Here is a 115,343-nt window from a genome sequence, read left to right as displayed (position 1 = left end):
TCAATTTCTGCCGGTATATCTGCATTATGGGGCCCGCTTCATGGTGGTGCTAACCAGGCGGTTATCGAGATGCTGGAGAAGATCAAGAACGATGGCGGCGATACTGATAAATGGATAGCCAAAGCAAAAGATAAAAATGATCCGTTCCGTTTGATGGGATTTGGTCACCGTGTATATAAAAATTTCGACCCGCGTGCCAAGATCATCAAAAAGGCCTGCGACGATATATTAGAGAAACTGGGCATCAATGACGAGGTTCTGGAAATAGCCAAAAAGCTGGAAGAAGTAGCCCTGAAGGATCCATATTTTGTGGAGCGTAAGTTATACCCGAACGTTGATTTTTACTCAGGCATCATTTACCGTGCATTAGGTTTCCCAACCGAAATGTTCACTGTACTGTTTGCTCTGGGCCGTTTACCGGGATGGATAGCGCAATGGAAAGAAATGAAAGAAAATAAAGAGCCTATCGGTCGCCCGCGCCAGATCTACACCGGCGATACTGATAAGGAATATGTTGACGTGAAAAAAAGATAAATTTTTGGTTCATAGATCATAGTTGATGGTTCATAGTTCATGGTCTTCAACTATTAAAAATAGCGATGATTAAGTCATCGCTATTTTTTTTCAAGTCATTCGAAGTCTCTGACTTTGAATGAATATGTTTGTAGTTTGCAAGTGAGGATGACAAATTTGTTTCCGACTGCCTTCAGACGGTTATCTATGAACCATCAACTATGATCCATGAACTACCATGAACCACATGACCATAGAGGAAATATTAAAACAGTACTGGAACCACGATAGTTTCCGGCCTATGCAGGCCGAGATCATCAAATCTGTTTTATTGGGGCGCGATACTTTGGCTTTATTACCTACCGGTGGCGGTAAATCTGTTTGTTTCCAGGTGCCAGCGTTGGCTAAAGAGGGGATCTGTATTGTAGTATCGCCGCTGATAGCCCTGATGAAAGACCAGGTAGAAAACCTGAAGGCTAAAGGCATCAACGCGGTATCCATCGTGTCGGGCATGGGTTTACGGGAGATAGACCTGGCACTGGATAATTGTGTTTACGGTTCGGTTAAATTCCTGTATCTGTCACCCGAGCGTTTATTGTCTGAACTGGTGCGAGAGCGGATCCGGTATATGAAAGTAAACCTGATCGCTGTTGATGAGGCGCACTGTATATCACAATGGGGATATGATTTCCGCCCGCCATACCTGCATATTGCCGATCTGCGGGAATTACACCCCACAGTACCCGTATTAGCTCTTACAGCCACCGCTACGGCTGAAGTGAAGGATGATATTCAGCAGAAATTATTATTCAAAGACGGAGTTGTTTACCAGCAAAGTTTTGAACGCCGAAACATCAGCTATGTAGTACAAAATGCCGAAAATAAGTTGCAAAAGATGCTGGATATCGCCCGCGGTATAAAAGGCAGCGGCATTGTTTATGTACGCAGCCGGCGAGATGCTGCAGATATTGCCAAATTTTACAACGAAAATGGTCTCAAAGCTGATTATTATCATGCCGGCTTATCCATGGATCAGCGGGCCGAAAAACAGGAAAGCTGGAAAAATAACCGTACGCGTATCATTGTAGCCACCAACGCGTTTGGTATGGGCATTGATAAGCCTGACGTGCGTTTTGTGATCCATAAAGATATGCCCGAAAGCCTGGAGGCCTATTATCAGGAAGGTGGCCGCGCCGGCCGCGACGAGCAAAAAGCCTACGCTGTTTTACTATATACCCATTCCGACCGGCTAAGGCAGGAAAAAATGTTTGTGCTAAATTTTCCGTCGGTAGATGAGATCAAACATGTGTACCATTGCCTGGCTAATTATTATCAGCTGGCTTATGGTGCGGGTGAGGGTCTGAGCTTTGACCTTGACCTGGGCGATTTTTGTGGTCGCTTTAAGCTTGATGCGGTGAAAACGCTCAATGCACTCAAATTTTTGGAAAAAGACGAATACCTTTCATTCAACGAAAGTGTGTTTCTGCCGTCACGTTTCCGGTTCGAGGTGGTTAACGAAGTGTTGTATAATTTCCAGATACAGAATGCAGGTTGGGACCCTTTTATAAAAACGCTGCTGCGCTCATATGGCGGCTCATTTGAAAATTATGTACGCTTAAAGGAGTATGACCTGTCGCGCCGCACTAACCTGAATGTTCAGCAGGTGATTGACGGATTAATGCAGCTACAGAGCTTTGGGCTCATTAGCTATTTACAGCAGACAGATCAGCCGCAGGTAACCTATTTAAAGCCGCGCCAGCAAGCTGATCGTCTTTTTATTAACAAAAAATATATAGAGGAGCGCAAGCAAACCTATCGTCAAAAAATGGAAGCGGTTTTTGCTTACGCTACAGCAAAAAAATGCCGCAGCCAGATGTTACTGGCTTATTTTGACGAAGCCAATGCCCGTAAATGCGGCGTTTGTGATATTTGCCTGGAGGAGAAACGCCAGAAAAATGCCGACGAGATATTTGATAATATCATCCACGAAATTATACAATTGCTTGGCATATCCACCCCGGATATAGGTACGCTGATAAATACCATTAACGTAGGTACCGAAAAAGAAAAGATGGAAACCATCCGCCTGTTGCTGGATGCTGGCAAAATAAAAACCGACGGCGAAAAGTACTACCTGGCATAAGAAGTGATGAGTTATAAGTCTTGACTTTTGTGTTTTAGGTGATATGTTTTATTCTTGTTTTGGTGGTATTTGCCTCGTCAACCCACAGACTTACAAAATCAGCTCTTTTTCTTCACCGTTTTCACCGACAACATTCTTTTGTTTACCGACAAAATCCCGGCGTACAACTATTACAGGCCATATTGCTGTAACGTTTTTTTAGTGCGATCGTCATATTGATGTATTTAAAATAACAATATTAATCAACTGACAATCAAAATATTAAAATCATGAAAACTTTAGCAATCACCCTTTTTACTGTAGCAGCTATAGTATTTGGAATTGGAAATCAAGCACAAGCCACTGTTAACACAAACAACAACAAAGGCATCGTTTTAACCGACATCACCAGAATCAACCAGATCGAAGTTTACGGCAATGTTCAGGTATATGTATCCAACGGAACAGCCGACGAAGTAAAGGTTTACAATCGTTATTATGCCGAAAGCGCATTGGTACAAGCAAAGAATGGTGTGTTACGTATATCATCTTATAACAAGGCCGAAAAGTTAGTGGTTTGGGTAACCGCGAAACAACTTTCAGGCATCACTGCTTATGACAATGCCAACATCAGCTCATTCGGTAACTTTTCTGCCATTGAACTGGATGTAAAACTATACAACAACGCATCTGCCACTTTAAAATTAGATGTTTACAGCGCACATGTTACCATGAACGATAAAGCCTGTGCTAATCTGAGCGGTACTGTTAATGAATACAGCTTAAACCGCAGCTATGGCTCAAGTGTAAACGGATCAACCCTGGTAGCCGAACACACCACCGAAGTATTGAATGGTGCAAAAGTTAAAGCTGACGAGTATGCAGGTTTATAATCACCATAACAGCAGGCTAACCACCGAACAAAGCCACCTGAAGCCGGGTGGCTTTGTCTTTTTATAGCTATTTACCTTCTATTAGTTTTTCAACAACATAAGGTGCGATGATCTTACTGGCGCCTTCAGGATCAGGGTGCAGGCCGTCAGGTACATATTTCAAATATTCTTCTTTTCCTTTATCCAATATGGCTTTCCAATGCGGGTAATGATCTATCAGTAAAAGCTTTCGTTTTTTGGCAACCTGGCGATAGAGGTCATAATAGCTATTCAGCTCGGGTCTGTCGGCCGCTGGTTCCATAAACAACCAGGATTTGGGATTTACCCGCCTGCAGATTTTTAACCAGCCGCGTTTGCGCCGAAACCGCTGCTGAAAATAACATCAGAAAAATGATGAATAGATTTAATGAATTAAAATGGGATTTCATACGTTTACTTGACAGCAAAACTTCTTAAAGTTTTATTTTAACACTTTTTTAACTAAAAGAGGGGTGGAAATCATTCAAAAATTATCGAAAATTTATTCAAAATCATCGATTTTAACACTTTTTAACAAATTTTAACATGGTTTTGAAAACTTTAAAAAGTATTAAATTATTGATGGTTAGTGAAATATTTACAAACGGTTAGTTTTTGGCCTTGTTTTTTCCTTAACTAAACAGCCCGCTTGTCTTCTGAAAAGACAAGCGGGCTGTTTAGTTATATAAATATACGGAAAATTAGCGTCAACTCAAATACTTGTTTTTTTTATTTCCGCCCCGCAGGAGGGTGTGCTATGTTATATAATTCTTTCATCTTTTCCAAAACCAGATCCACGCGCTGTGGTACCGTAGTATCGCCGCGTATCTCTAAAACGGGAGAGCTTACCTGCTTTAACCAGTTTTCGTGTACCTGTAGGGTGCGACCCTGGGTAGTATTATCGTCATATCCTTTGGCCCATTTAATAAATGCCTGGTAATTGGCCGCACGTTCGGGATCGGTAAAAATAGCTTCGCCGTAGCGTTCCAGTTCGCGGTTATGCAATCGCTGCATACGGATGTGGTGAGGGATATATAAAAACACTACCAGGTCAAACATATCCAGCCATACAGGTCCCCAGCTTACCATCGATCCGGTGAGTATCCAGTTTGAGTTACTGTTAACATCGTGCATCATCATAGCATTCCGCAATTCCGGATCACGCCTTACGGTAAAAGGTTGTTCGCTTGTCTCCCAGAAATATTTGTCGCTGTCAAATAGCGGATAGTTCAATTGTTGGGCAAGGGCGGCACCTAAAGTTGTGGAGCCGGCACATGATGCGCCCATGATGTGTATTTTCATATGTTGGTAGTGGTGAGTGGTGAGTGGTGAGTGGTGAATGGTGAATGGTGAGTAGTGAGTGGTGAATGGTGAGGGGTGAGTGGTGAACTGATTTTCTGTTCTTATTTTCCTTACATAGAACTGACCCTCACTACTCACTACTTCACCACTCACCCCTCACCACTTCATATCCTCCCGTAGTGGCTTGCGTTAATATTGGTTTGTTTTTTAAAATAGTTGGATAGATGGCTTACGTCGGTGAAACCAAATTCTTCGGCTATCTGGCTCAGAGTAGAAGTTTTGTTGCCGATACGGATCTCGATCAGCTTAACCCGGTACCCATTGATATAATCGCGGTAGCTGATATCAAAATTCCGTTTAAACCAGGCACTGAAATAACTGGTAGCGATATTAAAATGCGCGGCTACATTTTTGATCAGGATGTTTTCAGGTTCGTAAATATGCTGATGGATATAGGATATCAACTCCTGTTTACCCGGCGGACAATTAACTAATTGCGCGTCGATACGGCCCAATGCTTGTGTTATTAAGCCAAAGAGCGACAATATCTGATAAAAGATATAGGGACAGGTGGCTATATCTGTTGACCCATTGTAGGTGGTAATATTATCAATGGTACTCCTTAAAATGGTTTTAAAGGGTTCGTCAAAGGTGAGTTTGATCTCTTTTAGCAGTTTGTGACGCATCAGATCCTGCGGACTGAAAACGATACCTACATGCGGGATAGACTGATTCTGCGAACTGAAAAACTCATCGGTAAATTTGATCAGTGTAACGCAGGTGTATTTTTTATAGTCGAAACAGTGTTCATCCTCCGGGCATATTAAAAACAGATCTCCTGTTTTATAGGGCAAGCGGTTTTGATTAAGGATGTGTGTGCCCGATCCTTTTTGCACATAAATAATTTCATAATAAGTATGGCTGTGCCGGGATTGTATCATGCCCTCGCCTTCCACATTGCAAATTACCAGGGGCGCAAATTGCTTTTTCTTCATGTCGTAAATTTACAATTATATCGCCCCTATGTACAACAATTGTACGTGCATATATTTTTTTCTTTGAAATAGCTAAACAGTATTTTAATTGAATCACAGTTATGACACACTTCAACCTATCGGCAATAGCCCTTCCCGATGAATTTGTACAATATTGTCATCTGCATCAGTACAACCTGTCGGTTAAAAAAAAGCACATTATAGCACACGTTTTAAAACTGGCCCAGGATGCCGATGTAGATACCCTGTCGAGGGATATCCGCGTTAATGGCGTTAAAGTGAGTACCAGCAGTATTTACCTGGTACTGCAATGGCTTATTGAGCATGGCTTTGTAGTGAAAACAGTGAACGGCCGCAGTGAGGTTTATTACCGGCCGGTAAGTCCAATGGTTAACTGAGAAAAATTATGGCAGTCAATGGCAGTTCTGGCGAAGGGTAGCGTGTAAAGGCCGTTCTGATGGCGACGACTCATCCCGGCGGCATCGCTTTGTTTCAGCCCATAAATGTTGGGAAGATCTGAAAATCTTATTAAAGTATTATTAAGATTAAGCAAGTATGCTCCGTTAGGAGCTATCCATTTGTAGGCAATTCATATACACATTTATACCTGGTAGAGCAATGTCATTAAGTTAAGGAATTTTGCAAGCCCCATAGGGGTTAAAGCTTTGTAGAAAAAATTCGGTTTCTATTCAGTGCCGTAGGTACTGCACTCAGCTTGCATACCTACGGCATGCTGAATACTTAATTTTGCTTTCTACAAAGCTTTTACTCCTACGGAGTATCCTTAACTTAATGACATTGCTCTACGAGGCTACCCTTATACAGTATAGCTGTTTATTTATGGTTGCACCTACGGAGCAAAAGATATTTTATTGGTATGCTACAAACAGGTAGCTCCTAAAGGAGCAAATAAACATAAGAAGAAATGTACAGCTAATATTTATCTTCCAATATTTATGGGCTGGAGCCGAGCGACCGCTGAGTCCCTTATTCCCCTCATCCCACACCTTAATCGGTCATTTCTCCCTTTTATCCCCAAAAATATTTTCGCAGTTCACCGATGTAAATCCCCGGTTCACCGATAAAATAAGGCCGTACATCTAATTGACCTAAAATAGCTGTAACGTTTTAAAAATGGAGGCGTCATATAGATGTATTTAAAAAATAAGGCAATACAATTAATTGACAATCAAAATATTAATATCATGAAAACAAAATTATTCACCATCGCAACTATGTTAGTTTTAGTAGGTGGTATCACCAGCACAACTTATGCAACTGCCCATAATTATAACAATAACAACACCGCTACTGTGGTAAAAGAAGTAAGCAAGATCAGCAAGATCGAGATCCGCGGTAATGTAGAGCTGTTTGTATCTGACGGTTCTGCCGACCAGGTAAAAGTTTACAATCGTTATTATGGCGAAAACGCCCTTGTTCAAAATGAAAACGGTGTATTGCGTATCGCCTCATACAAAGCCGAAAAACTGGTTGTTTGGGTAACCGCTAATGACTTGCGTGCCATCAGCGCTTATGACAATGCACAGGTAAAATCATTTGGTAAATTATCTGCCCTTGAACTGGAAGTTAACCTGCACAATAACTCTACCGCAAACTTAAATGTAGACGCATACACTGCAAATGTTAACCTGAATGATCGTGCAAAAATTGACTTAAGTGGTACAGCTACTATATACAGCTTAAACCACAGCATTACATCAAGCGTAAACAACAACAGCTTTGCTGCCGAAAGCTTTACCGATAAATTGAATGGTATGCCTAAAGTAGATATCGCAGACGAGTTTGCCGGTCTTTAATCCAACTTTTGCAAAAGTTCATCATATATTTCTGAGAAGCTGGCACAAAATGTGGCAGCTTTTTTATTTTTGATGTAACTTCAACCCTTTAAACAACGTCACAAAGTAAAAAATACCCATAAAACTATCATGGGCAAAAAGACCAGATAGCTTTATGACCACAAAAATCTATCATTATGAAAAAAGCAGGTTTAGCTATTGCCATTATCGCGTGCGCATCATTAAGTATCATATCGTCATGTAAGCTTGTTTGCGTGCATGGCTCAGGAAAAATAACTACCGAACAACGCAAGGCCAATGATTTTACCCGGATCGATATATCGGGCGCCTATAAAATTCATTTAAAGCAGGATAGCTCCTTAACTATTTCTATTAGCGGTGATGATAATCTGCTCAAATATGTTTCTACCTCTGTTAATGGTGATAAACTGACCATCAAAACCACCAAAACAATATGTTTGGATGATAGCCTGGTGGTAAACATTGGTATACGCAAACTGGAAGAGCTCAAATCATCGGGAGCGGTAGAGGTTTCATCAACGGGAAAAATAACTACGGGCGATCTGAATATCCACTTATCAGGCGCTACTAAAGTTAATCTTGATCTGAACGCGGCTAATGTAAACAGTCACGGCAGTGGTGTAAGCGAGTTGAATTTAACTGGGCAGGCGGCAACGCACCACGTAGAGTTTAGCGGCGTGGGCAAGATTAACGCTTTTGATTTTGTGGTTGGCGAATACACCATTAATTCATCGGGTGCGAGCCATTGCAAGATCAACGTTTTAAAAACACTGAATGTACACTCATCAGGCGCATCAGAGATCAGGTATAAAGGTTCGCCTACAACGGTTAACAATGATAAGTCGGGCGCATCGAGCATTGAAAAAGTCGATTAAATAGTTATTACTATTTTGTAAAAAGCAGGGGCGAAGGTCTCTGCTTTTTTTTGTTGGAGGGCGTTGAAACGACTCACCCGACCGTCGCTTCGCTCGGTCACCCTCTCTCTTCGCCTGCGGCGGAAAGAGGGGATAAAAAAACAAACCAGTTTGTCATCCTGACCGGAGTGAAGAATCTGTTTTGCGATTGAAAAGTTCAATAACAGATGCTTCGTTCCTGCCCATGATAAAATGTTTTTTTACCCTCTTTCCAGCGAAGCTGAAGAGAGGGGCGGCGAGCGCAGCGATGCCGGAGTGAGTCTAAACAGCGTAAATCTACGCTTTATCTTTCCGTGAAAATACGGTGTAAAAGGTTGATTATAAGTTTAAAAAGTTGCTTAGTTTTGCCGCGTCCCTATTTACCCTATCATGAAAAAAATCTTAAAGTTTGCAGGCTATATGGTAATAGCCATTGTTTTAATAGCAGTAGCCGGTATAAGCTATATTACCTTGGCCTTGCCCAATGTTGGCGAACCCGAAAATATTAAAGTGGAAGCTACGCCAGAGCGTTTGGAGCGTGGTAAATACCTGGCCAATCACGTAACGGTTTGTGTTGATTGCCACTCCACCCGCGACTGGAGCATACTCGCAGGACCGGTGAAAGCGGAGTCGTTAGGAGCAGGCGGCGAAAAGTTTGATGCTAATGTTAGTTTCCCGGGTTCGGTTTATGTGCCCAATATTACCCCGTATCATTTAAAAAACTGGACCGACGGCGAATTGTTCCGGGCTATTACCACGGGAGTTAAGAAAGATGGATCGGCCATATTCCCGATCATGCCCTGGGAAGCATATTCCAAAATGAGCCGGGAAGATGTTTATTCCATCATTGCTTATCTGCGTACGCTAAAATCGCAAAAAACAGACTACCCTGAGCGTAAACTTGATTTTCCGCTGAATATACTGGTACATACCATGCCGGCAAAAGCTACGCTGGGTACAGTGCCCGATCAGCATGATACGCTGGCCTATGGCGCTTACCTGGTGCGGATAGCTGCCTGTAAAGATTGCCACAGCCAGGCCAACAAAGGTAAAATAATTGAAGGATTGGAATTTGCCGGCGGGCATGAATATACTTTGCCAAATGGGGGTACCATACGGTCGTCAAACATTACGGCTGATAAAGAAACCGGCATAGGCAGCTGGACAAAGGCGCAGTTTTTAAGTCGATTTACACAGTATGCCGATAGTACCCATAAACAGGTTGCTGTAAAACGCAATGAATATCAAACCATTATGCCCTGGTACAGGTACGGCACCATGAAAGTAACTGATCTGGAGGCTATATATGCTTATATTAAAACCATAAAGCCTGTAAAAAACAAGGTTGATAAATTTACTCCGGCAGAATTGCGTGATTAAATTGGCAACTTGTTCAGATTATATTAAATAGGCCTGAAATTATTTCCGACCTATTTAATATTAAAATAATTATTATCTTGTGATACCTTATTAAAACCATATCACATGAAAACAAAATTATTTCTTCCCGGATTATTGTTATTTATTTTAATAGTTGGACTTCTGTCTGGTTGTAAAAAAGATCTGCAATCAAAAACAGATCAAACAGAAAATGTAAAGAAAGCAGATACGCAGCAACTGCCGATCATGGCTTACCAACCTGGTACCGGTGAGAGCATTACCTATAATTTGAATGATGGCTCTGTTATTACTTTACAAAAAGTAAATGATCAGTATATTTTAGGTGGTGATATGCGATTGTCTGCCAGTCAATTAAAATATATTCAAGACAATAGCACCACGACAAAACAAGCTGTTCACAGTGTTATAAAGCCCAACAGCACATTTACCTCAAACAATATTTTATTATGGCCTAATGCCACGGTTTATTATACTGTTAATGCCTCAAGTAATGAAGCTAATGTCCAGGCGGCTATAAATTACTATAACGCTAATACCATTGTCCATTTTGTTCCCCGAACCAATCAGGCAAATTATGTAGAGTTTTTTACGGCCAATCTTCCTTCCGGTGTTTCGGGTATTTCAGATATTGGTATGGTGGGCAATAAACAACAACTATTATTAGAGCCTTTTGCTCCAATAGGCACCGTGATACATGAAATGGGGCATATATTGGGATTAATGCACGAGCAAACCCGTGCCGATAGGGATGCTTATATTATTGTGAACTTTAATAATATAAAACCTGACTTTACCTCGCAATATCAAATTTATAGCGGAATTAGCGGATTTCAGATCGGGCCCTTTGATTTTGCATCAATAATGATGTATAAATCTTATTATAGCGGGGTAGCTTATCCCGGAAACTCTGCGCTTCAAATAACCAAACTTGATGGCAGTACTTATACGCCTTCAGAAGATCAACTATCGGCGGGAGATAAAAGTGGAATAGCCTATTTATACAATAATCTGTTTGTTCGTTTAAGATTTGTAAATGTACCGGTAACCCAGGTACCCGATGTGGAACGTATTAACCAGGATATATATATCGACTTTTACGCGGACGCCGCCTGTACCACACCAAAAACCTTAACGCAGCCAACACAGATCAGATATACCGAAAATTTACAGCAGTGGTATACCGATGCTCCCCATCATACCAACTCACTTACCAGTTACCAACCGATGGTGCCGGCAGGTGCAAGTTTCTATAAGATACACAGCAACTTTACAACCTCACTATTTGATGACAGAAGTGGTAATCACCGGTCTTATGTGATTACTGATAACTTAGTTGGCTGGATAGGATATGTGACAGTTAGCCCACCGATACGCCAATGAGCAACAAATAAAAAATAATAATTTAATTGAAAGGCCGGAAACTTATCCAGCCTTTGCTTTTACATAATAGTATAGTATAATTTTAAAAAGATAAATAATTAGTTTGCGAAATTCAAAATCAACAAGAGCCTAAACATAAATTTAAAATAAAATTCATACTTTTGCGCCTCGAAATTTGTATAGCCTGAATTGGTTTTACGGCTACGTTTTGAACCATTAAATTAAAATACCCGGTAAAAAGATGAATATTACACAGGAAAAAGTAGATGCCCTGAACGCAGTTGTTAAGATCAACATTAACCCTGAAGATTACCAGCCACGTGTTGATAAAGCCATAAAAGAAAACGCTAAAAAGGCTAAACTGCCAGGCTTTCGTCCCGGAATGGTGCCCGCAGCACATATCAAAAAAATGTACGGTAAAAGTATTTTGGTTGATGAGATCAACAACTTGTTATCTGATACTTTAAATAAATACATCGACGAGCAAAAACTGGAAGTATTGGGTCAGCCATTACCAAAGGTTGATGACGAGAAAGAATACAACTGGGATTTTAACGATAATTTTGAATTCAACTATGAGTTGGGCTTAGCTCCTCAGTTTGAAATTAATTTTTCATCAAAAGATAAAGTGACCCAATACGTGATCAAAGTTGATGACGAAACCCTGGCTTCACGTATCAAAAACATCCGCCGCAGCTATGGCAAAATGACAAATCCTGACGTATCGGCAGATGATGACGTGCTTTACGCGGATTTGGCCCAGCTTTCTCCGGATGGTTCTGTTTTTGAGGGAGGCATAAGCAATACCGCATCAGTTAGATTAGATCAGATCAAGGATGAAAAGATAAAAAAATCATTGATCGGCCTGAAAAAAGGTGATGTAGTAACGCTTGATATTCAGAAAGCTTTTGATAACGAAGCACCGAAGATTGCCGGTTTATTAAAAATAGAAGAAGACGAAGCGGCTGAGTTGAAATCGAAATTCCAGTTAACGGTTAAAAATGTAAACCGTTTGGAAGAAAGCGATCTGAACCAGGAGTTCTTTGACAAATTATTTGGTGAAGGTACAGTAACTACCGAAGCGGAATTTACAGCTAAAATTACTGAAGAAATTGAAACCATGATGGTTCAGGATTCAGAGCGTAAATTACAGGACGATATTTACAAAATGAGCGTAGCCAAGGTTGATTTTAACCTGCCTGATGAGTTTTTGAAACGCTGGTTAAAAGCTACAAACGAAAAACTGAGCGATGAGGAACTGAACGGCGGCTATAATGATTTTGCCACCAACCTGAAGTGGACATTGATCGAAAACAAGATCATTAAAGATGGCCAGATCGAGATCAAATACGACGAGGTTTTTGCTTTGGCAAAAGTTCGTCTGGATCAGCAGTTCAGAATGTACAGCCCGCAGCCTATCCCTGATGAGCAATTAGGTCAGTACACTGTACAATATCTTCAAAACAAAGAGAATGCTAACAAGATATTTGAAGAAGTAAAAGCGCTTAAAGTATTTGATTATATTAAAAGCGTGATCACTTTAGATAAAAAAGATATCCTTTATACAGATTTCAGCGAGCTGGTAAAAGAGCAGCAATAAGCTCATTTTACTTCTGTACAAAACACCAAAAGCAACTCACAAGGTTGCTTTTGGTGTTTTAAGTCCGAAAAGACTGGAAGTCCGGAAGTCAGTAAAGTCTGGAAGTTAGAAAAAAGAAGATAGATCTTGAATATTCGCTTCCGGACTTTACTGACTTCCGGTCTTTCGGACTCAAAATATTTAAATTATATTCAACTAAAAACTATATTTATCGCAGGTAATACCTGCATCTAAACAAATAACATAACAAAAACCATGAGTAGTAACATCGATAAGAACGAATTCAGAAATTATGCTGTTAAACATCACCGTTTAAACAGCTTACACGTTGATAAATATATTTCGGCTGTTGACAGAAGCAGAATGCCGTCTGGTATTTATACCCCAACCGGCATGACCCCATACATCATTGAGGAACGCCAGCTGAATGTGGCCCAGATGGACGTGTTTTCACGTTTGATGATGGACCGTATCATTTTCCTTGGCGATGCCATTTATGAAAATATTGCAAACATTATCCAGGCTCAATTGCTGTTCCTGCAGTCGGCTGATAGCAAACGCGATATCCAGATCTATATCAATTCACCAGGTGGCTCTGTTTACGCGGGTTTAGGTATCTATGATACCATGCAATTTATATCAAATGATGTGGCCACTATTTGTACAGGTATGGCAGCATCAATGGCCGCAGTATTATTATGTGCCGGTACCGAAGGTAAAAGGGCTATATTGCCGCATGCAAGGGTAATGATCCACCAGCCATCGGGTGGTGCACAAGGTCAGCAGTCAGATATCGAGATCTCTTACCATGAGATCACCAAGCTGAAAAAAGAGCTGTACCAAATCATTGCCGATCATAGCGGCGCGCCATTCCAAAAAGTTTGGGACGCATCAGACCGTGATTACTGGATGATTGCCGAAGAAGCCAAAGAATTTGGTATGGTCGACGAGATTTTAAAAGGCAGCGGCAAAGCGAATAAATAAGTCGTTAGTCGGCAAGTCGGAAAAGTCGGTAAGATAGGTAAGTAGCTGCAAGAGCAGGCGAATTTAAATATCTGATAAGTAAAGAGTTAGTAAAGTCTGAAAAGAGGATTTCACCTCCGGACTTTACTGACTTTCCCGACTTTCGGACTAAAGAACTTTTTTTTCTGCCACTAATTAGTTAATTTTGAATTACAAACGAATCAGATGAATAAGAACAGTAAGGAAATCAGGTGTTCATTTTGCGGTGCAGGTAAACAGGATTCCCTGATGTTAATTGCGGGGCTTGACGCTCACATTTGTGATAAATGCGTTAACCAGGCTAATGAAATATTGGCTGAGGAGTTAAAGGTACGTAAGGTAAAAGCTTCGCCTACGGCACCTTCTTTATTAAAGCCTGCCGAAATTAAAACGCATCTTGATCAGTATGTTATCGGTCAGGATGATGCTAAAAAGATACTTTCTGTAGCCGTATATAACCATTACAAACGCTTAAACCAGCGTATTGACAAGGACGAGGTAGAGATCGAAAAATCAAACATCATTATGGTGGGCGAAACAGGTACGGGTAAAACCTTACTGGCCAAAACCATGGCCAAAATACTGAACGTTCCGTTTTGCATCTGTGATGCTACCGTACTCACCGAGGCAGGTTATGTAGGGGAGGATGTGGAAAGCATACTCACCCGTTTGCTGCAATCGGCAGATTATGATGTAACCCTTGCCGAAAAAGGTATTGTTTACATTGATGAGGTTGATAAAATTGCCCGTAAGAGCGATAACGCCTCCATCACCCGCGATGTATCCGGCGAAGGTGTACAACAGGCTTTGTTAAAGATACTGGAAGGCACCATGGTTAACGTACCACCACAAGGCGGACGTAAACATCCCGACCAAAAGATGATCACTGTAAATACCAGCAATATATTGTTTATCTGCGGCGGAGCATTTGACGGTATCGATCGTAAAATAGCTAACCGCTTGCGTACGCAAACCGTTGGTTACAAACTAAAACGTGACGATAGCGAGGTTGACTTAAAAAACCTGTACAAATATATTACCCCGCAGGACCTGAAATCATTTGGTTTGATACCAGAGCTGATTGGTCGTTTGCCGGTATTAACGTATTTGAACCCGCTTGATAGAGATGCCCTGCGCAACATATTAACCGAGCCTAAAAATTCCTTATTGAAACAGTACAAAAAGCTGTTTGAATATGAAGGTGTAAAGCTTGATTTTGATAATGAAGTGCTGGAGTTTATAGTTGATAAAGCCATGGAATTTAAGCTTGGCGCAAGGGGCTTGCGCTCTATCTGCGAGGCAATCATGATTGATGCCATGTTTGAGTTCCCATCCAAGAAAGATGTGAAACGCCTGCAGGTTACTTTGGACTATGCCCACGAGAAGTTTGAAAAATCAGATCTGAAAAAATTAAAAGTAGCGTAACAATTTGATATCAATTAAGTAGCTATCTTTATTACAATAAACACAGACCCTGGTGAAACGCCGGGGTTTGTTGTATAAGAAGGTTTTTATTTATTAGTATCAAGTAGTTAGTATCAAGTATCAAGACTTGAATATTATAGCAAATACAAAAATGATGTTTGTCGTGATACTTGATACTAACTACCTGATACTCAAAAAAAGAAAAATATGAATGAAGAATTGAATGTAAAAAAGAATCCTACCGACGCACCGGTAGTAAAAGAAGTGCACTCACCTGTAAAAGCAGGGTTGAAAACCAAAGATGCCATTGTGGTAAACTGGTTACCGCGTTATACTGGTCGCCCGTTGGAAGCTTTTGGCGAGTACATCATACTAACCAACTTCTCGAAGTATATCCAGCTGTTTTCGCAGTGGAATGATAATGCGCCGATCATGGGTCTGGAAAAACCGATGCAGAGCGTTACTGCCAATGGTATTACCATCATTAATTTTGGTATGGGTAGTTCGGTGGCAGCTACGGTGATGGATCTGCTTACTGCTATACACCCCAAAGCCGTTATATTTTTGGGTAAATGCGGCGGTTTGAAAAAGAAAAATGCCGTGGGCGATCTGATACTACCGATAGCCGCTATTCGTGGCGAAGGTACATCGAATGATTATTTACCGCCCGAAGTTCCGGCCTTGCCCTCATTTGCTTTACAAAAGGCGATATCAACCACCATTCGCGATTTTTCGCGCGATTACTGGACTGGTACCTGCTACACTACCAACCGCCGTGTTTGGGAACATGATAAAGTATTTAAAAAATATCTGAAAGATTTACGCGCTATGGCCGTTGACATGGAAACCGCTACCATTTTTACAACAGGTTTTGCCAACAAGATCCCGACAGGAGCATTGTTACTGGTGTCTGATCAGCCGATGATCCCCGAAGGTGTAAAAACAGCCGAAAGTGATTCATCTGTAACCGAGCAATTTGTTGAAACGCACCTGCGCATTGGTATCGAATCGTTAAAACAGTTGATCAATAATGGATTAACGGTTAAGCATTTGAAATTTTAATTGGTTCATTAAAGTTGTCATGCTGAACGAAGTGAAGCATCTATTCAACAATAAGTATGTTGAAGAATAGATTCTTCGCTATGCTCAGAATGACAAACTATGGGTGTGACCCTATCACCACCTTTTTCATCCCTTCGCGGCCATAAAATACCGGGAAATACATCATCTCGGCTTTGGCAGGGTTAAGGTTGTACCTGCCGTCAAATCTCGGCATCAGGTTAATGGTGTAAGTATATTTGCCCTGTTTTAGCTTGCGGCAAAATATACTCACCTTTTCTTTAAAATACTCCCGATGTACCTCGTTGTTATCCCATGACTGCTCTTTGCTGTTGTAGGAGCAACCGGCTGGTATAGGTATTTCGATCATCACAAAATCTGCATCGCCTTTTGCTGTAATTTCAGCTTTGAGGGTTACCGCTTCGCCGCCTTTTAGCTTAGTGATCTTTTGGCCGTTTTTCTCAAACCAGGTATCCACCGTAAAATCTTTATTTGCTTTTTCTGGTTTAGGATTCCAGAATTGCTGGTAACCGGTTATATAAACAGGGAGTGTGCCGGTTTTGCTAATGCTGATCTCATTATCGGTAAGGGTGGCTGTGTAGGGGAACTGGTTTATGATTTCGGTTTTTGACCCTTTGAGCGTTAAGCCGGCCGGTTTCAACGGTTTGCCTTCTTGTAACACATCTGGTAAAATGGTTTCCAGTATCAGGGCGGCTTCGTAGGTGTTACGCCAGTCGCCGTGCCCGCGCTGTTCTAAAAAGTAACCCCTTATTTTGTTGAGCATATCCGGGTGATGGCCGTCGTTTTTTATGATCTTGTAGGCCAGGATGCTGAGTTGTATCGAATTATCAAAGAAACTATAGCTGCTCTCGCCCCAGTAAACATTGCCAAAAAGGGTACGACGTTGCGTGGCGAGTAAACTATCCAGCTTTACCGAAACACCCGCTTCCTGTTTCAACAGCATCAGTCTGAATTTATCGTAAGTTGATACCTTGATATCAGCTTTTAGTTTTATAGCGGTGTTTTCTTTGACTATGATGTCGACATATTTTTTATAATCAACTTTGGCGCTCAGTTGCTGCAGTAGCTGCAGGCACATTAGCTTGTCCTGTCCGCGGTAGCTCTCCAGTTGGTAAACAAGGTAATCGGTTAGCTTTTGTTTATCCAATTGAACGGTATAACCTTCCTTTTGCGCATTGATAAGCGCTTCCACAGCATGCAGGCTTATCCAAAGCTCTTCGTTAGTATCTTTCCACCAACCCCAGGTTCCGGTGCTTTTGCGGTTTTCCTGTAGTTTTTTGATCACCTCGGTAATATTTTTGCCGTATTTAAATTCCTCGCCCAGGAATTTTTTGATACGCCGTTCTGTTAGCAGGCCCTTTAGTTTGGATGCCAGTTGCTCGTTGCATAAATATTTATAATCGCGCAGCTTTTGAGTTTCTTCCATCAGTGCGGGTAGTACCGAATTTTCGGCGTGGAAGGTGATCGGCCCCAATGCCGGGTCGAATTTTAAGTGTGCGGTAGTATCGCCGTTCAATACTTCAAATATGCCTTTGGTTTCTTTTACGCCTTGTTTTATAACCGGTATCTTGCGGCGCTCGCCATCAAAATAACCATTGTCGCGCTTAATGGTATATTCAAAGCTCAGGCTGTCAATAGCATCGGCTATAATATTCAGTGTATCTATTTTGGAATTTTTTACGCTGATATTTTCCTGTTTCAATAATTTGCCGTTATAGCTAAAACTGCGGTTAACATCGGCGCTTTGCGAATTATAGTTCAATACTTTACCAATAACGCTTAGCTCATCACCAGCCACGGCGAATTGCGGCGAAGTAAAATTGGCGCTCAAGGGTTTAAATGATTTTACCTGCGCTTCTTTAAAACCAGTTTGTTGTCCGTTGATGCCGATAATAAACGTGCGCCAGCTGGTAATATCGTCAGGGTAGGTAGTGGTAAAGCTGGCTTTGCCCTGCTCGTCGGTAGTGAGTTTGGGTTGCCAGTAGGCAAAATCCGAAAAGTTTTTACGCAGGGTGGCTTCATTACCGGACTGCGTTGCCTCTGTTGCCTGGGCATCACCTGGTTTCTTTTTGGTGTTGATGACCACCACTCCATTAGCGGCCCTTGAGCCATACAGGGCTGTAGCGGCGGCATCTTTTAATACGCTGATCTCACCAATGCCGGCCGGGTCTATCCCGTTCATGCTTGTCACTATTTCACCATCTACTACATAAAGCGGCTCCTGGCCGGGTGTGGATGACAGGCCGCGGATCTGAATGGAGACGTTAGCACCAGGGGCGCCAACGGAGATGCCGGCAACATTACCCTGTATTTCACGCATAACAACCATTGAAGAAGCGGAAAGTGTTTCCCGTCTTTTTTGTGAGCCATAACCCACCACCGCAACCTCCTGTAGTGCGCTGGCCGACTCCTTTAGCGCTATTTTTTGATAGCTGCCAGGTTCTATAGTGATCTCCTGGGTTTCATAACCAATAAAACTGATGATGAGTTTACCATGTGATGGTACTTTAAGTTTAAACCGGCCGTAAATATCTGTTACAGTTCCATTACTGGTGCCTTTTACTTTCACCGTTACGCCAGGTATTGGTTTCTTGTCACTATTGTCGGTAATAACGCCGCCAACCTGGCCTGTAAAGTCGCTCATGTCCAGGTATTTTTCATTAAAGGCTTCTTTGATCTTTAAGGCATCATTTTCAATGTTCTTATCTTTATAATCATATAAGCCGTTGCGGTTGTTGATGATATTACTGATACGGATGCTTACCGAGTCCTTAACATGAGTTGGTAAAATATGCAGCTTATAAAAGTTGATGCCATAAGGTTTAATGCTGATGTTTTCTTTTAGGTCATACACATCGCCCTTCAGCAGGAACAGCAAGCGATAATTCCCGGCTTCGATACCATGCAGTTCGGTAGTGTTGCCGGGATAGATCCTGATAAATTCCAGATCGTTATTCCTATAGAGAATTACATTTTTGATCAATAGTTTTTTCTCCTTCGGCTGAGTGATATCCATCATCAGTTGACCTGTGTGCGTGGTTTTATTATCATCATTGCTGAATAACTGCTGGTTATTGGCACGCGAATCAAGATATTGCTGCCACAGGCTATCTGTTTGCGGTTTGGTAAGTACCAACTGTTTATAATCATCTGTCCCGTTTGCTGCCGATAGATTTTTGTTGAAAGGATATTTGTAAGGGATGCTTTTTTGTTTTAACAGTCCGGGTTCAAACAGGAAAGTGAACCCCGGCTCGGCCACAAAGTAGCGTGGTTTCTCGCCACGCACCAATAGTTGCGCGTAATTATCGGTCAGTGGGCCAGTCAGTATATCGCCGCGATAACCCGGATTTGGATTAATCAGTATGATCTTATCCGGCTGCTCCAGGGTAGCCATTCGCGATTTAAAATTGTTCACTACCGTGATCATATATTTGTTTAGCAGATCGGCTTCGTAGATGGTTAAGGTATCCGGCGCTTTGGTAGTGTGTGCATTATCGGCATTGAGGCTCAGGATCAGTTTTTTTGATCTTTTAACCAGGATACTATCCAATTTAATATGCTGGTTGCCTGTCCTGAACTGGAACGAGTGCAGCCCCGGGCTTACCTCAAAACTGTAGCGTTGTAATTGCTGCGCCTGATCGAAATACACCGGCCGGTTATCGATATACAAGATATGAACCGGGATGATATCACCATTTTTCACAATGAATGGCGCCACCTGCGCCAGTGTATCGGTAGTGGGTTCTTCTACCTGGTAAAGTTTTGCAGGGTGGGTAAATTGATAATAGGTAATGCTGTCCAATCCCATTTCGCGGCTCCAACGGATCCAGTTCAGTTTCAGGGTGCCACCACCATCAACACCCTTGTCACTAAAAGGGTTTTTATATTTGCGGCCCGGATACAATTTGCCCAGATAAGGCACAAAAGGTACCTGGTAATTGGTGAATTTGCTGGTCATGGCCCAGGCGGTAAGGTCGGTATTGGGCACAGGTTTGCCGGTAACGTCGGTAACTACAATGTCTGTTTTTACCTGCTGGCCGGGATAAACGGAAACGGGTTGCTTTACATTGATGGTGAGAAATTTGTCCTGATAGGGGACAACACTTTGATCTGTAAGACTTTGGCCCGCCCATATGTAATTGACGAGAAAGGTTACATTGTTTTGCTCCCGGTAAGCTCGTTTATAAAATAGCTGAACGGACTTTCCGGCATCAATCAGCTTGTTGCCTGCAAATACACTGTACCAAAAATGCAGGTTACGTGTGTTGTTTACTTTAACAAACAGGGAGTCGGCGGTGCGGTAACCTGATAATGAGACCTCACTTGGCTGTTGTTTTAATTCCAGATCGGTATCGGTGCTGTCTGTGGCAATGTTATAACTCGCAGCATTGGGGTTGATGATGATCCTGGAGGGCAGGATAACCTGTTGTTTGGAAATGGTATCGTCCCTGGCATCCAGCGCGGTTATCAGGGCTTTGCCTTTGATGTCTTTGCCCAGTTCCTGGTACGTGCTAATGAGGGTATCAGCACTTAAACTGGCCGCGATGTTGAAGTGTTTGTACTTAAAACTCACCCATTCATCTGTCGATTGACTTTCGTTATTGCTGTTTAAAAATTCAGCATCTATATGGTAATCCACATTCGCTTTGGGGAAAATAGAATCGGGGATGAGTATTTTGGTTTCGCCAACCGGATCAAGCGCCTGCTGGTGCTTCCACAGGGTGTCTGGTACAAATACATGGGTGCTGCTATAGTCCTTGGCGTTGCGGGTGGTGAGCGTTATGGTTACCCGTCCATCCGGAGATGGCAGGTTGTTTTCGTCGACCGCTTTTAAGTACAGCGCAAGCGGATTGCCTGGCCAGTGCTCTTTTTTGTCGGTACGGGAACTAAACGTAAGCGACTTTAACTCGTACTCCTCATACCTGAAATTTCCCGTAAGATAAACCACATGTTTACCCTCTTTCTTGTCTTCATCCCTTTGTTTGGGCAAATATTTATCCGGATCTTCCAGACTGACGGTGTAGTTATTATCCAAACTAAGGTCGAGGCTGTCGTTCAGTACAAAGCTATATTCAAAACCACCTGCGCGGTAGCTGCTCACTTTGCCAATAATTTTGCCGTCGTCATTATAATCCTCTTTTAACCTTACTATTAATCTGGAGGTGTTAATGGGCTTTTTAGAATCCTTATTTAAAATGTAAGCTTTAAACTTAACGGTATCATTGGGCTTGTACATGGCTTTGTTAAATACCATAAAGCCCTGGTATTTATTAGCGGATTGCCATTGATCGCTGACGCGTTTTTTAAATATATTTTTAATTGACAGCCAAAGCCTTTTGAACCAATTTTGATGATTATAGCGATTATTATAACGGTAGGGTTTGTCCTGTTGTATCTTGTAGTAATTGGTAACACCGGCAAATTCGGCTTTCAATATGGTGTCTCTTTTGGCGGCGTTAAGATGGTATAAACCACTTTTGCCATCAAAAGGAACGTTTTTTTGATCAAACTGAACTACGGCGTTATTGATCAATTGCCCTTGCTTATCGGTCAGGATAAAACGCAGGTCGTAATTATTGCGGAATAACTGTAAATACGCTGAGCGGTTTTCGATGAGCTCATACTGAAGCTTATTTTTTGCCGCATGTACCCGCATGTAATTGCCGGCGGGTAAATTATTATCCCAGTATTTATCGGTTTTAAAAGAATCAATAGGATGGCGCAGTATACTTTCGTCGGGATCTTTACCTGGGTGTTTATAAAAATTCAACACATCGGCAGGGGAGAGCTTATAGATATACGTGTAATAACTGCTCTGCCTACTTGGGCTCAGCAGCTTTTGCGAAAACGCCGGACTCTCGCAAATGCCTATCAATAATAAAATAAATATGGCAATTTTTAATGATAAGGAAAGGTTGCTATAGGTTGTAGATACCATGGGTTAAATATAAGCTTTTGGGTTATACTTAAAAGATGCAGGTTGATTAACTATTCCATAAAAAAATGTAAAGTTTGTTTGGATGAGAATCAGGAATCAGGAGGCAAGAATCAAGACAGGAAAAAAATATTAGTTTTATTCTTTCTATCTTTTGCATGAAAACAGGAGTCTATATCTTGATTCTTGACTCTTGATTCTCAACTGATGTTTCTTTTTTTAAAGAAATATCAGTTGAGAAAGCTAATTTTGAGGCATAGCCCGGCTAAGTATACCGGGTTAGTAGATATTAGAAATTTATGTGGTATAACAATATATTGGAAACCATTGGTCACACACCTCTGGTTAAATTAAACAAAGTAACAAAAGATATCCCGGCAACGGTTTTAGCTAAGATAGAAACTACTAATCCGGGTAATTCTATCAAAGACCGTATGGCCCTTAAAATGATAGAGGATGCTGAGAAAAGTGGCAAGCTGAAACCCGGCGGTACTATTATTGAAGGTACATCGGGCAATACCGGCATGGGTTTGGCCATTGCAGCCGTTATTAAAGGGTACAAATGTATTTTTACCAGTACCGATAAACAATCAAAAGAAAAGTTTGACGCCTTGCGCGCTTTTGGCGCCGAGGTGATTGTTTGTCCCACCAACGTAGAGCCCGAAGATCCGCGTTCATATTACTCTGTATCATCCCGTTTGGAACGCGAAGTACCCAACTCGTGGAAACCAAATCAGTACGATAACCTGAGCAACTCCCAGGCGCATTATGAACAAACCGGTCCCGAGATATGGGAGCAAACAGAAGGTAAGATCACGCACCTGGTAGTAGGGGTGGGTACAGGCGGTACCATATCAGGCACGGCGCGTTACCTGAAAGAAAAAAATCCAAACATACAGGTGCTGGGGATTGATACTTACGGTTCTGTTTTTAAAAAATATAAAGAAACCGGTATTATGGATAAGAATGAGATCTATCCATACATCACCGAAGGTATTGGTGAAGACTTTTTACCGCAGAACGTTGACTTTAGCCTGATTGATTATTTTGAAAAGGTAACTGATAAGGATGCCGCCCTCATGACCCGCAAAATTGCCCGTAAAGAAGGCATCTTCGCGGGTAACTCTACAGGATCTGCTGTGGCCGGCGCTTTACAAATGAAGGATAGATTTAAAGAAGGCGATGTGGTGGTGATCATTTTTCCGGATCATGGCACGCGTTACCTGGGCAAAATGTATAATGACGACTGGCTGCGCGATCGTGGATTTTTAAAAGATGGAAAACTAACAGCCGCCGATATCATCAGCAAAAAGGATGGGCAGGAAATCATCACTATCGACTGCGAAAAAAGCGTACTGGAGGCTATCAATACCATCAAATCGCTTAATATATCACAGATCCCGGTTACCCAAAAAGGCATGGTGATCGGTAAGATCACGGAAAGCGATATCCTGAATTCGCTGCTCGAAAACCCATCCATCAAATCGCAGCCGATCAAAAACATCACTACAGCGCCGTTCCCATTTGTTGATCTGAATACCTCTATTGACAGGATCTCAGCTATGATCAATAAAGATAATATCGCGGTGCTTGTTGAAGACGGACAAGGCAAAATTGAGATCATTACCCAATATGATATCATCAACGCGATATCAGCTTAATTATTTAGGCGAAAGGTAAAAGGTGTTGTGCTGTAGCATGACACCTTTTTGTTAATCCTATTTTGTGATTTTTTTCCCTTACATCATATTTTTTCCAGTTGTTTGGTTCGTGTGTTGTAAATTTCCAGTCCGTGTAATATTTTTAAACGGTCTGCACCATTTATATAAGTTAAGTTACCTTTTTTATCTCTGCTTTCACGGAATTTTGATAATACGTAACCACTTTTTGCATCCAGCGGTTTAAGATCCTGTATTTTGTCTTTTCTTACAAAATATGCATTATTCCCATTGCTATTTGAGCCGATAAAATAGTAGCCCTTTTCTTCCGCGAGGTCGCATAAGGCAGCTAACGAAGCTCCAAAATACAGGGTGCTATGATGTGCAACAGTACGGTCAAAATCGGATTTATAAGGAACAGACCAAGTATCCTCGGCGCCAAATACGCTATTATATTCTACAATGACAATTATTGGCGATACCGCGGTAATTTCCTTCCAAACCCAATAATCATTTCCGTCAATATCTATATGTAAAAGCCCGATTTCACCTTCAAGGCCATTTTCAATGATAAGCGGGTTAATATTTTCGGCGGTAATAAAAACCGGTACAGCGGTAAGATGATAATGCCAATATAAGTTATCCTTTTTAACTGAATCCATATTGTTTTTATCCCCATCCATTATCAGCCCGGTCCAATTATTATTTATCAGTAAAAACCGCGTATTGGATTCTGTATAATCCTCCACACCAAATTCAATAAATGTGCGCTCTTGTATGTTAAGGTAGTTTATTAAAAACTGAATAATACCATCATCACCCCATTGTGAAAATACTTTAAACTCTGCTAATTGAATATTTTCAATAATTTGCCTGGCATTACTTTGGTTTTGTTTTATTAAAATATTAGCAACTAACACTTTAACAGTACTGCTTTCCCGTTCTAAACGTTTTAGTTTTTTTAAAACAGATATCACTCTTCTTAAGTGTGACTTAAATTGTAGTACTTTTGAAAACATAGGTTAATAAGTTGTTAGGTTTTAAAAGTAAATATAATAAACAAAAGCGGAGTGTAGGCGAACGTTGAACGCTATTGGTTTTATGATAAGTAGGCTACTCCAGTCTTTTCCGGGCCAGTTCCTTTGTATAACGTTCCTGTAAAGGAGCTTTAATATCGGTTATCAGATAAATGCCGGTGCCTTTTTCACGGGCCAGATAATGCTCAATTTCTCCCAGTTTTTTGTAAGAGCCTATCATCTTGCCGGCTACAAACTGCCGGATGTTTTCGCCGCCGTTATCATCCACATAAATGAGGTATTTGCAGTTCAGGCTATCCGGGGCCCAAAGCGTAAAGCTGCTGTTAAGGGATATAGCCTTCGGAAAGTTAAATTGTTTGCTGTACTGATTTAGGGCGCCTGCTTCGCCATAGTTATCGGCATAAACAAGGGTTTGTTTTTGCTGCTGCGGTGTTAGTTCATTATAAGCTTTTCCTACTTTTTGGGCCAGTTCATCCCAGCCATACATATCGGCATAGTCCTGGGTTAAGGGGTGTTGTTTTTGATCTTCCCAGGTGATCAAAAAATCTGTAGCCGGTATATTTTTATGAGCAAACCTGAAAAACGCCAGCGTGTGCTCTATCGAAAATATAGGCAGCAGCATGGGCAGCAAGATCATATTAGGCAACACAAATATTGTTACAGTAAAAGTGCGGAGCACATAACCTTTGGTTTTTAGCCATCGCTCAAAACCAAAGCCCCCTGCGGCAAATAGCATAGGGTAGGCGCCAAACAAGTAATAGTTTTTGCCATCCATCTCCAGTAAAAAAATAAATATCAGCACATAGGCAATGGCCAAAAATTGAAAGTTGCGGAGCCTGAAAGAAAATATAAGGAACAGCAAACCGGTGAACCAAACAAAAAAGGCTACACCATGCACCAACAATTGTTGTTTAATAAATTCAGCAGGTTTAATATAGCTTAATTGCTCCTGGCGCAAGGCTTTCATATGATGGATGAGCGGCCAGTGATGCTGAATTTGCCAGATGAGATTAGGTAGGCAAATTAAAAAGGCTACTAAAACCGCACCCAGTATATGCCTGTTGAATAATAGTTTACGCTGCTTACTAATGAGGATGCCGATAATCATGGCAAACGTAAAAAAGGCCATGGTATACTTAGTGAGCATACCCAAGCCTACGGCCAGGCCCAGCCAATACAGGTATTTAACATCGGTAGTGTTGAGGTATTTGATTAGCAGCCAAACGGTAAGCACCCACCAAAACTGATCGAACACAACAGGCTGAAAAAGATAGCCGCTTGCCACAAACGCTGGCGAAAATATAAGCGCAAGGCAGGTTAAGGTGATAGCAAACTTGCGCCCGCCAAATTCAACCGTAATTAAACCGGTGAACCAAACAATAAGTCCGCTGCAAATGGTAGGAAAAATACGCGCAGCAAAAATTGAATGCCCAAAAAGAATGTTGGAAACTTTGGCCACGATGGCAATAAACGGGGGGACTTCCTTATAACCCCAATCCAGGTGATCAGCCAAAACCAGGTGCAGTAATTCGTCGCGGTGAAAGCCAAAATGGCTTATAGCGAATAAATTAAGAACAACTTTTATAAATACAAAAATCAGTATGAAATATGCATAGGTTGACCTTCGGTTTTTATATGGCATTGTTCTGGTAGGTTTTATAATGGCTTAAAGCAGGGGCAAAGCCAAAAGCTAAAGTAACATAACAATCTTTAAAAAGCAAAAAGATGAAATGTAACGATTTAAGGGAGGGGAGCTAAAGGCAGAAAGCCAAAAGCTAAAAGCAAGATAAAAAGGCTTTTGACTTTAGGCTTTCCGCTTTGAGCATAATTATATTCTTGTTATATCGGCGCCAAGAGCTTTCAGACGATCATCGATATGCTGATAACCGCGTTCAATTTGCTCAATATTGTAAATGGTTGATTGTCCTTGTGCTGATAAGGCTGCTATTAACAAGGCTACACCGGCACGGATATCGGGCGAGGTCATGGAGATACCGCGTAGTTGTACTTGTTTATCCAAACCGATAACGGTAGCGCGATGCGGGTCGCAAAGGATGATCTGCGCGCCCATGTCCAGCAGTTTATCCACGAAGAACAAACGGCTCTCGAACATTTTTTGATGGATGAGCACCGAGCCCTTGGCTTGAATAGCTACCACAAGCACAATACTGATCAGGTCGGGCGTAAAGCCTGGCCAGGGGGCATCAGCAACGGTCATGATAGATCCATCGATAAAAGTTTCTATTTCATAATGATCTTGGGCAGGAATGTAAATATCATCGCCACGCAGTTCCAGTTTAATTCCCAGGCGTTTAAATACGTCAGGAATCATACCCAGCTCAGGGTATTTCACATCTTTAATAGTGATCTCGGAACCAGTCATAGCCGCAAGGCCAATGAATGAACCTATTTCGATCATATCCGGCAGTAAACGGTGATCTGTACCGCCCAAATAGTCAACACCCTCAATGGTAAGCAGGTTGGAACCTATGCCGCTTATTTTGGCGCCCATACGGTTCAGCATTTTGCAAAGCTGCTGCAGGTAGGGTTCACAGGCGGCATTGTATATAGTGGTAACACCTTTAGCCAAAACCGCGGCCATTACAATATTGGCTGTGCCGGTTACCGAAGCTTCATCCAGCAGGATATAAGTGCCTTTTAAGTTTGATGCGTCAACATTAAAAAAGCCATCGGCAGGGTTGTAGTTAAATTGCGCGCCCAGTTTTTCGAAACCCAGGAAGTGGGTATCCAAACGTCTGCGACCAATTTTATCGCCGCCTGGTTTGGGGATGGATGCTTTACCAAAACGGGCCAGCAGCGGACCCACAATCATGATTGAGCCGCGAAGGCCACCGCCTTTTGATTTAAAAGTTTCTGACTGGAAAAAATCCTGATCAATATCCTTAGCTATAAAGGTATAGGTATCCGCAGTGGTTTTCTCCACAATAACGCCCATATCACCCAGCAGCTCTATCAGTTTATTTACATCCTTTATATCAGGTATATTGCTGATGGTAACTTTCTGATCGGTTAACAATACCGCCGAAATTACCTGTAAAGCCTCATTTTTTGCTCCCTGCGGAGTAATCTCGCCCTTTAGCGGTTTCCCGCCGTTTATCACAAATGCGTTAGTCATAGGAGTTTATAATTGATTGATCATGATTCGTTTTTAAGCACGCTTAATTTAGCAAAACAAGCGCGCTACTTTAGGGCAAAGATTATAAAATTTCCTGACTGTTCATGGGTTCAATTGTTCATTAGTCCATTGATTGTATGAGTTTGTTGATCAAGCGTTATCAGAAATAAAATACATATCAAAAAGCCCGGTTACTTTTGAAGATAACCGGGCTTTTTGATATGACATTGATCGTATGTACGTGCTGCTGATATATTTTAATAGTCAGGCACCAATGAACAATTGAACCAATGAACTAATATTTCTTTGCGCCGCCGTTGTTACGGTTACGATTGTTTTGATTGTTATTGTTACGGTTGTTTTGATTGTTGTTCTGGTTGCTGCGCCCGCGGTTGTTTTGATTATTGTTCTGATTGCGCCCACGATTGTTTTGGTTGTTATTGCTGTTGTTTTGGTTAGGACGGAACTCAACGCGGTTAAGGTTGATGTTTTCTTCCAGTTTCAGCGTACCGCCAGATAAGGCGTATAGATCGGCCAGGATGCTTTCATCGGCAACCGAATCTTTGTTCCATTGCACGTAAGCCATTTTCATGAAATTAGCTATAGCTTGTACCATGTGGCGTTTACGATCGGCATCATCAATGCTTTTGGCTTTTTCGATCATCAGCTCAATGGTTTTGCCATAATGCTTATACCTGATGCGCTGGTGTGGGTATCTTAAAGGCTGCGGTTTAATATGGATAGCCTCAGGCGATGGTTTTGGGTATGGCGAGTCTACATCAATCTGATAGTCAGATATAATATGGAGGTGATCCCAAAGCTTATGTTTAAAATCGGCCACATCGCGCAGGTGCGGGTTTAAAAACCCCATAAGGTCTATCACTACCTGCGCGTAGCGGTTACGTTCTTCTTTAGTGGGCAACGCAACAATGTATTTAACCATGTTTTGTACGTTGCGGCCATATTCAGACAGGATAAGTTTTTTCCTGGTTGAGTTATAGTCAAATTCAGGCGTGTTTTGTTGAGCCATGTTTATGCTGTTGTAATGTTATTATTAAGAAGGATTTAATTTAGCCAGACAAATGCCCGTGAATTTGGGATATGAGGCTAAAATTGAATTGTTACTAATATTGTAGTAACGCAAATATAACGTAATAGTATTAATGTGCAAATTATTGGGCTAAAATATTACAAGCCTGAAGGGATTATTGGACTTTTAGATAAAGGATGGCAATGGGCAGTGGATCTATTAAACTTTTGAGTAGGGGATAATAAAAAATGAAATTTATTGATCTGTATATTCCAAAATTCAATTGAAGTAATAGTCATAAAAGTCTAATAGTCCAACGGTCCAATAATCTGATAATCCCTTAAAATAGTAAGGCTAAAATGTTACTTTAGATAATCAAAACATAAAATATACCCGTGAAAGATAAAATAATCATCACCCATATTAATATATACCGCTTTAGCATCCCTATGGAACCGTTCACCATTGCTACGGGGACTATGGATCATGCGCAGAATGTTTTTATCCGGGTACATACCGATGCCGGTTTTTATGGTGTGGGAGAATGTTCGGCCTTCCCCATGATCGTAGGCGAAACACAGGATACCTGCCTGGTGATGGCCCGTGAATTTGCAAAGTTGTGGAAAGGCTATGACGCCCTGGATATACCCGCCCGCATGCAGCAGCTGCACAATTTTACTGCCGGTAATACCACTATTAAGAGTGCCTTTGACATAGCCTTGTTTGATATTGCCGCCAAAAATGCCGGTGTACCCCTATATCAGTTATTGGGAGGAGAACGGCGCGAAGTAGAATCGGATATTACCATAGGTATTGCCGGGCCGCACATGATGGCACTTAAAGCGCTTGATTTTAAAGCTACGGGGGCCACTATTCTGAAGGTAAAACTGGGCAAAAATGCGGTGGAAGATGTTGAACGTATTCGCCAGATCCGGGAAGCTGTGGGCGACGATATCAAAATACGTATTGATGCCAACCAGGGCTGGAGCTTTGACGATGCCGTTTTTGCCCTGCAGGCTATGGGGCAATACGATATTGAATTCTGCGAACAACCTATGCGTACCTGGTATGATGATCGTTTGCCGCAACTGATGCAGCTGTCGCCTGTAAAGATCATGGCCGACGAAAGCGTATATAACCACCATGATGCCCGCAAACAGATCAACAGTGGCTCCTGTCATTATATCAATATCAAAATGTCAAAATCGGGTGGGATACTGGAGGCTAAACAGATCCATGATGAAGCAGCCTCAAAAGGAATTGCTTGTATGATGGGCGGCATGCTCGAGAGCCGAATTGGTTTGAGCGCTAAACTGCATTTTGTTTATGCCTGTCCTAACATTCAATTTTATGACATGGATACCTGTATGCTGGGCCATCTGGAAGATCCTTGTATAGGCGGAGTAAGCTACGAAGGTTATCAGTTAAACATCGGAGATGAACCCGGGATAGGCGCCGATGCCAATGAGGCATTTTTGGCCCATTGTGAACATTTTAAGATTTAGGCAATGGGGGCCGCGGTGTTTGCCGGAGGCCCCATCGTATGGTTTTATAACAACGGCTTGCGCTTAAATCTGTTGGTGCTTTTTGCCGTAGTGACCTTTTCGGCTTTAGTGTTTTTAACTTTCCTTACTTCCTTTACATTTTCGCTCTTTGATTTTTCCTTCGTTTCCATAATAGTATGTTTTATATATATAAATAATACTCTCTATCAAGTGCTTTTGTTTTAAATAAATATAAGGAAAAACGTCATATTATTGTATTTATTTAATGTGAATAAAACGTTGTTATATCTATGTCAAAGGTTGCGTTGGTTTTTAGTACCTTAGTGTATTTTCCAGATGGAATTTGTATTGAGTTTGTGGGATATTAAATGTCGAATAATACCTACTGGTAACAATGGGGCTTTTATAAAAGCATAAGGGGTAACCGAAAGCCACCCCTTATGTATTGATATTCGAGTTATCCAATCTTTAAACTACTTACTTAACTCCGCAAAATATTTGTGGAACAATGGAATCGTTTCAATGCCTTTATAGTAATTGAAGATATCATATTTTTCGTTTGGAGAGTGTAATGCATCGCTATCCAGACCAAAACCCATCAATACGGTTTTAAGACCGAGCTCGGCTTCGAACAGTGCCACAATAGGGATACTGCCGCCACCACGGGTAGGTATCGGGTCTTTACCAAATGATTCGGCAATGGCTTTTTGAGCTGCGCGGTAAGCTACACTATCGGTAGGGGTTACAGCCGGTTCGCCGCCATGATGCGGGGTTACCTTTACTTTAACGCTGGCAGGGGCTATGCTTAAAAAGTGTTTGGTGAAAAGTTCGGTGATCTTTTCGCTGGTTTGGTTGGGTACCAGGCGCATGGATATTTTGGCGCTTGCTTTTGATGGTAATACCGTTTTGGCACCTTCGCCAATATAACCGCCCCAAATGCCGTTTACCTCTAACGTAGGACGAGTACCGGTACGCTCAAAAGTAGTATAACCTTTTTCGCCCCAGAGCTCCTGTACATCCAGGTCTTTTTTATATTCATCCTCATTATAAGGTGCATTATTCAACGCGGTACGTTCTGCCGGTGTAAGATCAACTACATCATCATAAAAGCCTGGGATAGCAATGTGATTGTTTTCGTCGTGCAGAGATGCAATCATTTTGGCCAGTATAGTAGCCGGGTTAGCTACAGCGCCACCATAGACACCAGAGTGCAGATCGCGGTTAGGACCGGTTACTTCTACTTCCAGGTATGACAGACCACGCAGACCAGTCTCCAACGAAGGATGCTCCATACTGATCATCGAGGTATCTGATATCAATACCACATCAGCTTTAAGGCGTTCTTTGTTAGCTTTTACAAAAATAGCCAGGTTTGATGAACCAACTTCTTCTTCGCCCTCTATCATGAATTTGATATTGCAGGGCAGTGTGTTGGTTTGCATCATTAGTTCAAACGCTTTTACGTGCATGTAAAACTGTCCCTTATCATCGCAAGCGCCACGGGCATATATTTTACCATCGCGCACAGTTGGTTCAAATGGTGGGGTTTTCCAAAGCTCCAGCGGATCTGGTGGCTGCACATCATAATGCCCGTAAACCAATACCGTAGGTTTTGAAGGATCGATTATTTTCTCGCCGTAAACAATAGGATAACCAGCAGTTTGGCAAACCTCAACCTTGTCGGCGCCTGCATCGCGTAGCTTGTGTGCCACATAGTCGGCGGTTTTTAAAACATCGGGTTTGTATTTAGGATCGGCGCTAACCGAAGGGAAACGCAAAAGTTCAAACAATTCGTCAAGTAAACGTTGTTTGTTTTCGTCTACATACTGTTTTATATGCTGCATAGTTATAGAATTTGCAGCAAATATATTGATGTTTATTGACTTAAAACAGCAACAGTTCATGCGGTCTATTGCACAAACTGTTATGATATTATATAGAGTATATATGCTTTTGTAATTAGGCTGTAAAATCAGCCTGACCCAGATCTTTCTTAGTACCGGCAGCAGCGAAATCAGCTTGGCCTAAGTCTTTCTTAGTACCGGCACCAGCAAAATCAGCTTGACCTAAATCTTTCTTAGTGCCAGCAAAATCAGCCTGACCTAAGTCTTTCTTAGTACCTGCGGCAAAATCAGCCTGACCTAAGTCTTTCTTAGTACCCACGGCGAAATCAGCTTGACCTAAATCTTTCTTAGTACCTGCGGCGAAATCAGCCTGGCCCAAATCTTTCTTGGTACCAGCAGCAGCGAAATCAGCTTGTCCTAAATCTTTCTTGGTACCTGCAGCAAAATCAGCCTGACCCAGATCTTTCTTAGTACCGGCAGCAGCGAAATCAGCTTGTCCTAAATCTTTCTTAGTACCGGCAGTAACGAAATCAGCCTGACCCAAATCTTTCTTGGTCCCGGCAGCAAAATCAGCCTGACCCAAATCTTTCTTGGTCCCGGCAGCAAAATCAGCCTGACCTAAATCTTTCTTGGTGCCCGCAGCAAAATCAGCCTGTCCTAAATCTTTCTTGGTGCCAGCAGCAAAATCAGCCTGACCCAAATCTTTCTTGGTGCCAACAGCGGCGAAATCAGCTTGGCCTAAATCTTTCTTGGTGCCAGCAGCAAAATCAGCCTGACCCAAATCTTTCTTAGTACCAGCAGCAAAATCAGCCTGGCCTAAGTCTTTCTTAGTACCCGCAGCAAAATCAGCTTGACCTAAATCTTTCTTGGTACCAACAGCGGCGAAATCAGCTTGTCCTAAATCTTTCTTGGTAGCTGTGTTAGGAGTTGCTTTTTTACCACCATCAGGGGTAGACGCATTTGAAATGTTAGCTACTGAAGTTAAAAAGAAGCTTAGCGCTAAAGCTGCTATGGTTGTTGATTTTTTCATGATTTTTTAAATTTGGGGGAGGAGTGAATATTTTTTATTTATGAATTATTTTTAGCTTAATACTAAGATTATGTTTCTATAGCTTTCGTATTAATAGTTATTTTATCGTGTATCAGAAAATAACAGATCAATCGGCGTTGCCCAGGTCTCTTTTAAACTTGCTTGCAAATGATTGTACCTCGGTAAAATCAGTATGTGTATGTTCTTTTTTGCAGGCTGAAAAGATGCCGGTAAAAATGATAGCAAATGCGAGGATGATCAATTTTTTCATGATATATTATTGTTAATGTGCTGTTATATTTTTAAGTAGAATGTACGACGTCAAAAGCTTTAAATGCCAGGTTAATCGGCATTACCCAGGTCTCTTTTAAAAGGGGTAACTGTTTTAACAAAACTTGCTGCTTGCGGTTCCGCAATTTTTTTTGTTGATGACGATAAAATTCCCGCGCTTATCATAAGTAGCGCTAATAAGATGAATTTTTTCATAGCGGTTAATATTTGTATTCTTGTTTTACTTGATTAACTATTGTTTAATAAATATTGTGTAATTAATATTACATGCCCGGTTTGTATTTTGCTCCATTTGAACGACCTGAAACAACAGCGACTTTTTCGATTATAATTCGTATCGTTTCTTGAAAAAAAATGGTAATTTTAATGACTATGACATTTTGTAAAATATTTTTTTAGTTTTTATTCGTTTTTAAATCATCAGATAGTACAGTAGTCGCACATATACCCTTGAATATTTTTTATGCTATTATTGTAGCGTATCGTGTATTTTTTGTTTAAAAAGTACAATAAAATAACAAGCAATATTAAATCAACTAATTGTATATCAATTAATTAACACTGCAAATATAGATATGTTTTTGAGTTTTGAGTAAAAAAATAAAAAATAGTTTTCCACAAGGTTTTTGCTGCAGTTATTAGATATATTAACGCTTATTTCATAACTTTCACGCTAAATTGATCGTAAAAGCGCTTTAATGAGAAAAACCTATATTCTCCTATTGGTATTTTTTATATCACTTGCTGCATATGCAAAGGATTTTAATGAAGTGACGGTACCAGATACTAATGCGGTAATAAAATTAAATAACCAGGCTTTCGCTAACCGGTTAACAAATCCCGAACAAACAGTTATTGATGCAACAGAGGCATTGGCGCTGGCCAAAAAGTTGAATTATTATAATGGTATTGGGGAGGCTTACCGTATTATTGGCATTGGTAAATCTTATCTCAATCAATCTGAAAAGGCCTTTGATAATTACCTTAACGGGGTTACCTATTTTATTAAAGCAAAAAATTTGGCAGGAGAAGCAAAAACGTATAATAATATAGGTAACTTATTCCGTGACCAGGATTATAACCGATGCCTGGATTACCTCAATAAATCGCTTGCAATAGCTAATAAGATAAAAGATCAGCACCTGATAGCCGCCCTGAGTTTAAATTTAGGTAATGTATATACACGTAAAAATAGTTTTCAGCAAGCATTAAAATACTACGATCAAAGTATGGCGGGTTTTGAAAAACTTCAGGATGAGGTAAACCTTGTTCAATGTGTGCTCAATAAAGGCTTTGTTTACTACAAGCTTAATCAATATGATATGGCCTTGAAGCTTTTGCTGGAAGCCCATGACTCCGCAAAACGATTAGATCTGAATGAAACGGTAGCCAGTGTTAACCTTACGCTTGCCTCATTGTATATGGCCCAGAAAAAATATACTGCAGCCATAAATGTTGTAAGAGAAGGTTTAGCCTATGCTACACTGGTTAAAGATCCTAAACTTAATTATGATTATAAGCATACCTCTTACGAATTAGAATATAGCCGGAAAAACTATGAGCGCGCTATTTTTTATTTACGTGAGATATACAAAGAAGATAGTGTTACTTTTAAACAAAATACATCGGTGCAGATAAGGCTGATAGAGGCCAAACGTAAACAGGAAGAGCAGACAAAGGAAAATGAGCGGGTAGCCGACAGGCAAGCCTATGAACGTTCCCGTTTCTGGGCCGTGAGCACGGTGGCTGGTTTACTGCTGGTTGTTATTGGTTTATTAGTGGGTAATGTGAAGCGAAAGGCGAAAACCAATGCACAGCTTACCATGCTCAATGAAGAGGTTTTAAGGCAAAAAGATAACCTTGACAGGATTAATCACCACCTGGAAGAGATTATTGATGAAAGAACAAAAGATCTTCAGATCAAGAACAAAAAACTTTCTGAGCATTCCTCTTATCTTTCGCATCAGATCAGGGGGCCGATTGCTACGCTGCGTGGGCTGATAAACCTGGAGAAGGAGGGCTTAGTTGATCAGGAAGAATGTATCAGTATGATGGATAAATGTGTTTCGGAAATTGACGAAAAAATAATTGAAATGAGCGATATGCTGCACGGTCCTTCACACAATAGCAATTCCTGAAATAGCCCCTGCATTTTTATAATGATCAACCCAGGTTAAATGCGGCTGGCCACGTAGAGTGTATTTGTGCCTCAATAAGACCAAGGTAAATACAGTATCTGGATATCATTTGCAAAATGAGCAATTGCCTGTGCTTATCATAACCCTCGGTTTCAAAAGCAAGTGTTTCATCTCCCGCCGTGACAAAAAATCTAACCTCGCCCTGTCTGGGTTTAAATCTTGACTGTAAAAGATCAAATACCTTAACTTTAAGTTTGCTTTTGGGGTCATGAATGGTCCCATCTTTCAAGGCCTGGTTGTTTGAAATAGATATAAGATAATTTGACATAAACATTTTTTATGATAAAAAATGTTTATGTCACAATTTTTACTCCAATTTTCAATTATATGGGATATAAAATGAAATTGTGTTTATTTATTTGCCTTTTTCTTGAAAAATTTACTGAAATTAAATATTGTTAACCAATATTTAATTGAATTGAGGGTAAATCAATCGGTAATCGTATTAAGGCATGTAGTATAAAAGTATAACTGTAAGGTTTACAGAACACAATATTAAATTATAGGACTAAAATGCTTTTGTTTCGCAATTCTTCGTACAGTAAAATCACTTTGCGTTGCAGACTTGCTATCTCCGATTCACGGTCTACCAGTTTTTTCTGAGCAATGCTCAGGTTTGATGGAGCAAGATCCACCTCGCCTTCTTCAACACTTAAAATTTGAGCAACTGTTATTTCGAATATATTGGCAATTTGTTCCAGGCGCGACAAGTTGATATCGGTTACACCGGTTTCGATCTTGGAAAAAGCCGGAATAGAAATGCCCAGACGGTTTGCTATATCTTCCTGGCTCCATCCGCGTTGGTGACGTAAAGTCCTGATGTTTTTCCCAACGGACTTGTTTGATTTCTTTTTGGTGCTGTCGTTCATATCAATGTTTCCTCATAATTAACTGAGCAAACATATCCAAACGGTATGCCATATTAATTTCCGTTAAAGCTATCATGAATAGCCTGCTTTTTAACGGGATACATAAAAAAGTGGGGAATTATTTACACAAAAACGGCTTAACCTTCAGTTTATATTATTTACGATGTAAAGCTTGGCAAACTTAAGCAGCAATTGTTTCTGTCCTATTTCCTTAAAAAATATGGTTGCCTTAACGTCGGGCTTATTGCCTTCCAGGCTCAACACCTTCCCAAAACCAAAACGTTCATGCTCCACTTCCATACCTACCTGCAAATTTGAAGTATCAGAAGGTTTAAAATTTGGCGATGGCACGTGTGCTTTAGCCAATATTGATGTGGTTTTAACCGGGGGCGATGTTGCCGGTTTTGGCTTGGAGAATGCATCGGCTTGTTTGCCACCGCTCCAGGCTTTACGGTCATCGTCAAAAAAGGCGCTGCTGCCACTGCTTGCCGGTTTGGCGCTATAGTCGAGCTCGAGGTATTTGGCATCTATCTCATCCAGGAAACGGCTTGGTTCGCAGCTTATCAGCGTACCAAATTTGAATCTTGAGGTGGCGTAACTGATGGTCAGTTTGGTTTCGGCACGTGTAACGGCCACATAAAACAGGCGGCGTTCCTCTTCCAGGTCGCTCCGAGAATTCAGGGACATCTGTGAGGGGAACAAATTCTCTTCGAGTCCTACCACATATACCTGCGGAAACTCCAATCCTTTACTGGAGTGTATGGTCATTAATGATACAGTATCGGCATCTTTGTCTTTGTCTTTATCGTCATTGGTGAGCAGGGCTACATCCTGCATAAAAACGTCGAGTCCTTTTTCTTCAATATCTTCCCGTTCAGAAAACTCCTTGATACCGTTCAGTAATTCCTGTATATTCTCGTAGCGGTTAAGCCCCTCTACTGATTTATCCTCATACAGATCTTTCAGCAAACCGGAATGCTGTGCGATATACAAGGCCGACTCATAGGCAGATTTTGATTTGGCCAGCACCTGGAAACTCTGGATCATGGTAGCAAACGTGCTTACCGCTCCCGAGATTTTTCCTTCCAGGTATTTGCCCGGCTCCACAATTACTTCCCATGGGGTGATGCCATGCTGATCGGCGCTTACAATGATCTTGTCAACCGAAGTATCGCCAATGCCCCTTTTAGGGTAGTTGATCACCCGCTTCAGTGCTTCCTCGTCGTTAGGGTTAAAGGTAAGCCGGAAATAGGCTATTAGGTCCTTGATCTCCTTACGCTGATAAAAAGACAGTCCACCGTATATTTTATAGGGGATACCGAGCTTGCGCAAGGCTTCCTCCATTGATCGGGATTGCGCGTTGGTACGATACAGAATGGCAAAATCATGCCATTTGCGGCCTTTCAGACTACGATCCTGCATAATGGTTTCGGCTACCATTTTACCTTCTTCATTATCGCTGAAGGCGCGCATTATCTTTATTTTATCGCCGCTTTCCTTTTCAGAAAAAACGTTCTTTTTAAGCTGATCTTTATTATTGCTAATGATGCTGTTGGCAACATTTACAATATTTTGGGTAGAGCGGTAATTTTGCTCCAGCTTAAATACCTTCAGATCCGGGTAATCCTTTTCAAAGTTGAGGATGTTTTGAATGTTGGCGCCACGGAAGGCATAGATACTTTGCGCATCATCACCTACCACACACAGGTTTTCATTTACGGCAGCCAGCTTTTTTACGATCAGATACTGCGAAAAGTTAGTATCCTGATACTCATCCACCATAAGGTATTTAAACTTATGCTGGTATTTATTGAGCACTTCCGGGTGCAGTTTCAGTAACTCGTTGGTTTTGTATAGCAGATCGTCAAAATCCATAGCGCCGGCCCTGAAACAGCGGGTGGCATAGGTTTGATAAATAAGCCCTAACTGTCCGCGGCCGCTCGAAAAATCATCGGCCTGGATCTGTTCGTTCTTTTGATATTCCTGCCACGAGATGAGGTTGTTTTTGGAGGCCGATATGCGGTTAAGTACAAAGTTTACATTGTACAGCTTATCGTCAAGGTTCATTTCCTTTAAAATGGCCCGTAGCACGCTTTTGCTGTCGTCTGTATCATAAATGGTGAAATTGCTCGGGTAGCCAATTTTGTCGGCTTCCACGCGCAGTATTTTGGCAAATACCGAGTGAAAAGTACCCATCCAGATATTTTTGGCTTCGGTACCCACCACATGGGTAATACGCTCGCGCATTTCGCGGGCGGCCTTGTTAGTAAATGTTAATACCAGTATATTAAAGGCATCGACACCTTTGCGTACTAAATGTGCCACCCTGTATGTGATAACCCGTGTTTTGCCAGATCCGGCGCCGGCAATAATCATTACCGGTCCTTCGGTTTGTTCAACCGCAGCCCTTTGTTCGGGGTTTAAACCCTGTAGATAATCCAAAATCTTGTCCTCTTTTCTTGAATCAGCGAAATTAAGGTTTTGGGCCGAAAGGGAAAAGTAAGATCGACCTCAGATTGGATAAAAATATTAACAATAGTAAAAGTTCGGAAAATGAGTGTCCAAAATTCATCGTCCAGATTTCGGACTCGTTATCAGCCCGCACTTTTCCTCAGCAAAAAAAACATACTTATAAAATTCAAACCACCCCTTGCTAGTAGGAGACTTTTTAAACCTTTATTTTAACACTTTTTTGTCTAAAATGGGCATGAAATTACTTCAAAACTGATCGGAAATTCATTCAAAACCACCCATTTTAACACTTTTTAACAAATTTTCGACAAGGTTTCTATGATTTAAAAAGATTTAGGTAATTAGAAGCCAGCATAGGGGCTTGCAAGTGAGATGCCGATCTGCATCGGCACGACCGCTTTTTTATTTATTCATGCCACTGACTAAATTTACCCCTTCTTTGTGCTCAGCTCCAAAAGCGCTATCTTTATTTTTGTGAAAAAATTAAAACAACTTATACTAACTCTGGGCCTGTTAATAACCATAGTTGGCAACGCTAAGGCAACATGGTCAGTAATTGTCATCGACCCCAAAACAAAGGAGATTGGCATTGCGGGCGCTTCCTGCACATTTAGCGTTTATGGCATTGGCGGCATTATTCCCGGAAAAGGCGCGGTAGTGGTACAGGCCATGAGCAATAAGGCCGCCCGCGACAAAGGCCTGCAAATGATTTTGGCAGATGCATCGCCTGAGGAGATCCTGAAAGCGATCAAGGATCCCGAATTTGATCCCGAACAACAGCAATACGCGGTAGTATGCCTCAATAATCTCGACAAGCCGCAAACATACACCGGCCTGGAAACAACCATTGCCAGGGGAGCCGAAACTTCGAAAGGCGTATCCATCCAGGGTAATACCTTAAGTAATAAAGAGATGCTCCATAAGATCTTGGAGGCGGTGCTTAAAGCGCAAAAAGAATCACTCAGCGTTCAGGATATTTTGATGCTGGCAATGGAGGCCGGTGCAGAATACGGCGGCGATAAACGCTGTGGCGACCGCAAAGCTTTAAGTGCTTTCCTGACCGTGGCCCGGCCAAATGACGATCCTCAAAAGCCATATATTAATATCATTATTAACCAAACCGGCGACGATACAAACCCCATCAAAACATTAAGAATTAAATTTGATGAGTGGAAAAAACAGCAAAAGCATTAAAGAATTATGACGGCAATGTTTAAATATGGAACACTGAATGACGAATGTTGAATAGTGAAGTAAGTGAAATCATGATTCGATATTATTTCTTTTCTTCCTTAAATTTAACCAGTCATGGAAGCAAAACCCTATCTGCAGCAAATATCGCTTAAGCGCGAGTCTGTGCCATTTTTTGATGCGTATCCTTTTCATATTCCGGCGATAAAGAATTTGGAGTCGATGGTGTTTCACCGGGACGTTACTTTTATTATCGGCGAAAACGGCTCGGGTAAATCAACGCTCATTGAAGCCATAGCCCTGCACTTGGGGTTTAGCATTGAAGGCGGCAGTAAAAGCGTACAAACCCAAATACATCATAATGCCTCGGTGTTGTTTGATTACCTGAGCAGTGCCAAAAGTTACCGCAAACCTTCTGATTATTTCTTTTTGCGGGCCGAGAGTTTCTATAATATAGCTACTTACCTGGAAGAATTGGACAAAGAGGAGGAGAACTATGGAAAGGGTAACTATGTAAAGGATAACTATGGTGTTAAATCCTTGCATGAGTGCTCGCATGGCGAATCGTTTATGGCCACACTAACTCATAGGCTTTCGGGCAACGGGCTTTATATTTTTGATGAACCCGAGGCGGCCTTATCGCCCGCAAGGCAATTAGCGGCTCTGTCGGCTATTCATGAATTGGTACAGACCAACTCGCAATTTATTATAGCTACGCATTCGCCTATTTTACTGGCTTATCCCAACGCAGTTATTTACCAGTTGGGTGAGGATGGTATGCGCCAAGTAAAGTATGAAGAAACCGAACACTTCCAGATCACCCAATACTTTTTGAATAATCACGAAGCAATGACCCGTACGTTGATGGGAGATCCTCTAAATCTTTCCTAAGGAAAAGACTTCAAAGAAAACGCGTCATTGCGAGGCACGAAGCAACAGCCTCACCCAACCCTCTCCAAAGGAGAGGGTCCTTAAAACCTTTTTTAAGTCTCCTCCTTTGGGGAGATTTAGAGGGGGCTGTTGCTTCGTACCTCGCAATGACGCGCGGTTATATATTTTTATTGCTTTTTAGCTTACCAATCCCGGTATCTCAACCATTTCGTCAACGTCTTCCTGGTAGTTTACACCGGGAACGTCGAAACCAAACAGGTTCAGGAAATCGGTTCTGTAACCTTTCAGGTCGCCCAGGTCGGGTAGGGTTTCGGTGGTGGCTTGTAGCCATAGTTTGGCTATTTGGGCTTGTACTTCAGGGTTCATTTCCCAATCGTCCACACGTACCCTGCCTTCAGCATCGGTAGATATAGCGCTGCCGGTAAACAGGCGTTGCTCAAATAAGCGTTGTATCTGCTCAATACAACCTTCGTGGGTGCCTTCGGCTTTCATGATCTTGTACAACAGTGAAATATACAGCGGGATAACCGGTATGGCCGAACTTGCCTGGGTTACCAGCGCTTTGTTTACCGATACCAGGGCTTTACCATTGATATCTTTCAATTGCTCGCTAATCTGCTTCGCGGTAGCCTCCAAGTGATCTTTGGCTCTGCCGATAGTTCCTTTGCGGTAAACCTTTTCGGTAACTGCCGGACCAATGTAAGAGTAAGCAACAGTAATAGCGCCATCAGCCAGTACACCGGCGGCTTTCAGGTCGTTGATCCAGAATTGCCAGTCTTCGCCACCCATTACGGCTACGGTATTGGCTATTTCTTCGTCGGTAGCGGAGTTAATAGAAATTTCGGATACCACGCCGGTATGAAAATCGACAGTTTTATTGGTAAAAGATTCTCCGATAGGCTTTAATACAGAGTTATGGGTAATACCGGTTTTGGGATTAGTACGACGGGGTGAAGCCAGGCTGTAGATCACCAGGTCAACCTGTCCCAGGTCCGCTTTGATCAGGTCGATCGTTTTTTGTTTGATCTCGTCAGAAAAAGCATCACCGTTGATGCTTTTGGCATATAAACCGGCTGCATGGGCTTGTTTTTCAAAAGCGGCGGTATTATACCAGCCTGCAGATGCCGGTTTGCCCGGTGCCGGTGGTTTTTCAAAATAAACGCCCACGGTAGCTGCACCAGACCCAAACGCGCTGGTGATTCTGGACGACAAGCCGAAACCGGTTGACGCGCCAATAATGAGCGCTTTTTTGGTGCCCGCAGGGTTGTTTTTTGATTTAACGTAATTGATTTGGTTTATTACGTTTTGCTCGCAGCCCTTTGGATGTGTAGTTAAACAAATAAAGCCGCGAATTCTGGGTTCAATGATCATAATGTAAAATTGATTTTAACAATATCGGGGCATATATAAGAATTCTTTTTCTAAAATGGTTTTAAAATTTTTAAGGAAGGGTATATATATCCATTGGGGAGACACATGTAATGTGTCTCTACGGGTAAAATGTAGAGACGCATCACATGCGTCTTAAACGAGCACAAGTAGAGAAGCATGCCGCAGAGTTTACTCACCCGGTCTACGCTTCGCTGGACCACCCTCTCTCGGGCTTCACCGGAAAGAGCGTAGGAAAAATAAAAGTAGAATCCCCTCTATACGCGAAGCGGAGAGAGGGGTGACAAGCGCAGCGACGTCGGGGTGAGTTGATATGCGCCTGATATTATTGCCCAATCATATTCCCTGATATCTTTACATCAGTACAATCTTTCAGCTCCAGGCCCTTTTTAATATCAAAAGCCTTTTCCGCCTTGATGGTGTTGTTGTTAATGATGATCCCCGAAGTGCTTTTAGCAGAAAGTACGCGCAGTCCCTGCAAATCGAACTGATTATTTATAATAGTAATGTTTTGATGCACCGGGCCGTCTGATTGTTTGTTTTCCGGGCAGATGATAATAGCCGGTTCGCCGCATTGTATAAATTGATTATGCCGGATGGTTACGTTTTTGACCATGCCCGATTCATACCAGCTGGCGGCATCGTTAGCAATGGATATACCGCTCATGTGCGGATGCAGAAAAACAGTATTTTCGATCACTGTTTTACGACGTGAGGTAACCAGTATTCCCCGTGTGGGGATACGGGCCACGGTATCGTGATGGATCCAAATTTGCGGTGTCCAGGTGGTGTTTTCTATTACATCTGTTGGATTTATAGACGCGGGTACGGGTTTTTTAAGCGTTAGCAGGAAATCTTTATCATTTACCTTTTGCACTTGTGTTATCACATTGCTGCTATACTCCCGCAAGGTTTCGGCATGAATAAAGGCGATGCTATCGCCCGTGGTAAAAGCATCAAAGCCATAGGTTTGGTTATGCATAAAACGTACCAGTACCTGCTGCGGCTTTGTGGTGTTGATCACCCGTAAATAAGTACCGTGTATGTTAATGGCATCGTCATTGGCGCCCGATAGATAAGAATTACTGATCTCGATGTTGCCGCGGCAACCCGAAAAATGAAGGATATCTGCCCAGGCGGCACAGGTACGACCGGAGGTGGGATTGGGCCTGACGCTTATCCTATCCATACGAATGTTTTGGCAAAACTGGCTGACCACACCCATGCCATGCATAAAATTGATGCGGATGTTTTTGAGATTGATATTTTTGCTGCGCTGCATAAATATGCCCGAGCAATCGCGGGTTACATCGCGGTTCTGGTATATTAAGCCGGTTTTAAAGCCCGGGTTCTTTTTAAAATAGGCACGCACCAGATTAGTGCTGGTTTCGGCATACCGGATGCCATCCACAGCTATCTCCATGCGCTGCAGATCATCGGTTTGCGGGTCAAGTATCTGCCATAGCCAAAAAGGTTTATGCTGCCAGCCTTCGCCCTGCCAGGTCAACAGGCTATCTTTAATGCTGTATTTTGATTCTGGATGAATTTTTAAGTCGGCAAAATGCTCACCGGTATTGACTACCTGCAACTCAGATACGGTAGGGCGATAGTAATCATAGGTTATACCATCGAGGCTGATATTTTCGCTGTGATCAACGCAGGTTTCGATCATTTTACCACGCAATACTATTTTGGCCCCGTGCGCTTTGATATCCACAAACCGGCAATTGTTTACATACAAAGCGATGGCTTTCATACCATTGGGTACATCATTGGTGTTGGAGATCTGGAATTGTTTTTTTAAAGCGCCATCGGGATAAAAATTATAAGTTCCCGGCGCGAAGGTAACTGTAACATATGCCGTGCTACTTCCTTTGGCATTTAGCACCAAAGAGGTATGGAAATCGCCGGGGGCGATGATATTCACATGGTCGCCTGCCCAAAGGGTAAGCCGGTTAAGAGGAGCAAATGTTTTCCAGGCATGACTGCTGTCGGTACCTTTATTTTGATCGTTGCCGGTTTGGGGGTTGATATACCAGGCGGTTTTACCCTGGGCCATAAGGAGGTTAGCCATTATCAAGAAAATAAGCAGCAGGAGGAGGGGGCGGTAGTTTTTCATATCAGGCAGAAAAATAGAAAAAATAGCGGCAGCGTTCATGATTATTTTTTGTTGTGCAACGCGCCGGAAAATTATTTGTCATTTATGACAGAATGTATCACTATCAACAAAAATTAAGCAACCTACAACATGAAACCTAAGCTCATTTTATTATGCCTCATCGCCGTAGTATTCGGAACAAATGCGGCAAATGCTCAAGCTCCTTCTGATAATGACGTTGCCCGCATAGATACGGCCTTTGTCCCGGTGATTACCAAAGCTTTGCCGAGCCCGTTTGAAGCTGAATATTCCGACAGCGATCTGAAAAATAAAGTGGAGAACGGTGAGGTGAAAGAAAAGGTTAAAACCTACAGTAAGGTTTACCCGGCAGCCAGCACTGATGAGTTAAAAATAGAAAATAGCTTTGGCGAGGTATCTGTAAACACCTGGGATCGCAAAGAATTTAAGATAGAGGTACAGATAAAAGTTTATGCTAACGTTGATGCCGATGCCGACAAGTTTTTGGATGTTATACAAATAAGCGACGGCAAAACAGCCGGACTGGCATGGTTTAAAACCGTAATTGGCGACAATGGCAGCCTGAGCCCCGAATTATGGAAAGGCGAGGGTAAAAGCCATATCAAAAAAATTGAGATCAATTATGTGGTTTACATGCCGGCAAAAAATACGCTGAGCATCACCAATAAATACGGTAACACTACCTTGCCACTACTACAGGGAAAAGTAACCATACATAGTTTTTATGGAGGTTTAAATGCAAAAAGCCTGTCAAATCCGCAAAGTGAAATTAAAGTTCGCTCTGGTGATGTTAGTATCGGTAGCCTCACGGGTGGGAACTTACAAATAGCTTTCGGCAGCCTTAATTTATCAGAAGGCGACAAATTGAATGCGGATATCAGCTATGGTCCTGTTAAAATAGGTACCCTGCACACTTCCGCAAATATTAAGGTTAAATATTGCGGTAAATTGCAGATAGCCACCCTGGATAAAAACCTGAAAATACTGGATATCACCGCGGCTTACTCCGGGGTAAAAATAGGTATCAACAACAACGAGAATGCCAACTTTGATATCACTACCTATTATGGTTTATTTAATTACGATAAAGCCCACACCAGTATTTTTGGTAAAGCACCGGGTACCGAGGCTCAAAGAAATTATACAGGTCAGTTAGGTAGGGGTAGCAAGGATAAAACGATTACTATCCGGTCGAATTTTGGACGTGTAGACTTTAATTGAGAAGAGGTAATACAATAATATTCAAAGGGAGGTGTCACCCTGGGCCCGTCGAAGGGTAGAGCGTAGAGGCTCACCCACCATGCTTCGTCGGCGCTCAGCATGACACCACTTTTAAGATTATTGAACAATAAGTTTTAGGGCGTAAGGATCTCTATTTTTCTGTGCCCGGTTATAGCTATTTGTTTGGTTTGTGGGTTGAATACAATTTGCGGCAATTGTTCATTCTGACTGGTTATAGCGGAGTTTTGTTTTCCGCTGTCAAGCGTTTCATCTTTATCAATTATTTCGCCGGTATGGATATTGATGATCTTAGGAAATAAATACATATCCCATGCCCGGTCTTCATCAATCGCAAACAGGTTGCCAAACTCGCCGTTTACTTTAACGGGTTTGGAGATCAGGTTGGTTTCCAGGTACCAGATAGCTATATGTTTTGGTGGGAAATTGTTAAGAGAAATATCAGCCTCATCGTTAAAAACCTCATCCGATGTGCCGACAAGGACCCTGGTATTATCGATAAAACTGGCCGTACAGATTTCTGTATCCGCATCCGGACTTAAAACTGAGTGGTCGAGCATTAAAGGATTTCTCAGGCATTCATTTATGTCAAAAACATACACAACATCTACAGGATGCCAATGCCAGCCTTTACTCATTAAGAATTTACTGTCGCTGCTTATTTCCAGTCTTGAATAAAACTCGTCGCCGGCATTTCTTTGCGGTATGTTGGTGACAATTTCGCCGGTTTCCACATTTTCAAAATCGAGCTGGCAATACTTTATGGGGCAATGAATCAAATAGGTGATATTGTTTACCGTAACAAAAGCTGCGGGATATTCATATACATCAGCACAGTAGTAGCTACGGTTAATTTCTCTCAGCAATTCTCCCTCTTTTAATAAAAGTCCTTTAGTACCCAGCTTTTGATATACGAAGGCATACTTGCCATCGACTGAGTTAATTGAACCATCAAAGTTGAGAGTGTGATGATATTCGTGAAGTTCTTTTGTTTTCCCATCCAGAAAATACTGCTTTCCGGCAGAACCCCAATCAACTATGGTATTATCAAACCAGTTAATGGTACACAGATAATTTGCAGTTAATGTTTTTCGTTCCATGATAGGTATTAGGTTGATGTATTTAATTTGAAAGGTATTTGCTGCACAGTATTACTAAAGTCCTAATATAAAAAAAGCGACAGGTAAAACACCCATCGCTTTTTAAAATTGCTCACTACTCACTACTCACTACTCACTACTCACTACTCACTACTCACTACTCACTACTCACTAATTTTCCTCGTACTTGTTATTCCTCAGGTCAACATCCGGCAATTCACGTTCAGGGTCGATCACGATGGATTTGATGGCCGATGTGGATGGATATTTAAAAGTCCATACAGCGCCGCGCTGCCAGATGTTTACCGGCAGGTGAAGTGTTTCGGTTTTACCATTAGCCTGGGTGATCTTCAGATCAACCGGCATTGCCATTTTTTCTTTATTGGTTAGTGTGATCATGGCGCCTTTAGCAGCGTCGTCCTGTATATATTTAACCGAAGTAATGGCCTGGTCAAGTTTCCAGGTGGTAAAGAACCATGGTTTCCAGAACCAGTTCAGGTCTTCGCCGCTGGCATCATTCATAGCGCGGAAAAGATCATAAGGCAGTGGATGTTTAAACGCCCAGTGTTTGATATACTCGCGGAAAGCATAATCAAAACGCTCCGGACCAAGCACTACGTTACGTAAAATATCCAAACCTAAGGCGGTTTTATTATAGTACTGGCCATAATCATTTAAGCCAATGGCTTCAGGCGCGGTCATTAAAGGATCTTTGCTGTTGCGGTAGGAGGCCAGTATGTTTTGAGCTTGTTTTGATGGATCGGCATACTCGCCGTTGTTAAACTGCTGACTGGCATACTCATTAATAAAGGTGTTGAAACCTTCGTCCATCCACATGTATTTACGCTCGTTTGAACCTACGATCATCGGAAACCAGTTATGACCGATCTCGTGCGTAACATCGCCCCAAAGCTGACCTTTTTTAAAGTTGCTCAGGCAAAATATGGCGCCCGGGTATTCCATACCCAAAGCAACGCCAGAAACGTTAACGGCCGAATTCCATGGGTATTCAAAATAAGCTTTGGAATAGATCTCCATGCTGTTTTTTAGGTATTCTGTTGAACGGCCCCAGGCATCGTTACCGGCGCTTTCAACCGGGTAAGCCGACATAGCAATACCTTTACGACCCGAAGGGAAATTAACCTGCGCGGCATCCCATATAAAGGCATTGGAGGCGCCCCAGGCAATATCGCGCGTGTTTTCCATTTTATAGTGCCAGGTTAAACTGCCTTTGAACGGACGGGTAGCAGCTTTACCCACTTCGCCGGCTTTAATGATCATTTCTGTTTTATCGCTGGTTTTTGCTTTGGCCAGCCTGCTAAGTTGGGCAGGACTAAGCACTTCCTCCGGGTTTTGCAGATCGCCGGAACCTACCACGATCATATTGGCAGGAGCAGTGATATAATAATCAAAATTACCGTATTCACAGTAAAACTCGCCCAGGCCCATGTAGGGCAGGGTGTTCCAGCCTTCTACATCGTCATACACACACATACGCGGGTACCATTGCGCAATTTCATATACATATCCTTGTTTAAATTTTTTACGACCCATACGGTCGGCGCCATAAAAGGGGATTGCGAAATCATAATTGATCTTTATCTGTATTTTTTCGCCCTTGCCATCCAATGGGGCATTCAGGCGTAACTGCATGCGCGCATCGGAGATAACTGGCGTTACGGTATAGGTTTCGCCTTTGTAGGTTACGGTAACTGAACCGATGTTGTACCCGCCGCGACTAAACCCGCGAACATCAAAACGATCGCCTGATACGGGCGTGGTAGCCGCGCCGCGTGAGTCGGGACGGAAGAGGTTTTGATCCAATTGCAGCCACAGGTAATCCAGTTTATCCGGGCTATTGTTAGTATAGGTGATGGTCACTTCGCCGGTAATAGTGGTATCGCGGCCTTCATTTAGTGTGGCTTTTATCTGATAGTCGGCACGGTTTTGCCAGTAATTGGCTGCTGGCTGGCCGCTGGCCGAGCGGGTACCACCGCTGGTAACCGGCCAGGTAATAGGACCAAAAACGTCCTGGTGATTGTATTTCAGTGTATCGGCAGTTTGGGCTGCCGCGGGTATTGCACCGGCCAATAAGCCCATGGCGCATAAAAAGGTGATCAGTTTAAAATAGCGCATTTGAATTTTTAGTAATAAAGGCGCAAATAAAGGGAAATAATTTGTGAAGTTGGTAATCTGATTGCTTAACCGATTGCGTATAAACGAATTTTGTCGGGCCGGTAATGGTAATGTTACCTGATATCACCACCCCGTAAAAACTTTCCAAACTTAATCTTGGTATGTTTTACAGCTTCATTTATATCCGCATCTTTGCAATATATAACACATCTATTATGAACCGCCTGGCTAATTCGTCATCTCCATATTTATTGCAACACGCTAATAACCCGGTTAACTGGTATCCCTGGGGTAAGGAGGCCCTGGATAAAGCTAATGCCGAAAATAAACTCATCCTCGTAAGTATCGGTTATTCGGCCTGCCACTGGTGCCACGTAATGGAACATGAAAGCTTTGAGGACGAAGCCGTGGCCGCAGTCATGAACGAATATTTTGTTTGTATAAAGGTGGATAGGGAAGAGCGCCCAGATGTCGACCAGATCTATATGAGTGCTGTGCAACTGATGAGCGGCCGCGGGGGATGGCCTTTAAATTGTATCTGCCTTCCCGATCAGCGGCCTATTTATGGCGGTACTTATTTCCGCAAAAACGACTGGACCTCCCTGTTATTTAACCTGGCCGATTTTTATAAGCAAAAACCCGAGGAGGCCGAAGAATATGCCGTACGCCTTACCGAAGGGATCCAGAATTATGAATCGGTACAGTTTGTTGGGGAGCAACCCGAATATACCAAAGCCGATCTGCAAGTGATAGGCGATAACTGGAAACGCTATTTTGACCAATATGAAGGCGGCACCGGCAATGCGCCCAAATTTCCGATGCCTAATAACTGGCTGCTGCTGATGCGCTACGCCCACCTGATGAAGGATGATGAGATTGCCGCCCAGGTAAAACTCACCCTGCATAAAATGGCCTTTGGTGGTATTTATGACCACATAGGCGGCGGTTTTGCCCGCTATTCGGTCGACGGCCGCTGGCATGTACCCCACTTCGAAAAAATGCTGTATGATAATGCCCAGCTCATCAGCCTGTATTCCGAAGCCTACACCTGGAACCCTGACGCGCTTTACAAACAGGTTGTAGAGGAGATCATTACGTTTTCGACCCGGGAACTGGCCTCGCCTGACTTAGGTTTTTATTCGGCCCTGGATGCCGACAGTGAGGGGGTAGAGGGCAAGTTCTATATTTTTACTAAAAAGGAAATAGAAGAGATCTTGGGTGAAGATGCCGCCGAACTGTTCTGTATTTACTACCATATCACCGAAGATGGCAACTGGGAGGAAGAACACTCCAATGTATTGTTCCGCCGGGAAAGTGATGGGGAGCTGGCCGAAAAATTAGGTTTAGGCGTGGATGACCTGCTCTCGCAGATCAAGGCTTCACGCAAAAAAGTATTTGAAGCCCGCAGGCATCGCGTAAGGCCGGGGCTGGATAATAAGGTACTGGCTTCCTGGAACGGATTGATGTTAAAGGGGCTGTGTACTGCTTACCGGGCGTTTAATAATCCCAAGTACCTGGAACTGGCATTGCAGAACGCTCAATTTATTCTGAATAAACAAGTAAGCCAGAATAACCGGATATCAAGAGTTTATAATGTCAATAAGGCAGATGAATCTCCGGTAGCGTTTCTGGACGACTACGCCAATATCATCGATGGGCTCATTGCCCTGTATGAAGTTACTTTTGATGAACAATGGTTACATCAGGCTAAAAAACTGGCCGACGCTGCCATAGCGCACTATTACGATGAAGTGAACGGCATCTTTTTTTATACCGCCGATGACGATGAACAGCTGATAGCCCGCAAATCGGAGATCATGGATGGGGTAACGCCGGCCAGTAATTCGGCCATGGCGCTTAACCTGAAAAAGTTGGGCTTGCTTTTTGATAACGAAAGTTATGCAGCGGTTTCGGCACAACTGTTACGTAACATTATGCCGCAGCTTGCAAAATATGGTACAGCCTATTCTAACTGGACCTTATTGTTGCTGGATGAGGTGTTTGGTATCTATGAGATAGCGATAACAGGCAACGAGGCCGAAACTGTGCGAAAGGAAATGGAAAATAATTACATCCCAAACAAAATAATCTTGGGAGGTAAAAAAGGAAGTTTACCTTTGTTGCAGGATAAGTTTGGTCAATCAACACAAATTTTTGTTTGTAAAGATAAAACCTGCGGATTACCTGCCAATAATATGGCCGATGCTTTAAAACAAATTGAGGCCTGATTGCTTATTAAAAAAATACTTTACAATGAAGATTGAACCACAACACGTAGTGTCATTAACTTACGATTTGTATGTTGACCGTGACGGAGCCGAAGTTTTAGCCGAAAGCGCCACACAAGAACAACCATTAACCTTTTTATTCGGCGCCGGCCAGATGCTGCCTAAATTTGAAGAAAACCTGAGCACCCTGTCAACCGGCGATGCTTATGAGTTTCGTCTTTCTGCAGCGGATGCTTACGGCGAATATGATGAAGAAGCTGTAGCTAACCTGCCAAAAGAAATGTTTCAGGGCCAGGAAATTCCGGAGATCGGCAGCATTTTGCCTTTACAGGATAACCAGGGTAACCGTTTCCAGGCACAGGTTGTATCAGTAGCAGAAGATGCTGTTATTGTCGACCTGAACCACCCGATGGCTGGTCAGGAACTGCACTTTAAAGGCAACATCCTGAATGTACGTCCGGCTACCCCAGAAGAGTTATCACACGGCCATGCACATGGTCCGGATGGTCACCATGATCACTAATTTTATTGATATAAATAGACAAGAAAACGCCGGGCATTATGTCCGGCGTTTTTGGTTAAATATGTCATCGCGAGGGAACGAAGTAATTTCATTTAAGTTTGTCATCCTGAGCGGAGCGAAGGATCTATTCTTCGACCCCGTCTTTAGCGCAAGTCTTGTGAGGTTGCCTGTGGGTTGATGACTTGCGCTTGTATACGATGCGTTGAGGTCACAAGTCAGCCTTTACTCTCAATCCCTCACACAAGACTTGCGCCATTAGGGGTTGATGACTTGTGCTTGTATACGATGCGTTGAGGTCACAAGTCAGCCTTTACTCTCAATCCCTCACACAAGACTTGCGCCATTAGGGGCAGGGAGGGTTTATACTGCATGCCTTGCACTGTCTTTAGCGCAAGTCTTGTGAGGTTGCCTGTGGGTTGATGACTTGTGCTTGTATACGATGCCGTTGAGGTCACAAGTCAGCCTTTACTCTCAATCCCTCACACAAGACTTGCGCCATTAGGGGACATGATGGAAACACTGCATGCTGAGCGGAGCGAAGCATCTATTATGCAATTGGTATTATCGAAGAAGATCCTTCGTGCCTCAGGGCGACGAACTTTTTTAGTCTGTGGTGCGGTGGTATCACACACTCCGAACTGATTAGAGAAACATCACTAATTCACTAAATCAATAATCTACTAATTAAACTCCAAACCTCCCTCATTATCAATCAAGCACCTGATCATAATACGGCAGCCTATGGGATCACCGTTTACGGTAGCGGGTATAAATATTTTATCTTCTTCGTTGGGCATATCAGTGCTCATGGCAAATACTCTATGATAATTGAGGCCGCTGAATAGGTGCACCTTAAAATCGGCCAGGCGGCCACCCGGACTTACCAGCAGTTCAATAACCGCGTAAGATGCAGTACGACTGATGCCCATGAGCTCATTCGGTAGTTTAAATACTTTGAGGTAGGGGAGATAACCAAAGTACCGGCCGCCGGCTTTAACAGGTTTGGTGGTTCTATCTGAATCGGTTAGTGCTTTATCTACAAAATACCGCAGGCTTGAGGTGGTATCTTCGGGCGCTTCAAATAATAAAGTCTTTTTCGTGTAGTCGTAATTTTGGAGTAAGCGGCCCTGCGGATCGTAAAAATGCCATACGCCAACTTTCTTGTCATTATCAAAACTGCCGCTGGCTACGGCTATGTTTTTTTCGGTTACGGCCTGGTAAATGCCTTGCCGGGTACTTTTATCACTCTTGAGTACAGATATCCGTTCGGTTATCTGATCGGTAAGGCGATGTTTGCGTAATACTGTTTCCTGTGCAAAACCGGTGTTTAAATAAAAAAGCAGGGTAATAAATAAGGTTATAATTTTCAACGCAGTTCAATTTCGGTAAATATAAAACAGGTTTCACGTAATGTCAAAAACGCCACTGTTTAAATTATCACCACTGGTGTTCGGAAGAATATCTTTTGGCTAAAGCCCGCAAATACTTTTATTATCCGTCCCATAAATGGGACGGCAATGAATAGAAAAGCAGTTGGGTTATCTTTTATTGCCGTTGGTTTTAACCAACGGGCGATAATTAAACGTTTATGGGCTTTAGCCAAATCTTCTATTTAACTTTTATTTCGATTCTTCCCAACTCTGGTGAAATTAACCTCGTCCACCTCTGCGGCCGCCACCATTTCTGCGACCTCCACCGCCACCACCCGAAGGCCGGCTGCCCTTAAACTTTTGCAAACGCAGGGTAAACGAAAGCATGAAATACCTGCCCAGCCTGTTGGTGCGGGTATCGATGATCTGGTTGCCTGATACGGTACGGCTTACACCCTTGTTTTCATTGAATAAATCGAATGCCTGGAAACGTACCGAGGCAATGTGCTTGGCCAGGAACTGGTATTCTACATAACTGCTTAGCAGGGTTGGGTTGGCCTTTACCGTACTGCTAAAGCCGTGGTTGATGGTTTGTGTTAAGTTATAACCCAGTACACAGCTATAAAAAAAGTAATTGCGGCCGTCAAGACCCAGCGTCCAGGTGCTGGCATCGGTGTTTAAGGATGATGGCAGGCTGTAACGGGTGGTATTTACGCTATAGTTACCGCTTACTTCGGTGTCCATAATGCTGTCTATATCCACTCTTAGTTTCAATCCCTGGCTCCATATCCAGTTTTTGCTGATATTACGCTGGTTTTCTATAAAGGATACATTATTGCTGTAGCCCGCGCTGCCATTTAATGATACCGTGAATTTACGATTGGCAAATGGTTTGGAGAAAGAGTAATTACTGTTGATATTATAAAGGCCATTGGTGTTTACATAGCGGGTTTCCTGTATGGTGCTGTCGCGTTGGTTGGTTGAGCCTGTAGCCGAGGAAACAGGCGAGGTATTAGTCACAATAGCGTTTTGCGTTTCGGAGAAAGAAAGGTTAGTAAACAACGAATTGCCACTGGCAATATCAAACTGGTTGTAACGGAGATTTAAATTATTTGTAAATGATGGTTTAAGGTCGGGGTTACCGTACACCCGGTTCTGTGGGTTCGAATAATCGGGCTGTATTTGCAATTGGGTAAATGAAGGCTGACTATTAGATCCGCTGTAATTAATGGTAAAAGAATGGTTGCGCGAGAAATTATAAATAAACCGGGCTGTAGGTATTACATTAAAAGTATTAGTAGTGGTACGGAAGTTATGCGATTCGCCCTCCAATGTTGATGGTTGTACCGCCATTCCAATGGTATAATTGTACTTGGCGCCTATCCCGCGAATGTTTAATCCAAAACGGTTGGTAATAAACTGGTAATTATAAATAGTACTGAGCGAATCGACAAAAGTTTGACTACCTGTTAGCGGATCAACCCGGTAGTTGTACCGGTTATTGTCGGTGTTGGAATAACTGTAACCATAATTGGCCTCCAGGTAAGTGGTTTTACCGATGGGCTCGATGTAGGATAGATGTACGTTTGCCCGCCGTGAGTTATTGTCGCTGTTTACTTGCTGAAAGAGTGGTGTAACCATAGTATCCTGCCGGGTAGTGTACTGGTCGTTTAAGCTCTGGTCGCTTTGCGAAAGGCTCAGGCCCGCGCTTATGCTGAAGTTTCGCCCTTTTTTATGAAACTTATGATTGTATAGCACATTGATGCCCCCGCTTTTTGAGGTGGCGTTGGTTAAAGCCAGTTCGTTACCCGTTACCAGCGCACCTTTGCGGGTATTACTGAAAATATCGGTACTGATATTGTCGGAGATGTTGTACGAAAAACTGGGATTGATCTTCAAATAATTGGAGGTATCTATTTTATACTCCATGTTAAAATCAAACCGATGATTAATACCATGGTTCCTGTTATCGCTGGTATCGGTATTGATGAGCGTGCCCGATTGAAAAAGGTTTTGTTGTACGGTAGTGCTATTCTGATCCCTGTCTTTATCGGCAAAACTGTAACTGCCATAAACGGTGATCTTTTTGCCCCAGTCGTCGCGGTAATTGGCACCAATCGACCGGTTGGTGGTAATACCGTTAGCCGTACTGATCTGCGAGCCGCCACTGCCACCGCCTCCACCACGACCGGCCCTGCCACCACCTCCGCCTGCGCTGCCCAGGTTAAACGAGTTGGTATTGGTGTTGTTGAGCGTACCGATCAAGGCTATCTGCCGGGTATCCATAAAGGTATTGGCCGACAGGCGCGCCTGGTACCTGTCATCGTTACCAACACCCACGCTGCCCTGGCCAAAATTGCCTCTGTTTTTATCTTTCTGTATGGTAATGTTCAGGATCTTATCAGGATCGCCGGTTTTGATGCCGGTGAGGTTGGCCTGATCGCCGTAATCATCAATCACCTGTATGGCGTCAACAATATCGGCCGGGAGGTTTTGTGTAGCGGTTTGTACATCGCCGGTAAAATAATCCTTGCCATTAACCCGCACCTTAGTTACTTGTTTACCATGCGCTGTAACGTTGCCATCTTTATCCACACTTACACCGGGCAGTTTTTTAAGCAGATCTTCTACCGGCGAACCTTCGCGTACTTTATAGGCGCTTGCTTTATATTCTACCGTATCTTCTTTAATGGTGATGGGATTAGCCTCGGCCACGATGTGTACCGTTTTTAAAAAATTGGTTTGTACCTGAATTTTTATCGGATCGAGTTTGATGGGTTTGGTATCATTGTCCATCACATAGCGCCGTATCAGGGTTTGATAGCCAATGCCGCTGATGGTTATTTTGAAATTTTTTGAATTGACCGCCGGAAAACTGAATGTTCCGCCCGTGCCTGTAGCGGCATTAAGACTGTCTTTATCGGATATTAGCTTTACGTTAACACTCGGTACGGCACCCACACTGTCTACCACCGTTCCGCTTACCTGCCGGCTTTGCTGCGCAAGAGCCCGCATTATGAACAAGGAAAAAATAAGAAGCAGTAGTAGGTGTCTGGTCATAGTTCAGGTTTAATGATACAAATGACCATAAAGATTTGATTAAGTTTAACACGTTAAATGTATGTAATACAATTGTTGCAAATATTGCTGGCAGATGCTTAAACTTGTAACCAAACATATAATGCATGACAGCTCTCGCCGATCAATCCGATTACAAAACGGTAAGTTTTTCGCAAACTACCATTACCGAACTAATGATACCTTCGTACTCCAACTTTGGTGGGAAGATACATGGAGGTATTTTATTATCGCTAATGGATAAGGTGGCTTATGTATGCGCCGCTAAACATGCCGGTAACTATTGCGTAACAGCATCTATTGATACAGTTGATTTTTTACAGCCGGTAGAAGTCGGCGAGCTGGTATCGCTTATGGCATCGGTTAACTATGTAGGCAAAACATCGCTGGTGGTTGGCATCCGGGTGATATCAGAAAATATCAAGAACAGCTCTGTAATGCACACCAATACCAGCTACTTTACCATGGTAGCCAAGGATGATAACAACAAACCGGTAAAGGTACCCGGCCTGATACTGGAAAATCGCGAGCAGGTAAGGCGTTTTATTGAAGCACGCCGACGTAAAGAGATCAAGCAATCTTACATGAAGGAAGTTGAGCAGATCCAGATGCCTGACAACTATGAACATTGCATAGCCATGCTCATGGGAGAGCGCTGCCTGGTAGCGGGGGAGTAGGCGGGAAGTCAAAAGTCAAAAGTCAAAAGTCAAAAGTCAAAAGTCAAAAGTCAAAAGTCAAAAGGGCATTATGTTAAGTGGATTAAATCCTGAGAATCCTTCAATCGTGTTAAAAAATCAACGTAATCAAAAAAATCAACGGTGACATTTATTTGACAATAGATGAAATAAAGTATCCGATCCGGAGTTTAAACTATAGGCGTTAAGTTTAATGCCCCGCGCTCATCACGAATTAACCTGCATCAAATGGAAGGACTTCATCGTCGCTAACCAACATACACACTTACTGCTCCTACTAATTGTCGGTCCCACTTACAACCCAAAGGAATACTCCGAAAAGGGTTTAAGTTTTGGCGGGGATTTGGCACAATATAATATATCTTTAGAAAATGACAATTCGGTGATATTATATCACTACATTGTGGCACTTATCCCTCTTTTAAACTATTTACTATTAACCCCCACAAAACTTAATGGCTTTTTTAAACACGGTACTTGAACCGCCTTCGTATGGCTGGACGGATGAAAACGGTGACCTCTCCAAACCCTCCAACGGCAAAATTGTAAAAGAATTTTTTTTAAGACTCAACGTATTTAAGGATAAAAAAAACTGGCTGTCGTTTTTAAGCTGGTTCCTGGTATTGGCGCTGGTGCCGTTTTTAGGCCTGTTTATATTTAAATATTTCAGCATTACCGGTTTAATAGTGGCATTTGTGTACAGCATGATCATCATGGGTACGCATGGCACTATCTGGCATCACCGGTATTGTACGCATAGTGCCTATACCTTCAGCAATAAATTCTGGCGGTTTTTTACCCAGAACCTTACGCTGAAGATCATCCCGGAAGAGATCTACGCGGTATCGCACCATGTGCACCACGCCCTTTCAGATCAACCCGGTGATCCATACAATGCCCAGGGCGGTTTCATGTACTGCTTCCTGGCCGATGTAAACCACCAGCCTATTGCCCGCAATATGGGCGAGGCCTGCTATAAAAAATGTGTTAACCTCATGAAACACGTAGGCGTTACACCCAATACCTACAAGCAGTATCAAAAATGGGGAACCATTGCTAACCCATTCCGTACTATTATGGGTATTATATTAAACTGGGGTTTCTGGTTCACGGTATTTTACCTGATTGGCGGTATGCCATTAGCTTGCGCCGTTTTTGGTTCGGCTGGTATCTGGGCCGTTGGCGTACGTACCTTTAATTATGAAGGTCATGGCAAAGGTGAGGATAAACGCCGCGAAGGCATTGATCATAACCGCGAAGATATGTCCATCAATCAGCTATGGCCGGGTTATGTGGCTGGCGAGTGGCATAATAACCATCATTTATTTCCAAAAAGTGCCCGCTCTGGTTTCAAACCACATCAGCTTGACCTGGCCTGGTGCTACATTAAATTTTTAAGCTTGATAGGGGCTGTGAGCTCCTACCGCGATTCCAAGAAAGAATTCCTGCTGGAGTATTGTACCGTGAAGCCGGTTGTTGGGCCAATTGCCCAATATCCGCAAACGGCTAAAACCCAGCTCGTGGCCGAATAGTAAAATTAACAAATACGCGCTGAGCGCTGTCCGAAGTCTCTGACTTCGGACCACTATGTTCGTAGTCTTTAGACTACATGAGTTAGCTATTTGAGTTATGAGGCTGTAGTTGCAAACTACAGGCATAGGCGTTCGAAGTCAGAGACTTCGAACAGCGCTGGGCTGAATAGTATTAATTAACCAATACTAAAATTAAAAAGGGGGAGTGATAGCTAAGCTATCACTCCCGTTTTTGTTGAAAGAACGGGAATAAAACATAAAGACAGCTTGGTAAAATATATGATACTGATAAATAATGCCATACTATTTACAAATGTATTTTATAACTTAGTGAGGCCAATTATATAGTGTAATATAAACACCCGATCCATGCGTAGTAAAATGCAATTTTTGTTTTTTTGCCTGCCCTGTTTTATTATTCTTCTTAACCAAAAAGCAATTGCGCAGGTTTCCCCAACAGGGATATTTGATGATCAAAGCGATGTTGGAATTGTAAAGCATAAAGGTAGTTTACAATACGACCCTAAACTACAGCAATATCATCTCGAAGGCTCCGGTGCAAACATCTGGGCTACCAGCGATGCTTTTCATTTTGTGTGGAAACGCATGAAAGGCGATTTTATATTGCGCACCAATGCCGCTTTTATAGGTAAAGGGGTGGAGGATCACCGCAAAATTGGTCTGATGATCCGCAGCACACTTGATTCCAATTCCAAACATATCAACGCGGTTGTTCATGGCGATGGTTTAACATCCTTGCAATACCGCAAAAAGGCGGGAGGCATTACCGAAGAGAAAAAATCAAGTATTACCGCTGCCAATGTGATCCAACTGGAACGGAAGGGTAATACCTATACCATGTCGGTAGCGCGCAAAGGCGACATGTTTGTGACCGAAGAAATAAACGACCTTGACCTGGGCGACGAAGTTTATGTAGGCATATTCATTTGCTCACATAACGCCAATGTAACCGAAAAAGCTGTTTTTAACAATGTGCGCATCGTAGTACCTGCCCCGTCAACGCTGGTACCCTATAAACAATACCTGGGCAGTAGTATCGAATTGCTTGATCTGGCTACGCAAAACAGCACCGTTATTTATCAATCGCCAAAATCATTACAAGCCCCCAATTGGATGCACAGCGGGCAATCGCTTATTTACAACAGCGAGGGTTCCTTATACAAATTCAATCTCAAAACCGGGCAGCCAATAGTGATAAATACCGCTCCGGCCAAAAATAATAATAACGATCATGTGCTGTCATTTGATGGTAAAATGCTGGCCATCAGCAGCAACGATGGTGGTCCATCAATTGGTTATACCGTTCCGGTTACTGGCGGTAAGGCCAAAAGGATATCCGCTGTTGGTGTTGGCGCGAGTTATATGCATGGCTGGTCGCCAGATGGTAAATACATTGTATTTTGCGGCGAACGGAATAATGAATTTGACGTGTACCGGATTCCTTCAGGTGGAGGCAAAGAAGTAAGACTGACCACCAGTCCGGGGTTGGATGATGGCCCCGAATATACACCAGATGGAAAATACATCTATTTTAATTCGGTACGCAGCGGCCTGATGCAGGTTTGGCGCATGAAAGCCGATGGCAGCCAACAAACTCAGATCACCCATGACGATTATAATAACTGGTTTCCGCATGTATCGCCCGATGGTAAATGGATCTGCTATATCACCTTCCTTAAAAATGAGGTGTCGCCCGGCGATCACCCTTTTTATAAGCACGTGTTTATCCGGGTAATGCCGGTTGGCGGCGGTCCTTCCAAAGTAGTGGCCTATTTGTATGGCGGGCAGGGTACCATCAATACCCCGTCATGGTCGCCGGATAGTAAACATATCGCGTTTGTGAGCAATTCACAATGAGGAAGAGTCAAGAAATGAGAGTCAAGAATCAGGAAATAAAACGGAGAAATTAAAGATCGAAAAATGTGCGAAAATCACCTTAATGAATTCAAAGAGATAAATTGAATTAAATGAAACGAAATAACCTAATATGTAGCTATCTTGTCTCTGATTCTAATATCTTGATTCTTTTTCCAAATTATAACCTTAATACATCAGTCCAATGCAAACCTCCCGCAGATCATTTTTAAAAACAAGCGCTGTAGCCTTAGCGGGCGCCGCTTTATTACCTGATAGTTTAATGGCATCAGAAAAACACCTGCAGCGTGTGGGCGTACAGTTGTATAGCGTACGCGATGCCATGAAAATCGACCCAAAAGGTACACTAAAAAAACTGGCCGATGCGGGTTATCATCATGTAGAACATGCCAACTATGTTGATCGTAAATTTTATGGTTTTACCGCCAAGGAGTTTAAAAAAATAATAACCGATCTGGAAATAAAAATGCCAAGCGGCCATACCGTAATGACGGCCCAGCACTGGGATGATGCCAAAAACGATTTTACCGACGCCTGGAAATATACCATTGAAGATGCCGCCACCGTTGGTCAGCGTTATGTGATCAGCCCATGGCTGGATGAAAGCCTGCGCCACGATACCGATAAGTTAAAGCGCTTTATGGAGCAGTTTAATAAATGCGGAGAGCTGTGCCAAAAATCCGCCATGAAATTTGGCTATCATAACCACAACTTTGAGATCAGCACCAAAGTAGGGGATATCACCCTGTATGATTTTATTATCCAGAATACCGACCCAAAATTGGTGGCCCAGCAAATGGATGTGGGCAATATGTTTAGTACAGGCGGCGTGGCGCTTGATTTTATCAATAAATATCCAGGCCGGTTTGAGTCGTTACATGTTAAGGATGAGATTAAAGTAGCTCCACGCGCTGATGGGGATGATACCGAAAGCACCATACTGGGCCAGGGAGTGCTGCCGGTTAAAGAAATTGTAAAAGCGGCAAGTAAAAAAGGAGGCACTGTTCTGTTTATTATTGAGCAGGAAGCTTACCAGGGAAAGGATCCGGTTGATTGTGTAAAAATTGATTTACAAATCATGAAAAAATGGGGTTATTGATATTATTAAGGTAATTTCACCAGACAATATTTCCTGATACACTCTTTTTTTAGTGTTTTAAGTTACTAAGTTTGATAATCGTTTTATAAACCAGGGTTCATTTATTAAGTCAATATGCCTGTAAGTACAGGTAATTTAACTAAGAACTGCTAAAACCATTTACCATATTTGTAAACACATTTGTTTAACCTATATGGCTTATACCATTCGGTCGGCTGGCTATGCATAGGGTGAAATAAAAAAAAGAATATACATTATAGGATACACCGTAAATTGTATTTATATTTTTGAGATTGTTGTTTTTTAGAATAGATTGATAGATAATACTTTATGTTTTTAAAACACGTTTTTATTTTAAATTTTCGGTATACAAATAGGTAATGCAACGGAGTGGTTTTACTTTAGGGCGGCCAAAGCGTCGACCCCTGATGCAAAGCCAAAACAACGCTAATTGTTATAAAACCGATCAATATTCAAAGTGTAAAAAAAACACAATGCAATATTTGTAAAATAATTTTTATTCATACATTTAGCGGGATAACCAAGTACTAAACAAAATTCATTTTAACCGAATAGATATGTCTGCAAACACTTATGACGCTATTGTCATTGGCTCAGGAATTTCAGGCGGATGGGCTGCCAAGGAACTAACAGAAAAGGGTTTAAAAACCATTATGCTGGAGCGTGGTCGTAACATCGAGCACATTAAAGATTATGTGAACGCTAATAAAGCACCGTGGGAATTTCCGCACCGTGGCGGGCGTACGCAAAAAATGATAGATGATTACCCGGTATTAAAACGCGATTATCCCTTGAACGAAACCAACCTGGATTATTGGGCGAGTGATAAAGACAGTCCATATACGGAAGTAAAAAGATTTGACTGGTTCCGCGGTTATCATGTTGGCGGTCGTTCACTCATGTGGGGCAGGCAATCATACCGCTGGGGAGATATTGATTTTGAAGCTAACCTAAAAGATGGTATCGCTGTGGATTGGCCTATCCGCTATAAAGATATCGCTCCATGGTACAGCTATGCTGAGAAATTTGCTGGTATATCTGGTAACAGGGATGGGTTGGCCGTTTTACCCGACGGCGATTTTATGCCTCCGATGGAATTGAACGTGGTTGAAAAAGATGTTGCCAAAAGATTAAAAGAATACTATAAAGAAGAAAGGGCCATGATTATTGGTCGTACTGCCAATATCACTGTGCCGCATAATAACCGCACCAACTGTCAGTATCGTAACAAATGCTGGTTGGGTTGTCCGTTTGGTGCTTACTTCAGCACACAATCGGCTACTTTGCCCGCGGCTATGGCTACCGGTAATTTAACCGTTCGTCCATGGTCAATCGTTACCAAAATTTTGTACGATAAGGATACCAAAAAAGCCAAAGGTGTAGAGGTATTGGATGCCGAAACCAACAAAACTTATGAATACTTTGCAAAGGTCGTATTCCTGAATGCTTCTACCATTAACTCGGCCTGGATCCTGATGAATTCGGCAAATGATGTTTGGGAAGGCGGTTTAGGTAGCAGCAGCGGCGAGTTGGGTCATAACCTGATGGATCACCACTTAAATGTTAATGCATGGGGCCATGTAGAAGGTTACGAGGATAAATACTACTTCGGGCGCCGTGCAAATGGATTTTATATTCCCCGTTTTGCCAATCTGGGTAACGATAAACGTGATTTTATACGTGGTTTTGGTTACCAGGGCGGTGCAAGCCGCGAAGGATGGAGCCGTGATATTGCCGAACTGAGCATAGGAGGTGCCTTTAAGGATGCCTTAACCGAGCCAGGTTCATGGTCGGTAGGTATGGGTGGTTTTGGCGAAACGCTGCCTTATCATGATAATAAAGTGTTCATCGATAAAACCAAAAAAGATAAATGGGGTCTTCCGGTTATTGCAATCGACGCTGAACTGAAAGACAACGAGAAAAAGATGCGTATCGCTATGGAAACTGAAGGAAAAGCCATGTTGGAGGCGGCAGGCGTTAAGAATGTGCAAACAAGCAGCAAAAACCCATACCTGGGCCGTGGTATCCATGAAATGGGCACCGCTCGTATGGGCCATGATCCAAAAACATCTGTATTGAATAAGTGGAACCAGGTTTGGGATGCCAAAAACGTATTTGTTACCGATGGTTCTTTCATGACATCGGCAGCATGCCAAAACCCATCACTCACTTATATGGCCATGACCGCCCGTGCAGCCAATTACGCGGTTGAGGCTTTAAAGAAAAACGAGATCTAATTAACCGGATATCCAAATATACAAACCAATGATTGAAGAACAGGACAAAAGTACTCCCGACGCCTCCAGACGGGATTTTCTTAAAAAGGGTACATTAGCCGCTGCAAGTTTCATGATCGTTCCGCGTTTTGTGCTGGGCGGCAAAGGCTTTACAGCACCCAGCGACAAATTGCTTATTGCCGGCGTAGGCGCGGGTGGTAAAGGACAGAGCGATATTGCCAACTTTTACAAAAGCGGCAAAGCCGAGATAGCTTTCTTATGCGATGTAGACGACAGAAGAGCCGCCAATTCACGTGCTAAATTCCCTAAAGCCAAGTACTATAAAGATTGGCGTGAGATGTATGATAAAGAGTCGAAAAACTTTGACGCGGTATCAATCTCAACGCCAGATCATAACCATGCCATCATTACCTACCATGCTATGCAGTTAGGTAAGCACGTATACGTGCAAAAACCAATGACGCATGATATCTGGGAGGCCCGTTTATTAACCGAGGCAGCCAAAAAATATAAAGTGGTAACCCAAATGGGTAACCAGGGATCATCAAACGATGGTACCCGTCTGATGTCTGAATGGTATGATGCTGACCTGATTGGCGATGTGCACACCATTTACTGCTGGACAAACCGTCCGGTATGGCCCCAGGGTATTGCCTGGCCTCAGCCTGCAAAAGAGATCCCAAAAGAACTGGATTGGAACCTGTGGTTGGGTACTGCTCCTAAAAAGGATTACGTAGATAAACTGGTGCCGTTTAATTGGCGCGGATGGTGGGATTACGGAACCGGCGCCCTGGGCGATATGGGCTGTCACCTGGTTGAGGCTCCGTTCCGTGTATTGGGTTTACAATATGTTAAAGATGTACAGGCCAGTGTAGGCAGTGTGTATGTGGATGAGTTTAAACAAGGCCATTTCCCTGAAAGCTGTCCTCCGTCAAGCCACATTACCTTAACTTTCCCAAAAACCGAGAAAACAAAAGGTGATGTTACCATGCACTGGATGGATGGTGGCATTACACCAGAAAGACCTGCTGAGTTAGGAGCAAATGAAAAATTTGGCGGCGAAGAAGGTAATGGTACATTGTTTATCGGTACAAAAGGTAAAATGTATGCCAGCACTTATTCAGATGCGGCTACTTTATTACCAAAATCATTAACTGCAAGTGCCAACGCGCCGCAGAAATGGAAAAGGGTGCCGGGTGGTGCCGAAGGTCACTACGCGCAATGGGTTGAAGGCTGTATAGCCGGATATGGTAAAACCGAACTAAGCTCATCATTTGATAAAGCCGGTCCGCTTACCGAAGCCTTGTTAATGGCCAATCTGGCTGTACGTGGTCATGACCTTAGCGGTGGACAGGTGAAACTGTTATGGGATAACAAGGCCATGAAGGTAACCAACTTTGATGCGGTAAACCAATACATCCACAGGGATTATCCTGATGGATTTAAACTGAAAGCCTAAATTAGTTATTGAATTATTGAGTTATTGAATTATTGATTTGAAAAGTCGATATTCGATAACTCAATATTTGCTTACTTAGTAATTCAATAACTCAATAATTCGATAATTCAATAAATCAATAATTAAATCATGAATAGAAGAGAAGCTATTGGCAGGGTTGGATTGATACTGGGAGGTACCATCATCGGCGCTGAGTTTTTTATCTCGGGCTGTAAACCAAGTTCCAAAAAAGTGAACGAATTGTTTGATGAAAACAACGTAGCCTTATTTGATGAAATTGGCGAAACCATTTTACCAGCTACCAGCACACCTGGCGCCAAAGCCGCCGCTATTGGCAATTTTATGGCCCTGATGGTTCAGGATTGCTATAAGCCCGAAGATCAGAAGGTTTTTGTAAAAGGTATCTCCGATCTGGATGAGGCCAGTAAGAAAAAATTCAGCAAAACGTTTATGGAAGCCGATGCCAAACAACGCACCGAACTGCTTACCGAACTGGATGCCGAGCAAAAGAACTATACCAAAAACAAAAAGCCCGAAGATCCGAACCATTATTTCCGGATGATGAAAGAGCTAACCCTGCTTGGTTACTTTACTTCAGAAGTTGGTGCAACTAAAGCCCTGCGCTACATTGCAGTACCCGGACGTTATGATGGCAACGTGCCCTACAAAAAAGGTGATAAAGCCTGGGCGACATAAAAAATTAGTTTTTAGTTGATTAGGTGAGTGGAGAATGGTTATAAACTTATGCAACCACTCACCAATCGATTGAATTAACCACTCACTATAAAGAATGAAACTAAGATTAGGAATGATCGGTGGCGGTCAGGGCGCGTTTATTGGCGCCGTGCATCGTATAGCCGCCCGTATAGATGGTGAATATGAACTGGTTTGCGGCGCTTTTAGCAGTAATGCGGAAAAATCACAAGCCAGCGGTTTGTTACTGGGACTACCTGCCAACCGTATCTACAATTCATACACCGAACTCATCGAAAAAGAAAAACAACTGCCAGCGGACGAGCGTGTACAGGTGATTAGCATTGTTACACCAAACCACGTACACTTCGCTCCAACAAAAATGGCATTGGAAAACGGCTTTCATGTTGTTTTAGATAAACCCATGACCTTTTCCCTGGCCGAGGCCAAAGAGCTGGATAAAATAGTAAAAGCTACAGGTAAACTATTTTGCCTTACGCATACCTATACCGGCTACCCGATGGTTAAGGAGGCCAAACAATTGATCAAAACAGGAAAATTAGGCGCTATTCGCAAAGTATACGTAGAGTATCCGCAAGGGTGGCTCAGCAGCTTTCTGGAAGGCGATGATAATAAACAGGCTTCATGGCGCACAGATCCGGGTAAAAGCGGTATCGCAGGTGCCATGGGCGATATTGGTACCCATGCCTTTAACCTGGCCGAATATGTTACAGGTTTAGAGGTTACTAAAATTTGTGCCGATATTAATATTGTAGTTGAAGGCCGTAAGCTGGATGACGACGGCGCCGCGCTGCTCAAATTCAACAACGGCGCAAGCGGTGTACTCACCGCTACACAAATTGCTGCAGGCGAAGAAAATAATGTTAAAATACGCGTTTACGGCGAAAAAGGCGGACTGGAATGGCACCAAAGCGATGCTAATTCCCTCACGGTAATGTATACCGATAAACCGATGGAAGTATGGCGCACCGGTGGCGGTTATACCAGCTCGTTCGCACAGCATAATACCCGTACGCCAGCCGGTCATCCCGAAGGATATTTGGAAGCCTTTGCCAACCTGTACCGCAACTTTGCGTTAACCGTAAAAGCAGGTATAGAGGGAAGAACACCTACTACCGAAGAGCTGGATTTTCCCGGAGTAAAAGAAGGTGTACGCGGCATGGCATTTATTGAAAATGTGATCGCCTCGGGTAAATCAGATAAAAAATGGACTGAATTTTCTATTTAAAAAACTATGACAACTATAAAAGGACCAGCCATATTTTTAGCGCAGTTTATAGGCGATACCGCGCCATTTAACAGTTTGGAATCTATTTGTAAATGGGCCGCGGGCCTGGGTTACAAAGGTGTTCAGCTGCCAACCAATGATGCCCGCTTTATCGATCTGCAAAAAGCTGCCGAAAGCAAAACTTACGCCGATGAGATCAAAGGTATTGTGAACGCTGCCGGATTAGAAATAACCGAACTATCAACCCATCTGCAAGGGCAGCTGGTAGCTGTAAACCCGGTTTATGATTCGCTTTTTGACGCGTTTGCGCCAGAGGCTTATCGTAATAATCCGGCCGCCAGACAAAGATGGGCAGTGCAGCAACTGAAATATGCTGCTGAAGCATCAAAAAATTTAGGTCTTAACGCTTCTGTTACTTTTAGCGGCGCCTTACTTTGGCCAATGGTGTACCCATGGCCGCAACGCCCTGCAGGTATAGTAGATACTGGTTTTGATGAACTGGCCAAACGCTGGAAACCTATCCTGGATGTGTACGAAGAAAATGGTATTGACCTTTGCTACGAATTGCATCCTGGTGAAGATCTGCATGACGGTATCACCTTCGAAATGTTTTTAGATAAGGTTGGTCATCATAAACGTGCCAATATCCTGTATGACCCATCGCATTTTGTATTGCAGTGCCTGGATTACCTGGAGTTTATCGACATCTATCATGAACGCATCAAAATGTTCCACGTAAAAGATGCCGAATTTAACCCAACGGGCAGGCAGGGGGTTTATGGTGGTTACCAGAACTGGGTCGATCGTGCCGGCCGTTTCCGCTCACTGGGCGATGGCCAGGTTGATTTTAAAGGGATCTTCAGCAAATTAACTCAATATGATTTTAAAGGATGGGCCGTATTAGAATGGGAATGCGCGCTTAAACATCCCGAAGATGGCGCAAGAGAAGGCGCCACATTTATCAAGGATCATATCATCAGGGTTACCGAGCGTGCTTTTGATGATTTCGCCGCGTCAGGTTCTGACGAAGCTTTTAACAGGAAAACGCTGGGGATATAAACACACCCCCTCTAAATCTCCCCCAATGGGGGAGACTTTTTATTTAACAATAGAAAGCCCTCTCCCTTGGAGAGGGTTGGGTGAGGTAAAAAGCATTATATTTGAGATACCAATTAACCAATTAATTCAACCTAATTATCTTTAAATGCAAACCATTAACCGTACACAGCTTTTCAGGGCCAGTTGTTTATCCCTGTTGGTAACATCATTATCATTTGGCATCCGTGCCGGAATATTGAATGATCAGGGCGTCAGATTTCACCTTAATGGCTCAGAACTGGGCACCATTGCTGCAACGGCTTTCTGGGGATTTCCGTTAGCCATTATTGTAGGAGGCTTTATTGTGGATATTATCGGTATGAAAAAATTACTGGTATCTGCATTTGTTTTCCATTTGATAGGTATCCTGCTCACTATTTTTGCAAATGGATACTGGACCCTGTTCCTGTCTACCTTAATGATCGGGATTGCGAACGGTACTGTCGAAGCATCCTGTAATCCTTTGGTTGCGTCGCTTTATACCGATAATAAAACCACTAAGCTCAATCATTTTCATCTTTGGTTCCCGGCAGGTATTGTTATTGGTACGCTGATCGTATTTGGATTGGATACAGCCCTTGCGCATGGTGTATCACCTAAGCCTTATTGGATCTCCCAGCTGGAAGTAGCTATCATGCTTATTCCAACATTGGCTTATGGATTCCTGTTCTCCAAACTGGAATTCCCGGTAACCGAAAGGGTATCGGCAGGTGTAAGCACAAGCGATATGTACGTGTCTTTGATGAACCCTTTGTTTCTGTTCATGATCATCTGCATGTTTGGTACAGCCATAACAGAATTATTTACTAATCAATGGACAGATGTATTGTTCAAAACGGTTACTAACAATGCTATCCTGATCCTCACTTTTGTGGCATCTGTACAGGTATTGGGAAGGGCATTTGCGGCTCCCATCGTACACCGGCTGGCTCCCCAGGGTGTATTGCTTATTTCAGCGATCTTGTCGGCCCTGGGAATTTACCTGATGGTCCATTTACATGGCGATGCTATTTATTTTGCGGCCGTTATTTTTGGATTAGGCGTTGCTTTTTTCTGGCCTTGTATGATAGGCTTTGTAGCCGAAAACCTGCCGCGCACCGGTGCAGTAGGATTAAACCTGATGGGCGGAGCAGGCATGTTTGGCGTGTCAATTTATATGATATTTATGGGGGGGCGTTATGATGCTATCATGATTCAAAAACTTCCGGCAGGAGCCAATCTTGATGCTTACCGGTCGGCAGCGGCAGGTACGGATATGGCCAAAGCTTTTGATGCTGCCCGGTCGGCCGCCGGTCCCGAAGTGCTGAATACTACGCTCATTATTCCTGTAGCATTGATAGTTGCTTTTGCCGGTTTGGTGTTTTATATGCGCGGCAGAAAAAAAACAGCGCCGTTAAGTACAGTTAGCGTGTAAAAAGTACACTGATTATAATAAAAAATTGTATTTTTCACCCTCGTTAATCACAACCAAAAAAACAGAAGTAAACCAACAGGAGTAATAAGCTAAAACAGATATGCCCCTGTCAGGTTATTATTAAAAAACAAAAAACACTCATGAAAAAGGCTTTTTTTATTCTTTGTATCAGCGCGGTAGTTACAGCTTGCGGCAGCAATTCATCAACCAAAGGCGGCAGCGACAGCACCAGTGCGGCAAACCAAACCGCAAAAGCGACTAACTCTGATGCTGATACCGTTGTTGCAAAAACAGGTACAGAAGGTGCAGGCGGATCAGCAGGTTCGGCTAAAGGCGAAAGTTTAATTGCGGCGGCTGATTGCAATACCTGTCATAAAGTTGATACCAAGATAATAGGCCCTGCGTTTCAGGATGTAGCGGCTAAATATCCGGCTACCGAAACCAACATCGAAACCCTGGCCAAAAAAGTTATTAACGGTGGTAAAGGTAACTGGGGCGATATCCCGATGACACCACACCCAACTGTATCATTAGATGATGCCAAAGAAATGGTTAAATACGTTTTATCGCTGAAAAAATAACCTGGTTTTATCTACTTAAAAAATAACTATGACCACTGGAATCAGGGTAAAACTTTCTACTATGATGTTCCTCGAATTTTTTATTTGGGGAGCATGGTTTGTAACAATGGGTACTTACCTAACAACTACGTTAAAAGCCACCGGTACACAAAATGCCGGGGCTTATGCAACACAATCGTTAGGCGCAATTATAGCACCGTTTATTATAGGACTTATAGCCGATAAGTATTTTTCGGCACAAAGGATATTAGGCGTACTGCATTTGCTTGGTGCAGCTTCGCTTTTTTATGCCACTACCATAGCCGATTTTGATAAGTTTTATCCCAATATTTTGTTTTACATGATCATTTACATGCCAACGCTGGCATTGGTAAACTCGGTATCATTTAAGCAGATGCAAAACCCAAGTAAGGAGTTCCCAACTATAAGGGTATTTGGAACTGCCGGATGGATAGTAGCCGGTTTGATCATTGGCTGGCTGGGCTGGGAAAAAAGCGGTTCGCTGGTGTTAACCTTTAAAATGGCTTCTGTTGCATCATTGATACTCGGATTGTTAAGTTTTACATTACCTGATACCCCACCGGTTAAAAAAGGTCAAAAAACCTCATTTGGAGATATTATTGGCTTAGATTCGATCGGGTTGCTTAAAAACCGGTCATATCTTACGTTTTTCCTGGCATCGGTTGCCATTTGTATACCGCTTGCGTTTTACTATAATTTTACCAATCCGTTTTTAAATGAAGTTGGAGTAACCGCCGCTGCCGGTAAGCAATCAATGAGCCAAATGTCTGAGTTATTATTCATGGCATTGATGCCCTTGTTTTTTGTAAGGCTGGGTGTTAAAAAAATGGTTGCTTTGGGTATGCTGGCCTGGGTATTACGTTACATATTTTTTGCGTACGGCGATGCAGGCAGTAACTACTGGATGCTGATAGCCGGTATTGTACTGCACGGCATTTGTTACGATTTCTTCTTTGTAACCGGGCAGATCTATACGGATAACCTGGCCGGCGAGCGTTTTAAAAGTGCCGCGCAAGGTTTTATTACCCTGGCTACTTATGGGGTAGGTATGCTTATTGGCTCCTACATTTCGGGGCCGATAGTTGATCATTGGAAAACTTCGGCTACCAGCCATAACTGGCAAACCATATGGCTCATACCGGCTGGAATTGCAGCTGTTGTATTGATATTATTCCTTCTGTTATTTAAGGATAAAACTGATATGGCTGCTAAACCTGGCTTAGATATACAGGAACCTTCTGCACAAACTGAAATATAAAAACCTATGTCATCAAATCAAAACCGGAGATCGGCTATCAAAAACATGCTTGCAGGCACGGCTGCTATTACAGCGTCGGGTGTGCTTACTTCATTTACATCAACCGAACAAGATAAACCAATGTTACCTGATACGCTTAAAGGAAATATTAACCACGCGGTTTGCCGCTGGTGTTATGGCGATATAACCGTAGAGCAACTTTGCGCCGCCGCCAAAGATATCGGCATCAAAGGGATCGACCTGGTTGGCCCGGCCGATTGGCCTACGCTTAAAAAGTATGGCCTGTATTCATCCATGTGTAACGGCGCCGAAATAAACCTCACCGATGGTTTTGGTGACAAGCAATTTCACGCCCAGCTGCAAAAAAACTATTCGGAAATGATACCAAAAGTGGCTGCGGCAGGGTATAAAAATCTGATCTGCTTTAGCGGCAGCCGCCGGGGTAAGGATAACGAAACCGGTTGGAACAACTGTGTGGAAGGTTTGAAGCCTTTGGTAGCACTTGCCGAAAAGCATAACGTAGTATTGGTAATGGAACTGCTGAACAGCAAGATAGATCATAAAGATTACCAGTGCGACCGTGTATCATGGGGCGCTGAACTTTGCAAAAGATTAGGTTCAGAAAACTTTAAGCTCCTGTATGATATTTACCACATGCAGATAGATGAGGGCGATGTGATCCGCAACATCCGCGACAATCACCAATACATCGCGCATTATCATACCGGTGGTGTACCCGGACGTAACGAAATTGATGATACACAGGAATTATATTATCCAGCTATTATGAAAGCTATTGTGGGAGTAGGGCATAAAGGCTTTGTGGCACAGGAGTTTATTCCAAAGCAGCCAGATCATATCGCTTCTTTACGTAAAGCGGTACATATCTGTGATGTTTAAACCTTATGGTTTGCAGCTGCTCTAACCAATACATTAACCAAATAATTATACATGACAACCAGAAGAACATTCTTAGCACAAGCCGGTTTAGTTGCGGCAGGTGTGATGATAAAACCTAATTTACTATCGGCCAAAAGCACTAATGGTGTCGGGCTGCAATTATATAGCCTGCGTGATCAGTTGCCGAAAGATGTAAAAGGTGTAATAGCCCAGGTGGCCAAAGCCGGTTATAAAGAAGTAGAAACCTTTGGCTTTAATCAGCAAACCGGTTACTGGGGTTTACAAGGTAAAGATTTTGGTCAGCTGTTAAAGGATAATGGCCTGAGCACGCCAAGCGGTCACTACGGTCTGGATCAGTATTTTGGCGAAGGTAAAACCGATGACCTGAAAGCTTATATTGAAGTAGCTAACACCATAGGTCAAACTTATATTATTATCCCTTCATTAAACCATAACTTCATCAAAACGGTTGACGACTGCAAAGCCGTAGCCGATAAGATGAATAAGATTGCCGAGATCTGCAAAGCATCGGGCCTAAAACTGGGTTACCACAATCACAATTTTGAATGGCATCCCGTTGGCGATACTACTTTTTATGATGTAGTGTTAAATAATACCGATCCAAAACTGGTGAACATGGAAATGGACCTTTACTGGGTAGTTCGTGCCGGTCAGGATCCGATAGCTATATTCCAGAAACATCCGGGTCGCTTTACATTTGTACACATTAAAGATCGTGATAAAACCAATGCCAATCTGAACACCGAAATTGGAAATGGCGACATTGATTTTAAAACAATCTTAAGTAAAGCCAAACTGGCCGGTATTAAACACTTTATTGTGGAACAGGAAAACTATACCAATATCGACCCGTATGTAAGTATTGCCAAAAGTGCGTCGTACTTAAAAAATACACTCCACATTTAGGGTATCAAGTAGTTAGTATCAAGTATCAAGACATATTTCATTTTTGATAATATCATTGCTGATAAAAAAACAAAGTCGTGATACTTGATACTAACTACTTGATACTAATTACAAATTTAAAACCAACTATAATACTAATATGAAATATCCAATTGTATTAACAGCGCTTTTAGCAGGAAGCTTTTTTGTAGCTAACGCGCAGCAGGCCAAGCCAGAAGATACCGAAATATGGGAACCTATACCCAAAGTTGTTGTACCGGGAAAAGTTTTGGGCGAGGCCCCGTCTGACGCCATTGTTTTATTTGATGGCAAAAATGAAGACGAGTGGGTTTCTGTTGCCGACCAAACACCGGCATCATGGGTGGTTAAAGGCGGTATTTTAACCGTTGATAAAACCAAAGGAAATATCGAAACCAAAAGAAAGTTCACCAATTACCAGCTGCATATTGAGTGGCGCGTACCTGCCAGCATTACCGGCGAAGGACAGGCCCGCGGTAACAGCGGTATCTTCCTGGCATCATTAGGTAAAGGCGATGCGGGTTATGAATTACAGGTTTTAGATTCATACAACAATAAAACTTATGTTAATGGCATGGCAGGCAGCTTGTACAAACAGGCTATCCCATTGGCCAATCCAGGCCGTAAACCAGGTGAGTGGAACGTATACGATGTAGTTTGGACCGCTCCTGTATTTAATGAGGATGGCTCTCTGAAATCAGCTGCTAAAGCTACCGTATTCTTTAATGGTGTGCTGGTTGAAAATAACTTTGAACTGTGGGGCCCAACGCAATACATTGGCAAGGCATCTTACGAAGGTAAAAAACACGGTGCCGCCCCAATCAAATTACAGGCACACGGCGATAAAAGCGAACCGCTTAGCTTCAGAAATATCTGGGTGCGCGAGTTGTAATATCCCGCATTCGTTTAAAAAAAAATCCAGGGCCTGTAAATGAAAATTTATGGGCCTTTTTTGTAGCTGCTTAAAACCATGAACGCATAATAGCCAATGAAAGGTATAAGGCAAAACCAGGCGTCTATCGAATACCCCGGTCTACGCTTTGCTGGACCACCCTCTCTTCGCCTGCGGCGGAAAGAGGGTAGAAAAAGAAAAAAGCCCCTCTATGCGCGAAGCGGAGAGAGGGGTGACAAGCGTAGCGACGTCGGGGTGAGTCGGTTCTGCGACCAGGCTTTGACCATAGATTTGATAACTGTCCAATGAGGGGTTATTGTCCTCAAAATTGTGACAATCCACTACAAAAAAACACAGAAATTCACCAGATTTGAACCTATCTTTACCATTTTAATAAACTCATGAAATCACTTTACCAAATCCGCTATTCATTGTTTACAGTTATATTATTTTTTATGCTGGGCTTGTCGGCTTCTTCGGCTATGGCAGCTAAAAGGTTTTACTATCAGCTTAAAATTTATCATTATAAAACAACGGCGCAGGAGGGTAGGATTGAACGCTACCTGGAGCAGGCCTATGTACCGGCTATGCACCGCGCAGGTGTAAAAAATGTAGGCGTATTTAAACCGGTTAAGCAGGATACCGCCGATATGCGTATTTATGTTTTTACGCCTTTTGCGACTTTTGACAAGCTGATAGGTATCGACAAAAAATTACAGGGCGATACGGAATACCTAACCAATGGCGACGATTACATCAACGCTGGGTATAAAGATGCCCCATATACCCGTATAGAAACCATCGTGTTACAAGCCTTCCCGGGAATGCCCGCCCCGGCCGTACCAAATTTAACGGGCGCCAAAGCAGATAGGGTTTATGAGCTGCGTAGCTATGAAAGCGCTACTGAAAAGTATAATTTTAATAAAGTGCGCATGTTTAACGTAGGCGATGAAGTAGGACTGTTTAAACGTTTGGGCTTTAATGCCGTATTTTACTCCGAAGTAATAGCTGGCAGCCATATGCCTAATTTGATGTACATGACCACTTTTAATAATAAAGAAGACAGGGACAAGCACTGGGAAGCCTTTAGTAACGATGCCTACTGGAAAAGTCTCTCAGGAAAGGCCGAATATCAGAATAATGTATCGCATGCGGATATCATTTTCCTGTATCCTGCGGCTTACTCAGATTTTTGAGTTTTGTGTAGCTGTTGTCATTTCAAACATACAAGGAGAAACTATCTCTTGAGCGGAGTGAAAACTCTTTTTCGATTAGCATATCCCGCGCAAAAGATCTCTCCTCCTACCTTCGAGATGACATTTGTTTGTTTTGTTGTTAGCATGTCCAAAAAACAGCGTTGTCATGCTGAACGTAGTGAAGGATCTTCTTCGGCAAGGATGTCGAAGAAGATCCTTCGTCCCTCAGGATGACAAAAGAGTAATCTCCCATCTCACCTCAATTCCTCATCCCCACCTGTCCATTATCATTGAAAATGTCCGGAATCGATCACTTTTTGGAAATTAAAAATTTGTAATCGTCTTGTAATCAATAGCTTGATATTGGTATAGCTCTTGCAAATCCTTGTCCAAAAAAGTATCACAATGGATAAGGAAATAGCCCTTGAAGTAACTGCACAAAAACGCCGGAAAGCCGTACTGATCGTGATGATCATTATCAGTGGTTTGGTGCTGGCTGTATGGATACTAAGGGGATTCATCAAATCGTCAATAAACAGGAGCCAAATTACAGCATCCGCGGTTGTAGTAGGCAATATCGAAAATACCATCAACGCCACAGGTGAGGTTTTGCCCGAGTTTGAGGAGGTGATTACCAGTCCTATCAATGCCTCTATCAAAAACGCGCTCCTGGATGCCGGTAATAAATTAAACGTGGGCCAGTCCATCATCACCCTTGATAAAACAGCGACCCAAACCGAATACGACAAACTTAACTTTCAGCTGGAGTCAAAGCGGAATGAGATCAGCAAGCTCAAACTCGACCTTGATAAAAGTTTTTATGATATCCAGTCAAATAATGATATCAAGCAACTGCACATCAGTAACCTGGCCGATGCGGTTGAAAATGCCAAACGCCTGTACAAAGCCGGAGGGGCCACCCGCGAAAATATTGAGCAGGCCGAGCTTAACCTGAAAGTAGCGCAGCTGGAAAAAAAACAGCTGGAAAACGAGATCAAAAATAAGCAGCAGACCATGCGTATCGAGATCAAAGAAGCGGAGATTGCCGCCGCTATACAGCAAAGCGATCTGAGCGCTCTGCAACGCAAGCTGCAACTGGCAAACATTGTGGCTACCCGTAAAGGGGTTATCACCTATGTAAACAAAAACATAGGTGCCAACATACATGAAGGCGAAACACTGGCCCGCATTGCTGATCTGGGCAGTTTTAAGGTACAGGGCAGCATATCCGATAATTCGGTTGATCAGCTGCACGCTGGTATCCCGGTAATTATTCGGTTTAATGATAACCAATTGCGCGGGCATGTAAGCAATGTATCGCCATCAATCCAAAACAGCATCATTTCTTTTGATATCCAACTGGACGATCGTTCCAGCAAACTGCTGCGGCCCAATATGAAAGTAGATGTGTTTCTGATAACCGCAACGCATAGCAAGGTAATGCAGGTGGCTAACGGACCGGCATTTAAGGGATCGTCGTTACAGGATATTTTTGTGATCAATGGCTCCAAAGCCGAGCGCCGGACGGTTCATATCGGGCTAACCAATTTTGATTTTGTAGAGATAAAAGACGGCGTAAAACCCGGTGATGTGGTGATCACTTCGGATATGAGCGAGTATAAGAACTCAAAAGAGATAACTATAAACTGATAAACCACTCGGCTCCCCGGGGGAGGGGAGTTCTTCATAACGTTAATCCTCCTGCCGGTTGGCGGGAGGGTTGAGTGGATAGCCGATCATTTACAATAAAAAGAATGAAAATTTTATATATCATAAGTTTGTTGACCATTAGCGCAGGGGCATTTGGCCGCGGTAACAGCGATACGCTGCGGCTAACCCTGCAGCAGGTGGTTGAAATGGCCAAAGCAAACTCCATAGCGGCTAAGCAGGCGGCTACGTTACGTGAAACCAAATACTGGGAGTATCGCACCTATAAATCAAATTACCAGCCCCAACTGGCCCTGAGTGGTACCCTGCCCGATTATAATAAAACCTTTACCCAGGTGCAGCAGCCCGATGGTACCATATTGTTTCAGCCCGTGCATAATGATAATTCATCACTAAAGCTTGATTTTAGCCAAAGCATTACGGCTACCGGAGGTACCATTTATGGTACAACTCAAATACAGCGATTTTCTGATTTCGACAGGCATAATGTATTGTATAACGGCGTTCCGTATGGAATTGCGTATGCCCAACCGCTTTTTCAGTTCAATAAACTGAAATGGGATAAAAGAATTGAGCCCCTAAAGTATAATGAGAGTAAACAGAAGTATATCGAAGATCAGGAAAATATAGCGGTTACAGTTGAAGGGTATTTTTTTGATCTGTTGCTGGCACAGGTTAACTTGCACGTTGCCGAAACCAATTATGCCAATACGCAAAAAATAATGGCTATAACCAATATTAAATTTGAATTGGGGAAAGTATCAAAAAACGAAATATTACAATTGCAGCTGGAACTCATTAACGCCAAAAAAGCCGTAGGGACCGCCAGGCGCGATATAGAAGTAGCCACCCTCAATCTTCGCAGCTATACTGGGCAGGAGGATGATAGTAAAATAGTATTGGCAATACCCCAAAATATCAGCCAGATGAGCGTTACTTCAGATAAGGTATTGGCCGAGGCCTATGCCAACCGGGCAGATGCCATCGCTTTTTTAAGGCGTATTGCCGAAGCTAAAAGAGATGTGGCTAAAGCTAAGGGCGAAACAGGTTTAACCGCCACGCTTAATGCCAGTCTGGGTTTTTCAAATACAGCTGCCAGTATCCCTGGTTTGTATAATAATCCGCAAAACCAGCAGATCGTATCGTTAACGCTATCGGTACCCATATTGGATTGGGGCAGGTCGAAATCGCGTACCAAAACGGCGCTCGCCAATCAACAGCTTACCGAATATACAGTAGAGCAGGATAAACAAACTTTTAAACAACAAATTGTAACCCAGGTATCTCTTTTTAATTTAATGAAGGAACAGCTGATATATACCGCCGAGGCCGACAGCATTGCCTCGGAAAAATACAAAATAGCCCGCGAACGCTATGTACTGGGCGACCTGAGCATTACCGACCTGGGCATCGCCTTTAGGGAAAACGACCAGGCCAAACGCGATTATATCACTTCGCTCCGCGACTTTTGGGGGGCCTATTACCAGTTACGTCAACTATCATTATATGATTTTGAAAACAACCATAAGATAAGCTACCAGTAGATTTAAGTCAAAATTCAAAAGTTAAAAGTCAAAAAGAAATCACTAAATAATTACCTAAACCCTATCACTAATTCATTAAATCAATAATTCAATAATTAACCTACATCACTAATTCACTAAATCAATAATTCACTAATTAAAAAAGATATGATCCGTTTACAAAACATTGAGAAAGTATACCGTACAGATACGATTGAAACACTGGCCCTCAACAGCATCAGCCTGGATATAGCCAAGGGCGAATTTTTATCCATCATGGGGCCATCGGGCTGCGGCAAAAGTACGCTGCTGAATATCATGGGACTGTTGGATACGCCCTCTAAAGGTGATATCAAGATAAGCGATCAAAAGACCGATCATTTATCCGACAAGCAGCTGGCGCAGTTCCGGAACCAGAAACTGGGCTTCATTTTCCAAAGCTATCACCTGATTAACGATCTGCAGGTACTGGACAATGTGGAGCTTCCACTGCTGTATCGTAACACTACCGCCAAAGAACGTAAAATGCTGGCTACCGAAGCTTTGGAGAAAGTAGGGCTATCTAACCGTATCAAACACTTCCCAACACAGTTATCGGGTGGTCAGCGGCAGCGTGTGGCTATAGCGCGGGCCATTGTGGGCCGTCCGGAAATTATTTTGGCCGATGAGCCAACCGGTAACCTGGACAGCGCTATGGGCAACGAGATCATGGAGATCCTCATCAACCTGAACCGTAACGAGGGCACCACCATTGTAATGGTAACGCACGATGAAAATATGGCCCATAAAACTCACCGGCTGGTGCGTTTATTTGATGGCTCGCAGGTTCAGTAACACATCAGCTTAAAAAATTAAGATCATGCTTAAAAATTATTTAAAAATAGCCATAGCGGTATTAAGGCGCAGAAAGTTCTTCACCTTTATCAGTTTGTTTGGCATTAGTTTAACGCTTACCGTATTAATGGTGCTCGCCGCTTTTATTGAAAAGGTTACCAATCCGGTTTATCCTGGCGATAAAAATAGCCGGTCACTATATATCAAACGGTTAACCTATACCTCAAAAAAGGGATGGATAAATAGTGGTGGCTCCTCATTTTATTTTTTAACCCATTACGCAGGCAGTTTAAAAACGCCGGTTAAAATGGCTATTGTTTCCAGAAGTACTTCATCAAATGCGTATGTGAACAATAAAAAAATAGTGATCGACATTAAGTACACCAATGCCGATTTGTGGAATATTGCCAATTACCAGTTTATAGAAGGTAAGCCATTTACCCCCGACCAGATTAACAAAGCCGACCGTGTAGCCGTGATCTCCGAACGTACCCGGAAAGAGTATTTTGGCGATGCTGTTACCGTAGTTGGTAAATACATAGAAGCTGATAATATAAGCTACCGGGTAACAGGTGTAATTAAAAACGTGCCGGAAATTGAGGAAGTTTTTTATGCCAACATGTTTCTGCCTTATACTGTAGCTAAGAGTGATTACCGGAATAAAGACTTTTGGGGGGATTACTCCGCGATATTACTTTCGCCATCTGAACAACTGGTAACAAAGATGCGCACAGAGTACGAGCAAATGGTTACCCGGATACCTATACCCGATGACATGAAAAAGGATTTTGATACCCTGCATTCCGATGCCGATACATACTTTGAAACCTTTACCCGCGGTTTTTTTGGCAATGCTGATAATGCAGGGTATGCACGCTTTTTGTTTTTTATGAGCTTGTTTATTTTGTTGTTTATGTTGCTGCCCACCGTAAACCTGGTTAATGTAAACATCACCCGCATCATGGAGAGATCGTCTGAAATTGGTGTGCGCAAGGCTTTTGGGGCTTCATCAAAAACGTTAGTTTACCAGTTTATTACAGAAAATATCATACTCACCATATTGGGTGGCATTATTGGCCTTATACTCACCGTAATTATTTTACAGGTTATAAACGGCAGCGGGCTCATACCTGATTTTGATTTAAGTATCAACCCCCTGGTGTTACTATATAGTTTACTGGCCTGTTTGTTTTTTGGCCTCCTTTCTGGAGTGTACCCGGCCTGGCGAATGTCAAGACTTGATGTAGTAACAGCCTTAAAGGCACAATAATTCACTCTTTAATCAAAACTTTTATGATAAAGCATTTATTCAAACTCATCTGGAATAAAAAGAAACAAAACTTTTTATTGATCACCGAAATATTTATTTCGTTCCTGGTCATCTTTGGGGTGTTTACCTCGTTGGTCTATTATTACCGCAACTACAAAAAACCAATGGGTCTTACTTATAATAACGTTTGGGTTATTAATTTTCAAAATAACAAGCAGTTTCACAATACCGACTCCGTAACACAGTACTACGCAACGCTGACCGCTATGCTTAAAAATATGCCGCAGATAAAAACGCTCAGTTATGCATCAAGCAATATTCCGTTTACCAGCAGTACAAGTACAACCAGGCTTATTTATAAGGGACAGGAAATAAGGCCCATTAACTTTTACCGTGTCGGTGATAACTATCGTGAAGCTTTCAATATGAACTTATTGGAGGGCCGTTGGTTTAACCATGATGACGTGGTAAGCAGCAATAGGCCGGTAGTTATCAATGCTTCGCTTAAGGAAAGTTTATTTGGAAATGGCCGGGCCTTAGGGCAATTAATAGACGATAGCCATGACGATAAACATGTTAGAAAAATAAAAGTAATAGGTGTTGTGCAGGATGTTAAGGATAAGGGCGACTATTTACCATCGGGCATGGCTATGTACAATCGTGTAGATACCAGCGATATGCGCTATATAGGTAAGCTGGTCATTAAAGTATCGCCCGATGCGGATGCGGCCTTTGAAAGTAAATTATACAAAGCCGTTGCCGGTTATATGAAGGAAGCATCGGTTGAGATTGAGCATTTTTCAAAAAAACGGGAAAGCACCAACAGAAGTACTTTAATTCCCATTATTATATTCTCTATTGTAGCCGCTTTTCTCATCATCAACGTATCATTGGGTATCTTTGGCGTGTTATGGTATAACATCAATCGTCGCCGCGGCGAGATAGGGTTACGCAGGGCGGTAGGGGCATCAGGCGGCTCGGTTTCGGGGCAGCTGATTTCTGAATCGCTTATATTAACCACCTTTTCCTTAATTATTGGGGTGTTTTTTGCCATTCAGTTCCCGTTGCTCAATGTTTTCAACATGGCGGCAAGTACTTATGTAATGGCCATGTTTTTGGCTGTAGCCTTCATTTACCTGCTGGTATTCCTGTGTTCATTGTATCCGGGCAGGCAGGCAGCTGCAATTTACCCGGCAGTGGCTTTACATGAAGAATAATTACGATATTAACCTGCTGTTATGATATTGGTTATTGATGATGATTTGGCGGTACGCACCTCGCTCGTATTGTTGCTTAAAGGCGAAGGTTACGATGTGCAATGTTCCGAAACTCCGGCCGAGGCATTGAAGGTTATCCGGAAACAAAACCCGGAACTGATCATACTCGATCTTAATTTTTCTATAGATACCTCGGGCAAGGAGGGTCTTGACCTGCTGGCCAAAATAAAGCAGATCAACAGCGCTATACCCGTGATATTGATAACAGGCTGGGGTAGTATTGAACTGGCAGTAGCCGGTATGAAAATAGGGGCCAGCGACTTTATCAATAAGCCCTGGAGCAATGAACACCTGGTACAGTCAGTTAAAACCCTGCTCGATCTGCAGGATAACAAAGCCGAACACCGCACCCGCAAACAGCTCGACAAAAGCTACAACTTTCAGCACATTATAGGGGAGGACCCTAAAATGCTGGATATATTGGAAACCATTGGCCGTGTGGCCCAAACAGATGCCTCTGTGCTCATCATGGGCGAAAGCGGCACGGGTAAGGAACTGATTGCGGAGGCTATTCACCAGAATAGCCTGCGTCGCAATAAACCATTTATCAAGGTAAACCTCGGTGGTATCAGTACCTCATTGTTTGAAAGTGAGATGTTCGGCCATATCCGCGGGGCGTTTACTGATGCACGCTTCGACAGGATCGGTCGTTTTGAAATGGCTAACAAGGGCACCATATTTTTGGATGAAATTGGCGATCTGGATGCCAGCAGCCAGGTAAAGCTGCTGCGTGTATTACAGGACCGTACCTACGAGGTGTTGGGTAGCAGTCGCACCAAAACAGTGGATGTGCGCATCGTTTGCGCCACCAACAAAAATCTCAACGAAATGGTGAGCAAAGGCACTTTTCGCGAAGATCTGCTTTACCGTATCAACCTTATCACGGTTTACCTGCCTGCCCTGCGCGACAGGCCAAAGGATATCCCTTTGCTGGTGGAATTTTTTATCAATAACCTGAAGGATATCTACAACCGGCCCAAACTATCGGTAGCGCCGGGCGCTATGAAATGGCTGCAGCAATTGCCGTTGCCGGGTAATATCAGGCAGCTTAAAAACCTGGTGGAGCGCTCCATCCTGGTGAGTAAAAAGGATGAACTGGGTATCGATGATTTTCGGTCGCAGCTGGAGCTATCGCCGGTAAAAAAAGGCAATATGCAGCTGCCAGGCGTAGGCACCCTTACGCTTGAGGAGGTGGAGGTAGAGATGATTAAACGGGCTATGGATCATCATAAAAACAAAATAAGCCGGGCTGCCGCCGCGCTGGGCCTTACGCGCAGCGCCCTGTATCGCCGCTTAGATAAATACCAGATCCCTTACGATGAAGCTGAGGACTAAATATATTTTATTTGTAGTTACCCTGCACCTGTTAACGCTGGTGCTCACTTACTTTATTTTCAGCGATAATAAAATATTCTTCATTGCCTCAGAGTTGGTTGTCATCATTTCGGCTATCATAGCCTGGCAGCTTTATCGCCAGCTCATACAACCCCTTAAGCTATTGATGCAGGGCGTAGATGCCATTAAGGACAAGGATTTTAACGTAAAACTGATCTCCACGGGCAAGCATGAGGTTGATGAACTGATTGAAGTGTATAACCGGATGATGGATGAGTTAAGAAAGGAGCGTACTATGCAGGAGCAGCAGCATTTTTTTTTAGAGAAACTGATCTACACTTCGCCAACGGGTATCATGATATTGGATTATGACAACCGCATTCAGCAGGTAAACCCCAAGGCGCTGCAACTGCTGTCGGTTAGTGAGGAAAACCTAAAGGGATACTCCATCTATGAATTAGAGCATCCACTGATACAACAGATCCGGGACTTACAATCGGGCGAAACGGTAGTGGCCCGGGTTGATGGCATCAGCTCCTTTAAATTGCAAAAATCACATTTTGTGGACAGGGGCTTCTCCCGTCATTTTATCATGATCGAGGACCTGACCGCCGAGATCCTGGCTGCCGAGAAAAAGGTGTATGGCAAGGTGATCAGGATGATGGCACATGAGGTGAATAATACCATTGGTCCGGTAAATTCCATTATGCAATCGGCCATGCATACCGATCGGCTTTGGGAAGGGCACGACTTTGATACCTTGAAAGATGCCCTGCAGGTAGCCATGGACCGCAACCAGAACCTAAACCATTTTATGCGCAAATTTGCCGACCTGGTAAAACTGCCGCAGGCCAACAAACAACCCATCGTACTGCAAAAAATAATCAATTCGGTAGCTACGCTCATGAGCGCAAAGGCCCGTGAAAACAATGTTGTATTTGAAATGGAACTACCTGCCGATGAGATTCGTATCCAGGCAGACGAACAGCAACTGGAGCAGGCATTTATCAATATTGTAAAAAACGCGGTGGAGGCCATTGAAGAAGGAGGGGGCTCAGTGAAATTTACAGTCATACCAACCCAACGCCTGCTGGTGATCACCGATACCGGCAAAGGCATTAGTGCCAGCGAACATGCCAACCTGTTCTCCCCATTTTTCAGCACCAAAAAAGACGGGCAGGGCATAGGTCTTACCCTCGTGCGTGAGATCCTGATCAACCATGGTTTCGAATTCAGCCTCAAAACTGTGGCTGACAGGCAAACGGAGTTTAGAATACATTATAGTTAAACCAAATAAAAAGCGCGGAGGGGCTGTGGGATTCCCCTCTTGAGAGGGGCGGAGGGGTGTGTTATCTGCTTTTAGAACACACCCCTGCTACTACACATAACCACGCTCCCCCTCTCAAGAGTAATAGCCCATCAAATGACAGGAGGGGTAGCCCGCTACGGGGCACACCAAATTTTTACAATTATTTTCTACAAATATGTAGTCCCTACGGGACATAGAGCAACAATTTAAGCTTCAAATGTGGCTGTATTTCATGTCCCGTAGGGACTACATATTTGTAGAAATAGAACCAAAAGGTTTTTTGCCCATTAGGGGCTACACCACTTGAATTAGTATAGATGCTGTCTTTTCATGGGCTATTCCCCTCTCAAGAGGGGATTCAATCTTGTATCGTCCTTGCGCTCGTTTGCAATGAGTGCTTAACATGGGTTGCGTTTAAAACGCAAGGGCGATGCAATCGCTCCTCCACAATAAGCACTCATTGCAAACGAGCGCAAGTAGAAAAAAACATGTCATTGCGAGATTCTGCTCTTCCCAACACTTGTGGGCTGGAGTCGAGCGGCTGCATGGAGGTTAATTTAAAAACTTATTTATACATTTAAGCTTACCTATCCATTGGTGTTTTTATGAAATCGAAAAACGTATTATTCTTTTTGGTTCTTTTTGTTCTGGTTGCCTGCCAAAATATGGTCGATGATCAGAGTGGAATAAATAGTAAGATTGAGGATTTTGTAAAAAATAAATTATACCCGAATGATTCTTTACAATCGATAGGTTTTTCGAGATTCGTAAGAGGGACAGATAATAAACTTGTATATTATTGGCTTGACTATACTTTTAGTATAAAAATTAATGGTCAAAGAAAAGCTTTAAAATATCATTTTGAAACAGATTCTTTGTTGCACATAACAAAGTATAAAAACATTTCAACGCCACTTCAAAATTTCTAATGGAGATATTGTCTTTTCACTTCAGAACTTTTCCTCCCCAAAATATTTTTATTAGCTGAATCCTTTTAGTAACGTTGTAATACCAATTTACAACTATGCAAAGACGACACTTTTTAAAACTTTCGGCAACCGCTACGACGGCCCTGCTCTTTAGCCGGATCACGCATGCTACATCAACCCAAACCAGCCTCATCAACGCTCCCGATGAAGTCTGGGCACAATCCGGCGAGGAATGGTTTAAGCTCAAGGGCATAAACGATACTTCGTTTACCTATAAAGATATTACCGTTAGTTTTAAAACCAGTGGCCATTTCAAAAGCGTATTGGTTAGCTCGCCAACACAGCAGCTCAACGCTGTGCGCCTCAAATGGAAGCATCACCTGTCGCCCAATTCCAAATTCCTGGGCGATCATTGGGAACGCTCTTACGGCGACCTGCAATGGAAAACCCAGACCGATCATGTTAAAAATCCATGGTATGTGATTATCCATGATGATAAGCAAACCGCCTGCTTCGGCGTAAAAACCGGCTGTAAAAGTATTTGCTGGTGGGGATTAACCAATGATAGCCTGGAGCTTACTTTAGATACACATTCCGGCGGTAATGGGGTACTGTTGGGCAGTCGCCAATTGCACGCTGCGGATATTATCATCACCAACGGCAGGCCGGGCGAAAACGCTTTTTATACCACCCACAGGTTTTGCGGCATGATGTGCCCTAACCCGCGCCTGCCCAAACAGCCGGCTTATGGTATTAACGACTGGTATTTTGCCTACGGTAATAATTCCTTTGAGCTGATCAAAAAAACAACCGCCATGATGGCCGAACTGGTTACTGATACGCATAACCGTCCATTTTCGGTAGTGGATGCGGGCTGGGCCACCTATTCGCCCTTGTTGCCGGGAGATGGCGGCTGGAACGATGATTTCTCCAAGCCAAACGATAAATTTAAAGATATGCACCTGCTGGCCAACGAGATCAAGCAGCTGGGCATGCGCCCCGGTTTGTGGATGCGCCCGCTTTGTGCCCGTCATGACGAAAAAGCCAGTCTGCTGGCGCCAAAGATCCCCGGTCGTGACAACCCCAAAAATCCTGTGCTTGATCCTACTATCCCCGAGAACATCGCCCGCATTAAACATAATTTTGATGTGTACAAGCAATGGGGCTACGATATGGTGAAGCATGATTTTAGCACTTATGATATTACCGGCAGATGGGGACCCGATATGAAGAATACTATCACCGCACCCGGCTGGAACTTTAACAACCGCAGCAAAACCACTGCCGAGATCATCAACGATTTATACAGCGCTATCCGTGAAGCTGCCGGCGATGGCATCTGCATTATTGGCTGTAATACCATGAGCCATCTATCGGCAGGGGTATTTGAACTTTGCCGTATTGGCGATGACACCAGCGGCCATGAATGGGGACGTACCCGTAAAATGGGTGTAAATACACTGGCTTTCCGTCTGCCTCAGCATGATAAGTTTTACGCTGTAGATGGTGATTGCGTGGGTTTGACTACGGATATTTCCTGGGAACGCAACAAACAATGGTTGGAGTTGCTGGCAGGAAGCGGAGCGCCGCTCTTCATCTCGGCCCAGCCCGAAGCCCTCGGCGCTGAACAGAAAGTCGCCATAAAACAAGCCTTTGCCCAGGCTGCCAAAGTACAACCCATAGGTGAACCCCTTGACTGGATGACCAACATGCAACCCCAAAAATGGAAACTGAACGGGAAAATGGTTGATTTTGACTGGAAGTAGAAGCCCCCTCTAAACGGCGAAGCCCTCATATAATAATCTCCCCCAAGGGGGGAGACTTCAAAAATGATATTAAAGCCCTCTCCAAAGGAGAGGGTTGGGTGAGGCTGCCATCGCGCATCCCCATAATTTTTCGTATATTTATACAAACCACAGCCCGGTACTCAAACCCAAGAGAACCGGGCTGTTTTGTTAAGGGAAAAATCGGCCCAAAAACCAACTGATTTTTATATAGTTATTTGATAGTCGGTAATTTAATACTTTTTAAACCTTTCAAAACCCGTCAAAAATTTGTTAAAAAGTGTTAAAATGGGATGTTTCGAATAAAAAACGGGCTGTTTTTGATCAGGTTTTGCCCGGTTTTTAGTTAAAAAAGTGTTAAAATAAAACTTTAAAAAGTTCTGGGGTGCCCGGATCTGGTGTTTTTTATTTTATAAACAATGGAATTATTATCTTGTTCCACTTTTACATCACCCCGAAAATCTACCATGAAGAAACTACTGCTTTTTGCACCTATACTGTTTATACTTTCGTGCAGTACCGACCCCGCCCATAACCGAGAAAATCAAAAGCTTAACAGCCTGGCTGTTAAATATGTAAAACTGGGTCTCACCATAGGCCAATACGATCCCGACTTCGTGGATGCCTATTACGGCCCCGATTCGCTCAAACCTAAAACGGAGCCTGCCAAGGAATTCCCAAAGGACAGCCTGCTTGCTGATGCCAATATATTAATGAATGAGTTGAGGAACGTAGCGACCTCAGCCATAGTGGATTCCAATAAAATGCGTGCCGAATGGATGTCTGATCAGTTGCTTGCTTTTAGTCGCCGGATACGCATTTTTTCTGGTGAAGATCGGCCCTTTGATGAGGAATCACGCGAACTGTTTGGCGTGACCGCCCCGGTTTATACTGAAGATTATTTTAAGGCCCAGATAGCACAGCTAGACAGTATTTTACCCGGCAAAGGCCGCGTGAACGACCGCTTCCAGAAGCTGGCCAATAAGTTCATCATCCCCAAAGATAAACTCGACCCGGTGATCAAAGCCGCCATAGCTGAGGCCCGCAAACGTACACTGGCACACTATAAACTGCCTGCCGGTGAAAGCTTTACGCTGGAATATGTGACCAACAAACCCTGGAGCGGATACAACTGGTACAAGGGTGGCTACAAAAGCACCGTACAGATCAATACCGATCTGAAGATCTTTATCGATAGGGCAATTGATGTGGGCAGTCACGAAAGTTATCCCGGCCACCATGTGTATAATATGCTGCTGGAGAAGAATTTATATCATGATAAAGGCTGGGTGGAAATTTCGCTGTACCCGCTGTTTAGTCCGCAGTCGTTAATTGCCGAGGGAAGCGCGAATTACGGTATCGAAATGGCTTTCCCGGGTGAAGAGAAAGTGAAATTTGCCAAAAGCGTGCTGCTGCCGCTGGCTGGTTTGGATACCGCGGGTGTGGATCTGTATTTCAAAGCTTTAGCTATAAAAGGTAACCTGAACTATGCCCGTAATGAAGCTGCCAGAGGGCTGGTAAACAATACCATGTCGCGCGATAAGGCCCGGAATTACCTGACCAAATACTGCCTCATGAATGATGAAACCGCCGATAAATCGCTCAGCTTTATCAAAAAATACCGGAGCTATGTGATCAACTATAACTACGGGCTCGACCTGGTAAAAAACTATATTGAACGCAACGGCGGCACAGCCAAAGATCCCCAAAAACGCTGGGGACTGTTTGGCCAGCTGTTGAGCCATGAGGTGGCACCGGCGAGTTTGGTGAAAAAGTAGGACATAGGCTTATTTAAGCAAATCATGGACTATCAGGATAATATTAAGGCCCACTATATTAAGAACTGGAAAACAGAGCCCAATATTTTTTACTGGGATAAAGGGCCTGCTCATGAATTACCTTATCAATTCAGGGTTTTAGAGTTTGAACCCACGGAACACAGAAAGATGTGGACTTATTCCACCTGTTGTATGTCGCAGGAAAGTGATAGCTTAGGGATAGAGTTGCACCTGTTTTCTGCCCGTAAGGATGAAGGGTTGATTGAATTATTAACTGTTACTGCCCATTATCATAGAACCGGTCATTTTTTGGCATTAAGCGACACTGTAAATTGGGGACAACCCTGGCAAGGTAATTCGATATGTAGGCATGGTTTAATTTCTTTACCTTATCTTGATGGGCCAGATCTGGAAAATCTGGAATTCGATAATAGGATTATAAAATTCTACTGGCTGATCCCCATAACAAAGGCCGAAGTAGAGTTTAAAAAGGAGCAGGGAATAAATGCATTAGAGGATGAGTTTGAGAAGCAGGGCGTTGATTATTTAAATCATGATCGCGTAAGCATAGTTTGAAGTGAACTAATCGGTTTAACCAAAATATAAATCATTGTTATGAGAATGAAGCTTATCCCTTTATTAGGCTTGCTTGTGGTGGGCTACAGCTCCTGCAAACACAAGTCCACTGCACCACCAACGGCATATAGCGGCTGGCAAACTTATGCAGGCACCAGGGAGGGTAACCGTTATTCATCAAATGAAGAGATTAATTTAAGTAATGTATATCATCTGAAAGTAGCCTGGACCTTCAGCACGAAGGATAGGGATACGGCTAACCGCAGCCAAAACCAGTGTAATCCTATTATAGTTGATGGTGTGCTGTATGGTACAAGTCCCAAACTGAAACTATTTGCACTGGATGCTGCCACGGGCGCTCAGCGATGGATATTTGACCCGGCAAGCGTGGATACCAGTGGCAAAAACGACCCAATGGCCTATTATAAGGTGAGCAGGGGAGTGATCTACTGGCAGAATGACAAAGGCGGCGAAAAGCGTATTTTTTATAGTGTAGGTTCTAAAACGTATGCCATTGATGCCGATGCAGGTACTCCCGTAAAATCATTTGGATTGGGCGGATATATCGATCTGACCAAAGATCTTGGTCGTGAAACCAAATCGTTTGTGGCGGGCACTACACCGGGCGTGGTTTATCATGACCTGTTTATTGTGGGTACCCGTGTGGCCGAATCTGCTGATGCCGCGCCGGGCCATATCCGGGCTTATGATGTCCGTACGGGTAAAATGCGTTGGATCTTCCATACCATCCCTCAACCCGGCGAAAAGGGATATGAGACCTGGCAGGATACTGCTGCATGGAAAAAGTTTGGCGGTGCCAACAGCTGGGCGGGTATGTCATTGGATGAGAAACGCGGTATCGTATACATTCCGACAGGTTCTATCGGCGGCGATTTTTATGGTGGTTTCCGCAAAGGGAAAAATCTGTTCGGCAATACCCTGCTGGCGCTGGATGCCGCTACCGGGAAACTGAAATGGCATTTTCAGGTGGTACATCATGACCTATGGGATCGTGACCTGCCTGCCAACCCCAATCTGGTGACCATTACCCATGACGGTAAACAGATAGATGCCGTAGCGCAGATCACCAAGCATGGCTATATCTTTATGTTCGATAGGACTAATGGCAAACCGGTGTTTCCGATAGAAGAGAAGCCCGTACCCACTATGGCTTTGCCTGGCGAACAAGCCTGGCCAACACAACCTATCCCTACCTTACCAGTGCCTTTTACCAGGCAAACCTTTAACCCGGAAGATGTGACCGACATTTCGCCCGAAACGCACCAGGATATGCTGCAAAAGTATAATCAGGTTAAAAACAGGCTGATGTTTACTCCGCCCAGTAAGCAAGGCGGCTGGATATTCCCTGGTTTTGATGGCGGTGGTGAATGGGGTGGCGCAGCGGTTGATGCCGAATCAAAGATCATGTATATCAATTGTTCCGAAATGCCCTGGGCGCAGGTGATGATCAATGTGCCAAAAGGTGGGGATGATCACTCGTTAAAAGGCATGGGGCAAATGATCTATAATAAAAATTGTATTGCCTGCCACGGGCCGGAGCTAAAAGGCAATGGTTCGTCGTATCCATCATTGGTGAACATCGGCAAAAAGTATAAAGAGGAGCAGATCAGCCAGATCATCGCTAATGGGCGCAATATGATGCCGTCTTTTAAGCAAATACCCCCGGCCGATAAGAAAGCCCTGCTGGCTTTTTTGCTGAAATTACCTGATGCTAAGGCAGTCAAAATAATGGCCAAAGAACCCTCGGCCAATCATACAGCCAGCACCAAAACAGAGCAAAAAGCAGTGGACGAAGTACCTTATACCATGACGGGCTACAACCGCTTTTTGGATAAGGACGGCTATCCCGGCATAAAACCACCCTGGGGTACGCTGAATGCTATCGACCTCACCTCCGGTAAATTACTATGGAAAGTACCGCTTGGCGAATACGCCGAACTCACCAAAAAAGGCATCCCCGCCACCGGTACCGAAAACTATGGTGGTCCGCTGGTAACCAAAGGCGGCCTGGTATTTATAGCCGCTACTAAAGACGAAAAGATTCGTGCCTTTGATAAAAAAACAGGCAAAGTGCTATGGGAAGCCCAGCTACCCGCGGCCGGTTATGCCACGCCTGCCACGTATTCCATTGATGGTAAACAATATGTGGTTATAGCCTGCGGCGGCGGCAAAATAGGCAGTAAATCGGGTGATGAGTATGTTTGCTTTGCGTTGTAGAAGTGTGAAATTTCTTGATTTAATCATTATCCAAAACAAGCTCTTAGGGCAATGTCACTAAGTTAAGGATACTCTGTAGGAGTAAAAGCTTTGTAGAAAGCAAAAATAAGTATTCAGCATGCCGTAGGTATGCAACCTGAGTGCAGTACCTACGGCACTGAATTGGAAATTGCCTTTTTTCTACAAAGCTTTAACCCCTATGGCGTTTGTGAAATTCCTTAACTTAATGACATTGCTCTTAGCGGCTAAATTATATTGCTTGCAAATCCAACCAAAATTCGCATTTTTACCCTCAGCCAAATTTTATAGATACCTTTTATGAAGTCCAGAACTCTACCTGTTATTGCTTTTGTGTTTTTATTTTCCGCGCTTAGTCTGAATCTACGCGCGCAGAGTACTTTTAAGCCACAGAAAGAATTGTTATCTACCATCAAAAAAAACTTTAAGGATGCGGATGATCAGTATAAATTTCTGGCAAAACAGATAAGTCCGCAAGAGTTTCCTAAAACCTATCACCCGGATACTAAAAAACAGGAAAACAGCAATTCAGGCTGGTGGTGCAGCGGCTTTTATCCCGGTAGTTTATTATACCTGTATGAACAGGATCATGATCAGCAATTACTGACCGAAGCTAACCGCATACTGGGTGTTTTGGCCAAAGAACAATTTAATACGCATACGCACGACCTGGGTTTTATGATGTATTGCAGCTTTGGTAATGCCAACAGGATTGAACCCAAATCGGAGTATAAACAAATTTTAATTAATAGCGCTAAATCGTTATCTACCCGGTTTAACCCAACAGTGGGCTGTATCAAATCATGGGATTCTAAAAATCCGTCGGACTACCTGGTGATCATTGATAATATGATGAACCTTGAACTGCTGTTTTGGGCCACGCATGAAACCGGTGACTCCAGCTATTACAAAATAGCGGTTACCCATGCCAATACCACCATGAAAAACCATTTCAGGCCCGATTACAGCTCGTATCACGTGATTAACTATGATGCGCAAACAGGAGCGGTTAAAGAAAAGAAAACTGCGCAAGGTTTTGCCAATGAGTCGGCATGGGCCAGGGGACAAGCCTGGGGCCTGTATGGCTATACCGTGATGTACCGCGAAACCAAAGACAAAAAATACCTGGAGCAGGCGCAAAATATAGCTAAGTTCATCCTAACGAATCCAAATCTGCCGGATGATAAGATCCCTTACTGGGATTATAATGTCCCCAACATCCCTAATGCGCTGAAAGACGCATCAGCAGCGTCTGTTGCAGCTTCGGCCTTGCTGGAACTTTGCCGTTATGCCGATAACAACAAAGGGCAGGAATATTTTACAACTGCCGAAACCATTTTAAAAACATTATCATCACCGGCTTATAAAGCAGCATCCGGCACAAACGGAGGTTTTATACTGGAGCATAGCGTTGGACATTTACCCGGGCACAGCGAGGTTGATGTACCCTTAACGTATGCCGATTATTATTTTATTGAAGCGATGAAAAGGTACCAGGCTTTTAACATAAAGAATAAAAACTAACGCGAATTAAAAATCTATGGCATTTGGCAAATCGAGGGTAGAAGCTTTTAGTGATGGCGTTATTGCCATCATCATCACTATTATGGTGCTGGAAATGAAAGTACCTCATAGCGACAATTTTGCGTCGTTGAGGCCATTGATGCCTGTTTTGTTAAGTTACGCGCTCAGTTTTATTTATGTAGGCATTTACTGGAACAACCATCACCATATGTTCCATATCGTAAAATCGGTAAACGGAGCGGTATTATGGGCCAATCTTCACCTGCTTTTTTGGCTGTCCCTAATCCCTTTTGTAACCGGCTGGATGGGCGAAAATCATTTTACCCAACTACCTGTTGCCTGCTACGGATTTATACTGGCTATGAGCGGTGGTGCCTATACCATTTTAGAAAAAGCGCTGATCAGGCATAATGGCAAAAACTCGGTTATTGCCAATGTGTTGGGGCGCGATTGGAAAGCAAAAAGTTCGGTGGTTATTTATGCCGCGGCAATTGGTATATCCTGGCTAAGTCCTGTTATTAGCTTTGTGTTATACGGAGTGGTTGCTGCCCTTTGGTTTATCCCCGACAAAAGAATTGAAAATAAATTAACCCACGAAGCGCTCCAAAGTAAAGAATAACTATTAGTTTATATACCCCTGCAAACAAGTAAAAGATTATCGCCAAAAAGCTGCGGTTTTCTAAAAAGAATAAACTTTATCACAATAGTACTGTTATTGCACTTGATTTAATTTTGTTTAATCGGGCGCATTAAAGGTTTATAAAAGTTTAATTATTGGGTATTATTATACACTAAACTATGTTTGAAATTACTCATGCAGATGAGAGAGAGTTGTTGATGCAGGTGGCTTCGGGTAATGAAAATGCCTTTCGCCGGCTTTTTATGAGGCATCACCAGCAGTTGGGGGTGCATATGCTACGTATAACAAACTCCATTGAACTGGCCGAAGAAATAGTACAGGATGTATTTGTGAAAATATGGTTCACCCGCGAATCATTGGTGCGTGTTGATAATTTTAAATCGTACCTGTTTGTAATATCCAAAAATCACGCGCTAAACTGTTTGAAAAAACTGGCTAAAGAGCGTGCTATGATCAAACAATTGGAAGTGAGTGATAGCCCTAACCCCGAAACAGCCGGCACCGATATGTACTATAATTTATTGGATGAGGCTATTGATCAACTACCCCCTCAACAGCAAAAAGTATATCTGCTAAGCAGGCATGGCCGCCTGAAATACACCGAAATAGCCGATCAATTGGAACTGTCACGCGAAACCGTAAAAAAATATTTGCAGATAGCTACCCTGTCCATAACCGAGTATGTGCATGAGCATCTGGAAGTTATAGCGTTTCTAACTGTCGCGCTAAAAAGTTTTTTTATTTTTTTTAAAAGCTGATACCCCCTTTTTTACCCTGCTTGTTGTCATGTACATGAGGTTTTCCTAAAACCCTTCATTTACCAATTATTTACTATGATAAACAATTACACGGTATGAGTGCATTGAATGCAAGGTTACGTTATCTTTTTAACAGTTATTATAATCAAACTGCTACCAGGGAGGAGCAGGATGAACTGTTTCAAATTATTAATGCCTCAACCAATAATGCTGAATTAACGGCCCTTATTCAACAAGCCTGGAATGATCTTGAAGTAAATGAACCTCTTTTTGCCCCCTCAAAAAGTACGGATATGTTAAATAATATCCTGAAAAATGGAAACCAGGACAATGTTCACATCATTAAGCCTCCCGATCATTATAAACTATGGTTACGATTGGGCACTGCCGCTGCATTGATGATCTTTTTAGGATTTGGGGCCTATGTATTGATCAATAAAAAAAAGCCTTCTGATACAAAAAAAAATATAGCCAAAACGCAGCCCCGGCATGATGTGCAGCCTGGAGGAAACAGGGCATTATTGACGCTTGCTAATGGTAAAACGATTTATTTAGATAATGTGAAAAACGGTGTGCTGGCAAAAGAGGGGAGCACGCAAATTAATAAAACACGCGACGGGCAACTGGTTTATAAAGGTGGCAAAGATGCGGATGACAAGGGGGCGGTACCTATAAATACCATTACCACACCAAGAGGGGGGCAATATCAGTTGGTACTTAACGATGGAAGCAAGGTTTGGTTAAATTCAGCATCGTCATTAAGTTTTCCGGCTGTATTTACCGGTAAAACCAGGGATGTGGAAATTACCGGCGAGGCTTATTTTGAAGTGGCCAAAAACGCGGCTATGCCATTCAGGGTAAAAACTAACCATACTGTTATTGAGGTATTGGGCACCCACTTTAACACCATGGCTTATAATGACGAAGCCGCGATGAAAACCACCTTGCTGGAAGGATCTGTAAAAATAAGCAATAACAACTATACCAGTATTCTAAAACCGGGCCAGCAGGCTTTGTTAAATCAGAGCGGAGAGATCAGAGTGGTTAACGATGCTGACGCAGAAGATTCGATTGCCTGGAAAGATGGCCTGTTCCAGTTTACGGGTGCCAGCATCCAGTCTATCATGAGGCAGGCTGCCCGCTGGTACGATGTGGAAGTTAGTTATGAAGGCCAGATCCCGGTTAGAGAGTTTACCGGGCGTATATCCCGTAATGTAAAAGCGTCTGAACTTTTGGGGATGCTTAAATACGCGGGTGTTAATTTCAAAATAGAAGATAAACACATTACTATAATGCAATGATCCTGTTGATCAGGATAAACTAAATCTCAAGACAACTAATCAATTATTCACCTTAAACAACCCTATGATGGAAGAAATACCAAAGATAAGTTAGCTCCGGCGAGGATCCACAACTTGTCATGCACTGTTTCTGCCCGTATAATTCACACGGCAGAAATCCAGATACAGACATATAGATAAAAAAACCGGGAAGTGTTCGCTGCACTTTCCCGGCCAAACTATCTGGGTCCCAGAAAAATGCAATCAACGAATTGAATTTAATGTTTAACCCAAACACAACAAACTTATGAATTTTAATTCTAAGGCTACGCCTTTGGCATGGTCTCAATTATCCAAAATAATACTGGCTATGAAGCTAACGGCTGTTATTATAATTGTAGCCCTTACCAATGTAAGCGCAAAAAGTTTTAGTCAGATAGTGACCTTGCATCAAAAGAACACTACAGTTGAAAAAGTTCTGAAAGCAATTGAAAAACAAACCGGCTATCATTTCTTATATGATAAAAAGGATGTATCCCATGCAGGCGGAATAAATGTTGAAGTATCGAACGCTACGCTGCAGGAAGCACTTGATCAGTGTTTTAAGGATCAGCCTTTAACGTACAAGATATTCGAGGAAACCATTGTAGTTAAAAAGAAAGATGCTGATGCACCAACCGCTCCCACGGCGGCCTTTAAGGTGCAGGGTACAGTGAGTGATGATAAAGGTCCTCTTCCCGGTGTAAGTGTCAGGGTGAAGGGTTCAAACGTGGGGGTAGTTACCGATGTGAACGGTAAGTATACTTTAAACGCGCCCGATGCCAACGGAACCCTTGTGTTTAGCTTTGTTGGTTATGTGACACAGGAAGTGCCTATCGCCAATAAAGCTCAGCTTGATGTAAAGCTTGTTGAAAGTCCAAAAGCGTTAAGCGAAGTGGTGGTAGTAGGTTACGGTACCCAAAAGAGAGTTGACCTTACCGGCTCTGTAGGTAGTGTAAGCGCCAAAGGGTTACAGGAGCGTCCCGCGATTAACGTGGAACAGGAACTCGCAGGTAAAATTGCCGGTGTTAACGTATCAACAAACTCCGGTGCACCGGGTGGTGAAACCAAGATCCGGATACGTGGCTACAGCTCAATTAATGCGGCCACAGATCCGTTATACGTAGTGGATGGGGTGGTGTGGACCGCAGGTGGTGCATCCCTTAACCCAAATGATATTGAAACTATCGACGTACTGAAAGACGCTTCCTCAACAGCTATATACGGTACCCGTGGTGCTAATGGTGTAATTTTAGTGACTACCAAACGCGGTAAAAAAGGTGGTTCTGTAAGCTATGATGCTTATGGAAGTATCAGCTACATGGCCAAAGAACTTCCCGTATTAAATTCCAAGGAGTTTTTATCAGTTGAAGATCAGTCATATGCCAACATCCCTAAATATGATCCTACCGGCTGGGCTGCAGGCAAATATGTTGATGATGATCCTAAAAAGATCCGTACCGCGCTGATCGGTAAGTTGTTTGATCAGAACCTGAATCCGCTGTATGATGTGGATTGGCAAAAAGCTACCACCCGGACAGCCTATAGTCAAAACCACAACGTTACATTTACCGGCGGTTCTGACAACCTTACCTACGGCTTGTTCCTGAATTATGCCGATGATGAAGGTATTATATTGAATAGTTATCAAAGACGCTATAATGCCCGCTTAACAATTGATCACCAGGTAAAACCGTGGTTAAAAGTTGGCGCTACTATTAACTATAACAGCTCGGAACAGCGTACCGCAGATGACGGAACAGGTGGTAACAACATCCCGCGTATGCTTATTGAGATGATTCCGATTGTGCCTATAAGGTACCCGGATGGCACTTACGGTAAAAGAACCGACTATCCAAACATGGAAGGTGGCGATAACCCGGTTGCGCAGGCTAATGAAATAGAAAACCTTTATAGAAAACGCGTATTTAGCGGTAATGGTTATTTAAACTTAAACCTTGCACCGGGCCTGGAGTTCCGCAGTACATTAGGTGTTACTACGCAGGCCAATTACAACCCACATTTTCAGAGTGGTTTAGTAGGTGGGGCAACGGCAGATCAAAGCAATAGCTCGGCTTCTATAAATGAATATAATGATACTTTCTGGCAGTGGGAAAATCACTTTACCTATAACAAAACGTTTAATAAAATACATTCATTAAATGTTGTTTTGGGTACAGAAAGGCAAAACTTTAATGAGTTGAGTGTTGGCTCATCAACATCGGGTTTAGCAGATAATTATTTTCAATTTAATAACCTCGGTGCAGGATCGGTACCGGGTACACCGGCTTCTGGCTATTATTCGTGGCAGATCCAATCCTATTTTGCGAGAGTGAACTATGGTTATAAAGACAAGTATTTGTTAACAGTTACCGGTCGTGAAGATGGTTCATCGCGTTTTGGTACAGGTAAAAAATATGGTTTCTTCCCATCAGCGGCATTGGCCTGGCGTGTTTCTCAGGAAGATTTCATGAAGGATAACAAAACCATTTCCGATCTGAAACTTAGATTTAGTTATGGATTAACCGGTAACTCCGAAATTGGTCAGTACAGATCACAAGCGTCGTTGCCTATAGGCAGCTATCCGTTTGGTGGCAACCGTAACTCGGCAACGGTAATTGATATCGGCAGCCCAGGCAATCCGGATCTGCAATGGGAAAAAACTTCGGAGTATAACTTTGGTTTATCATTTGGTGTATTGAATAACAGGATTACCCTTGACGCTGATGCTTATTACAAAAAAACCAAAGCGTTGTTGTTAAATGCACCACTACCTGAAACCAGCGGATTTAACAGTGTATATAAAAACATTGGTAGTCTTGAAAATAAAGGTATTGAGTTAACGTTAAACACGGTTAACATTAAAACGGATAATTTTAGCTGGAATTCGACATTTAATATTTCCTTCCTGAAAAACAAGATATTGCATTTAGGGGAGGCAAATGATGACATTTTCCTTGACCCAACATTCCTTTCACAGTTTAACTTACTACGTGTTGGTCAGCCGGCCAGTGTTTTTTATGGCTATAAAGTGTTAGGTACCTGGGGTACTGCAGAGGCCGCCGAAGCAGCCAAATACAACCTGTTGCCAGGAGATTTAAAAATTCAGGATACCAACGGCGATGGTAAGATCACGGTTGCCGATAAACAGATCCTGGGTAAATCAACACCATCCGGTTATGGAACGTTTAGCAACACATTCCGTTATAAAGCGTTTGACCTGGGTATCGAGTTGCAGTTTAACTATGGCAACCAGATCATGAACTTAACCCGCCACTCTGGTCAGGACCGTACTGGTCAGGCTAACAGTTATGCTACTGTGTTAAACGCATGGACGCCTACTAACCAAAACACCAGTATAGCACAGGATCGTCCGGCGTATGTTTATTATCAAACAGAGATCTACTCAACTAAAGTGGAGAGCGGTAGCTTCATCCGCGGCCGTAATGTAACCTTAGGCTATAATTTCCCGGATAATCTGGTTAAGAAAATAAAACTGAGTCGTTTAAGGGTATATGCACAAGGACAAAACCTGTTCCTGATCACCAAATATACCGGGTATGATCCTGAAACTTCAACCTATAACAGCAGCAGTAACTTTACCCAGGGTATACAATTTTACGATTATCCAAAGCCAAGAACCTTCTTATTGGGTTTAAATGCAAGTTTTTAATTAAATACCTCAATACGTATAATTATGAAATTTAATTTAAAAAAATACAGGATCGGTCTTTCAGCGCTGATCGTTATAGCAAGTGTATCTGGTTGCAAAAAATATCTTGATGAAGATAACCGCAGCAACTTTACACAGGAAAATTATTTTACCACTGCCAACCAGGCCCGTACTTTTGTGAACGGCATTTATGGGGGGTATATTAACAATATCAATTATGGTCTTTACTTTTTTCAAAATGGAGACGCATATGGTGAAGCCCCGTTTATTACACTGGAGCTTTTTGCCGGGCATACCACCACATTGGGGCAAAGTGTAAATAATAAAAAAGTAATAAACGAGAATACAGACCCAACCAACCCGGGTTTTGAAACCGTTTGGAAAAGTTGTTATACGGCTATTGAAGAAGCCAACCTTGCTCTTGCGCGCATTCCGGCTATCAGTATGGATGCTACCGTTAAAAAGTCGTTATTAGGTGAGGTTTACTTTTTGAGGGCCTTTTACTATTATCACCTGGTAAGGTTATACGGCGATGTTCCTTTGATAACCCAGCCAGTTGATCTGTCAAGTCCGCTTTTATACCCGGCCCGTACACCACAGGCACAGGTATATGATCTGATCGTTAGTGATCTGCTTGCTGCAGAGCAATCTGGTTTGCCTAATACCGATCAAACAGGTAAGGTATCATTAGGCGCGGTACACACCTTGCTTTCGAGTGTTTATTTAACCATGGCCGGTTATCCTTTGCAAAAAACAGAAAACTACCAGAAAGCTGCTGATGAAGCCAAACAGGTACTGCCTTTGTATACACTGTTTACAGATTATGCTTATTTGCATGACAATCCGCACAAAAATCAGGGCGAACTGATCTTCCAAAGTCAGTACCTGGTAGGTGTGGCTACTAATGCTATAACTCAATTAACGGTGCCTTTCAACTTACAGGTCGGTGCTTATGGGGATCACCTGGGAGCAATGATCCCGACAAACGCTTTCTTTGCCAGTTATGAAGCCGGGGATAAACGTACAGAGGAAAAGCAATTCTATTTTTCTAAATACCCGGATGCTAATAATCCTGCTGATACGATCATTTTTGGAGAGCACTGCCTGTATAAATATTTCCAGGTTGAAAGCTCGGTACCAGGTACGGCTAATAGTGGCAAATGCGATGAAAACTGGACGCTTTTACGCTTGCCGGAAGCCATGCTGATTTATGCTGAAGCATCAAATGAAGTAAATGGCCCCACCGCTGATGCTTACGATGCGGTTAACCAGATACGTGCCCGCGCAAATCTGGCACCATTAAGCGGTTTAACAAAAGATCAGTTCCGCGTAGCTATCTGGAAAGAACGCTATCATGAACTGGCTTATGAAAACAAAGCATATTTCGATATCCAGCGGACCCATCAGATATATGATGTTAAGAACAACACTTTTGGTCCGGCAACCTCTACTGCAAACGAACAGGGGGTTACCATGAAAGATCAATATTACTTGTGGCCAATCCCGCAGCGTGAGATAGCGACAAACAGTAAGCTAACCCAAAATACAGGTTGGTAATAACATTTTCAGAACAACAAAGAAGCCCTCCATTTTCGGAGGGCTTCTTTGTTTAATGCCATTCTTCGTTGTAAACAAATTTGGGCATCTGCCAGTTATAACGGATAGATAACAGGCGTAATGCCAAACCAATAATACATGCCAGTACTATGGCAAGCTCAGAACTACCGCCCAGATATTCTATGCCTAAATAAGCCGCGCCGGTAACTATAGAGGCACTGGCATAAATCTCTTTATGAAACAGCAGTGGGATATCATTACATAAAACATCACGAAGCACCCCGCCCGCGCAGCCGGTGATCATGCCGCTGAACATTACAATAATGGGAGGGAGGTTTATTTGCTGCGCTATCTGGCAGCCTATAATGGTGAATACCACCAAACCCAGTGCATCAAGATATAAGAATAGCTTTTTGAGCTTGGTCATTAACGAGGCGATGATAGCAGCCAATATAGCTGCCCCGGCTGTTATGAGCAGGTATTCCGGGTGTTCAACCCAGCTCATGGGGTAATGGTTAAATAAAATATTGCGTACAGTGCCTCCGCCCAGCGCGGTAACCCAGGCAATAATACAAACACCTACCCAATCCATATTACGCCTTCCGGCTGATAAGGCGGCTGTCATGGCTTCGGCAATAATGGCAACGATGTATAATATATGCAACATGATGATCCAAGGGATTTTGAGTGCGAATTTACGTACAGCTCAAATATAATTATTCGGGGCTACTAAATAAACGATGTTTGGATGACGCTCTGAAGGATGGCTATTCGGCCTTATTAAGCCAGTTTTTACCTTCGCTAAAACGGGTTACCAGCATAGCGGCAACTGTATCACCGGTAGCGTTTAATAAGGTAGCCATGGGATCAACCAGGGTGCCAATGATCATGGCAGGAGGGAGTGCCTCGGGCGGAAATCCATAAGCCGATATAAATAACAGTTCTCCGATGTAACCTCCATTAGGTATACCCCCTTCAACCAGGCTTACCAGTACCGTCATGCCCAGGGCCAGGGCAATAGTATCGGCGCTATTAAAGCTTTTGCCGAACAGTGCAAAAACCACCACCATTTTTACGATGGAGGAGATACTTGAGCCATCCTTATGCAGGGTACCGCCCAGTGGGATGGTTACATTGGCAATAACATCCGGGATGCCTATTTTTTTAGCGGCATCCAAATTGGCGGGTATCGTAGCTATGCTGCTACAGGTACCCACAGCCGTTGCCGATGGGATAATGTTGTTGCGCCAGTACTTTTTTATGCCGTTTACACCACCGGCTATAAAAGCATACAGACTAAATATCACTACAAAGTAAAACGCCCCTACACCATAGTATAAGCCCATGGAACGTGCATAACCACCAAACAATTGCGGGCCGAATACCCCAACCTGGTAAGCAAAGTATGCCCCCAAACCAATGGGCCCCAATTTCATGATCAGGATAAATATATTTTTAAACACCTCGTTACCACTATGTAAAAAACGGGCAAAGGATGCTCCCTTTTCACCCGAACGTAAAGTGGCAAAGCCTATCAGTATCGAAAATATAATAGCGGCCAGCATACTTTTCCGGGAGAGCAGTTCATAAAACTCGCTGGTGGTAAATAGCTGGGTAAGCTGATCACCAAAGGGTTTTTTGACGATGGTTTCAGTGATGGGACTGGCAACCAAATGCTGATGGATTGGAAATATCCATGTGGCGATAATGGTGATAATGGCAGCTACCAGCACCGTGCCAACAAATACCACGGAAGTAATACCTAATAAGCGACCAAGGCGTTTTGACCCATCGAGCCCGGCAATGGCCGATGCGATGGCAAAAAACACCAATGGTACTACCGCTGTGAATAATAGGTTCAGGAAAATATCGCCGATAGGTTTAATGAGCTCCACTTTTTTGCCCAAAAATAAACCGGCTATACTGCCCGCTATAATACCGATCATGAGCATGATAATGCCCTTGTAATTTTTGAACCAGCTATTCATTGGGCTAATATAGTTTTTATAAGGCAAAATATCTTCTGGTATAGGGTACGATGCGGGCACATCTTTTTGACGAACTCATAATTTTGAAAAGCTGCTCCAGAGGAGCAATATGTCGGTAGAAATAATAAAATCCCGCCTTTTTAGTGCCGTAGGTACTACACTAACCAGGAAGGTTAAGATTGACGTAACCTACGGCACGTAAATTTTTTAACCCTATTTCTACCGACATTCAACCCCTCGGAGGTATCAAAAAGATGTGTTCACACAATAGCCTGGTATATGGGGCTAAACTCAAGCTGAATTTTTAGCTGATTATAATAAAAATGTATCAGTATTTTTATTTGGATTTATTCTAAATAAAAATAACTTTGCGCCATTGAACCGCTATCGGTTTAAACATATATAACTATTGACCCTTAATGCAATTTATTCCAAAGCCATGACGCAATTTTTACGAAAAAATCACCCTCCCGCATTCGGTTTCATATTCTCTATATTTTTAACACTTTGCCTGAATACCGGTTCTGCATCGGCACAAACACAAACAGGCAGCATAAAAGGTATCGTTAAAACCGGCGATAACGAACCTATAGGCCTGGCTACCCTGCTGATCAAGGAAACCAATCAGCGCACCATGACCAGTGTAAATGGTCGTTTCAACTTTAAAAGGGTAAAACCGGGTACTTATACCTTGGTAGCTTCATTTGTAGGTTCAACCACCAAATCGCAGCAGATTACCGTTGCAGAAAACACCGAGGCTGTTGCCGAATTTATACTGGAAGATGATAGTAAAAACTTACAGGAAGTGAGTGTAAAGGGTCATAAAACCAATAAATTCCTGAAAAAGGAAACGGAAGATGTGGCCCGTTTGCCACTTAAAAACCTGGAGAACCCGCAAGTATACAGCGTAGTAACCAGCGAACTGATGAAAGAGCAGGTGGTAACCAGCTATGTGGATGGCTTTAAAAATATCCCTGGTACAGGTGTGCCATTGGTATACAACAACGGGCGCACCACGCTTTTATCCCGTGGATTTACTACAGGTAACTTTATCCGTAACAGTGTAGCCGGCTATAACTTTAATGCTATTGACCCTGCCGATATTGAAAAAATTGAAGCTATCAAAGGGCCCACAGGCACACTGTTTAACAGTAGCTTAGCCTCATTTGGCGGTTTGTTTAACCGTGTCACCAAGCAGCCTTTTGGTACGCCGCGTACCGAAATAAGCTACAATACAGGCAGTTTCGACCTTAATCGCTTAACCGCTGATGTAAATACGCCATTGAACCAGGATAAAACATTATTATTTCGTGTTAATACCGCCCTGCACACGGAGCACAGCTTTCAGGATGCCGGCTATAACCGCAGTTTTTTTGTAGCGCCAAGCATCACTTATATTATTAATGACCGTTTATCTGTTGATGTTGACGCGGAGATAGGTAACGGCAGTGCTACATCTGCTTACCGCCTGGCACCAGACCCTAAAGCTAAAATATACAATATTAAAGATCTGGGTATAGATTATAAACGTTCCTTTGCCAATAACAACCTCGATTACCAGAGCCGTCAAATTGATATTTATGGATTGGTTAATTACAAGATCTCTGATAGCTGGAAATCACAAACCATGTTCAACAAAACCTTTTCTACAACCAAGGGCTATGTTACGGCGATGACCATAGCTGATACAGCGATCAGACGGCAGGTAACTAAAGAAGATTATCCCTACTATATCACCAATGTTCAACAGAATTTTATTGGCGATTTTAAAATAGGTAAATTCCGCAACCGTATCGTTACCGGTTTTGAGTACTACAATCAAAAAAGCAACAATACGAATGTTGTTGTAAGTATGCCACTGATCAATTACAAAACACCTGGCGCTGCTTATAATAATTATACCCCTGAGAAAGTTTCGGCACTCATTGCGGCTCAGGCCCCAAAACCGGGTGATTATGTTCAAAATAACCAGAGTTCATATGCCGCCTATGTATCGGATGTTTTTAATATTACTGATAAGTTGAACGCCATGGCCAGTATCCGTATTGACCGTTTTATAAACAAAGGTGCTTATACTCCTGCGGATGGTAAAACTACTGGTAATTTTAATCAAACGGCATGGTCGCCAAAATTTGGTTTGGTTTACCAGTTGGTTAAAGACAAGGTATCGTTGTTTGGTAACTATATGAACGGTTTTAATAATGTTACAGCTACCAGCTTTGACAATACGCCGTTTAAACCGCAATACGCCAACCAATGGGAAGGCGGTATAAAAGTTGATGTTTGGGATCATAAGATCAGCTCAACTATTAGCTACTATGATATTTCGGTAACCAACACCACCATGGATGACCCGGCACATCCGGGATTTTCGACCCAGGCAGGTACCCAGTTAAGTAAAGGTATCGAGGCCGAACTGATAGCCAATCCGTTTGCCGGCTTTAACATTGTGGGTGGTTTTGCTTATAATAACAGTAAAATAACCAGTGCCGCGCCGGGCACAGGTTTACAAGGTTTACGTCCCGCAGCATCGGGCCCTGCCCGCCTGGCTAATTTATGGGCAAGCTACCGCATTACCAATGGTATGGTAGAAGGTTTAGGTTTTGGTGTAGGCGGTAATTACGGCAGCTCATCGTACCAAACCAATACGGCAACATTTAAGTTCACTATACCATCATACACTACCATAGATGCCACGGCATTTTACGATCAGCCTAAATACCGCATTGGTGTAAAATTTGATAATTTGACTAACGAAAAATACTGGTCGTTTCGTTTAGCGCCGCAAAATCCAACCCGGTTTACACTTAACCTAACGCTTAAAATGTAAGCTGTTAAAGCATTATAAAAAAGCCTGCTGAAACTCAAGTGATCAGCAGGCTTTTTAGTTGATTCTGCTATTGGGATACACAAATATGCGTCTCCCAATAAGGCAAATTATTATATTAGCGATCAATTTTAACCACAGATGCAGATTGAACAGGCCAGGCAATTTATACTGGATAAACTAAAAGAAGAGCTTCCTGAATGTTTTCATTATCACAATGCCGATCATGCTGTGGATGTATACACCGCATCGAAACAATTGGCGTTAAGTGAGGGGATAGGCGATCATGAAACCCAATTACTGCTTACTGCCGCATTGTTTCATGATTCGGGCTTTTTATCGGGACAAAAAGATCACGAAAGCAAATCATGCGATAATGCCCGTTTGTATCTGCCTGATTTTGGTTACACCACAGAAAATATCGACCAGATATGCGATATTATTATGGCCACCAAAATGCCGCAAACGCCACATGACCATTTAGGGGAAATTATTTGTGATGCCGATTTGGATTATTTAGGGCGGAATGATTTTTTTGTACTCAGTAAAAAGCTATTTTCGGAACTTGTAATAACCGATGGTTTGAAAAATGAACTGGACTGGGATAAGCTGCAGATCGTTTTTCTGAAAAACCATCATTATTTTACCAAAACAGCTATCGAAAAGCGCGGCCCTGTTAAGCAGCAGCACCTGGAAGAGATCATAAAAAGAACAGTTTAAAATATAATTCATGACCAAAGCGGAACACAGTTTACCCGAAATAATTAAGGACGTAGTAACGGTAGCAATCGGGATATTATTTTGCGGTTTTGCGCTAAAGGGCTTTTTGGTGCCCAACAGTTTTTTTGATGGCGGTGTTACCGGTATATCCCTGCTCATACATGAATTATACCATTTCAACATCGCTTTTGTTATCGTGGTGGCCAATATTCCCTTCATTATTATGGGGATGTTCCAGGTTAATAAGTCCTTTGCGCTTAAAACCTTTGCCTGTGTAGTTGCGTTGGGGATTTGCCTGCACTATGTACCATACCCTGTTATTACGTCTGACAAGCTACTGGTATCCATATTCGGTGGTGTGTTCATGGGCCTGGGCGTGGGCTTGTCTATCCGTGGCGGTTGCGCGTTGGATGGTATCGAAATACTGGCACTTTATACCTTAAAACGAAGCAGCTTCACCATCAGCGAGATCATCCTGGGTATCAATATCATCATATTCTTAATAGCGGCCTTTAAGCTTGGCTTGCCAACTGCATTATATTCCATCTTAACTTATTATACCGCTTCTCGAACCATCAGCTTTGTGATTGATGGTCTGGAAGAATACACAGCTGTGAACATTATATCCGGCCAAAGCGAGATCATCAAAGAAAAACTGGTGATGGAACTGGGCAGGGGCATTACCATTTATAAAGGCGAACGTGGTTTTCTGAAAGAGAGTTTTGATGTTCACCAGCCGGTTGATATTATTTTTACCGTAATAACCCGCTTTGAGGTACGCCGGTTAAAAAACCTGGTGCACAGCATCGACCCCAAAGCCTTCGTGTTTACTAACAGCATCAAGGAAGCAGCTGGCGGGGTATTGAAGAAGCGGGTTAGGGAACATTGATTTTTTTTAGTATCAAGTAGTTAGTATCAAGTATCAAGATTTATTTTTTTGAGGCATTTGATAATTATTTAGATGCAACTGTCGTGATACTTGATACTAACTACTTGATACTAAACTGGATACTATTCTAAGAAACCACCTCGTATATCTCCACAGGCTTGGCTTTGTTTTTTAGGCTTACTTCGCCAATTTTGTTGAGTTCGAATGATTCTTTTGCTTTTTCGTAAACCTCTTCGGTAACAATGATCTGATTGGGCTGTGCTACTGACTGTAAGCGCTGTGCCAAATTAACGGCATCGCCAATTACGGTATAATCCAACCGTTTTAACGAAGCTGAACCGATATTACCTGAGATCATTTCGCCCGAGTTGATGCCTATAGAGACCTCTGGCTTAAAAGTTTTATCGCCATAAACTATGGCTTCGGCGGTGTGCATTTTTTCGCGTACGGCAAGGGCTGCATCAATAGCACGGTCGAGGTGATATTCGCCACGGAAAACCGCCATCACGGCATCGCCCATAAATTTATCGATATGCCCGTTTTGCGCTATGATCTCTTTCACCATTACATCAAACAGCTTGTTAATCAGGCTTACCACATTGTTGGCCGGCACATGCTCTGATATGGCCGTAAAGCCGCATATATCGATAAACAGAACGGTTGCATCGATGGTTTCGTTAGAGAGCAGGCTGGTTTCAAACTCTTTGTGAGTCATAAAGTTTAAAACATTCTCATCAACATACATACGCAATATGTTATTCTCCTTGATGGCCTGCATGGTTTTTTTAAGCTCGATAACATGCAGCAACGTTTTTTCGATGGTAATATCCAGATCGTCGAAATTAACGGGCTTGCATACAAAATCAAAAGCACCCCGGTTCATGGCGGTACGGATATTTTCCATATCGCTATAGGCCGATACCATAACCGCTTTTAGTATCGGATTAGCTTCCGGAAGCTTGGTAAGCAGGGTAAGCCCATCCATTTCGGGCATGTTGATGTCGCTTAAAACCACATCAATATCAGGCTCTTCGGCCAGTTTTTTTAGCGCGTCATAACCATTCTGGGCAAATACAAAATCAAATACCTTTTCCCTGATCTTTTTTCTGAATTTCTGCTTGATGAGCAATTCTAGATCCGATTCGTCATCAACCACCAGTATCTTGGCCATTATTGTTCTATATGTTTTAGTTTGTCTTTAAGCGTATTAAAATCAAGGGGCTTGGTTAAAAAATCATTAGCCCCAAGATCCATGGATTGTCTGTAATTTTCATCATCGCCATAAGCGGTTATCATCATCACTACCGGCGGCGGTTTTTCATAAGTGCTTCTGATGTTTTTGAGTAGCTCCAGTCCGCTCATCCCCGGCATATTAATGTCTGATAAAATAAGGATCACCTCAGAGTGGTTTTGTTCCAAATATCCCATGGCCTCTTCACCAGATAACGCGAATGTAAAGGCCATTTCGCCGCTTTTGATCTCCTTTCGGAAACGCTGGGTAAATAATGGCTGTACATCGGCCTCATCATCAACAACAAGTATTTTCAATTTATTAGTGAATTATTTTAATTAGTGATTTAGTGAATTAGTGATTTTAAAAATCATCAAAATTTATTCTTTACTCTTCAAGTCCTTGTTCCTTGTTCCAAAAATCTTTGTTCCCAAAGTCCTTCCGCCTCAAATTCTACCCATTTACAGGTATGGTGATAGTAAATTTGGCGTACTCACCTTCCTGGGTATCTACCTTCAGTTCACCATTATGGGCTTTGGTAATAATATCATAGCTCATGGATAAACCCAGGCCGGTTCCCTGTCCGGTAGGTTTGGTGGTGAAAAATGGCTGATATATTTTATCAAGAACCTTTTGATGGATCCCCATACCATTATCGCTTACTGTAATTTCAACCGCACTGTGGCCATTGGTCAATGTTACATGTTTAGTGGTTACATTTACCATGGGTTCATAACCTTCACCTTTCAATTTTTTCTTTTCTGCTACGGAGTAAAACGAGTTGTTGTACAGGTTAAGCAATACCCGCCCCAGGTCCTGCGCCATGGCATCTACATTGCCAATGGTTTCATCAAAACTGGTTCTCATGCCCGCGTTAAATGATTTATCCTTAGCGCGCAGGCCATGATAGCTTAAACGCAGATACTCATCGGCAAGGGCATTAATATCGGTAGGTTCCTTTTTACTGGTTGACGCACGCGAATGTTGCAGCATGCCTTTCACAATGGCATCGGCACGTTTACCATGCTGGTTTATTTTAGAAAGATTTTGGGTAAGATCATTGATGATGTCATCCGCATCTTCCTTTGCATCATCGGGCAGCTTTGTGAAAATATCCTCCTTAAGCTCATCCAGTAATTCGATACTTACCTCGCTAAAGTTATTAACGAAGTTTAAAGGGTTTTGTATTTCATGCGCTATACCGGCGGTAAGCTCGCCCAGCGACGCCATTTTTTCCTGTTGTACCAGTTGGGCCTGGGTGCTTTTCAGCTCGGCCAGGGCTTGCTGCAATTCTTCTTTTTGGTGGGTAAGTTCCGCTGTACGCTCTCTCACCTGGCTTTCCAGATTAACTTTCATGGCAGCCATCATGCGGTTCTGCTCTTCTTCGTTTCGACGCTTGGTACGCTCAATCTCCAATGCTTTGTTTTGCCGGCGATTGATAAACCACATAGCACAAAACCAAATTACCGCGAACCATATGGCACTCTCCATAAAAGTGTCGATACTTTCGTAAAGTTTTGGGAATAAATGCTCGCAGGCAAAAGTAAAAAAGCCAACAGCTACAATTGGGATCACCGCGTTAACAAGAGAGCGGTTCGCTTTAAATTCTTCTACCGTATAGGGTAGGGTCACCACACCCGCAGCCAATACGTAAGTAAACAATTGAAAAATCCACCTGCTATCAAAATTAAAGCTCATAGCCATAAGCGCGACCGCGGTACACATGGCATATAGCAAATACTGCGACCATGGCGAATTGATACCATCACGTTTTAGGTTTTTACGCAGTTGTGTACATAAGATAAAGGTAATAAGCGCCGCAAATCCCGCCATAATTCAATTCAGTTAGTCCTGGTATGGTTAATAGTGATCAGTTTTTAAAACTAAATATTTAATTTGAATATATTAAATGTATTAGCTGTTGATAAATGCAATCAAATTTACATCGCCCACTGTTATTTATACGTGCCAGGCGTTCGTCCGGTTATGTTTATAAATATCCGCGAAAAATACAACAAGTTTTTAAACCTCTTTCCCATTTTATAAAAGTCATACAGGTGAGGGTCGACTAAATAATTTCTTTCTCGGGTTCGTAAGCATCTAAAAATTGAAATAAAATATACTACCTTAGCATTATGTTCATACAATAGAACAATTATAAGTCTATGGAGAAATCGAGAAGAAATTTTATAAAGAATTCGGCCATTGCATCCGCCCTGGTTGCTGCCGCCCCCGCAAAAAGTTTTGCTATATTACATCAGGATATGAAACCAAATGACCAAACCATCGGACAGGGAGAGTTTACCTACAAGGCCGATAAAAACTGGGCGAAGATCAGCGTGAACAGTAATCCGCTGGCCAATTGCCACGAAATGGTACAGGACAGTAAAGGCCGCCTCATTATGCTGGGCGACCATACCCATAACAACATCCTGATATTTGATAAATCAGGCAAACTGCTTGATTATTGGGGCACATCGCTGCCTGGTGGTCATGGTTTAAGTATCAGCAATGAAGGAGGCGAGGACTTTTTATTATTGACCGATTGCGGCTGGGCCCTGGACAGGACGGGTAACAACTATGGCCAATCAGGCCAGGTGTTGAAAACCACACTCGATGGTAAACTGATATTTGCCATAGGCCACCCGCGCACCATTGGTATTTATAAGGATGATGAGCCTTTTAAACCAACCGAGACCGCTGTAGCGCCCAACGGTGATATTTATGTGGCCGATGGTTATGGCTCCGATTATATTATCCATTATAATAGCAAAGGGCAATATATCAATCATTTTGGCGGTCATCACAATACCAATAAAGATCATAACCTGGTGAATGCACATGGCGTAACGGTAGATACCCGCGATAAAAACAACCCTACACTGATATGTACCTCGCGCGAGGAAAACTGCTTTAAGGTATTTACACTCGATGGTAAATTCATTAAACGTATTGATATGCCGGGCATGTACGTTTGCAGGGCGGTGATCAACGAGCAAAATATTTACGCAGGCGTATGCTGGTCGAAAGATGCAGCCGGCAAACGTTTTGATTATTCGGGTTTTGTAACTGTATTGGATGCGAATAACAAGGTGGTATCAAATCCCGGCGGAGCAGCACCTGTTTATAAGAATGGCGTATTGCAGCAAACTCTACAGGCAGTTAATCCAATTTTTCAGCACGGCCATGATGTTTGTGTTGACGAGGACAAAAATGTTTACGTATGCCAATGGAACGCTTACCACACCGCTCCGGTGAAATTGACACGGGTGTAATAATTATTTCATTCATTGACCCCTTCTCTTGAGAGTAATAGCCCATAAACTACAAGGTTAAAAACAAGTGGCAGAGCAGACTCATCGGTCTACGCTACGCTGGACCACACTCTCCCCGGCTTCGCCGTAAAGAGGGGAAAGAAAAAAAGAAAGAAATCCCCTCTATGCGCGAAGCGGAGAGAGGGGTGACGAGCGCAGCGATGTCGGGGTGAGTCGGTATCGCCATAGACATAACAAACAAATAATATCCAAAAAGGGCGTTTCAGTTTGAGCAAATTGAAGTTATCCCGTGTTTTTTGCCGTAACCCGGTACTGCTCCGGCGATGAGCCAATGTACTTTTTAAAGATGCGCGAAAAGTAATAAGGGTCATCATAACCAAGGGTGGTGGCTATTATTTTTATTTTATCATCATGAGTATAAAGCAGCTGACAGGCTCTTTGCATTTTTAAGTGGATAAAATAATCAATGGGCGGCATGCCGGTAGCTTTTCTGAAGATATTGGAAAAATGCGATACCGATAAATTATGCCTGGTGGCCATATCTTCTACCGTGAGCTTTTGACTGATATTACCGCGCATATTATTGATGGTTTTGGTAATGATATCACCATCTTCCTCTTTGTCATTTTGCACATGTCGCTGGGGAAACAGAAATGTAGCTATCAAATGGTGCAGGCAAAAACTGGCGTTACACAGGTTCTCTGTGCTGTAACCCATTTCCAATGTTTGATAAATGTTTTGCCATATCTCAATGGCTTTTTCGTTAAAAGGTATGGGTATAGGGCCCTTGTTGGCATTTAGGTTGAGTGATTGGTTAAGGGCTTGAATATTTTCGCCGGTGTAATGTACCCAATAAATTGTCCAGGGATCGTGCTTATCGGCCCAGTAGCGGATGTATTTATCCGTAGCCGGTATAATGATGAATTGGTTTGATGTTACCTCATAGCGTTTATTATCCAATATATAATGCCCCTTTCCCTGCAGGCAATAAATCAGGATATTATCTCCGCACCCCTTCCGGCGCTCGCGGTAATGCGCGGCTGCTTTTGGGAAGTAACCTATATACGTAATATAGATCCGGAAAAGCTCCGGGTTTTTGTCCTTCGCTTCCCGCAGTATTTTTTGAGGAATAGCCAACATCTTTTCCCCTATAAAGCCATCCCGTCTTTTTAAGCTGCTGTTCATGAAGGTAACAATTGGTTTTATAGTGGAATATTACATCATCAAAAGATCTGTACGTAATATATGATGCTATTATAGATAAAACAATCTGCAAATACAATCATATATGGCATATTGTATACTGGTGACAGCATTTTGCCAATATTCAACACTTATCTATTTGTTTTTAGTTGAATAATCCATTAAAAAAAATGTTTTGCCTATTATAAACAATAGTATAGGGCTTTACTTTTGAATTGTTCTATAAGCACCAATTAACCGTATTGTTAATAAATTTTAAGGAAGTGATGTATTGAAAAGCCACACATGATGTAGCTGACCTGATACTGATTTAACTATAAAAATATATGTTACTCAAAAACAAAGTGATTTTTTTAACCGGCGGAACCGAGGGGATTGGTCTGGAATGCGCCAAAGTATACAGCGCTGCCGGGGCCCGGTTAAGTATCATCTCCAACAATGAAACCAGTATTTTGGAAGCAAAGGCAAAACTATCCGCAGGCGGGATATTGTTTATAAAAGCTGATGTTTCCATAGCCTACGATATGCAGCAGGCCATTGCCGAAACGGTGACTGTTTTTGGTAACATTGATGTGATCCATAATAATGCTGGTATATCAAATCCTTCAAAGACTGTACATGAAACTACCGCTGAAGAATGGGATAGGCTATTTGATGTGAATGTAAAAGGTATTTATAACACCACCCGCTTTGGTATTGATGAGCTCAAAAAAACTAAGGGGAATATTTTGAATACGAGCAGCCTTGTTGGGGAGATAGGGCAGGAGATCCACGCGGCATATAGCGCCACCAAAGGGGCTGTAAATGCACTCACCAAATCAATGGCGCTTGATTACGCTTCTTACGGTATCCGGGTGAACGCGGTTGCTCCAGCAGGTGTATGGACGCCGATGCTACGCAGCTGGAGCCAGCAGCAGCCCGATCCGCTCACTATTGAAAATTACCTGAATGGTATACACGCTTTGGGGTATTGCCCCGAAGGTAATGTAGTGGCTGATGCCTGTTTGTTCCTGGTATCTGAACAGGCACGTTTTATTACAGGCTGTATTTTACCCGTAAGCGGCGGGGCCGAGTTGGGTTATCGCCGTATTATCGATCGGCAAACCAATTAAAACAGAACTAAAATACATGATAAAAAATATTCAAGTTGAAGACGTACGCTACGCCCTTGACGGTAGCGCCGGAAGTGATGCTATACATACCAACCCGGTTTATTCCTATGCGGTAACCCGTTTGTTTGACGATAGCGGACTAACAGGCACAGG

89 protein-coding genes (2 of these 89 cut by a window edge) are annotated in these 115,343 nt (G+C 42.8%); 60 read left to right on the top strand and 29 right to left on the bottom strand.

Annotated elements, in window-relative coordinates:
* From AB6735_RS02355 to AB6735_RS02345, 3 genes are all read left to right on the top strand, one after another.
* Nucleotides 1-534, top strand: partial view of a citrate synthase gene (locus tag AB6735_RS02355; protein WP_370994216.1) — the end only. 753 nt of this gene lie to the left of the window's left edge; the window shows 534 of its 1,287 coding nt (coding positions 754-1,287); its start codon lies beyond the left edge, outside the window; its stop codon occupies nt 532-534.
* Nucleotides 535-760: 226 nt separating this feature from the next.
* Nucleotides 761-2,656 (top strand): ATP-dependent DNA helicase RecQ, encoded by a 1,896-nt coding sequence (locus tag AB6735_RS02350; protein ID WP_370994215.1) that lies wholly within the window; start codon nt 761-763, stop codon nt 2,654-2,656.
* A 269-nt stretch (nt 2,657-2,925) separates the two neighbouring features.
* Nucleotides 2,926-3,528, top strand: coding sequence for a GIN domain-containing protein (locus AB6735_RS02345; RefSeq protein ID WP_370994214.1), 603 nt, complete (start codon nt 2,926-2,928; stop codon nt 3,526-3,528).
* A gap of 67 nt (nt 3,529-3,595) precedes the next feature.
* On the opposite strand, the gene AB6735_RS02340 is transcribed toward AB6735_RS02345, so the two are convergent.
* The 3 genes from AB6735_RS02340 to AB6735_RS02330 all read right to left on the bottom strand — a co-directional run bounded on the left by AB6735_RS02340 (nt 3,596) and on the right by AB6735_RS02330 (nt 5,843).
* Nucleotides 3,596-3,829 carry a hypothetical protein gene (locus AB6735_RS02340; protein ID WP_370994212.1) on the bottom strand — a complete coding sequence of 78 codons (234 nt, stop codon included), beginning with the start codon at nt 3,827-3,829 and terminating at the stop codon, nt 3,596-3,598.
* Between the two features lie 446 nt (nt 3,830-4,275).
* The gene (locus AB6735_RS02335; RefSeq protein ID WP_370994211.1) at nt 4,276-4,848 is read right to left on the bottom strand and encodes an adenylate kinase; all 573 of its coding nucleotides are present in this window, start codon (nt 4,846-4,848) and stop codon (nt 4,276-4,278) included.
* A 164-nt stretch (nt 4,849-5,012) separates the two neighbouring features.
* Nucleotides 5,013-5,843, bottom strand: a complete 831-nt coding sequence (locus AB6735_RS02330; RefSeq protein WP_370994210.1) for a helix-turn-helix domain-containing protein — start codon at nt 5,841-5,843, stop codon at nt 5,013-5,015.
* A gap of 101 nt (nt 5,844-5,944) precedes the next feature.
* Between AB6735_RS02330 and AB6735_RS02325 the strand changes: the two genes are divergently transcribed.
* The 9 genes from AB6735_RS02325 to AB6735_RS02285 all read left to right on the top strand — a co-directional run bounded on the left by AB6735_RS02325 (nt 5,945) and on the right by AB6735_RS02285 (nt 16,444).
* Entirely contained in the window at nt 5,945-6,241 is a 297-nt protein-coding gene (locus tag AB6735_RS02325; RefSeq protein WP_370994209.1) for a hypothetical protein, read from the top strand.
* Nucleotides 6,242-7,048: 807 nt separating this feature from the next.
* A complete protein-coding gene (locus AB6735_RS02320; RefSeq protein ID WP_370994208.1) occupies nt 7,049-7,660 on the top strand; it encodes a GIN domain-containing protein in 612 nt (203 codons plus the stop codon).
* A gap of 176 nt (nt 7,661-7,836) precedes the next feature.
* On the top strand, nt 7,837-8,556 hold the full coding sequence (locus tag AB6735_RS02315; RefSeq protein WP_370994207.1) for a head GIN domain-containing protein: 720 nt from the start codon (nt 7,837-7,839) through the stop codon (nt 8,554-8,556).
* A gap of 408 nt (nt 8,557-8,964) precedes the next feature.
* Entirely contained in the window at nt 8,965-9,954 is a 990-nt protein-coding gene (locus AB6735_RS02310) for a cytochrome c (protein WP_370994206.1), read from the top strand.
* 105 nt (nt 9,955-10,059) lie between these two features.
* The gene (locus AB6735_RS02305; protein ID WP_370994205.1) at nt 10,060-11,355 is read left to right on the top strand and encodes a M12 family metallopeptidase; all 1,296 of its coding nucleotides are present in this window, start codon (nt 10,060-10,062) and stop codon (nt 11,353-11,355) included.
* Between the two features lie 241 nt (nt 11,356-11,596).
* The gene (gene tig / locus AB6735_RS02300) at nt 11,597-12,955 is read left to right on the top strand and encodes a trigger factor (protein WP_370994204.1); all 1,359 of its coding nucleotides are present in this window, start codon (nt 11,597-11,599) and stop codon (nt 12,953-12,955) included.
* A 255-nt stretch (nt 12,956-13,210) separates the two neighbouring features.
* A complete protein-coding gene (locus AB6735_RS02295) occupies nt 13,211-13,939 on the top strand; it encodes an ATP-dependent Clp protease proteolytic subunit (RefSeq protein WP_076374519.1) in 729 nt (242 codons plus the stop codon).
* 204 nt (nt 13,940-14,143) lie between these two features.
* Nucleotides 14,144-15,382, top strand: a complete 1,239-nt coding sequence (clpX, locus tag AB6735_RS02290; RefSeq protein ID WP_370994202.1) for an ATP-dependent Clp protease ATP-binding subunit ClpX — start codon at nt 14,144-14,146, stop codon at nt 15,380-15,382.
* 207 nt (nt 15,383-15,589) lie between these two features.
* Nucleotides 15,590-16,444 carry an AMP nucleosidase gene (locus AB6735_RS02285; protein WP_370994201.1) on the top strand — a complete coding sequence of 285 codons (855 nt, stop codon included), beginning with the start codon at nt 15,590-15,592 and terminating at the stop codon, nt 16,442-16,444.
* Nucleotides 16,445-16,541: 97 nt separating this feature from the next.
* On the opposite strand, the gene AB6735_RS02280 is transcribed toward AB6735_RS02285, so the two are convergent.
* Entirely contained in the window at nt 16,542-22,400 is a 5,859-nt protein-coding gene (locus AB6735_RS02280) for a carboxypeptidase-like regulatory domain-containing protein (protein ID WP_370994200.1), read from the bottom strand.
* Between the two features lie 296 nt (nt 22,401-22,696).
* Between AB6735_RS02280 and AB6735_RS02275 the strand changes: the two genes are divergently transcribed.
* A complete protein-coding gene (locus AB6735_RS02275) occupies nt 22,697-24,058 on the top strand; it encodes a pyridoxal-phosphate dependent enzyme (RefSeq protein ID WP_370994199.1) in 1,362 nt (453 codons plus the stop codon).
* An 83-nt stretch (nt 24,059-24,141) separates the two neighbouring features.
* On the opposite strand, the gene AB6735_RS02270 is transcribed toward AB6735_RS02275, so the two are convergent.
* The 4 genes from AB6735_RS02270 to AB6735_RS02255 form a co-directional block, all read right to left on the bottom strand.
* Nucleotides 24,142-25,074 carry a hypothetical protein gene (locus AB6735_RS02270; protein ID WP_370994198.1) on the bottom strand — a complete coding sequence of 311 codons (933 nt, stop codon included), beginning with the start codon at nt 25,072-25,074 and terminating at the stop codon, nt 24,142-24,144.
* Nucleotides 25,075-25,168: 94 nt separating this feature from the next.
* Nucleotides 25,169-26,734, bottom strand: a complete 1,566-nt coding sequence (locus AB6735_RS02265; protein WP_370994197.1) for an ArnT family glycosyltransferase — start codon at nt 26,732-26,734, stop codon at nt 25,169-25,171.
* Between the two features lie 186 nt (nt 26,735-26,920).
* Complete coding sequence (gene murA / locus AB6735_RS02260; protein ID WP_370994196.1) at nt 26,921-28,228, bottom strand: UDP-N-acetylglucosamine 1-carboxyvinyltransferase; 1,308 nt, start codon at nt 28,226-28,228, stop codon at nt 26,921-26,923.
* 295 nt (nt 28,229-28,523) lie between these two features.
* Entirely contained in the window at nt 28,524-29,258 is a 735-nt protein-coding gene (locus tag AB6735_RS02255; protein WP_370994195.1) for a DUF4290 domain-containing protein, read from the bottom strand.
* A 407-nt stretch (nt 29,259-29,665) separates the two neighbouring features.
* Here AB6735_RS02255 and AB6735_RS02250 point away from each other — a divergent pair, with 407 nt between their 5' ends.
* Entirely contained in the window at nt 29,666-30,763 is a 1,098-nt protein-coding gene (locus tag AB6735_RS02250) for a mandelate racemase/muconate lactonizing enzyme family protein (RefSeq protein WP_370994327.1), read from the top strand.
* Nucleotides 30,764-30,807: 44 nt separating this feature from the next.
* Here the strand turns inward: AB6735_RS02250 and AB6735_RS02245 are convergent, their stop codons facing one another.
* The 5 genes from AB6735_RS02245 to AB6735_RS02225 all read right to left on the bottom strand — a co-directional run bounded on the left by AB6735_RS02245 (nt 30,808) and on the right by AB6735_RS02225 (nt 34,123).
* The gene (locus AB6735_RS02245; protein WP_370994194.1) at nt 30,808-30,933 is read right to left on the bottom strand and encodes a hypothetical protein; all 126 of its coding nucleotides are present in this window, start codon (nt 30,931-30,933) and stop codon (nt 30,808-30,810) included.
* A gap of 303 nt (nt 30,934-31,236) precedes the next feature.
* Entirely contained in the window at nt 31,237-32,607 is a 1,371-nt protein-coding gene (locus AB6735_RS02240; protein ID WP_370994193.1) for a dipeptidase, read from the bottom strand.
* Nucleotides 32,608-32,722: 115 nt separating this feature from the next.
* Nucleotides 32,723-33,637 carry a hypothetical protein gene (locus AB6735_RS02235; RefSeq protein ID WP_370994192.1) on the bottom strand — a complete coding sequence of 305 codons (915 nt, stop codon included), beginning with the start codon at nt 33,635-33,637 and terminating at the stop codon, nt 32,723-32,725.
* Between the two features lie 127 nt (nt 33,638-33,764).
* A complete protein-coding gene (locus AB6735_RS02230) occupies nt 33,765-33,908 on the bottom strand; it encodes a hypothetical protein (protein WP_370994191.1) in 144 nt (47 codons plus the stop codon).
* Between the two features lie 71 nt (nt 33,909-33,979).
* A complete protein-coding gene (locus AB6735_RS02225) occupies nt 33,980-34,123 on the bottom strand; it encodes a hypothetical protein (protein WP_370994190.1) in 144 nt (47 codons plus the stop codon).
* 503 nt (nt 34,124-34,626) lie between these two features.
* Between AB6735_RS02225 and AB6735_RS02220 the strand changes: the two genes are divergently transcribed.
* The gene (locus tag AB6735_RS02220; protein WP_370994189.1) at nt 34,627-36,066 is read left to right on the top strand and encodes a tetratricopeptide repeat protein; all 1,440 of its coding nucleotides are present in this window, start codon (nt 34,627-34,629) and stop codon (nt 36,064-36,066) included.
* Between the two features lie 25 nt (nt 36,067-36,091).
* On the opposite strand, the gene AB6735_RS02215 is transcribed toward AB6735_RS02220, so the two are convergent.
* The 3 genes from AB6735_RS02215 to AB6735_RS02205 all read right to left on the bottom strand — a co-directional run bounded on the left by AB6735_RS02215 (nt 36,092) and on the right by AB6735_RS02205 (nt 39,437).
* Nucleotides 36,092-36,394, bottom strand: coding sequence for a hypothetical protein (locus AB6735_RS02215; protein WP_370994188.1), 303 nt, complete (start codon nt 36,392-36,394; stop codon nt 36,092-36,094).
* A 232-nt stretch (nt 36,395-36,626) separates the two neighbouring features.
* Nucleotides 36,627-36,995 carry a helix-turn-helix domain-containing protein gene (locus AB6735_RS02210; protein ID WP_370994187.1) on the bottom strand — a complete coding sequence of 123 codons (369 nt, stop codon included), beginning with the start codon at nt 36,993-36,995 and terminating at the stop codon, nt 36,627-36,629.
* Between the two features lie 144 nt (nt 36,996-37,139).
* Nucleotides 37,140-39,437: an ATP-dependent helicase gene (locus AB6735_RS02205; protein WP_370994186.1), complete on the bottom strand. Its 2,298-nt coding sequence runs from the start codon at nt 39,435-39,437 to the stop codon at nt 37,140-37,142.
* 504 nt (nt 39,438-39,941) lie between these two features.
* Between AB6735_RS02205 and AB6735_RS02200 the strand changes: the two genes are divergently transcribed.
* Together AB6735_RS02200 and AB6735_RS02195 are read left to right on the top strand one after the other, a co-directional pair.
* Complete coding sequence (locus AB6735_RS02200) at nt 39,942-40,661, top strand: DUF1028 domain-containing protein (protein ID WP_370994185.1); 720 nt, start codon at nt 39,942-39,944, stop codon at nt 40,659-40,661.
* A gap of 114 nt (nt 40,662-40,775) precedes the next feature.
* Nucleotides 40,776-41,549, top strand: coding sequence for an AAA family ATPase (locus AB6735_RS02195; protein WP_370994184.1), 774 nt, complete (start codon nt 40,776-40,778; stop codon nt 41,547-41,549).
* A 177-nt stretch (nt 41,550-41,726) separates the two neighbouring features.
* On the opposite strand, the gene fabV is transcribed toward AB6735_RS02195, so the two are convergent.
* Both fabV and AB6735_RS02185 read right to left on the bottom strand, forming a co-directional pair.
* On the bottom strand, nt 41,727-42,920 hold the full coding sequence (fabV, locus tag AB6735_RS02190; protein WP_370994183.1) for an enoyl-ACP reductase FabV: 1,194 nt from the start codon (nt 42,918-42,920) through the stop codon (nt 41,727-41,729).
* A 343-nt stretch (nt 42,921-43,263) separates the two neighbouring features.
* The gene (locus tag AB6735_RS02185) at nt 43,264-45,012 is read right to left on the bottom strand and encodes a right-handed parallel beta-helix repeat-containing protein (RefSeq protein WP_370994182.1); all 1,749 of its coding nucleotides are present in this window, start codon (nt 45,010-45,012) and stop codon (nt 43,264-43,266) included.
* A 174-nt stretch (nt 45,013-45,186) separates the two neighbouring features.
* Here AB6735_RS02185 and AB6735_RS02180 point away from each other — a divergent pair, with 174 nt between their 5' ends.
* Nucleotides 45,187-46,296 (top strand): hypothetical protein, encoded by a 1,110-nt coding sequence (locus tag AB6735_RS02180; RefSeq protein ID WP_370994181.1) that lies wholly within the window; start codon nt 45,187-45,189, stop codon nt 46,294-46,296.
* Between the two features lie 134 nt (nt 46,297-46,430).
* Here AB6735_RS02180 and AB6735_RS02175 read toward each other — a convergent pair whose 3' ends face one another.
* Nucleotides 46,431-47,414 carry a hypothetical protein gene (locus AB6735_RS02175; protein ID WP_370994180.1) on the bottom strand — a complete coding sequence of 328 codons (984 nt, stop codon included), beginning with the start codon at nt 47,412-47,414 and terminating at the stop codon, nt 46,431-46,433.
* 171 nt (nt 47,415-47,585) lie between these two features.
* Nucleotides 47,586-49,550 (bottom strand): M1 family metallopeptidase, encoded by a 1,965-nt coding sequence (locus tag AB6735_RS02170; protein ID WP_370994179.1) that lies wholly within the window; start codon nt 49,548-49,550, stop codon nt 47,586-47,588.
* Between the two features lie 215 nt (nt 49,551-49,765).
* Here AB6735_RS02170 and AB6735_RS02165 point away from each other — a divergent pair, with 215 nt between their 5' ends.
* Nucleotides 49,766-51,778 (top strand): thioredoxin domain-containing protein, encoded by a 2,013-nt coding sequence (locus tag AB6735_RS02165; protein WP_370994178.1) that lies wholly within the window; start codon nt 49,766-49,768, stop codon nt 51,776-51,778.
* A gap of 25 nt (nt 51,779-51,803) precedes the next feature.
* Nucleotides 51,804-52,301, top strand: coding sequence for a peptidylprolyl isomerase (locus tag AB6735_RS02160; protein WP_166088133.1), 498 nt, complete (start codon nt 51,804-51,806; stop codon nt 52,299-52,301).
* Nucleotides 52,302-52,981: 680 nt separating this feature from the next.
* Here AB6735_RS02160 and AB6735_RS02155 read toward each other — a convergent pair.
* Genes AB6735_RS02155 through AB6735_RS02145 form a run of 3 tightly spaced genes read right to left on the bottom strand, consistent with a single transcriptional unit; the run spans nt 52,982 to nt 56,731 of the window.
* Nucleotides 52,982-53,671: a hypothetical protein gene (locus tag AB6735_RS02155; RefSeq protein WP_370994177.1), complete on the bottom strand. Its 690-nt coding sequence runs from the start codon at nt 53,669-53,671 to the stop codon at nt 52,982-52,984.
* Between the two features lie 59 nt (nt 53,672-53,730).
* Nucleotides 53,731-53,904 carry a hypothetical protein gene (locus AB6735_RS02150; protein WP_370994176.1) on the bottom strand — a complete coding sequence of 58 codons (174 nt, stop codon included), beginning with the start codon at nt 53,902-53,904 and terminating at the stop codon, nt 53,731-53,733.
* Between the two features lie 46 nt (nt 53,905-53,950).
* Nucleotides 53,951-56,731 (bottom strand): outer membrane beta-barrel protein, encoded by a 2,781-nt coding sequence (locus AB6735_RS02145; RefSeq protein WP_370994175.1) that lies wholly within the window; start codon nt 56,729-56,731, stop codon nt 53,951-53,953.
* Between the two features lie 125 nt (nt 56,732-56,856).
* Between AB6735_RS02145 and AB6735_RS02140 the strand changes: the two genes are divergently transcribed.
* From AB6735_RS02140 to AB6735_RS01975, 34 genes are all read left to right on the top strand, one after another.
* Nucleotides 56,857-57,426, top strand: a complete 570-nt coding sequence (locus tag AB6735_RS02140) for an acyl-CoA thioesterase (protein ID WP_370994174.1) — start codon at nt 56,857-56,859, stop codon at nt 57,424-57,426.
* Between the two features lie 473 nt (nt 57,427-57,899).
* Entirely contained in the window at nt 57,900-58,976 is a 1,077-nt protein-coding gene (locus AB6735_RS02135) for a fatty acid desaturase (RefSeq protein ID WP_370994173.1), read from the top strand.
* 369 nt (nt 58,977-59,345) lie between these two features.
* The gene (locus AB6735_RS02130) at nt 59,346-60,854 is read left to right on the top strand and encodes a TolB family protein (protein ID WP_370994172.1); all 1,509 of its coding nucleotides are present in this window, start codon (nt 59,346-59,348) and stop codon (nt 60,852-60,854) included.
* 202 nt (nt 60,855-61,056) lie between these two features.
* Entirely contained in the window at nt 61,057-61,971 is a 915-nt protein-coding gene (locus tag AB6735_RS02125) for a sugar phosphate isomerase/epimerase family protein (protein ID WP_370994171.1), read from the top strand.
* Nucleotides 61,972-62,549: 578 nt separating this feature from the next.
* A complete protein-coding gene (locus AB6735_RS02120) occupies nt 62,550-64,229 on the top strand; it encodes a GMC oxidoreductase (protein WP_370994170.1) in 1,680 nt (559 codons plus the stop codon).
* 28 nt (nt 64,230-64,257) lie between these two features.
* On the top strand, nt 64,258-65,688 hold the full coding sequence (locus AB6735_RS02115; RefSeq protein ID WP_370994169.1) for a Gfo/Idh/MocA family protein: 1,431 nt from the start codon (nt 64,258-64,260) through the stop codon (nt 65,686-65,688).
* 129 nt (nt 65,689-65,817) lie between these two features.
* The gene (locus AB6735_RS02110) at nt 65,818-66,384 is read left to right on the top strand and encodes a gluconate 2-dehydrogenase subunit 3 family protein (protein WP_370994168.1); all 567 of its coding nucleotides are present in this window, start codon (nt 65,818-65,820) and stop codon (nt 66,382-66,384) included.
* Nucleotides 66,385-66,478: 94 nt separating this feature from the next.
* Nucleotides 66,479-67,630 (top strand): Gfo/Idh/MocA family protein, encoded by a 1,152-nt coding sequence (locus AB6735_RS02105; RefSeq protein ID WP_370994167.1) that lies wholly within the window; start codon nt 66,479-66,481, stop codon nt 67,628-67,630.
* Nucleotides 67,631-67,636: 6 nt separating this feature from the next.
* On the top strand, nt 67,637-68,689 hold the full coding sequence (locus AB6735_RS02100; protein WP_370994166.1) for a sugar phosphate isomerase/epimerase family protein: 1,053 nt from the start codon (nt 67,637-67,639) through the stop codon (nt 68,687-68,689).
* Nucleotides 68,690-68,834: 145 nt separating this feature from the next.
* Nucleotides 68,835-70,142 carry a sugar MFS transporter gene (locus tag AB6735_RS02095; RefSeq protein WP_370994165.1) on the top strand — a complete coding sequence of 436 codons (1,308 nt, stop codon included), beginning with the start codon at nt 68,835-68,837 and terminating at the stop codon, nt 70,140-70,142.
* A gap of 140 nt (nt 70,143-70,282) precedes the next feature.
* The gene (locus tag AB6735_RS02090; protein ID WP_370994163.1) at nt 70,283-70,723 is read left to right on the top strand and encodes a c-type cytochrome; all 441 of its coding nucleotides are present in this window, start codon (nt 70,283-70,285) and stop codon (nt 70,721-70,723) included.
* 28 nt (nt 70,724-70,751) lie between these two features.
* On the top strand, nt 70,752-72,002 hold the full coding sequence (locus AB6735_RS02085) for a nucleoside permease (protein WP_370994162.1): 1,251 nt from the start codon (nt 70,752-70,754) through the stop codon (nt 72,000-72,002).
* A gap of 6 nt (nt 72,003-72,008) precedes the next feature.
* Nucleotides 72,009-72,902 (top strand): hydroxypyruvate isomerase family protein, encoded by an 894-nt coding sequence (locus AB6735_RS02080; protein ID WP_370994160.1) that lies wholly within the window; start codon nt 72,009-72,011, stop codon nt 72,900-72,902.
* A gap of 51 nt (nt 72,903-72,953) precedes the next feature.
* On the top strand, nt 72,954-73,829 hold the full coding sequence (locus AB6735_RS02075) for a sugar phosphate isomerase/epimerase family protein (RefSeq protein WP_370994159.1): 876 nt from the start codon (nt 72,954-72,956) through the stop codon (nt 73,827-73,829).
* A 139-nt stretch (nt 73,830-73,968) separates the two neighbouring features.
* Nucleotides 73,969-74,739, top strand: a complete 771-nt coding sequence (locus tag AB6735_RS02070; protein WP_370994158.1) for a DUF1080 domain-containing protein — start codon at nt 73,969-73,971, stop codon at nt 74,737-74,739.
* 401 nt (nt 74,740-75,140) lie between these two features.
* Nucleotides 75,141-75,935: an NIPSNAP family protein gene (locus AB6735_RS02065; RefSeq protein WP_370994157.1), complete on the top strand. Its 795-nt coding sequence runs from the start codon at nt 75,141-75,143 to the stop codon at nt 75,933-75,935.
* A gap of 405 nt (nt 75,936-76,340) precedes the next feature.
* The gene (locus AB6735_RS02060; RefSeq protein ID WP_370994156.1) at nt 76,341-77,585 is read left to right on the top strand and encodes an efflux RND transporter periplasmic adaptor subunit; all 1,245 of its coding nucleotides are present in this window, start codon (nt 76,341-76,343) and stop codon (nt 77,583-77,585) included.
* Nucleotides 77,586-77,689: 104 nt separating this feature from the next.
* Nucleotides 77,690-79,147: a TolC family protein gene (locus AB6735_RS02055; protein WP_370994155.1), complete on the top strand. Its 1,458-nt coding sequence runs from the start codon at nt 77,690-77,692 to the stop codon at nt 79,145-79,147.
* Between the two features lie 147 nt (nt 79,148-79,294).
* Nucleotides 79,295-79,960: an ABC transporter ATP-binding protein gene (locus tag AB6735_RS02050; RefSeq protein WP_370994154.1), complete on the top strand. Its 666-nt coding sequence runs from the start codon at nt 79,295-79,297 to the stop codon at nt 79,958-79,960.
* Nucleotides 79,961-79,985: 25 nt separating this feature from the next.
* The gene (locus AB6735_RS02045; protein WP_370994153.1) at nt 79,986-81,230 is read left to right on the top strand and encodes an ABC transporter permease; all 1,245 of its coding nucleotides are present in this window, start codon (nt 79,986-79,988) and stop codon (nt 81,228-81,230) included.
* 23 nt (nt 81,231-81,253) lie between these two features.
* Nucleotides 81,254-82,447: an ABC transporter permease gene (locus AB6735_RS02040; protein WP_370994152.1), complete on the top strand. Its 1,194-nt coding sequence runs from the start codon at nt 81,254-81,256 to the stop codon at nt 82,445-82,447.
* Nucleotides 82,448-82,468: 21 nt separating this feature from the next.
* Entirely contained in the window at nt 82,469-83,842 is a 1,374-nt protein-coding gene (locus AB6735_RS02035; protein ID WP_370994151.1) for a sigma-54-dependent transcriptional regulator, read from the top strand.
* Nucleotides 83,826-85,130: a PAS domain-containing sensor histidine kinase gene (locus tag AB6735_RS02030; protein WP_370994150.1), complete on the top strand. Its 1,305-nt coding sequence runs from the start codon at nt 83,826-83,828 to the stop codon at nt 85,128-85,130. Before AB6735_RS02035 ends, AB6735_RS02030 begins: the two co-directional genes overlap by 17 nt.
* Nucleotides 85,131-85,756: 626 nt before the next feature.
* Nucleotides 85,757-86,080 (top strand): hypothetical protein, encoded by a 324-nt coding sequence (locus tag AB6735_RS02025; RefSeq protein WP_370994149.1) that lies wholly within the window; start codon nt 85,757-85,759, stop codon nt 86,078-86,080.
* Nucleotides 86,081-86,175: 95 nt separating this feature from the next.
* Nucleotides 86,176-87,846 carry a hypothetical protein gene (locus AB6735_RS02020; protein WP_370994148.1) on the top strand — a complete coding sequence of 557 codons (1,671 nt, stop codon included), beginning with the start codon at nt 86,176-86,178 and terminating at the stop codon, nt 87,844-87,846.
* A gap of 485 nt (nt 87,847-88,331) precedes the next feature.
* Nucleotides 88,332-89,642, top strand: coding sequence for a hypothetical protein (locus AB6735_RS02015; RefSeq protein WP_370994147.1), 1,311 nt, complete (start codon nt 88,332-88,334; stop codon nt 89,640-89,642).
* Between the two features lie 24 nt (nt 89,643-89,666).
* Nucleotides 89,667-90,218: a suppressor of fused domain protein gene (locus AB6735_RS02010; RefSeq protein WP_370994146.1), complete on the top strand. Its 552-nt coding sequence runs from the start codon at nt 89,667-89,669 to the stop codon at nt 90,216-90,218.
* 39 nt (nt 90,219-90,257) lie between these two features.
* The gene (locus tag AB6735_RS02005) at nt 90,258-92,456 is read left to right on the top strand and encodes a PQQ-binding-like beta-propeller repeat protein (RefSeq protein WP_370994145.1); all 2,199 of its coding nucleotides are present in this window, start codon (nt 90,258-90,260) and stop codon (nt 92,454-92,456) included.
* Nucleotides 92,457-92,774: 318 nt separating this feature from the next.
* Entirely contained in the window at nt 92,775-93,998 is a 1,224-nt protein-coding gene (locus tag AB6735_RS02000; protein WP_370994144.1) for a glycoside hydrolase family 88 protein, read from the top strand.
* Between the two features lie 16 nt (nt 93,999-94,014).
* A complete protein-coding gene (locus AB6735_RS01995; RefSeq protein WP_370994143.1) occupies nt 94,015-94,617 on the top strand; it encodes a TMEM175 family protein in 603 nt (200 codons plus the stop codon).
* Between the two features lie 179 nt (nt 94,618-94,796).
* Complete coding sequence (locus tag AB6735_RS01990; protein ID WP_370994142.1) at nt 94,797-95,396, top strand: RNA polymerase sigma factor; 600 nt, start codon at nt 94,797-94,799, stop codon at nt 95,394-95,396.
* Nucleotides 95,397-95,491: 95 nt separating this feature from the next.
* Nucleotides 95,492-96,697: a FecR family protein gene (locus AB6735_RS01985; protein ID WP_370994141.1), complete on the top strand. Its 1,206-nt coding sequence runs from the start codon at nt 95,492-95,494 to the stop codon at nt 96,695-96,697.
* Nucleotides 96,698-96,983: 286 nt separating this feature from the next.
* Nucleotides 96,984-100,388, top strand: a complete 3,405-nt coding sequence (locus AB6735_RS01980; protein ID WP_370994140.1) for a TonB-dependent receptor — start codon at nt 96,984-96,986, stop codon at nt 100,386-100,388.
* 24 nt (nt 100,389-100,412) lie between these two features.
* The gene (locus AB6735_RS01975) at nt 100,413-101,945 is read left to right on the top strand and encodes a RagB/SusD family nutrient uptake outer membrane protein (RefSeq protein WP_370994139.1); all 1,533 of its coding nucleotides are present in this window, start codon (nt 100,413-100,415) and stop codon (nt 101,943-101,945) included.
* Nucleotides 101,946-101,997: 52 nt separating this feature from the next.
* Here the strand turns inward: AB6735_RS01975 and AB6735_RS01970 are convergent, their stop codons facing one another.
* Both AB6735_RS01970 and AB6735_RS01965 read right to left on the bottom strand, forming a co-directional pair.
* Nucleotides 101,998-102,612 (bottom strand): trimeric intracellular cation channel family protein, encoded by a 615-nt coding sequence (locus tag AB6735_RS01970; protein ID WP_370994138.1) that lies wholly within the window; start codon nt 102,610-102,612, stop codon nt 101,998-102,000.
* 100 nt (nt 102,613-102,712) lie between these two features.
* Complete coding sequence (locus tag AB6735_RS01965; protein ID WP_370994137.1) at nt 102,713-103,933, bottom strand: dicarboxylate/amino acid:cation symporter; 1,221 nt, start codon at nt 103,931-103,933, stop codon at nt 102,713-102,715.
* Nucleotides 103,934-104,372: 439 nt separating this feature from the next.
* On the opposite strand from AB6735_RS01965, the gene AB6735_RS01960 reads away from it, so the two are divergent.
* From AB6735_RS01960 to AB6735_RS01950, 3 genes are all read left to right on the top strand, one after another.
* On the top strand, nt 104,373-106,763 hold the full coding sequence (locus AB6735_RS01960) for a TonB-dependent receptor domain-containing protein (RefSeq protein ID WP_370994136.1): 2,391 nt from the start codon (nt 104,373-104,375) through the stop codon (nt 106,761-106,763).
* Nucleotides 106,764-106,901: 138 nt separating this feature from the next.
* Nucleotides 106,902-107,480, top strand: a complete 579-nt coding sequence (locus AB6735_RS01955; RefSeq protein ID WP_370994135.1) for a hypothetical protein — start codon at nt 106,902-106,904, stop codon at nt 107,478-107,480.
* 10 nt (nt 107,481-107,490) lie between these two features.
* Nucleotides 107,491-108,369, top strand: a complete 879-nt coding sequence (locus AB6735_RS01950) for a YitT family protein (RefSeq protein ID WP_370994134.1) — start codon at nt 107,491-107,493, stop codon at nt 108,367-108,369.
* Nucleotides 108,370-108,496: 127 nt separating this feature from the next.
* Here AB6735_RS01950 and AB6735_RS01945 read toward each other — a convergent pair whose 3' ends face one another.
* The 3 genes from AB6735_RS01945 to AB6735_RS01935 all read right to left on the bottom strand — a co-directional run bounded on the left by AB6735_RS01945 (nt 108,497) and on the right by AB6735_RS01935 (nt 111,433).
* A complete protein-coding gene (locus tag AB6735_RS01945) occupies nt 108,497-109,540 on the bottom strand; it encodes an adenylate/guanylate cyclase domain-containing protein (RefSeq protein WP_370994133.1) in 1,044 nt (347 codons plus the stop codon).
* A complete protein-coding gene (locus tag AB6735_RS01940; protein ID WP_370994132.1) occupies nt 109,540-109,917 on the bottom strand; it encodes a response regulator in 378 nt (125 codons plus the stop codon). Before AB6735_RS01940 ends, AB6735_RS01945 begins: the two co-directional genes overlap by 1 nt.
* Nucleotides 109,918-110,053: 136 nt before the next feature.
* Complete coding sequence (locus AB6735_RS01935; RefSeq protein ID WP_370994130.1) at nt 110,054-111,433, bottom strand: sensor histidine kinase; 1,380 nt, start codon at nt 111,431-111,433, stop codon at nt 110,054-110,056.
* Nucleotides 111,434-111,765: 332 nt separating this feature from the next.
* Here AB6735_RS01935 and AB6735_RS01930 point away from each other — a divergent pair, with 332 nt between their 5' ends.
* Nucleotides 111,766-112,875, top strand: coding sequence for a twin-arginine translocation signal domain-containing protein (locus AB6735_RS01930; RefSeq protein ID WP_370994129.1), 1,110 nt, complete (start codon nt 111,766-111,768; stop codon nt 112,873-112,875).
* A 282-nt stretch (nt 112,876-113,157) separates the two neighbouring features.
* On the opposite strand, the gene AB6735_RS01925 is transcribed toward AB6735_RS01930, so the two are convergent.
* Nucleotides 113,158-114,060: an AraC family transcriptional regulator gene (locus AB6735_RS01925; RefSeq protein WP_370994128.1), complete on the bottom strand. Its 903-nt coding sequence runs from the start codon at nt 114,058-114,060 to the stop codon at nt 113,158-113,160.
* A gap of 344 nt (nt 114,061-114,404) precedes the next feature.
* On the opposite strand from AB6735_RS01925, the gene AB6735_RS01920 reads away from it, so the two are divergent.
* Together AB6735_RS01920 and AB6735_RS01915 are read left to right on the top strand one after the other, a co-directional pair.
* A complete protein-coding gene (locus AB6735_RS01920) occupies nt 114,405-115,190 on the top strand; it encodes an SDR family NAD(P)-dependent oxidoreductase (RefSeq protein ID WP_370994127.1) in 786 nt (261 codons plus the stop codon).
* 16 nt (nt 115,191-115,206) lie between these two features.
* Nucleotides 115,207-115,343, top strand: partial view of an enolase C-terminal domain-like protein gene (locus tag AB6735_RS01915; RefSeq protein WP_370994126.1) — the beginning only. It continues 1,093 nt past the right edge of the window; 137 of the gene's 1,230 nt are visible here — the first part of the coding sequence; it begins with the start codon at nt 115,207-115,209; its stop codon lies beyond the right edge, outside the window.

The organism is Mucilaginibacter sp. RCC_168, from assembly GCF_041355315.1.
Taxonomy (GTDB): Bacteria; Bacteroidota; Bacteroidia; order Sphingobacteriales; family Sphingobacteriaceae; genus Mucilaginibacter.
Note: the sequence above shows the minus strand (reverse complement) of the source record. Positions and strands in the feature narration are given on the sequence as shown.

Coding starts and splice junctions, on each gene's coding strand:
- AB6735_RS02350 (WP_370994215.1), top strand. CDS start 761: ATGACCATAGAGGAAATATTAAAACAGTACTGGAACCACGATAGTTTC.
- AB6735_RS02345 (WP_370994214.1), top strand. CDS start 2,926: ATGAAAACTTTAGCAATCACCCTTTTTACTGTAGCAGCTATAGTATTT.
- AB6735_RS02340 (WP_370994212.1), bottom strand. CDS start 3,829: ATGGAACCAGCGGCCGACAGACCCGAGCTGAATAGCTATTATGACCTC.
- AB6735_RS02335 (WP_370994211.1), bottom strand. CDS start 4,848: ATGAAAATACACATCATGGGCGCATCATGTGCCGGCTCCACAACTTTA.
- AB6735_RS02330 (WP_370994210.1), bottom strand. CDS start 5,843: ATGAAGAAAAAGCAATTTGCGCCCCTGGTAATTTGCAATGTGGAAGGC.
- AB6735_RS02325 (WP_370994209.1), top strand. CDS start 5,945: ATGACACACTTCAACCTATCGGCAATAGCCCTTCCCGATGAATTTGTA.
- AB6735_RS02320 (WP_370994208.1), top strand. CDS start 7,049: ATGAAAACAAAATTATTCACCATCGCAACTATGTTAGTTTTAGTAGGT.
- AB6735_RS02315 (WP_370994207.1), top strand. CDS start 7,837: ATGAAAAAAGCAGGTTTAGCTATTGCCATTATCGCGTGCGCATCATTA.
- AB6735_RS02310 (WP_370994206.1), top strand. CDS start 8,965: ATGAAAAAAATCTTAAAGTTTGCAGGCTATATGGTAATAGCCATTGTT.
- AB6735_RS02305 (WP_370994205.1), top strand. CDS start 10,060: ATGAAAACAAAATTATTTCTTCCCGGATTATTGTTATTTATTTTAATA.
- tig (WP_370994204.1), top strand. CDS start 11,597: ATGAATATTACACAGGAAAAAGTAGATGCCCTGAACGCAGTTGTTAAG.
- AB6735_RS02295 (WP_076374519.1), top strand. CDS start 13,211: ATGAGTAGTAACATCGATAAGAACGAATTCAGAAATTATGCTGTTAAA.
- clpX (WP_370994202.1), top strand. CDS start 14,144: ATGAATAAGAACAGTAAGGAAATCAGGTGTTCATTTTGCGGTGCAGGT.
- AB6735_RS02285 (WP_370994201.1), top strand. CDS start 15,590: ATGAATGAAGAATTGAATGTAAAAAAGAATCCTACCGACGCACCGGTA.
- AB6735_RS02280 (WP_370994200.1), bottom strand. CDS start 22,400: ATGGTATCTACAACCTATAGCAACCTTTCCTTATCATTAAAAATTGCC.
- AB6735_RS02275 (WP_370994199.1), top strand. CDS start 22,697: ATGTGGTATAACAATATATTGGAAACCATTGGTCACACACCTCTGGTT.
- AB6735_RS02270 (WP_370994198.1), bottom strand. CDS start 25,074: ATGTTTTCAAAAGTACTACAATTTAAGTCACACTTAAGAAGAGTGATA.
- AB6735_RS02265 (WP_370994197.1), bottom strand. CDS start 26,734: ATGCCATATAAAAACCGAAGGTCAACCTATGCATATTTCATACTGATT.
- murA (WP_370994196.1), bottom strand. CDS start 28,228: ATGACTAACGCATTTGTGATAAACGGCGGGAAACCGCTAAAGGGCGAG.
- AB6735_RS02255 (WP_370994195.1), bottom strand. CDS start 29,258: ATGGCTCAACAAAACACGCCTGAATTTGACTATAACTCAACCAGGAAA.
- AB6735_RS02245 (WP_370994194.1), bottom strand. CDS start 30,933: ATGGAAACGAAGGAAAAATCAAAGAGCGAAAATGTAAAGGAAGTAAGG.
- AB6735_RS02240 (WP_370994193.1), bottom strand. CDS start 32,607: ATGCAGCATATAAAACAGTATGTAGACGAAAACAAACAACGTTTACTT.
- AB6735_RS02235 (WP_370994192.1), bottom strand. CDS start 33,637: ATGAAAAAATCAACAACCATAGCAGCTTTAGCGCTAAGCTTCTTTTTA.
- AB6735_RS02230 (WP_370994191.1), bottom strand. CDS start 33,908: ATGAAAAAATTGATCATCCTCGCATTTGCTATCATTTTTACCGGCATC.
- AB6735_RS02225 (WP_370994190.1), bottom strand. CDS start 34,123: ATGAAAAAATTCATCTTATTAGCGCTACTTATGATAAGCGCGGGAATT.
- AB6735_RS02220 (WP_370994189.1), top strand. CDS start 34,627: ATGAGAAAAACCTATATTCTCCTATTGGTATTTTTTATATCACTTGCT.
- AB6735_RS02215 (WP_370994188.1), bottom strand. CDS start 36,394: ATGTCAAATTATCTTATATCTATTTCAAACAACCAGGCCTTGAAAGAT.
- AB6735_RS02210 (WP_370994187.1), bottom strand. CDS start 36,995: ATGAACGACAGCACCAAAAAGAAATCAAACAAGTCCGTTGGGAAAAAC.
- AB6735_RS02195 (WP_370994184.1), top strand. CDS start 40,776: ATGGAAGCAAAACCCTATCTGCAGCAAATATCGCTTAAGCGCGAGTCT.
- fabV (WP_370994183.1), bottom strand. CDS start 42,920: ATGATCATTGAACCCAGAATTCGCGGCTTTATTTGTTTAACTACACAT.
- AB6735_RS02185 (WP_370994182.1), bottom strand. CDS start 45,012: ATGGCTAACCTCCTTATGGCCCAGGGTAAAACCGCCTGGTATATCAAC.
- AB6735_RS02180 (WP_370994181.1), top strand. CDS start 45,187: ATGAAACCTAAGCTCATTTTATTATGCCTCATCGCCGTAGTATTCGGA.
- AB6735_RS02175 (WP_370994180.1), bottom strand. CDS start 47,414: ATGGAACGAAAAACATTAACTGCAAATTATCTGTGTACCATTAACTGG.
- AB6735_RS02170 (WP_370994179.1), bottom strand. CDS start 49,550: ATGCGCTATTTTAAACTGATCACCTTTTTATGCGCCATGGGCTTATTG.
- AB6735_RS02165 (WP_370994178.1), top strand. CDS start 49,766: ATGAACCGCCTGGCTAATTCGTCATCTCCATATTTATTGCAACACGCT.
- AB6735_RS02160 (WP_166088133.1), top strand. CDS start 51,804: ATGAAGATTGAACCACAACACGTAGTGTCATTAACTTACGATTTGTAT.
- AB6735_RS02145 (WP_370994175.1), bottom strand. CDS start 56,731: ATGACCAGACACCTACTACTGCTTCTTATTTTTTCCTTGTTCATAATG.
- AB6735_RS02140 (WP_370994174.1), top strand. CDS start 56,857: ATGACAGCTCTCGCCGATCAATCCGATTACAAAACGGTAAGTTTTTCG.
- AB6735_RS02135 (WP_370994173.1), top strand. CDS start 57,900: ATGGCTTTTTTAAACACGGTACTTGAACCGCCTTCGTATGGCTGGACG.
- AB6735_RS02130 (WP_370994172.1), top strand. CDS start 59,346: ATGCGTAGTAAAATGCAATTTTTGTTTTTTTGCCTGCCCTGTTTTATT.
- AB6735_RS02125 (WP_370994171.1), top strand. CDS start 61,057: ATGCAAACCTCCCGCAGATCATTTTTAAAAACAAGCGCTGTAGCCTTA.
- AB6735_RS02120 (WP_370994170.1), top strand. CDS start 62,550: ATGTCTGCAAACACTTATGACGCTATTGTCATTGGCTCAGGAATTTCA.
- AB6735_RS02115 (WP_370994169.1), top strand. CDS start 64,258: ATGATTGAAGAACAGGACAAAAGTACTCCCGACGCCTCCAGACGGGAT.
- AB6735_RS02110 (WP_370994168.1), top strand. CDS start 65,818: ATGAATAGAAGAGAAGCTATTGGCAGGGTTGGATTGATACTGGGAGGT.
- AB6735_RS02105 (WP_370994167.1), top strand. CDS start 66,479: ATGAAACTAAGATTAGGAATGATCGGTGGCGGTCAGGGCGCGTTTATT.
- AB6735_RS02100 (WP_370994166.1), top strand. CDS start 67,637: ATGACAACTATAAAAGGACCAGCCATATTTTTAGCGCAGTTTATAGGC.
- AB6735_RS02095 (WP_370994165.1), top strand. CDS start 68,835: ATGCAAACCATTAACCGTACACAGCTTTTCAGGGCCAGTTGTTTATCC.
- AB6735_RS02090 (WP_370994163.1), top strand. CDS start 70,283: ATGAAAAAGGCTTTTTTTATTCTTTGTATCAGCGCGGTAGTTACAGCT.
- AB6735_RS02085 (WP_370994162.1), top strand. CDS start 70,752: ATGACCACTGGAATCAGGGTAAAACTTTCTACTATGATGTTCCTCGAA.
- AB6735_RS02080 (WP_370994160.1), top strand. CDS start 72,009: ATGTCATCAAATCAAAACCGGAGATCGGCTATCAAAAACATGCTTGCA.
- AB6735_RS02075 (WP_370994159.1), top strand. CDS start 72,954: ATGACAACCAGAAGAACATTCTTAGCACAAGCCGGTTTAGTTGCGGCA.
- AB6735_RS02070 (WP_370994158.1), top strand. CDS start 73,969: ATGAAATATCCAATTGTATTAACAGCGCTTTTAGCAGGAAGCTTTTTT.
- AB6735_RS02065 (WP_370994157.1), top strand. CDS start 75,141: ATGAAATCACTTTACCAAATCCGCTATTCATTGTTTACAGTTATATTA.
- AB6735_RS02060 (WP_370994156.1), top strand. CDS start 76,341: ATGGATAAGGAAATAGCCCTTGAAGTAACTGCACAAAAACGCCGGAAA.
- AB6735_RS02055 (WP_370994155.1), top strand. CDS start 77,690: ATGAAAATTTTATATATCATAAGTTTGTTGACCATTAGCGCAGGGGCA.
- AB6735_RS02050 (WP_370994154.1), top strand. CDS start 79,295: ATGATCCGTTTACAAAACATTGAGAAAGTATACCGTACAGATACGATT.
- AB6735_RS02045 (WP_370994153.1), top strand. CDS start 79,986: ATGCTTAAAAATTATTTAAAAATAGCCATAGCGGTATTAAGGCGCAGA.
- AB6735_RS02040 (WP_370994152.1), top strand. CDS start 81,254: ATGATAAAGCATTTATTCAAACTCATCTGGAATAAAAAGAAACAAAAC.
- AB6735_RS02035 (WP_370994151.1), top strand. CDS start 82,469: ATGATATTGGTTATTGATGATGATTTGGCGGTACGCACCTCGCTCGTA.
- AB6735_RS02030 (WP_370994150.1), top strand. CDS start 83,826: ATGAAGCTGAGGACTAAATATATTTTATTTGTAGTTACCCTGCACCTG.
- AB6735_RS02025 (WP_370994149.1), top strand. CDS start 85,757: ATGAAATCGAAAAACGTATTATTCTTTTTGGTTCTTTTTGTTCTGGTT.
- AB6735_RS02020 (WP_370994148.1), top strand. CDS start 86,176: ATGCAAAGACGACACTTTTTAAAACTTTCGGCAACCGCTACGACGGCC.
- AB6735_RS02015 (WP_370994147.1), top strand. CDS start 88,332: ATGAAGAAACTACTGCTTTTTGCACCTATACTGTTTATACTTTCGTGC.
- AB6735_RS02010 (WP_370994146.1), top strand. CDS start 89,667: ATGGACTATCAGGATAATATTAAGGCCCACTATATTAAGAACTGGAAA.
- AB6735_RS02005 (WP_370994145.1), top strand. CDS start 90,258: ATGAGAATGAAGCTTATCCCTTTATTAGGCTTGCTTGTGGTGGGCTAC.
- AB6735_RS02000 (WP_370994144.1), top strand. CDS start 92,775: ATGAAGTCCAGAACTCTACCTGTTATTGCTTTTGTGTTTTTATTTTCC.
- AB6735_RS01995 (WP_370994143.1), top strand. CDS start 94,015: ATGGCATTTGGCAAATCGAGGGTAGAAGCTTTTAGTGATGGCGTTATT.
- AB6735_RS01990 (WP_370994142.1), top strand. CDS start 94,797: ATGTTTGAAATTACTCATGCAGATGAGAGAGAGTTGTTGATGCAGGTG.
- AB6735_RS01985 (WP_370994141.1), top strand. CDS start 95,492: ATGAGTGCATTGAATGCAAGGTTACGTTATCTTTTTAACAGTTATTAT.
- AB6735_RS01980 (WP_370994140.1), top strand. CDS start 96,984: ATGAATTTTAATTCTAAGGCTACGCCTTTGGCATGGTCTCAATTATCC.
- AB6735_RS01975 (WP_370994139.1), top strand. CDS start 100,413: ATGAAATTTAATTTAAAAAAATACAGGATCGGTCTTTCAGCGCTGATC.
- AB6735_RS01970 (WP_370994138.1), bottom strand. CDS start 102,612: ATGTTGCATATATTATACATCGTTGCCATTATTGCCGAAGCCATGACA.
- AB6735_RS01965 (WP_370994137.1), bottom strand. CDS start 103,933: ATGAATAGCTGGTTCAAAAATTACAAGGGCATTATCATGCTCATGATC.
- AB6735_RS01960 (WP_370994136.1), top strand. CDS start 104,373: ATGACGCAATTTTTACGAAAAAATCACCCTCCCGCATTCGGTTTCATA.
- AB6735_RS01955 (WP_370994135.1), top strand. CDS start 106,902: ATGCAGATTGAACAGGCCAGGCAATTTATACTGGATAAACTAAAAGAA.
- AB6735_RS01950 (WP_370994134.1), top strand. CDS start 107,491: ATGACCAAAGCGGAACACAGTTTACCCGAAATAATTAAGGACGTAGTA.
- AB6735_RS01945 (WP_370994133.1), bottom strand. CDS start 109,540: ATGGCCAAGATACTGGTGGTTGATGACGAATCGGATCTAGAATTGCTC.
- AB6735_RS01935 (WP_370994130.1), bottom strand. CDS start 111,433: ATGGCGGGATTTGCGGCGCTTATTACCTTTATCTTATGTACACAACTG.
- AB6735_RS01930 (WP_370994129.1), top strand. CDS start 111,766: ATGGAGAAATCGAGAAGAAATTTTATAAAGAATTCGGCCATTGCATCC.
- AB6735_RS01925 (WP_370994128.1), bottom strand. CDS start 114,060: ATGAACAGCAGCTTAAAAAGACGGGATGGCTTTATAGGGGAAAAGATG.
- AB6735_RS01920 (WP_370994127.1), top strand. CDS start 114,405: ATGTTACTCAAAAACAAAGTGATTTTTTTAACCGGCGGAACCGAGGGG.